Origin of the sequence: Microbacterium aurantiacum (assembly GCF_021654035.1) — a bacterium.
In the GTDB taxonomy this organism is placed as follows: Bacteria; Actinomycetota; Actinomycetes; order Actinomycetales; family Microbacteriaceae; genus Microbacterium; species Microbacterium aurantiacum.
Genome location: NZ_JAJPDW010000004.1, coordinates 1 through 113335, shown reverse-complemented (window position 1 = coordinate 113335; position 113335 = coordinate 1). Strand labels below are relative to the sequence as shown.

The 113335-nt window shown below is 69.9% G+C and carries 107 protein-coding genes and 1 tRNA gene (1 of these 108 cut by a window edge); 70 read left to right on the top strand and 38 right to left on the bottom strand.

What is annotated here, in order from left to right; genetic code table 11:
• Window positions 1–108: the 5' portion of a hypothetical protein gene (locus LTL01_RS10440; RefSeq protein ID WP_236968509.1), read on the bottom strand. 426 nt of this gene lie to the left of the window's left edge; the window shows 108 of its 534 coding nt (coding positions 1–108); the start codon lies at window positions 106–108; the stop codon falls past the left edge of the window.
• A gap of 106 nt (window positions 109–214) precedes the next feature.
• On the opposite strand from LTL01_RS10440, the gene LTL01_RS10435 reads away from it, so the two are divergent.
• Entirely contained in the window at window positions 215–592 is a 378-nt protein-coding gene (locus LTL01_RS10435) for a hypothetical protein (RefSeq protein ID WP_236968508.1), read from the top strand.
• Between the two features lie 84 nt (window positions 593–676).
• Window positions 677–1456, top strand: coding sequence for an isocitrate lyase/PEP mutase family protein (locus LTL01_RS10430; protein ID WP_053547311.1), 780 nt, complete (start codon window positions 677–679; stop codon window positions 1454–1456).
• An 18-nt stretch (window positions 1457–1474) separates the two neighbouring features.
• Here the strand turns inward: LTL01_RS10430 and LTL01_RS10425 are convergent, their stop codons facing one another.
• Both LTL01_RS10425 and LTL01_RS10420 read right to left on the bottom strand, forming a co-directional pair.
• Window positions 1475–1642 (bottom strand): methionine/alanine import family NSS transporter small subunit, encoded by a 168-nt coding sequence (locus tag LTL01_RS10425; protein ID WP_082334635.1) that lies wholly within the window; start codon window positions 1640–1642, stop codon window positions 1475–1477.
• Complete coding sequence (locus LTL01_RS10420) at window positions 1639–3249, bottom strand: sodium-dependent transporter (RefSeq protein ID WP_236968507.1); 1611 nt, start codon at window positions 3247–3249, stop codon at window positions 1639–1641. The genes LTL01_RS10425 and LTL01_RS10420 overlap by 4 nt, the downstream gene beginning before the upstream one ends.
• A 354-nt stretch (window positions 3250–3603) precedes the next feature.
• Between LTL01_RS10420 and rpsA the strand changes: the two genes are divergently transcribed.
• Window positions 3604–5058, top strand: a complete 1455-nt coding sequence (gene rpsA / locus LTL01_RS10415; protein WP_053547313.1) for a 30S ribosomal protein S1 — start codon at window positions 3604–3606, stop codon at window positions 5056–5058.
• A gap of 60 nt (window positions 5059–5118) precedes the next feature.
• Here the strand turns inward: rpsA and LTL01_RS10410 are convergent, their stop codons facing one another.
• Window positions 5119–6096 (bottom strand): FUSC family protein, encoded by a 978-nt coding sequence (locus LTL01_RS10410; RefSeq protein ID WP_236968506.1) that lies wholly within the window; start codon window positions 6094–6096, stop codon window positions 5119–5121.
• Window positions 6097–6158: 62 nt separating this feature from the next.
• On the opposite strand from LTL01_RS10410, the gene LTL01_RS10405 reads away from it, so the two are divergent.
• The 4 genes from LTL01_RS10405 (at window position 6159) to LTL01_RS10390 (ending at window position 11383) form a co-directional block, all read left to right on the top strand.
• Complete coding sequence (locus LTL01_RS10405; protein ID WP_236968505.1) at window positions 6159–7742, top strand: MFS transporter; 1584 nt, start codon at window positions 6159–6161, stop codon at window positions 7740–7742.
• A complete protein-coding gene (locus LTL01_RS10400) occupies window positions 7739–8473 on the top strand; it encodes an aminoglycoside 3'-phosphotransferase (RefSeq protein ID WP_236968504.1) in 735 nt (244 codons plus the stop codon). The genes LTL01_RS10405 and LTL01_RS10400 overlap by 4 nt, the downstream gene beginning before the upstream one ends.
• 64 nt (window positions 8474–8537) lie before the next feature.
• Window positions 8538–10205, top strand: coding sequence for a sensor histidine kinase (locus tag LTL01_RS10395; RefSeq protein ID WP_236968503.1), 1668 nt, complete (start codon window positions 8538–8540; stop codon window positions 10203–10205).
• A complete protein-coding gene (locus tag LTL01_RS10390; protein WP_236968502.1) occupies window positions 10202–11383 on the top strand; it encodes a hypothetical protein in 1182 nt (393 codons plus the stop codon). The genes LTL01_RS10395 and LTL01_RS10390 overlap by 4 nt, the downstream gene beginning before the upstream one ends.
• Here the strand turns inward: LTL01_RS10390 and LTL01_RS10385 are convergent.
• Window positions 11374–12114 (bottom strand): response regulator transcription factor, encoded by a 741-nt coding sequence (locus tag LTL01_RS10385; RefSeq protein WP_236968501.1) that lies wholly within the window; start codon window positions 12112–12114, stop codon window positions 11374–11376. The genes LTL01_RS10390 and LTL01_RS10385 overlap by 10 nt on opposite strands.
• Before the next feature lie 109 nt (window positions 12115–12223).
• Here LTL01_RS10385 and coaE point away from each other — a divergent pair, with 109 nt between their 5' ends.
• Window positions 12224–12841 carry a dephospho-CoA kinase gene (coaE, locus tag LTL01_RS10380; protein ID WP_236968500.1) on the top strand — a complete coding sequence of 206 codons (618 nt, stop codon included), beginning with the start codon at window positions 12224–12226 and terminating at the stop codon, window positions 12839–12841.
• Here the strand turns inward: coaE and LTL01_RS10375 are convergent.
• On the bottom strand, window positions 12784–13413 hold the full coding sequence (locus tag LTL01_RS10375; protein WP_236968499.1) for a DUF4126 domain-containing protein: 630 nt from the start codon (window positions 13411–13413) through the stop codon (window positions 12784–12786). The genes coaE and LTL01_RS10375 overlap by 58 nt on opposite strands.
• A gap of 98 nt (window positions 13414–13511) precedes the next feature.
• Between LTL01_RS10375 and uvrB the strand changes: the two genes are divergently transcribed.
• The 11 genes from uvrB (at window position 13512) to LTL01_RS10320 (ending at window position 26976) form a co-directional block, all read left to right on the top strand.
• Window positions 13512–15593 (top strand): excinuclease ABC subunit UvrB, encoded by a 2082-nt coding sequence (gene uvrB, locus LTL01_RS10370; protein ID WP_236968498.1) that lies wholly within the window; start codon window positions 13512–13514, stop codon window positions 15591–15593.
• Between the two features lie 70 nt (window positions 15594–15663).
• Window positions 15664–18564, top strand: coding sequence for an excinuclease ABC subunit UvrA (uvrA, locus tag LTL01_RS10365; RefSeq protein WP_236968497.1), 2901 nt, complete (start codon window positions 15664–15666; stop codon window positions 18562–18564).
• Between the two features lies 1 nt (window position 18565).
• The gene (gene uvrC / locus LTL01_RS10360; RefSeq protein WP_236968496.1) at window positions 18566–20473 is read left to right on the top strand and encodes an excinuclease ABC subunit UvrC; all 1908 of its coding nucleotides are present in this window, start codon (window positions 18566–18568) and stop codon (window positions 20471–20473) included.
• Window positions 20474–20504: 31 nt separating this feature from the next.
• Window positions 20505–21386, top strand: a complete 882-nt coding sequence (rapZ, locus tag LTL01_RS10355; protein ID WP_236968495.1) for an RNase adapter RapZ — start codon at window positions 20505–20507, stop codon at window positions 21384–21386.
• A gap of 73 nt (window positions 21387–21459) precedes the next feature.
• On the top strand, window positions 21460–22437 hold the full coding sequence (gene whiA / locus LTL01_RS10350; protein ID WP_053547324.1) for a DNA-binding protein WhiA: 978 nt from the start codon (window positions 21460–21462) through the stop codon (window positions 22435–22437).
• Between the two features lie 123 nt (window positions 22438–22560).
• Complete coding sequence (locus LTL01_RS10345) at window positions 22561–23196, top strand: superoxide dismutase (RefSeq protein WP_236968494.1); 636 nt, start codon at window positions 22561–22563, stop codon at window positions 23194–23196.
• Between the two features lie 104 nt (window positions 23197–23300).
• Entirely contained in the window at window positions 23301–24311 is a 1011-nt protein-coding gene (gene gap / locus LTL01_RS10340; RefSeq protein ID WP_236968493.1) for a type I glyceraldehyde-3-phosphate dehydrogenase, read from the top strand.
• A 5-nt stretch (window positions 24312–24316) separates the two neighbouring features.
• On the top strand, window positions 24317–25531 hold the full coding sequence (locus LTL01_RS10335) for a phosphoglycerate kinase (protein ID WP_236968492.1): 1215 nt from the start codon (window positions 24317–24319) through the stop codon (window positions 25529–25531).
• Complete coding sequence (gene tpiA, locus LTL01_RS10330) at window positions 25522–26313, top strand: triose-phosphate isomerase (RefSeq protein WP_236968491.1); 792 nt, start codon at window positions 25522–25524, stop codon at window positions 26311–26313. Before LTL01_RS10335 ends, tpiA begins: the two co-directional genes overlap by 10 nt.
• Before the next feature lie 58 nt (window positions 26314–26371).
• Window positions 26372–26620: a preprotein translocase subunit SecG gene (secG, locus tag LTL01_RS10325; RefSeq protein WP_053547329.1), complete on the top strand. Its 249-nt coding sequence runs from the start codon at window positions 26372–26374 to the stop codon at window positions 26618–26620.
• Complete coding sequence (locus LTL01_RS10320; protein WP_236968490.1) at window positions 26620–26976, top strand: RNA polymerase-binding protein RbpA; 357 nt, start codon at window positions 26620–26622, stop codon at window positions 26974–26976. The genes secG and LTL01_RS10320 overlap by 1 nt, the downstream gene beginning before the upstream one ends.
• Before the next feature lie 59 nt (window positions 26977–27035).
• Here LTL01_RS10320 and pgl read toward each other — a convergent pair whose 3' ends face one another.
• From pgl to tkt, 6 genes are read right to left on the bottom strand one after another with little or no spacing between them, the layout of a single operon-like run.
• Window positions 27036–27812, bottom strand: coding sequence for a 6-phosphogluconolactonase (gene pgl / locus LTL01_RS10315; RefSeq protein WP_236968610.1), 777 nt, complete (start codon window positions 27810–27812; stop codon window positions 27036–27038).
• A 5-nt stretch (window positions 27813–27817) separates the two neighbouring features.
• Window positions 27818–28786: a glucose-6-phosphate dehydrogenase assembly protein OpcA gene (locus LTL01_RS10310; protein WP_236968489.1), complete on the bottom strand. Its 969-nt coding sequence runs from the start codon at window positions 28784–28786 to the stop codon at window positions 27818–27820.
• A complete protein-coding gene (gene zwf, locus LTL01_RS10305; protein WP_236968488.1) occupies window positions 28783–30333 on the bottom strand; it encodes a glucose-6-phosphate dehydrogenase in 1551 nt (516 codons plus the stop codon). The genes LTL01_RS10310 and zwf overlap by 4 nt, the downstream gene beginning before the upstream one ends.
• Before the next feature lie 13 nt (window positions 30334–30346).
• The gene (locus tag LTL01_RS10300; protein WP_236968487.1) at window positions 30347–31969 is read right to left on the bottom strand and encodes a phosphoglucose isomerase-related protein; all 1623 of its coding nucleotides are present in this window, start codon (window positions 31967–31969) and stop codon (window positions 30347–30349) included.
• Window positions 31966–33081, bottom strand: coding sequence for a transaldolase (tal, locus tag LTL01_RS10295; protein WP_236968486.1), 1116 nt, complete (start codon window positions 33079–33081; stop codon window positions 31966–31968). Before tal ends, LTL01_RS10300 begins: the two co-directional genes overlap by 4 nt.
• Window positions 33078–35174, bottom strand: a complete 2097-nt coding sequence (tkt, locus tag LTL01_RS10290) for a transketolase (RefSeq protein WP_236968485.1) — start codon at window positions 35172–35174, stop codon at window positions 33078–33080. Before tkt ends, tal begins: the two co-directional genes overlap by 4 nt.
• A 224-nt stretch (window positions 35175–35398) precedes the next feature.
• On the opposite strand from tkt, the gene LTL01_RS10285 reads away from it, so the two are divergent.
• The gene (locus tag LTL01_RS10285) at window positions 35399–36331 is read left to right on the top strand and encodes a heme o synthase (protein WP_236968609.1); all 933 of its coding nucleotides are present in this window, start codon (window positions 35399–35401) and stop codon (window positions 36329–36331) included.
• 85 nt (window positions 36332–36416) lie between these two features.
• Here LTL01_RS10285 and LTL01_RS10280 read toward each other — a convergent pair whose 3' ends face one another.
• Both LTL01_RS10280 and LTL01_RS10275 read right to left on the bottom strand, forming a co-directional pair.
• A complete protein-coding gene (locus LTL01_RS10280; protein WP_236968484.1) occupies window positions 36417–36896 on the bottom strand; it encodes a dinucleotide-utilizing enzyme in 480 nt (159 codons plus the stop codon).
• A gap of 117 nt (window positions 36897–37013) precedes the next feature.
• Window positions 37014–38162, bottom strand: a complete 1149-nt coding sequence (locus LTL01_RS10275; protein ID WP_064319350.1) for a COX15/CtaA family protein — start codon at window positions 38160–38162, stop codon at window positions 37014–37016.
• A 240-nt stretch (window positions 38163–38402) separates the two neighbouring features.
• Between LTL01_RS10275 and sufB the strand changes: the two genes are divergently transcribed.
• From sufB to LTL01_RS10215, 12 genes are all read left to right on the top strand, one after another.
• The gene (gene sufB / locus LTL01_RS10270) at window positions 38403–39821 is read left to right on the top strand and encodes a Fe-S cluster assembly protein SufB (protein ID WP_053547495.1); all 1419 of its coding nucleotides are present in this window, start codon (window positions 38403–38405) and stop codon (window positions 39819–39821) included.
• Window positions 39821–41002, top strand: coding sequence for a Fe-S cluster assembly protein SufD (sufD, locus tag LTL01_RS10265; protein WP_236968483.1), 1182 nt, complete (start codon window positions 39821–39823; stop codon window positions 41000–41002). Before sufB ends, sufD begins: the two co-directional genes overlap by 1 nt.
• A complete protein-coding gene (locus tag LTL01_RS10260) occupies window positions 40999–41328 on the top strand; it encodes a non-heme iron oxygenase ferredoxin subunit (RefSeq protein WP_053547339.1) in 330 nt (109 codons plus the stop codon). The genes sufD and LTL01_RS10260 overlap by 4 nt, the downstream gene beginning before the upstream one ends.
• Before the next feature lie 14 nt (window positions 41329–41342).
• A complete protein-coding gene (gene sufC, locus LTL01_RS10255) occupies window positions 41343–42137 on the top strand; it encodes a Fe-S cluster assembly ATPase SufC (RefSeq protein ID WP_053547340.1) in 795 nt (264 codons plus the stop codon).
• Between the two features lie 9 nt (window positions 42138–42146).
• The gene (locus LTL01_RS10250; protein WP_053547341.1) at window positions 42147–42476 is read left to right on the top strand and encodes a metal-sulfur cluster assembly factor; all 330 of its coding nucleotides are present in this window, start codon (window positions 42147–42149) and stop codon (window positions 42474–42476) included.
• 83 nt (window positions 42477–42559) lie between these two features.
• Window positions 42560–43720, top strand: a complete 1161-nt coding sequence (locus tag LTL01_RS10245) for a MalY/PatB family protein (protein ID WP_236968482.1) — start codon at window positions 42560–42562, stop codon at window positions 43718–43720.
• On the top strand, window positions 43717–45093 hold the full coding sequence (locus tag LTL01_RS10240) for an MFS transporter (RefSeq protein WP_236968481.1): 1377 nt from the start codon (window positions 43717–43719) through the stop codon (window positions 45091–45093). Before LTL01_RS10245 ends, LTL01_RS10240 begins: the two co-directional genes overlap by 4 nt.
• A gap of 55 nt (window positions 45094–45148) precedes the next feature.
• On the top strand, window positions 45149–46078 hold the full coding sequence (locus tag LTL01_RS10235) for a siderophore-interacting protein (protein ID WP_236968480.1): 930 nt from the start codon (window positions 45149–45151) through the stop codon (window positions 46076–46078).
• The gene (locus LTL01_RS10230; protein ID WP_236968479.1) at window positions 46075–47097 is read left to right on the top strand and encodes a FecCD family ABC transporter permease; all 1023 of its coding nucleotides are present in this window, start codon (window positions 46075–46077) and stop codon (window positions 47095–47097) included. The genes LTL01_RS10235 and LTL01_RS10230 overlap by 4 nt, the downstream gene beginning before the upstream one ends.
• Complete coding sequence (locus LTL01_RS10225; protein WP_236968478.1) at window positions 47094–48107, top strand: FecCD family ABC transporter permease; 1014 nt, start codon at window positions 47094–47096, stop codon at window positions 48105–48107. The genes LTL01_RS10230 and LTL01_RS10225 overlap by 4 nt, the downstream gene beginning before the upstream one ends.
• The gene (locus tag LTL01_RS10220; protein ID WP_053547347.1) at window positions 48104–48943 is read left to right on the top strand and encodes an ABC transporter ATP-binding protein; all 840 of its coding nucleotides are present in this window, start codon (window positions 48104–48106) and stop codon (window positions 48941–48943) included. The genes LTL01_RS10225 and LTL01_RS10220 overlap by 4 nt, the downstream gene beginning before the upstream one ends.
• Before the next feature lie 38 nt (window positions 48944–48981).
• Window positions 48982–50004: an ABC transporter substrate-binding protein gene (locus LTL01_RS10215; protein ID WP_236968477.1), complete on the top strand. Its 1023-nt coding sequence runs from the start codon at window positions 48982–48984 to the stop codon at window positions 50002–50004.
• Between the two features lie 69 nt (window positions 50005–50073).
• Here the strand turns inward: LTL01_RS10215 and LTL01_RS10210 are convergent, their stop codons facing one another.
• Window positions 50074–50709 carry a biotin transporter BioY gene (locus LTL01_RS10210; protein WP_236968476.1) on the bottom strand — a complete coding sequence of 212 codons (636 nt, stop codon included), beginning with the start codon at window positions 50707–50709 and terminating at the stop codon, window positions 50074–50076.
• Window positions 50710–50902: 193 nt separating this feature from the next.
• Between LTL01_RS10210 and LTL01_RS10205 the strand changes: the two genes are divergently transcribed.
• Complete coding sequence (locus tag LTL01_RS10205; protein ID WP_236968475.1) at window positions 50903–52501, top strand: ABC-F family ATP-binding cassette domain-containing protein; 1599 nt, start codon at window positions 50903–50905, stop codon at window positions 52499–52501.
• On the opposite strand, the gene LTL01_RS10200 is transcribed toward LTL01_RS10205, so the two are convergent.
• From LTL01_RS10200 to LTL01_RS10185, 4 genes are all read right to left on the bottom strand, one after another.
• Window positions 52474–53394, bottom strand: a complete 921-nt coding sequence (locus LTL01_RS10200) for an SURF1 family cytochrome oxidase biogenesis protein (protein ID WP_308195180.1) — start codon at window positions 53392–53394, stop codon at window positions 52474–52476. The genes LTL01_RS10205 and LTL01_RS10200 overlap by 28 nt on opposite strands.
• A complete protein-coding gene (locus LTL01_RS10195; protein ID WP_236968474.1) occupies window positions 53391–53618 on the bottom strand; it encodes a hypothetical protein in 228 nt (75 codons plus the stop codon). Before LTL01_RS10195 ends, LTL01_RS10200 begins: the two co-directional genes overlap by 4 nt.
• Window positions 53615–54004 carry a DUF3099 domain-containing protein gene (locus tag LTL01_RS10190; protein WP_053547352.1) on the bottom strand — a complete coding sequence of 130 codons (390 nt, stop codon included), beginning with the start codon at window positions 54002–54004 and terminating at the stop codon, window positions 53615–53617. Before LTL01_RS10190 ends, LTL01_RS10195 begins: the two co-directional genes overlap by 4 nt.
• Before the next feature lie 66 nt (window positions 54005–54070).
• Window positions 54071–54541, bottom strand: a complete 471-nt coding sequence (locus LTL01_RS10185; protein WP_236968473.1) for a DUF4190 domain-containing protein — start codon at window positions 54539–54541, stop codon at window positions 54071–54073.
• 110 nt (window positions 54542–54651) lie between these two features.
• Here LTL01_RS10185 and fabG point away from each other — a divergent pair, with 110 nt between their 5' ends.
• Window positions 54652–55362: a 3-oxoacyl-ACP reductase FabG gene (gene fabG / locus LTL01_RS10180; RefSeq protein ID WP_053547354.1), complete on the top strand. Its 711-nt coding sequence runs from the start codon at window positions 54652–54654 to the stop codon at window positions 55360–55362.
• Between the two features lie 21 nt (window positions 55363–55383).
• Here the strand turns inward: fabG and serB are convergent, their stop codons facing one another.
• Both serB and glgC read right to left on the bottom strand, forming a co-directional pair.
• The gene (serB, locus tag LTL01_RS10175) at window positions 55384–56028 is read right to left on the bottom strand and encodes a phosphoserine phosphatase SerB (protein ID WP_053547355.1); all 645 of its coding nucleotides are present in this window, start codon (window positions 56026–56028) and stop codon (window positions 55384–55386) included.
• A 34-nt stretch (window positions 56029–56062) separates the two neighbouring features.
• Complete coding sequence (gene glgC / locus LTL01_RS10170) at window positions 56063–57307, bottom strand: glucose-1-phosphate adenylyltransferase (RefSeq protein WP_053547356.1); 1245 nt, start codon at window positions 57305–57307, stop codon at window positions 56063–56065.
• Between the two features lie 45 nt (window positions 57308–57352).
• On the opposite strand from glgC, the gene glgA reads away from it, so the two are divergent.
• The 3 genes from glgA to LTL01_RS10155 all read left to right on the top strand — a co-directional run bounded on the left by glgA (window position 57353) and on the right by LTL01_RS10155 (window position 59683).
• On the top strand, window positions 57353–58546 hold the full coding sequence (glgA, locus tag LTL01_RS10165) for a glycogen synthase (protein ID WP_053547357.1): 1194 nt from the start codon (window positions 57353–57355) through the stop codon (window positions 58544–58546).
• Between the two features lie 10 nt (window positions 58547–58556).
• A complete protein-coding gene (locus tag LTL01_RS10160; RefSeq protein WP_236968472.1) occupies window positions 58557–59363 on the top strand; it encodes an ABC transporter ATP-binding protein in 807 nt (268 codons plus the stop codon).
• A gap of 68 nt (window positions 59364–59431) precedes the next feature.
• Window positions 59432–59683, top strand: coding sequence for a type B 50S ribosomal protein L31 (locus tag LTL01_RS10155; protein ID WP_053547359.1), 252 nt, complete (start codon window positions 59432–59434; stop codon window positions 59681–59683).
• Between the two features lie 57 nt (window positions 59684–59740).
• Here LTL01_RS10155 and LTL01_RS10150 read toward each other — a convergent pair whose 3' ends face one another.
• The gene (locus tag LTL01_RS10150; protein WP_236968471.1) at window positions 59741–60460 is read right to left on the bottom strand and encodes a 3'-5' exonuclease; all 720 of its coding nucleotides are present in this window, start codon (window positions 60458–60460) and stop codon (window positions 59741–59743) included.
• A 163-nt stretch (window positions 60461–60623) separates the two neighbouring features.
• On the opposite strand from LTL01_RS10150, the gene LTL01_RS10145 reads away from it, so the two are divergent.
• Window positions 60624–61523, top strand: a complete 900-nt coding sequence (locus tag LTL01_RS10145; protein WP_236968470.1) for an alpha/beta fold hydrolase — start codon at window positions 60624–60626, stop codon at window positions 61521–61523.
• Here LTL01_RS10145 and LTL01_RS10140 read toward each other — a convergent pair.
• Complete coding sequence (locus LTL01_RS10140) at window positions 61483–62037, bottom strand: CGNR zinc finger domain-containing protein (protein ID WP_236968469.1); 555 nt, start codon at window positions 62035–62037, stop codon at window positions 61483–61485. The two genes, LTL01_RS10145 and LTL01_RS10140, sit on opposite strands and share 41 nt — an antisense overlap.
• A gap of 72 nt (window positions 62038–62109) precedes the next feature.
• Between LTL01_RS10140 and LTL01_RS10135 the strand changes: the two genes are divergently transcribed.
• Window positions 62110–63108: an EamA family transporter gene (locus LTL01_RS10135; protein ID WP_236968468.1), complete on the top strand. Its 999-nt coding sequence runs from the start codon at window positions 62110–62112 to the stop codon at window positions 63106–63108.
• Here LTL01_RS10135 and LTL01_RS10130 read toward each other — a convergent pair.
• Complete coding sequence (locus LTL01_RS10130; protein WP_053547363.1) at window positions 63080–63553, bottom strand: Lrp/AsnC family transcriptional regulator; 474 nt, start codon at window positions 63551–63553, stop codon at window positions 63080–63082. The two genes, LTL01_RS10135 and LTL01_RS10130, sit on opposite strands and share 29 nt — an antisense overlap.
• Before the next feature lie 166 nt (window positions 63554–63719).
• On the opposite strand from LTL01_RS10130, the gene pdhA reads away from it, so the two are divergent.
• The 3 genes from pdhA to LTL01_RS10115 are packed head-to-tail and all read left to right on the top strand — an operon-like array spanning window position 63720 to window position 67215.
• Window positions 63720–64847, top strand: a complete 1128-nt coding sequence (pdhA, locus tag LTL01_RS10125; protein ID WP_236968467.1) for a pyruvate dehydrogenase (acetyl-transferring) E1 component subunit alpha — start codon at window positions 63720–63722, stop codon at window positions 64845–64847.
• Window positions 64844–65857 (top strand): alpha-ketoacid dehydrogenase subunit beta, encoded by a 1014-nt coding sequence (locus LTL01_RS10120; protein ID WP_236968466.1) that lies wholly within the window; start codon window positions 64844–64846, stop codon window positions 65855–65857. Before pdhA ends, LTL01_RS10120 begins: the two co-directional genes overlap by 4 nt.
• Window positions 65854–67215 (top strand): dihydrolipoamide acetyltransferase family protein, encoded by a 1362-nt coding sequence (locus tag LTL01_RS10115; protein WP_236968465.1) that lies wholly within the window; start codon window positions 65854–65856, stop codon window positions 67213–67215. Before LTL01_RS10120 ends, LTL01_RS10115 begins: the two co-directional genes overlap by 4 nt.
• A gap of 47 nt (window positions 67216–67262) precedes the next feature.
• Here LTL01_RS10115 and LTL01_RS10110 read toward each other — a convergent pair whose 3' ends face one another.
• On the bottom strand, window positions 67263–67877 hold the full coding sequence (locus LTL01_RS10110; RefSeq protein ID WP_236968464.1) for an SACE_7040 family transcriptional regulator: 615 nt from the start codon (window positions 67875–67877) through the stop codon (window positions 67263–67265).
• A 104-nt stretch (window positions 67878–67981) separates the two neighbouring features.
• Here LTL01_RS10110 and LTL01_RS10105 point away from each other — a divergent pair, with 104 nt between their 5' ends.
• From LTL01_RS10105 to LTL01_RS10085, 5 genes are read left to right on the top strand one after another with little or no spacing between them, the layout of a single operon-like run.
• Window positions 67982–69586: a carboxyl transferase domain-containing protein gene (locus LTL01_RS10105; protein ID WP_236968463.1), complete on the top strand. Its 1605-nt coding sequence runs from the start codon at window positions 67982–67984 to the stop codon at window positions 69584–69586.
• A gap of 5 nt (window positions 69587–69591) precedes the next feature.
• A complete protein-coding gene (locus LTL01_RS10100) occupies window positions 69592–71544 on the top strand; it encodes an acetyl/propionyl/methylcrotonyl-CoA carboxylase subunit alpha (RefSeq protein WP_236968462.1) in 1953 nt (650 codons plus the stop codon).
• Window positions 71545–71559: 15 nt separating this feature from the next.
• Window positions 71560–72726 carry an acyl-CoA dehydrogenase family protein gene (locus LTL01_RS10095; protein WP_236968461.1) on the top strand — a complete coding sequence of 389 codons (1167 nt, stop codon included), beginning with the start codon at window positions 71560–71562 and terminating at the stop codon, window positions 72724–72726.
• Window positions 72727–72745: 19 nt separating this feature from the next.
• Window positions 72746–73255: a MaoC family dehydratase gene (locus LTL01_RS10090; RefSeq protein WP_236968460.1), complete on the top strand. Its 510-nt coding sequence runs from the start codon at window positions 72746–72748 to the stop codon at window positions 73253–73255.
• Window positions 73252–74076, top strand: a complete 825-nt coding sequence (locus LTL01_RS10085; protein ID WP_053547372.1) for an HpcH/HpaI aldolase/citrate lyase family protein — start codon at window positions 73252–73254, stop codon at window positions 74074–74076. Before LTL01_RS10090 ends, LTL01_RS10085 begins: the two co-directional genes overlap by 4 nt.
• Here LTL01_RS10085 and LTL01_RS10080 read toward each other — a convergent pair.
• Together LTL01_RS10080 and LTL01_RS10075 are read right to left on the bottom strand one after the other, a co-directional pair.
• A complete protein-coding gene (locus tag LTL01_RS10080; RefSeq protein ID WP_236968459.1) occupies window positions 74061–74654 on the bottom strand; it encodes a histidine phosphatase family protein in 594 nt (197 codons plus the stop codon). The genes LTL01_RS10085 and LTL01_RS10080 overlap by 16 nt on opposite strands.
• A 21-nt stretch (window positions 74655–74675) precedes the next feature.
• Entirely contained in the window at window positions 74676–75530 is an 855-nt protein-coding gene (locus tag LTL01_RS10075; protein WP_372461334.1) for a Sir2 family NAD-dependent protein deacetylase, read from the bottom strand.
• A gap of 74 nt (window positions 75531–75604) precedes the next feature.
• Between LTL01_RS10075 and LTL01_RS10070 the strand changes: the two genes are divergently transcribed.
• Window positions 75605–76414 carry a TrmH family RNA methyltransferase gene (locus LTL01_RS10070; RefSeq protein WP_053547375.1) on the top strand — a complete coding sequence of 270 codons (810 nt, stop codon included), beginning with the start codon at window positions 75605–75607 and terminating at the stop codon, window positions 76412–76414.
• On the opposite strand, the gene LTL01_RS10065 is transcribed toward LTL01_RS10070, so the two are convergent.
• A complete protein-coding gene (locus LTL01_RS10065; protein WP_053547376.1) occupies window positions 76383–77240 on the bottom strand; it encodes an SGNH/GDSL hydrolase family protein in 858 nt (285 codons plus the stop codon). The two genes, LTL01_RS10070 and LTL01_RS10065, sit on opposite strands and share 32 nt — an antisense overlap.
• A gap of 122 nt (window positions 77241–77362) precedes the next feature.
• On the opposite strand from LTL01_RS10065, the gene LTL01_RS10060 reads away from it, so the two are divergent.
• From LTL01_RS10060 to LTL01_RS10035, 6 genes are all read left to right on the top strand, one after another.
• On the top strand, window positions 77363–79189 hold the full coding sequence (locus LTL01_RS10060) for a DEAD/DEAH box helicase (RefSeq protein WP_236968458.1): 1827 nt from the start codon (window positions 77363–77365) through the stop codon (window positions 79187–79189).
• A gap of 119 nt (window positions 79190–79308) precedes the next feature.
• On the top strand, window positions 79309–81834 hold the full coding sequence (locus LTL01_RS10055; RefSeq protein WP_236968457.1) for a rhamnogalacturonan lyase: 2526 nt from the start codon (window positions 79309–79311) through the stop codon (window positions 81832–81834).
• Window positions 81835–82010: 176 nt separating this feature from the next.
• Window positions 82011–83117: a VIT1/CCC1 transporter family protein gene (locus LTL01_RS10050; protein WP_236968456.1), complete on the top strand. Its 1107-nt coding sequence runs from the start codon at window positions 82011–82013 to the stop codon at window positions 83115–83117.
• Between the two features lie 69 nt (window positions 83118–83186).
• Window positions 83187–83271: transfer RNA gene (locus LTL01_RS10045), tRNA-Leu, on the top strand.
• Between the two features lie 79 nt (window positions 83272–83350).
• Window positions 83351–84652: a M20/M25/M40 family metallo-hydrolase gene (locus LTL01_RS10040; RefSeq protein ID WP_236968455.1), complete on the top strand. Its 1302-nt coding sequence runs from the start codon at window positions 83351–83353 to the stop codon at window positions 84650–84652.
• A gap of 62 nt (window positions 84653–84714) precedes the next feature.
• The gene (locus LTL01_RS10035) at window positions 84715–85539 is read left to right on the top strand and encodes an undecaprenyl-diphosphate phosphatase (RefSeq protein WP_236968454.1); all 825 of its coding nucleotides are present in this window, start codon (window positions 84715–84717) and stop codon (window positions 85537–85539) included.
• Window positions 85540–85545: 6 nt separating this feature from the next.
• Here LTL01_RS10035 and LTL01_RS10030 read toward each other — a convergent pair whose 3' ends face one another.
• Window positions 85546–86409: a PAC2 family protein gene (locus tag LTL01_RS10030; RefSeq protein ID WP_053547382.1), complete on the bottom strand. Its 864-nt coding sequence runs from the start codon at window positions 86407–86409 to the stop codon at window positions 85546–85548.
• Between the two features lie 61 nt (window positions 86410–86470).
• Between LTL01_RS10030 and LTL01_RS10025 the strand changes: the two genes are divergently transcribed.
• The 9 genes from LTL01_RS10025 to lnt all read left to right on the top strand — a co-directional run bounded on the left by LTL01_RS10025 (window position 86471) and on the right by lnt (window position 96347).
• A complete protein-coding gene (locus tag LTL01_RS10025; protein WP_053547383.1) occupies window positions 86471–87163 on the top strand; it encodes an HAD family hydrolase in 693 nt (230 codons plus the stop codon).
• Window positions 87160–88167: a tRNA (adenine-N1)-methyltransferase gene (locus LTL01_RS10020; RefSeq protein WP_236968453.1), complete on the top strand. Its 1008-nt coding sequence runs from the start codon at window positions 87160–87162 to the stop codon at window positions 88165–88167. The genes LTL01_RS10025 and LTL01_RS10020 overlap by 4 nt, the downstream gene beginning before the upstream one ends.
• A 9-nt stretch (window positions 88168–88176) precedes the next feature.
• Window positions 88177–89130 (top strand): FKBP-type peptidyl-prolyl cis-trans isomerase, encoded by a 954-nt coding sequence (locus LTL01_RS10015; protein WP_236968452.1) that lies wholly within the window; start codon window positions 88177–88179, stop codon window positions 89128–89130.
• Between the two features lie 46 nt (window positions 89131–89176).
• On the top strand, window positions 89177–90169 hold the full coding sequence (locus LTL01_RS10010) for a helix-turn-helix transcriptional regulator (RefSeq protein ID WP_236968451.1): 993 nt from the start codon (window positions 89177–89179) through the stop codon (window positions 90167–90169).
• Complete coding sequence (locus LTL01_RS10005; protein ID WP_236968450.1) at window positions 90166–91131, top strand: helix-turn-helix transcriptional regulator; 966 nt, start codon at window positions 90166–90168, stop codon at window positions 91129–91131. The genes LTL01_RS10010 and LTL01_RS10005 overlap by 4 nt, the downstream gene beginning before the upstream one ends.
• A 47-nt stretch (window positions 91132–91178) precedes the next feature.
• Window positions 91179–91415 carry a twin-arginine translocase TatA/TatE family subunit gene (gene tatA / locus LTL01_RS10000; RefSeq protein WP_053547388.1) on the top strand — a complete coding sequence of 79 codons (237 nt, stop codon included), beginning with the start codon at window positions 91179–91181 and terminating at the stop codon, window positions 91413–91415.
• A 68-nt stretch (window positions 91416–91483) separates the two neighbouring features.
• Window positions 91484–92245, top strand: a complete 762-nt coding sequence (gene tatC / locus LTL01_RS09995) for a twin-arginine translocase subunit TatC (protein ID WP_053547498.1) — start codon at window positions 91484–91486, stop codon at window positions 92243–92245.
• Window positions 92242–94734 (top strand): DEAD/DEAH box helicase, encoded by a 2493-nt coding sequence (locus tag LTL01_RS09990; RefSeq protein WP_236968449.1) that lies wholly within the window; start codon window positions 92242–92244, stop codon window positions 94732–94734. Before tatC ends, LTL01_RS09990 begins: the two co-directional genes overlap by 4 nt.
• A gap of 35 nt (window positions 94735–94769) precedes the next feature.
• Window positions 94770–96347 (top strand): apolipoprotein N-acyltransferase, encoded by a 1578-nt coding sequence (lnt, locus tag LTL01_RS09985; protein WP_236968448.1) that lies wholly within the window; start codon window positions 94770–94772, stop codon window positions 96345–96347.
• Between the two features lie 3 nt (window positions 96348–96350).
• Here lnt and LTL01_RS09980 read toward each other — a convergent pair whose 3' ends face one another.
• The 4 genes from LTL01_RS09980 to LTL01_RS09965 all read right to left on the bottom strand — a co-directional run bounded on the left by LTL01_RS09980 (window position 96351) and on the right by LTL01_RS09965 (window position 99220).
• The gene (locus tag LTL01_RS09980) at window positions 96351–96731 is read right to left on the bottom strand and encodes an RNA polymerase-binding protein RbpA (protein ID WP_053547391.1); all 381 of its coding nucleotides are present in this window, start codon (window positions 96729–96731) and stop codon (window positions 96351–96353) included.
• A 105-nt stretch (window positions 96732–96836) separates the two neighbouring features.
• Complete coding sequence (locus LTL01_RS09975; RefSeq protein WP_236968447.1) at window positions 96837–97559, bottom strand: glycerophosphodiester phosphodiesterase family protein; 723 nt, start codon at window positions 97557–97559, stop codon at window positions 96837–96839.
• A gap of 76 nt (window positions 97560–97635) precedes the next feature.
• A complete protein-coding gene (locus LTL01_RS09970; protein WP_236968446.1) occupies window positions 97636–98721 on the bottom strand; it encodes an SPFH domain-containing protein in 1086 nt (361 codons plus the stop codon).
• The gene (locus tag LTL01_RS09965) at window positions 98714–99220 is read right to left on the bottom strand and encodes an NfeD family protein (protein WP_236968445.1); all 507 of its coding nucleotides are present in this window, start codon (window positions 99218–99220) and stop codon (window positions 98714–98716) included. The genes LTL01_RS09970 and LTL01_RS09965 overlap by 8 nt, the downstream gene beginning before the upstream one ends.
• A gap of 129 nt (window positions 99221–99349) precedes the next feature.
• Here LTL01_RS09965 and LTL01_RS09960 point away from each other — a divergent pair, with 129 nt between their 5' ends.
• Both LTL01_RS09960 and LTL01_RS09955 read left to right on the top strand, forming a co-directional pair.
• Window positions 99350–100114 carry an SDR family oxidoreductase gene (locus LTL01_RS09960; protein ID WP_236968444.1) on the top strand — a complete coding sequence of 255 codons (765 nt, stop codon included), beginning with the start codon at window positions 99350–99352 and terminating at the stop codon, window positions 100112–100114.
• Window positions 100115–100117: 3 nt separating this feature from the next.
• Window positions 100118–102097: a S9 family peptidase gene (locus LTL01_RS09955; RefSeq protein ID WP_236968443.1), complete on the top strand. Its 1980-nt coding sequence runs from the start codon at window positions 100118–100120 to the stop codon at window positions 102095–102097.
• 53 nt (window positions 102098–102150) lie between these two features.
• On the opposite strand, the gene LTL01_RS09950 is transcribed toward LTL01_RS09955, so the two are convergent.
• From LTL01_RS09950 to LTL01_RS09935, 4 genes are all read right to left on the bottom strand, one after another.
• The gene (locus LTL01_RS09950; RefSeq protein ID WP_236968442.1) at window positions 102151–104301 is read right to left on the bottom strand and encodes a 3-hydroxyacyl-CoA dehydrogenase NAD-binding domain-containing protein; all 2151 of its coding nucleotides are present in this window, start codon (window positions 104299–104301) and stop codon (window positions 102151–102153) included.
• 11 nt (window positions 104302–104312) lie between these two features.
• On the bottom strand, window positions 104313–105518 hold the full coding sequence (locus tag LTL01_RS09945) for a thiolase family protein (protein ID WP_053547397.1): 1206 nt from the start codon (window positions 105516–105518) through the stop codon (window positions 104313–104315).
• A gap of 73 nt (window positions 105519–105591) precedes the next feature.
• The gene (locus tag LTL01_RS09940; RefSeq protein ID WP_236968441.1) at window positions 105592–106791 is read right to left on the bottom strand and encodes a ribonuclease D; all 1200 of its coding nucleotides are present in this window, start codon (window positions 106789–106791) and stop codon (window positions 105592–105594) included.
• Window positions 106788–107372, bottom strand: coding sequence for a DUF3000 domain-containing protein (locus tag LTL01_RS09935; RefSeq protein ID WP_053547399.1), 585 nt, complete (start codon window positions 107370–107372; stop codon window positions 106788–106790). The genes LTL01_RS09940 and LTL01_RS09935 overlap by 4 nt, the downstream gene beginning before the upstream one ends.
• A gap of 25 nt (window positions 107373–107397) precedes the next feature.
• Here LTL01_RS09935 and LTL01_RS09930 point away from each other — a divergent pair, with 25 nt between their 5' ends.
• From LTL01_RS09930 to LTL01_RS09915, 4 genes are all read left to right on the top strand, one after another.
• Window positions 107398–108624 carry an alpha/beta hydrolase family protein gene (locus LTL01_RS09930; protein WP_236968440.1) on the top strand — a complete coding sequence of 409 codons (1227 nt, stop codon included), beginning with the start codon at window positions 107398–107400 and terminating at the stop codon, window positions 108622–108624.
• Complete coding sequence (gene zapE, locus LTL01_RS09925) at window positions 108621–109646, top strand: cell division protein ZapE (RefSeq protein ID WP_236968439.1); 1026 nt, start codon at window positions 108621–108623, stop codon at window positions 109644–109646. Before LTL01_RS09930 ends, zapE begins: the two co-directional genes overlap by 4 nt.
• A gap of 225 nt (window positions 109647–109871) precedes the next feature.
• Window positions 109872–111101, top strand: coding sequence for an ammonium transporter (locus LTL01_RS09920; protein WP_236968438.1), 1230 nt, complete (start codon window positions 109872–109874; stop codon window positions 111099–111101).
• A gap of 371 nt (window positions 111102–111472) precedes the next feature.
• Window positions 111473–112099, top strand: a complete 627-nt coding sequence (locus tag LTL01_RS09915; protein ID WP_197281246.1) for a GNAT family protein — start codon at window positions 111473–111475, stop codon at window positions 112097–112099.
• 271 nt (window positions 112100–112370) lie between these two features.
• On the opposite strand, the gene LTL01_RS09910 is transcribed toward LTL01_RS09915, so the two are convergent.
• Window positions 112371–112664, bottom strand: a complete 294-nt coding sequence (locus LTL01_RS09910) for a hypothetical protein (protein ID WP_005055297.1) — start codon at window positions 112662–112664, stop codon at window positions 112371–112373.
• A 402-nt stretch (window positions 112665–113066) separates the two neighbouring features.
• On the opposite strand from LTL01_RS09910, the gene LTL01_RS09905 reads away from it, so the two are divergent.
• Window positions 113067–113335 (top strand): helix-turn-helix domain-containing protein (locus tag LTL01_RS09905; protein WP_236968437.1); only part of this gene is annotated, 269 nt, incomplete at its 3' end.

The following is a 113335-nucleotide window of genomic DNA, read 5'->3' as shown; positions in this document are numbered from 1 at the left end:
GCTCGAGAACGACGGCGTCGGTGTCGGCTCGGACGCGTCGGGCGCGCAGCCCGTCAGGAGCGCCCCCGTCACGAGGGCGAGGAGGAGCGTGCCGGTCCAGCGAGTCATCACGCGACCACGGTAACCGCCGCGGCTCCGCGCTGGAGCGGTTATCCACAGGGCGGACGCCGCGCGTCGCTTCCCTCGCCGTCACCCGCGGTGCCATGCTGAGCGCATGCGAATCTCGAGAGTCCTGACGGCTTCGGTCGTGGCGGTCGGTCTGTTCTCCCTCGCGGCCTGCGCGCAGCAGGAACCCGCTCCCACACCCGTGATCGCGCCGGTCACCCTCGACGTCGGGGACCTCCAGGGGCAGACGGTCGATCTGGTCGTCGGCCAGGTGCTGAACATCAACACCGGCGACCTCGCGGTCGACAGCTACAGCGGCGAAGTGTCCGACCCCGCGGTGGCGGAGTTCACGGCCGGTCGCGAGGAGGGCGGCACGGTGTTCAACCCCGGCGTCACGGCGCTCGCCGAGGGCTCGACCACGGTGGTGCTGGAGAATTCCGACGGCGGCATCCAGCCGGTGACCTTCACCGTGGACGTCTCGGGCTGACCTCCTGCGGGGCCGCATCCTCGCCGCGAGCGGCGTCGGACGCAAGCCCCGGTCCCCGGTCGGGGCGGTCATTAGCGTGAGCGCATGACCACTTCACAGGACAAAGCCCGTACGCTCGCCGACCTGCACCGCGCCCCGGAGATCCTCCGCGTGGTGAACGTCTGGGACGCCGTCTCCGCGGCGACCGTGGCGGCCCTGCCGGAGACGCGCGCGCTCGCGACCGCGGGTCATTCGATCGCGGCGACGTTCGGGTACCCGGACGGCGAGAACATCCCCCGCGACCTCATGCTCGACATGGTCGCGCGCATCGTCGAGACCGCCGGGGCCCTGCCCGTCAGTGCAGACCTCGATGCCGGCTTCGGCGACCCCGGCGAGACGGCGCGGCGCGCGATCGGTGTCGGCGTGGTCGGCGCCAACATGGAGGACCGCCTCCGGCCCCTGGCGGACTCCGTGCGCGCGGTCGAAGCGGTGATCGCAGCCGGTGCGGCGGAGGGTGTGCCCTTCGTGCTGAACGCGCGTACCGACGCGTTCGTGCGGGGCGGCGACCGACCGGTGCGCGAGTCGATCGACGACGCCGTGACGCGGGGCCGCGCCTATTTGGACGCCGGCGCCGATCTGGTGTTCGTCCCCGGCGTCCTGTCGGCCGATGTCACCCGCGCACTCGTCGACGGCATCGGTGAGCGCAAGGTCAGCGTGATCGGACTGCCGGGTGCGCTGACGGCGGGGGAGTACGAGGCCCTCGGGGTGGCGCGCATCTCCTACGGCCCCATGACCCAGCGCGTCGCGCTGACGGCGCTGCAGGATGTCGCGTCCGAGCTCTATTCCGACGGAGTCGTCCCCGAGGGCACGCGCGCACTCAACTGAGGCGCGGGTGCGGCCGGGTCATGTGTCGCGCTCGACGGGCCCGGCATCCTCGCGATGGTCGTCGGTGCCCCCGGCGGGGAACTCGGCCCGCTCCGGCTGCCGCGCGAGGAAGAGCACGCTCGCGATGAGTCCGCCCCAGACGACGACGATGGCGAGGACGAGGAAGGTGATGGCGATGGGGGTCATCGTGCGTCCTTTCGGCGGGCGAGGAGGGTCGTCGCGGAGGCCTCGTCGACCGGAGGCCACGCGGTGAAGTCATCGGGCCGCCTCTTCCACGGCACGAGCGGCAGGACGACGGCGGCGACGACCAGGAGGAGGACGGTGCCCCATCCGACCACGGCGAGGTATTCGCCGGGGTACCCCTCGTAGCCGTCGATGAGGAGCGCGATGATCCGCGTCACCAGCATGTAGGTGAGGACGACCGGCGCCAGTCCTCCGACCAGGAACACCCAGACCCTGCCGACCCGGAACGTCGAGACGGCGTTGAGGTGGAACCGCAGCTCCCCGCCCTTGCGCAGCACCCAGATGACGAGCACGGACGTGGCGATCGCGGACGCGACGATGCCGATGTTGTTCGCCCAGTGGTCGGTGGTGTCCAGCGCGATGAGGCCGGTCGTGGTGGAGAACAGCAGGATCGAGAGGATCGCCGAGACCACGCCGAGCGTCACCGCGGCGCGCCGCGGCGACATCCCCGTCTTCTCCTGGATGGCCGCCGACACGACCTGGAGGACCGACAGGAGCGACGTGAACCCGGCCATCACCAGCGAGCCGAAGAACAGCGCTCCGAAGATCGGACCGCCCGGCATCTGCGACACGATCGCGGGGAAGGTGATGAAGGACAGTCCGACGCCCGTGAGGCCCTCGAGGTCTGCGACCGAGACGTTCTGCTCGAACGCGAAGAACCCGAGCGTGGCGAAGACGCCGATGCCCGCGAGGATCTCGAACGAGGAGTTCGAGAAGGCCACGACGAGACCCGGCCCGGTGAGGTTCGCGCGGCGGCGGCGGTAGGACGCGTACGTGATCATGATGCCGAAGGCGATCGACAGCGAGAAGAAGATCTGGCTGTAGGCGGCGATCCACACATCGGGGTTCGCCAGCGCCGCCCAGTCGGGCGTGAACAGCGCGTTGAGTCCGTCGGCGGCGCCGTCGAGGAACAGCGCCCGCACCACCAGGATGAGGAAGGCGACCACCAGCAGTGGCAGGAAGATGACGTTCGCCCGCTGAATGCCCTTGGCGACGCCGGCGGCGAGGACCGCGATGACGACGACCCACACGATCGCGAGCGGGATGAGGACGCCGGGGACGAATTCGAGGCTGAAGCCGGGGTCGCCCACCTGGAGATACTCGTTGATCAGGAAGGCCTGCGGGTCATCGCCCCAGCGCAGATCGAACGAGAAGACGAAGAAGCTCGCCGCCCACGCGATGACCGCCGTGTAGTAGAGGCCGATGACGAAGGCGATGGCGACCTGGAACCACCCCAGTCCCTCGAGCCATCGGCCGTGTCGCGGGCCCCCGAGCCGGCGGAACGCCGTGGGCGCGGCCCCGCGGAAGCGATGGCCGATCGCGTAGTCGAGGAAGAGGATCGGGATGCCGGCGGTGATCAGCGCGACGAGGTACGGGATGAGGAACGCCCCACCGCCGTTCTCGTAGGCGACGCCGGGGAAGCGCCAGATGTTGCCGAGGCCGACGGCGGAGCCGATCGCGGCGAGGATGAACCCGAGCTGGCCGGTCCATTCCTCCCGGGGCCGCTCCACGGCGTCGGGGGCGGAGGTTCCACGGGCTGCTGAACTCATGAGTACCGTCCTTCGCTGGTGGCTCGGCTGCGTCGCACGCTATCAGGGTGACGGTGTCGGACACAGGAGATCCGGCGGAAACAGGACGATGTCGCCCGAGTCCGCCTGTTCCGGCACGGTCGCCGGTCCTCGGCGCATGCGCGGGCGCGGGATCGCGCACGGAGCGGGCTCTCTGATAGCCTGAAGTGTCATTCTCAGGACGCGCTTCGGCGTGCCCGCCGCCCTCGGGCGGGAGAACGACGCGTACGACCCCATCCACCCGGCCACGGCGAGGGCATCCGCCTGCCTCCGGCATCCGGAGAGAACCACTCCGTCGGGCCCCGATACCCCAACCATCCAAGGACAACCCACTACATGACTACCGCAACGACCGCCCCGGCCATCAAGCAGGTCGCGATCAACGACATCGGATCTGCCGAAGACTTCCTGGCCGCGGTCGAAAAGACCCTGAAGTTCTTCAACGACGGCGACCTCATCGAAGGCACCGTGGTGAAGATCGACCGCGACGAGGTCCTCCTCGACGTCGGATACAAGACCGAGGGTGTCATCCCCTCTCGCGAGCTCTCCATCAAGCACGACGTCGACCCCAACGAGGTCGTCAAGGTCGGCGACGAGGTCGAGGCGCTGGTCCTCCAGAAGGAGGACAAGGAAGGCCGCCTCATCCTGTCGAAGAAGCGTGCGCAGTACGAGCGCGCGTGGGGCGACGTGGAGAAGATCAAGGAGACCGACGGTGTCGTCACCGGTCAGGTCATCGAGGTCGTCAAGGGTGGCCTCATCGTCGACATCGGCCTGCGCGGCTTCCTGCCCGCCTCGCTGATCGAGCTCCGTCGTGTCCGCGACCTCACGCCGTACCTCGGCCAGGAGATCGAAGCGAAGATCCTCGAGCTCGACAAGAACCGCAACAACGTCGTGCTCTCGCGCCGCGCCCTGCTCGAGCAGACGCAGTCCGAGTCGCGCACCACGTTCCTCAACAACCTCCACAAGGGTCAGGTCCGCAAGGGCACGGTCTCCTCGATCGTCAACTTCGGTGCGTTCGTCGACCTCGGTGGCGTCGACGGTCTCGTCCACGTCTCGGAGCTCTCGTGGAAGCACATCGAGCACGCGTCCGAGGTCGTCGAGGTCGGCCAGGAAGTCACCGTCGAGATCCTCGAGGTGGACCTCGACCGCGAGCGCGTGTCGCTCTCGCTGAAGGCCACCCAGGAAGACCCGTGGCAGGTGTTCGCCCGTACCCACGCGATCGGTCAGGTCGCGCCGGGCAAGGTCACCAAGCTCGTCCCCTTCGGTGCGTTCGTCCGCGTCGCCGACGGCATCGAGGGTCTGGTCCACATCTCCGAGCTCTCCGGCAAGCACGTCGAGCTCGCTGAGCAGGTCGTTTCGGTCGGCGAAGAGGTCTTCGTCAAGATCATCGACATCGACCTCGAGCGTCGCCGCATCTCGCTGTCGCTCAAGCAGGCCAACGAGTCGGTCGACCCCAACGGCACCGAGTTCGACCCGGCCCTGTACGGCATGGTCACGGAGTACGACGAGAACGGCGAGTACAAGTACCCCGAGGGCTTCGACCCCGAGACCAACGCCTGGCTCGAAGGATTCGACGAGCAGCGCGAGAAGTGGGAGCAGGAGTACGCTGCGGCCCACGCGCGCTGGGAGGCCCACAAGGCTGCCGTCGCCAAGGCCCTCGAGGCCGAGGCCGAGGCCGTCGCGACCGCCGGCGTCGGCGGCTCGTCGTTCGCGTCCGAGAGCAGCTCCGTCGGCACCCTCGCCGACGACGAGGCCCTCGCCGCCCTGCGCGAGAAGCTCTCCGGCCGCTGAGTCGAGACACTCTGACGGTCGACGGGCCGGAATCCTTCGGGGTTCCGGCCCGTCGCCGTTTCATCCGGCGCGCGGTTGCCGTCGTGGCGGCGGGAGGACGCGGAGGAGCACGACCGCGGCCCCGGTGACGGCGGCGGCGAGCAGCGTGAACACGACGCGCTCGAGGTCCCCCCGCAGCAGGTCGTCGCGGTCGAAGGTGAGCATCACCACCGTGATGGTCACGGCCGTCGCCGATGCCCAGTAGGCGGCGCCGCGGACCGTGAGGACGACGTTGGCGGCGAGCGCGATGAGTCCGAGCGCCACTGGCGCGACGGCGGTGGGGAGGATCAGCGCCAGCCCGGCGGCCACCGCTCCGCCGATCAGCGTTCCCAGCACACGCGCGCCCAGCTTCGACCACAACCGGTCGCGTGTGGGCTGCAGGATGACGGCGACGGTGAGGACCGTCCACCAGGCGTTCGAATCGGGGAATGCCCACAGGCTCACGAGCGTGAACCCACCCGCGAGCACGGCGAGCAGGACGCTGTAGGGCACCGTGGGGGTGGGCAGCTCGGGCCGTGGGAGCGTGTGGCCGCGGAGGGCGACGGACAGCACCGCGGCGATCCACCCGCTCGTTGCGCCCACCACGAGGGCGACGAAGACCGGTCCCGCCCACGCGCCGATGTCGTCGACGGGCGTCGAGACAGGCGTGATCAGAAGGAGAGCCGCGAGGGTGACGACCATCCCGCCCGAGGCGGTGAGGCCGTACCGGGGGAGGGCGCTGGTCGCGAGGGAGGCGATCACCACGAGCGCCGTGCCGACGATCGGCACCGCATCGCCCGTCAGCGTGGCGAGTCCCGCGAGCAGGGCGACGAGCGTCGACGACACCGCCATGCGCCACATCGCCGGCGTCCCGCGCCGGACGGACCCCGCGGTCGCGATCACCCCCAGGACGCTCGCCCCCAGCGCACTCGAGAGGGGGGTGGCTGCGACCGCGATCAGCGGCGTGAGCACCGCGCCGACGAGGACGGCGAGCCGCGCGGGACCGATGGGAAGAGCCACGAGGCGATCCTGGCAGAGGCGCGACCGACACGGGGGCTACCCGCCTCGCTAGGGTGGGGCGCGTGAGTTCACCCGCCTCGCCGACGGCTCCCGCCGAAGCGCCCCCGCGCCCCCGCCTCGTGCTGACCGCGCTCATCCTGGGAGCGCTGGTGTGCAACATCAACCTCGCAGCGGCCAACATCGCCCTCCCGGACATCGGCGACGCGTTCGGTGCGGGGCAGACGGCACTCAACCTCGTCGCGGTGGGATGCTCGCTGGGGCTCGCGATGTCGGTGCTCTACCTCGGGGCCGTGGCCGACCGCTACGGACGCAAGCAGCTGCTCGTCCTCGGGCTGGCGCTGACCGTGGTGGTGAGCTTCTTCGCCGCCTTCGCCGCCTCGATCGAGATGCTCGTGGTCGCACGGATCTTCACGGGCATCGCCGCGGGGATGGCGTATCCCGTGACGCTCTCGCTCATCACCGCTCTCTGGGCACCGGGCCGCCAGCGCACGCTCGCGATCGCCCTGTGGTCGGCGGTGTCCGCGACGGCGACGGTCATCGGCTCGGTCCTGGCCGGCATCCTCCTCCTCTGGTTCTGGTGGGGCGCGGCGTTCTTCCTCGCGGTGCCCTTCGCGGTGGCCGCGCTGGTGCTGGTCGTGCTGTTCGTGCCCTCCCACGTGGCGGAGAACTCCGACCGCGTCGACCACCTCGGCGGGGTGCTGTCCGTCTTCATGGTCGCGTGTCTCGTCCTGGGGCTGTCCACGGTCTTCGTCCCCACGACGGCGACGTTCGGGCTGATCCTCCTCGTCAGCGGCGCCGTGCTCCTCCTCCTCTTCGGGTGGCGTCAGCGGCGGGCGCGCTCCCCGCTGTACGACCTGCGCATCGCGCGGCGACGGATGTTCTGGGCTCCGGCCACCGGGGGTCTCATCGTGTTCGGCTCCCTCATGGGGGCCATGTTCGTCGGGCAGCAGTTCCAGCAGAACATCCTCGGGTATTCGACCCTCGACGCGTCGCTGTCGATCATCCCCGCAGGCGTCGGTCTGCTGCTCGTCGCGCCCCACTCGGCCCGTCTGGTGCTCGCCCGGGGGTCGCGTTTCACGATGCTGCTCGGATACGGCTTCGTTCTGCTCGGGTTCATCACGATGCTCTTCTGGAACACCACCACCCCGTTCTGGTGGGTGAGCGTGGCCTATCTCGTCATCGGGATCGGGGCCGGATTCGCCATGACCCCCGCTTCCCGGGCCATCACCGAATCCACGCCGGTCCGACGCGTCGGGATGGCGTCCGCCACGGCGGACCTGCAGCGGGATCTCGGCGGCTCGATCATGCAGGGCGTGCTCGGGGCGATCCTGGCCGCGGGCTTCGCCCGTTCCTTCGGCACCCTCATCGCCGGTTCGGACGAAGCGGACAGCATCAGCGCTCAGGTGGTCGCCGCCCTGCAGGCCTCCTATGCCTCGGCGATGCACGTGGCCGAGCAGTACCCGCAGTACAGGGATCAGATCGTCCAGGCGGCGCAGCAGAGTCTCGTGGACGGCGCCATCGCGGCGTACGCGGTCGGTGCCATCGCCATCGCGCTCGGCGCGGTGGTGGTGGGGATCTTCCTGCCGCGGAAAGAGCGCGAGCTCGCGCTGGTCGCGGAATACGAGCAGGAGGATGCCGGCCGATGAGCATTCCGGCGCATCCGGTCGACATCCCCGATCGGGTGCGCGCGCTCGTGCCCGGCGTGGACCTGAGCGCGGTGTGGCTCAACGACGCCGGCGGCGTGACGTTCCGGGGTGCGGGCGAGGACGACGTCGTGTTCGTCAAGCTGCAGCCCCGCGGCGGCGAGACCTCCGTGGCGGCGGAGGTCGATCGCCTCCGCTGGGCATCCTCGTTCACCGCCGTGCCCGAGGTGCGCTCCTGGGGTGGGGATGCCACGCACGAATGGCTCGTGACGACGGGCATGGCGGGGGAGAGCGCGGTCTCCGAGCGGGGGACCCGTGCGCCGCAACGGACGGTCCGCGCGATCGGCGCGGGGCTCCGGCAATGGCATGAACGGTTGCCGGTGGATGCATGCCCCTTCACGTGGGAGGTGCCCGCGCGGATCGGAGCGGCACGGGCGCGGGGGATCCGGGTGCCCGCGGCGTTGCACGATGCGCCGGCCGTGGAACGTCTGGTCGTCTGTCACGGTGACGCCTGCGCCCCCAACACGCTGATCGACGCGGACGGCCGGTGGGTGGGCCACGTCGACGTCGGTGCGTCGGGCCGGGCGGACCGGTGGGCCGACATCGCCGTGGCCGTCATGAGTCTGGAATGGAACTTCGGTCCGGGATGGGACGCGGAGTTCTTCGCCGCCTACGGGATCGAACCCGATCCGGTTCGACAGGCCTTCTACCGCGCGCTGTGGAACGCGACATGAGAGAGGGGCGTGTCGCGGCGTCATTCGTCCGCACGGCACCCGCGGCATCCATTAGCGTCCTGATATGACCCGGCGTGCAACCGGGCCGGCGACTCCCCGCATCGGCCGGCCCGTCGGGGCTCGCTCCCCACGAGCCGCATCCGACGCGAGCGACCTCGCGCGCGATCGCGCGGTCCTGTTGAACCAGATCCTGCTCACCGCCGTCGTCTTCATCGTCGCCGGGCTCGCCGTCGTCGGATCCTTCGCCGGCGATGCCGCGCTCTTCTTCCTGGGCGTCGTCCTGGTGTTCGCCGTCGCGGGAGCCACCCTGTTGGTCCCGTGGAATCGACTGCATCCGGTCTGGGTCGCCGTCGTCCCCGCGCTGGACGGCGTGGCGATCACCCTCATGCAGTTCGCGGCTCCCGGAACGACCCTCGGTCTGCTGTGGGTGTTCCCGGCGACCTGGCTCGCCGCGTCGTTCGGCCTCGTCGGGCTGTGGAGCGTGATCGCCGCGATGGTCGGCGTCAACGTTCTGGTGTTCCTCTCGACAGGGGACCCGCTGGGCGCCATGACCGTCCTGGTCCCCGTCGTCCTCGTCGCCGTCGCGGTCGGCAGCCACGTGGCCGCCTCGAGGAGCACGGCGCAGCGGAACCTGCTCGTCAAGCAGTCGGACCTGCTCCGGCGACTCCTGGAGACGACCCGCCTGCAGGAGCAGACGGTCACCGAGGTCTTGGATGCGGTCGACTTCGGCGTGATCCGGGTCGGCAGGGACGGACGTGTGGCGGTGACGAACGACGCGCACGCGCGCCTCCAGCGGGCCGTGGGCGGGGAGGGGACGGCCCCTGCTTTCCGCGACGACGGGGTCACCCCGCTCCCCGACGACGAGCGTCCGCTCGAGCGGGCGTTGCGCGGCGAGGGTTTCGACGATGCCGTCGCCTGGTTCGGCTCCGATCCGGCCACCCGTCGCGCGCTCAGCATCACCGCGCGTCGCCTCGTCGATGACACGGGAGCGGATGCCGGTGTCGTCGTGGTGTCGCGGGATGTGACGACGGAACTGCTCGCGTTGCGCGCGAGGGATGAACTGGTCGCATCCGTGTCGCACGAGCTGCGGACGCCGCTCACGTCCATCATCGGCTACCTCGATCTCGCCATCGACGCACCCGCGACGCCGACGGATGTCCGTCGCGACCTGCAGGTCGCCGAGCGCAACGCGGAACGGCTCCTGCTGATCGTCGGCGACATCCTCGCCGCCTCGAGCAGCGCCGCAACCGCGGCGACCTCCGTCGAACCGAGGATGGTCGCGGTGCAGGACATCGTCGCCGCATCGGCCCAGGCCCTCCGCCCGCGCGCGGACGCGCGCGGTGTCCTCGTCCACCTCGACGAGGTCCGCCCCGCGACCGGCTGGGCTGACCCCGATCGCCTGCGCCAGGTGGTGGACAACCTCGTCGCCAACGCCGTGACGTACAACCGCGAGGGGGGTCACGTCCACCTGGCGACCGCGATGGACGCGGGCTGGACCCGCATCGTGGTCCGCGACACCGGGCAGGGGATGTCCGAGGACGAGTGCGCGCGTCTGTTCCAGCGGTACTACCGCGCCGGGGCGCAGGTGACGGGGACGGGACTGGGCCTCGCCATCAGCCGCGACATCGTCCGTCAGCTCGGCGGCGAGATCACCGTGACGAGCGCGGTCGGCGTGGGATCCACCTTCGTCGTCAAGGTCCCCGAGGCCGAACCCTCCGAGAGGCTGTCATGACCCTCGATCTCCTCAGCGTCCTGATCATCTCCAGCGTCGTGGTCAATGTCAGCGGGGTCGTCTTCATCGTCGAGACACTCCTCCGGCGCGACGACGGGGCGGGGCGGGTGTGGGCGCTGGGGTTCCTCGCCGCGATGCTCACGACCCTGGCCTACGTGCTGTGGGCGCGCTCGGGGACGGAGCTGTGGGCGCTCGCCGCCGGGAACGCGACATTCGTGACGGCGACCGGCTGCATGTGGCTCGGATGCCGCCGGTTCAACGGCCGCCGCATCCGTCGAGACGGTCTCCTGGTCGTCGTGGGCGCCGGCGGCGCGGCCGTGGCCGTGCTGGTGGAGGGGTTTCCGGCGGGGGACTGGGCGGGCGCGGTCTGGATGTTCCTGGCGCTCACGGTGTTCTCCGCCGCCGCGGCCGCCGAGTGCCTGCGCGGCCTGCTCGGCGCGACGCGGTCGGCATGGGTGCTGGCCGTCGTCTTCGCGCTGCAGTGCGGGTTCTACATCGCCCGCACGGCGGCGTTCCTCTTCGCCGGGCCGGAGAGCGCGCTGTTCCAGGTGGCGTTCGGCTCGATCGCGCTCAGCTTCGGCACGGTGACCCTCACCGTCGTCGCCGTGGTGATCCTGTCCGTCCTGCGCGCCACGCGGGTACCTCTGGTCGATCAGACCCGGACGACGCTCTCGGACATCGCACGCGACGGGATCGTCTCCGACGCGGTGTTCACCGGCATGTGGACCGCGCTGTGCGTGCGGGCGCGCCAGCAGGGTGCGACGCTCGCGATCGTGGCGGTACGCATCGACGACCTCGGGCAGATGACGACGGCGTTCGGCGGGGATGTCACGGGTCTCGTCATCGACGAATGGCGACGCGGTGTCGCGGCATCCGTACCCGTCGGCGCGATCATCGGCGAGGACTCCCGGGCCGGGTTGCTGGTCGGGTGCGTCGTGGACGACGCCCGCGGCGCCCGCGAGGCGGCCACCGCCGTGTACCGGGGCGTGTTCGACCGGCTCGGAGCCGCGACGCACGGCATCATCCCGGTCGTGGGGGTGGGCGTGGCCGACAGCTCCGTGGTCGGATACGAGCCGCACGACCTGGTCGAGGCGGCGCGCGAGACCGCGCTCACCGCGGCGACCCGGGTGGACGCCGCGGTGATCTCCTTCGAGCCGCGCGACGCGGCTCAGGCCTGATCGGCCGTCAGCCGGTAGCCCACGCCCCGCACCGTCTCGATCCACCGCGGATCGGTCGGCGACTCCCCGAGCTTCCGCCGGAGGTTGGCGACGTGGACTTCGATCGCCCGCGCGTCGCTCTCGCTGACGAACTCACCGCCACCGGGTTCCTCACCGCGGAGCATCAGAGCGAGGTCGGATTTCGCCCGGACGCGGCGTCCCGATGCCAGGAGGTCGGCGAGGATGTCGAACTCGCTGCGCGTGAGCTCCAGGTCGCGCGCGTCGACGCTGGCGACCCGCATCGCGGGATTGAGTCGGAGACCGCGATGCTCGCGCCACTCGTCGCCGTCCTCGGTCTGCGCGCCGCCGCCGTCGACACGGTGGCGGGGGCGACGGAGCATGGCGTCGATGCGCGCGCGCAGCTCCCGCGGACGGAACGGCTTGGCGATGTAGTCATCGGCGCCCGCCTCGAGCCCCTGCAGTGCGTCGATCTCTTCCGTGCGCGCGCTGAGCATGACGATGTAGGTCGCGCTGAAGCTGCGGATGCGCTTCGTCGTCTCGAAGCCGTCCATACCGGGCATGTTGACGTCCAGAGTGGTCACCAGCGGATCGTGCTGACGGACCAGTTCGATGCCCTCCGCGCCGGTCGCGGCTTCGAACACGTCGAAACCGGCTTGCGAGAGGATCGTCGAGAGCAGGCCTCGAATATCGTCCTCGTCCTCGACGACGACGGCGACGCGGGTCGTATCCACAGCACACTCCCTCAGCGCCGCGCGAGGGTCCGGCGCCCGAACGTCGGTCAGGATATCCCAGATCGGCCCGTATCCGCGGCCGGCGACCGCGACATGACATGCTCGTCGCATGCCTCTTGTCGCGCTCACCGGGGGGATCGCCTCCGGCAAGTCCACGATCGCCGCTCGGCTGGCGGAGCACGGAGCGGAGATCGTCGACGCCGACCGGATCGTCCGCGACGTGCAGGCGCCGGGCTCACCCGTGCTGGTTCGCATCGTCGCCGCCTTCGGTGACGGGGTGGTCGCCCCCGACGGCACCCTCGATCGTGCCGCGCTCGGTGCGCTGGTGTTCGCCGACGACGATGCCCGCGCGCGTCTCAACGCGATCGTCCACCCGGCGGTGCGCGAGGAGTCCGCGCGCCGTTTCCGCACCGCGTTCGCGGCGGATCCCGAACGGGTGGTCGTCTACGACGTCCCGCTGCTGGCGGAAGCCCGATCGGACGATCCCTGGGATCTCGTCCTCGTCGCCGACGCGCCGGCGGACCTTCGCATCCGACGCATGGTCGAGCTCCGCGGCATGGACGAAGCGGATGCCGCGGCCCGCGTCGCCGCGCAGGTCGACGATGCGGCCCGCCGTGCTCTCGCCGACGTCGTCATCGACACCGGTGGCGACCTCGCGCATACCCTGCGTCAGGTGGACGCGGTGTGGGACGGCCTTCCGTCGCTCATCGCCGCCCGCCGACGCTGACGACGCCGGGCGCGCCGAACCCCCCACACCGCGGCCACGAGACCGGCCACGAGCAGCACGAAGCCGATGAACGGGGCAAGCAGGGCGAGGACGGACAGGGTGAGAGCCGACGCATCCTCGACCGAGGACACGAGCGGCGCGGCGATCCCCGCGGTCGCGGCGTTGGCGACCGGGCGTGACAGGGCCTTGAGGGCGTGGACGCCCAGGGCGATGGCGATGCCCAGGACGACAGGGATCCAGCCGCCGTCCGCCACGAGCGAGGCCGGGTCGTCGACGGCGAGCGACTCGGCGCCGGATCCGGCGCCGAAGACGACTCCGCCGGCCGCGGGGCGGATGAGGGTCTGCACGACGTCGTTGATCGAATCCACCGCGGGGATCTTGTCGGCCACGATCTCCAGGAGGAGGAGGATCCCGACGATCCAGAGCGCGACGTCGGAGGAGAGCCAGGACCAGGCGGCGGGGAGCTGGACCGCCGGCAGGAAGCGGTCCGCCAGCCCGAGGACGAGCAGCGGCATCCACGCGTTCAGCCCCGCCGCGGCGGCGAGGCTCGATCCGACCATGAACTCCAGCACGTCGCCAGCCTACGGAATACGGGCGCCGCCGCGTCCTCGCGCGTCCGCCTCCCGCGAACGGCCGACGGTGTGTCGGAGGCCGCGCCTACCCTGGAGAGGTGCAGACCACGCGATCCGTCCGGCCCTTCGAGGTCATCAGCGAGTACTCTCCGTCCGGCGACCAGCCCCACGCGATCGCCGAGCTCGCCGCGCGCATCAACGCGGGGGAGACCGACGTCGTCCTGCTGGGTGCGACCGGGACGGGCAAGTCGGCGACCACCGCCTGGCTCGTCGAGGCGGTCCAGCGGCCGACGCTCGTTCTGGCGCACAACAAGACGCTCGCCGCTCAGCTGGCCAACGAGTTCCGTGACCTCATGCCGAACAACGCGGTGGAGTACTTCGTCAGCTATTACGACTACTACCAGCCCGAGGCCTACGTGCCCCAGACGGACACGTTCATCGAGAAGGACTCCTCCATCAACGCCGAGGTGGAGCGCCTCCGCCACTCCACGACGAACTCCCTGCTGAGCCGGCGGGACGTCGTCGTGGTGAGCACCGTGTCGTGCATCTACGGACTGGGGGCTCCGGAGGAGTACCTGCGGGCCATGGTCGCGCTCCAGGTCGGCGAGGCGTACGACCGCGACGCGCTCATCCGCAAATTCATCTCCATGCAGTACAACCGCAACGACGTCGACTTCTCGCGCGGCAACTTCCGCGTCCGAGGCGACACGATCGAGATCATCCCCGTGTACGAGGAGTACGCGATCCGCATCGAGATGTTCGGCGATGAGATCGAGGCGCTGTACATGCTGCACCCGCTCACCGGCGATGTCGTGCAGAAGATGGATGCGGTGCCGATCTTCCCCGCCTCCCACTACGTCGCCGGAACCGACACGGTCCAGCGCGCGATCGGGACGATCGAGACCGAACTCGCCGATCGGCTGGGCGAGCTGGAGAAGCAGAACAAGCTGCTCGAGGCGCAGCGGCTGCGCATGCGCACCACCTTCGATCTGGAGATGCTGCAGCAGCTCGGGTTCTGCTCCGGCATCGAGAACTACTCGCGCCACCTCGACGGGCGCGCAGCCGGCGATCCGCCGCACACGCTGCTGGACTTCTTCCCCGACGACTTCCTGCTGGTCATCGACGAGTCCCACGTGACCGTGCCCCAGATCGGCGCGATGTACGAGGGCGACGCGTCTCGCAAGCGCACGCTCGTCGAGCACGGCTTCCGCCTGCCCTCGGCGATGGACAACCGCCCGCTGCGGTGGGACGAGTTCAAGAACCGGATCGGCCAGACCGTCTATCTGTCGGCGACGCCCGGTCGCTACGAGATGGGGATCGCCGACGGCGTCGTCGAGCAGATCATCCGACCCACGGGACTCGTCGACCCGCAGATCATCGTCAAGCCGTCCAAGGGGCAGATCGACGATCTGCTGGAGGAGATCCGACTGCGCGTCGAGCGCGACGAGCGCGTCCTCGTCACCACGCTGACCAAGAAGATGTCCGAGGAGCTCACGGACTTCCTCGCCGAGCACGGCGTGCGGGTGCGGTATCTGCACTCGGACGTCGACACCCTGCGGCGCGTCGAGCTGCTGAGCGAGCTCCGCGCGGGGGTGTACGACGTCCTGGTCGGCATCAACCTCCTTCGTGAGGGGCTCGACCTCCCGGAGGTGTCGCTGGTGTCGATCCTCGATGCCGACAAGGAGGGGTTCCTCCGCAGCGGAACCTCCCTCATCCAGACCATCGGACGCGCGGCGCGAAATGTCTCCGGCGAGGTGCACATGTACGCCGACAAGGTGACCGACTCGATGCGCAACGCCATCGACGAGACCGAACGCCGCCGCGAGAAGCAGATCGCCTACAACCTCGAGCACGGCATCGATCCGACCCCCCTGCGCAAGAAGATCGCCGACATCACCGATGCCCTCATCCGCGAGGGGGAGGACACCAAAGCGCTCCTCGGTCGGAAGGAGGCCGCGGCGTCCAAGAACGGGAAGGGCAAGAGCCCGACCCCGCGGCTGCGGCGTGAGGGGATCGCGGCGGAGGGGGCGACGCAGCTCGAGGCGACGATCGCGGATCTGTCCGACCAGATGCTCGCGGCGGCGTCCGAGCTCAAGTTCGAACTCGCCGCGCGTCTGCGCGACGAGGTGCAGGACCTGAAGAAGGAGCTGCGGGCGATGGAGCGGGCCGGCCACGCCTGAGTGCGTAGCGCTTCGCGGACAGCGAAGCCACCCCGGAGCCGGTGTCGGAGGCCGCGCCTACACTTGACGGGTGCCCATCGTCCCCGTCTCTTCCCATGCCCACCCGAGCGGAACTCTGTCCGTCCGAGGGGCCCGCGTCCACAACCTGAAGGACGTCGACCTCGAGATTCCGAGGGACTCGCTCGTGGTGTTCACGGGGCTTTCCGGTTCGGGAAAATCGAGTCTGGCCTTCGACACGATCTTCGCCGAGGGTCAGCGCCGATACGTCGAGTCGCTGAGCGCCTACGCGCGCCAGTTCCTCGGGCAGGTCGATCGTCCGGACGTCGACTTCATCGAGGGTCTCAGCCCCGCCGTGTCGATCGATCAGAAGTCGACGAACCGCAATCCGCGATCGACGGTCGGAACCATCACCGAGATCCACGACTACATGCGACTGCTGTGGGCCCGCATCGGCGTGCCCCACTGCCCGGATTGCGGCGCGCCGATCCAGCGCCAGACGGTGCAGCAGATCGCCGACCAGCTCATGGAGCTCCCCGATCGCACCCGCTACCAGATCGTCGCCCCGGTCGTGACGCAGAAGAAGGGGGAGTTCGTCGACCTCTTCAAGGAGCTCTCTGCGAAGGGGTACGCCCGTGCCGTCGTCGACGGGGACCTGATCCAACTGGCCGAGCCCCCCACGCTCAAGAAGAGCTACAAGCACGACATCGCCGTGGTCGTCGACCGTCTGGTCGCCGGTCCCGACATCCTGACGCGGATCACCGACTCTGTCGAGACGGCGCTGGGACTCGCGGGTGGCGTCATGCAGGTCAACTTCGTCGACGAAGAGGGTGACGACGCGTGGCAGTCGTTCTCCGAGAAGTTGGCCTGCCCCAACGGTCACCCGCTGCAGCTGACCGAGATCGAGCCCCGCACCTTCTCCTTCAACGCCCCCTTCGGTGCGTGTCCCGCGTGCTCCGGGCTCGGGACGCGGATGTCGGTGGATGTCGATCTCATGCTCGGCGATGAGGAACTGTCCATTCGCGAGGGGGTCATCATCCCCTGGACGACGCAGGGCAAGGGCCTCTTCCAGTACTACGAGCGTCTCCTCGAAGGACTCGCGGCCGACCTCGGGTTCTCGCTCGACACGCCGTGGCGGAAGCTCCCGCAGCAGGTGCGGGAAGCCGTCCTCCGCGGTGAGAACTACAAGGTCACGGTCAAGTGGAAGAACCGCTACGGCCGCGAGATGCGCTATTCGTCGGGCTTCGAGGGCGTCGTGCCGTACATCGAACGCCAATACCTGCAGGCCGAGTCCGACACCCAGCGGCAGCGGTGGGCGGACTTCCTCCGCGAGGTCCCCTGCCCGGTCTGCGACGGCGCCCGTCTGAAGCCCGAGGTGCTCGCCGTCCAGGTCCACGGACACTCCATCGCCGACGCCTCGCGTCTGAGCCTCGCCGACGCGCACGCCTTCTTCGCCGAGCTGGAACTGACCGACCGCGAGGCGAAGATCGCCGCGCAGGTCCTGCGCGAGATCCGACTGCGCCTCGACTTCCTCATCCAGGTCGGCCTGACCTACCTGAATCTCAGCCGTTCGGCCGGTTCGCTGTCCGGTGGCGAAGCGCAGCGCATCCGTCTGGCCACGCAGATCGGCTCGGGCCTGACCGGCGTTCTGTACGTTCTGGACGAACCGAGCATCGGTCTCCACCAACGCGACAACCGTCGACTCATCGAGACGCTCATCACGCTGCGCGATCTCGGCAACACCCTGATCGTCGTCGAACACGACGAGGAGACGATCCACGCCTCCGACTGGGTCGTCGACATCGGCCCGCGTGCCGGCGTCGACGGAGGAGAGGTCGTCCACTCCGGCCCCCTCGCGCAGATGCTCGAGGACCGGTCCTCGATCACGGGCGACTACCTCGCCGGGCGCCGTGCCATCCCCACACCGGCGAAGCGCCGACGCATCGACAAGAAGCGTCAGATCTCGGTGGTCGGCGCCCGCGAGAACAACCTCCGCAACGTGACGGCGGAGTTCCCCCTGGGCGTCCTCACCGCGGTGACCGGGGTGAGCGGCTCAGGGAAGTCCTCCCTCGTCAACGACGTGCTCTACCAGGTGCTCGCCGCTCGGCTCAACGGAGCCCGGACCGTCCCGGGTCGCCACACGCGCGTGACCGGACTCGACAACCTCGACAAGGTCGTGCACGTCGATCAGGCGCCGATCGGACGGACGCCGAGGTCGAATCCCGCGACGTACACCGGGGTGTTCGACCGGATCCGCACCCTCTTCAGCGAGACGCTCGAGGCGAAGGCGCGGGGGTACCAGCCCGGACGCTTCAGCTTCAACGTCAAGGGGGGTCGGTGCGAGGCGTGCTCGGGTGACGGCACGATCAAGATCGAGATGAACTTCCTCCCGGACGTCTACGTCGACTGCGAGGTCTGCCACGGCAAGCGGTACAACCGCGACACCCTGAGCGTCCACTACAAGGGGAAGAACATCGCCGAGGTCCTCGAGATGCCGATCTCCGAGGCGGCGGAGTTCTTCGAGCCGATCCAGGCCATCCACCGCTATCTCAAGACGCTCGTCGACGTGGGCCTCGGGTACGTCCGGCTCGGTCAGTCGGCCACGACGCTGTCGGGCGGGGAGGCGCAGCGCGTCAAGCTCGCCACCGAGTTGCAGCGTCGGTCCAACGGTCGCTCGATCTACGTGCTCGACGAGCCCACCACGGGCCTGCACTTCGAAGACGTCCGACGCCTCCTGGAGGTGCTCGGCGGGCTGGTCGACAAGGGCAACACGGTCATCGTGATCGAGCACAACCTCGACGTGATCAAGTCCGCGGACTGGATCATCGACATGGGCCCCGAGGGCGGCTCCGGCGGCGGACAGATCATCGCCACCGGCACGCCCGAGCAGGTCGCGCGCGTTGCTGAGAGCCACACCGGCCAATTCCTGGCCGAGGTCCTTCCGGGCGGCGCGGCGGTCCGTAAGGCGGGCTGACGTGGCGCGCGCCGAAACCGGGCGCGGCCGTGCGGCACCGACGGTGTCGTACAAGCCGCGTCCGGGTGAGATCCCGACGAACCCGGGTGTGTACCGCTTCCGCGATGCCGACGGCCGCGTGCTGTATGTGGGCAAGGCCAAGAACCTGCGGGCGCGGCTGTCGAACTACTTCGCGCCGCTGCACACCCTGCACGAACGCACGCGCCGGATGGTGCTCTCGGCGGCATCCGTCGAGTGGACAGTCGTGCCCACGGACGTCGACTCGCTGCAGCTGGAGTATCAGTGGATCAAGGAGTTCGATCCGCCCTTCAACGTCCGCTACCGCGACGACAAGTCCTACCCCTTCATGGCCGTGACTCTCGGCGACGAGGCACCGCGGGTGCTCGTCACCCGCAACCGCAAGATCCGCGGCGCGAAGTACTTCGGGCCCTATCCGAAGGTGTGGGCGGTCCACGAGACGATCGACCTGATGATCAAGGTCTTCCCGATCCGCACCTGCAGCGACGCGTCGTACAAGAAGGCGATGCAGTCGGGGCGCCCCTGCTTCCCGGGGCAGATCGGTCGCTGCGGCGGACCGTGCTCGGGGCGGGTGACGATCGAGGAGCATCGGGCCATCGTCGAGGACTTCGTGGCGTTCATGGCCGGGGGAGACCAGCGGTTCACCAAAGACCTGACCGCCCGGATGCGCGCGGCCGCGGCGGCGATGGACTACGAGGCGGCGGCCGTCTACCGCGACCGGCTGCAGGCGATCGACGCCGTGCTCAACAAGAGCGCGCTGGTGCTCGCGGAGGACACGGATGCCGACCTGTTCGGCATCGCCGAGGACGAGCTCGCCGCCGCCGTCCAGCATTTCGTCATCCGCGGCGGGCGCGTGCGGGGTGTGCGCGCGAGCACCATCGAGAAGGAACTCGACATCAGCGGCGCGGATCTCGTCGACCAGGTCATCCAGCGCACGTACGGCAACGCGTCGGGCGCCGACATCCCCCGGCAGGTCCTCGTCCCGGCGCTGCCGGAGGATGCCGCGGAGCTGACGGAGTGGCTGCGGGAGCGTCGCGGGAAGAACGTGTCGATCCAGGTGGCCCAGCGCGGCGGCAAAGCCGACCTCATGAAGACGGCGACCCTGAACGCGCAGCAGGCGCTGATGGTCCACAAGACCCGCCGAACGAGCGACTACGTCGCCCGCACGCGAGCGCTGACAGACCTGCAGGAGGCCCTCGGCCTCGAGGAGGCGCCGCTGCGTATCGAGTGCTTCGACGTCTCCCATTTGAGCGGCACCAACGTCGTCGCCTCCATGGTCGTCTTCGAGGACGGGCTTCCCCGCAAAGACCAGTACCGGTCGTTCTCGGTGGCGGAGACGACGGACGACACCGACTCGATCCACCAGGTGCTCACGCGCCGACTGGCCTATCTCGATCGACCCGAGCCGGACGCCGAGGTCGCGGGAGACGGGACCGCACCCAAGCGCCCGCGGTTCGCGTACCGGCCGCAGCTCCTGGTCGTCGACGGCGGGCAGCCTCAGGTGCAGGCGGCCGACCGCGCGCTCCGCGACGCCGGCCACGAGGAGATCGCGCTGTGCGGGATCGCCAAGCGACTCGAGGAGGTGTGGCTGCCGGGGGAGGAGTATCCGGTCATCCTCCCTCGCACCTCGGAAGCGCTGTATCTCCTGCAGCGCCTGCGCGACGAAGCGCATCGATTCGCGATCACCCACCAGCGCAAGCGTCGCCGACGGGACATCCAATCGGTACTGGCCGAGGTCCCCGGACTCGGTGACGCGCGGATCCGCGCCCTGCTCCGGCACTTCGGGTCGGTCACGGCGTTGCGGGGGGCGACCGAGGAGCAGATCGCGGAGCTCCCCGGCATCGGCCCGAAGCTCGCGGCATCGATTCGCGCGCATCTTTCCGGCGGATAGGCTGGGCGCAGCGACGACGGAGGTCAGATCCATGAGCGAGACCGAGCGCAGCGACACCGGTGAGGTGCTGATCGTCACCGGGATGTCCGGGGCGGGACGCTCGACGGCGGCGAACGCGCTCGAGGACCTCGGGTGGTACGTCGTGGACAACCTTCCGCCGCAGATGCTGCGGCCGCTCCTGGAGCTGACCAGCCTCGCCGGGGGCGTCCTCCCTCGTGTGGCGGTCGTGGTGGACGTGCGAGGACGCGATCTGTTCTCCGAACTCCCGGAAGCGCTGCGGGCACTCCGGGAGCGGCGGGAGATGCGGCTGATGTTCCTGGACGCCTCCGACGAAGCGCTGGTGCGCCGATTCGAGGCGGTCCGTCGGCCCCACCCGCTGCAGGGCGAGGGGACGATCGTCGACGGCATCCGCCGCGAGCGCGAACGACTGGCGGCGGTGCGGGAGAGTGCCGACGTCATCGTCGACACGACGCGGTACAACGTCCATCAGCTGGCCACGCGGGTCGTGGAGCTCTTCTCCGACGAAGGCGATGCACGCCACACCCTCACGATCCTCAGCTTCGGCTTCAAGTACGGTGTGCCCCCGGATGCCGACATGATCGCCGACATGCGGTTCCTCCCCAATCCCTTCTGGGACGAGTCGCTGCGCGCTCTGACCGGAGAGGACGCCGCAGTGCGCGACTACGTCCTCGGACAGCGGGGGGCCGTGGAATTCCTCGATGCGTACGCGGGTGCGCTGGCTCCGGTCCTCGCCGGCTACCAGCGTGAGAACAAGCGTCATTCGGTCATCGCCGTCGGCTGCACCGGAGGCAAGCACCGGTCGGTGGTGATGGCCCGACAGCTCGCTGAAAGACTCGAGACCCTTCCCGGTGTCGCCGTACGGGTACGGGATCGCGACCTCGGCCGCGAGTGAGGGCGGCGGCAGGATCGGGCGCGCGCGAGTAGGCTGGTCGATCGTCCCCCACCCCTGAACGACGAGGAGCCCCGTGTCGCTGACCGCCGATGTGAAGGCCGAGCTGATCACCGTGCGCGACCCGCGCCCGACGGCTCGGGTCGCCGAACTCACGTCGCTGCTGCGGTTCTCGGGAGGTCTGCACTCCATCGCGAACCGCGTCGCCGTCGAGGCGGAAGTGGACTCCGACGTGCTCGCCCGTCGCACCGCGCGCGACCTCATGGAGATCTACGGTGTGCGCCCGGAGCTGGTGCACGTCCAGGGGTCGGGCGGACGCGGGGGGAGCCACTACGCCGTCCGGGTGATCGAGGGCGGCGAGACGCTCGCCCGCCAGACAGGACTCCTCGATCAACGGCGGCGTCCGGTCCGCGGACTGCCCAACAAGCTCACCACCGGGAACAGGGGGGACTTGGCCGCGATCTGGCGGGGTGCCTTCCTGGCGGCCGGTGCGCTGAGCGAACCCGGTCGGTCGGCGGCGCTCGAGATCACCTGTCCGTCCTCCGAGGCCGCGATGGCGCTCGTCGGTGCGGCGCACCGTCTGGGCATCCCCGCCAAAGCGCGCGAAGTCCGCGGGGTGCCCCGTGTGGTCGTCCGGGAAGGGGAGGGCATCCGTTCCACCCTCGCCGCGATGGGTGCGCGCAAGGCCGCCGAGGAGTGGGACCAGATGCGTCAGCGGCGCGAGGTGCGCGCCGGCGTCAACCGTCTCGTCAACTTCGATGACGCCAATCTGCGCAGGTCCGCCCAGGCCGCCGTCGCCGCGTGCGCGCGTGTGGAGCGGGCCATGGAGATCCTCGGCGATGAGATCCCCGCGCATCTCCGACAGGCCGGAGACCTGCGACTCGCCCACCGTGACGCGTCCCTCGACGAGCTCGGCCACCACGCCGACCCTCCGCTGACGAAGGACGCCGTCGCGGGGCGCATCCGACGACTCCTGGCCATGGCCGACAAGAAGGCCGAGGCGGAGGGCATCCCGGGCACCGAGTCCGCCGTGCCCGCCGGCGTCGAGGACTGACGCATAAACCACGCTTCGGCGGGAAGCAAGTCCCGCCGTGCGCGGTTGGCGCTCAATAGGATGAACCCGTCACCCTCGCGGCGTCGAGGATCGTCGGCGCCGCGCCGATAGGAAGAAGAGAACATGGCGAAGTACACCTTGCCCGACCTCCCCTATGACTTTGCGGCTCTGGAGCCGCACATCAGCGGCAAGATCATGGAGCTGCATCATGACAAGCACCACCAGGCGTATGTGACCGGCGCGAACACCGCGCTTGAGCAGCTCGCGGAGGCCCGTGAGAGCGGGAACCTCGCGAATGTGAACAAGCTCGAGAAGGATCTGGCCTTCAACCTCGGCGGCCACGTCAACCACTCGATCTTCTGGACCAACCTCGCTCCCGCGAACGACGGCGGCGGGGGAGAGCCCGAGGGCGAACTGCGCGCGGCGATCGATGAGTTCTTCGGCGGGTTCGACACCTTCAAGGCGCACTTCACGGCGGCTGCCACCGGCATCCAGGGCTCGGGTTGGGCGGTGCTGAGCTGGGACCCGATCGGTGAGCAGCTCATCATCCAGCAGCTCTTCGACCAGCAGAGCAACACCGCGCAGGGCACCATCCCGGTGTTCCAGCTCGACATGTGGGAGCACGCCTTCTACCTCGACTACCTCAACGTCAAGGCGGACTACGTCTCCGCGGCCTGGAACATCGCGAACTGGCAGAACGTGGCGCAGCGTCTCGACGCCGCTCGTGGGAAGACCGCGGGCCTGCTGGTACTGTCGTAAACGGCGTGGGCGTCCCGGCGGGATTCCCCGCCGGGACGCCGTTGTCCACTGTCTGAATCGCACCAACCGCGCGCTCGCGCACGACACTTCTCAGGAGAAACTCCGTGGCTGTCAAGATCGGTATCAACGGCTTCGGCCGTATCGGACGCAACTTCCTCCGCGCGGCCCTCGAACAGGGCGCGGACCTGGAGATCGTGGCGGTGAACGACCTCACCGACAACAAGTCCCTCGCGCACCTCCTCAAGTACGACTCCGTCGGCGGACGCCTGTCGGAAGAGGTGTCGTACACCGAGGACTCCATCATCGTCGGAGGCAAGAGCATCAAGGTGTTCGAGGAGCGCGACCCCGCGAACCTCCCCTGGGGCGAGCTCGGCGTCGACATCGTCATCGAATCGACCGGACGCTTCACCAAGGCTGCGGATGCCGGCAAGCACATCGCAGGTGGCGCCAAGAAGGTCCTCATCTCGGCTCCCGGCACCGACGTCGACGGCACGTTCGTGATGGGTGTCAACGACGGCGAGTACGACCCCGAGACGATGCACATCATCTCGAACGCCTCGTGCACCACGAACTGCCTCGCCCCGCTCGCGAAGGTGTTCAACGACAACTTCGGCATCGAGCGCGGCTTCATGATGACCGCGCACGCGTACACCGCCGACCAGAACCTGCAGGACGGCCCCCACGGTGACCTGCACCGTGCGCGTGCCGCCGCGCTGAACATCGTCCCCGCCGCGACCGGCGCCGCCAAGGCCATCGGCCTCGTGCTGCCCGAACTGAACGGCAAGCTGAGCGGCTCGTCCTACCGCGTTCCGGTTCCCACCGGCTCGATCGTCGACCTCACCATCATCACGCCGACCGAGGGTCTGACCAAGGAGACCATCAACGCCGCGTACGAGAAGGCCGCCGCCGAGGGTGCCCTCGTCGGCTACCTGAAGTACAACACCGACCCGATCGTCTCCACCGACATCGTCCACGACCCGTCGTCCTCCGTCTTCGACGCGGGCCAGACCAACGTCAGCGGCAACCTCGTCAAGGTCTCCGCCTGGTACGACAACGAGTGGGGCTACTCCAACCGTCTGGTCGACCTGACCTCTCTCGTCGCCTCCAAGCTCTGATCGTCATGGCACTGCGCACCCTCGAGTCGCTGGGTTCGCTTGCCGGCAAGCGCGTCATCGTCCGTGCCGACTTCAACGTCCCCCTCAAGGACGGTCGGATCACGGACGATGGCCGCGTGCGGGCGGCGCTCCCGACCCTGAACGCCCTGATCAACGCCGGCGCACGCGTGGTCGTCTGCTCGCACCTCGGCCGCCCCGACGGGGCGCCGGATGCGAAGTACAGCCTGGAACCGGTGGCCCAGCGCCTCTCCGAGCTCCTCGGGTCGCCGGTCGCGTTCGCGCGGGACACCGTGGGCGAGTCGGCGCGTGACGCCGTGGCGGCGCTCGAGGACGGGGACGTCGCCGTCATCGAGAATCTCCGCTTCAACGCCGGAGAGACCGCGAAGGACGACGCGGTGCGCCGCGCCTTCGCGGAGGAGCTCGCCGCCCTCGGCGATGTGCTCGTGTCCGACGGCTTCGGCGTCGTGCATCGCAAGCAGGCCTCGGTCTACGATCTCGCAGAGCTTCTTCCGTCGGCTGCGGGACTGCTCATCGAGAAGGAGGTCGACGTCCTCGACCGCCTGACCGAGAACCCGGAGCGTCCGTACACCGTGGTTCTGGGTGGATCGAAGGTGAGCGACAAGCTCGGCGTCATCGAGCATCTCCTCCCGCGCGTCGACCGCATCCTCGTCGGCGGCGGCATGCTGTTCACCTTCCTCGCCGCGAAGGGCTACCGAGTGGGCTCCAGCCTCCTCGAGAAGGACCAGATCGACACCGTCACCCGGTACATGATCACTGCCGCCGAACGCGGCGTCGAGATCGTCCTCCCGGTCGACGCGGTGATGGCGTCCGCCTTCGCGGCCGATGCCGAGCACGTCGTGGCTCCGGCCGACGCGCTGGAGGAGACGCCGTTCGGCGCGTCCGGTCTCGGTCTGGACATCGGTCCGGAAACCGCCCGCATCTTCGCGGACGCGGTCCGGTCGAGCCGCACGGTGTTCTGGAACGGCCCGATGGGCGTGTTCGAGATGCCGGCGTTCGCGGCGGGGACCAAGGCCGTGGCCGAGGCTCTGACCGCGGTGGACGGGCTGTCCGTCGTCGGTGGCGGCGACTCCGCCGCCGCTGTCCGTCAGCTCGGATTCACCGACGACGCCTTCGGTCACATCTCGACCGGCGGCGGCGCCAGCCTCGAGTTCCTCGAGGGCAAGAAGCTCCCCGGACTGGAGGTCCTCGGATGGCAATGACCACACGGATGCCGCTCATCGCGGGCAACTGGAAGATGAACCTGGATCACCTCCAGGCGGTGGCGTTCGTGCAGAAGCTGCACTGGACCCTCAAGGACGCCGGACACGACCACAGCACCGTCGAGGTCGCCGTGTTCCCGCCGTTCACCGATCTGCGCACGGTCCAGACGCTCCTGGATGCGGACAAGATCCCCTTCGCCCTCGGCGCGCAGGACCTGTCCACGCACGACTCGGGTGCCTACACCGGTGAGATCTCGGGTGCCTTCCTGTCGAAGCTGGACGCACGTTACGTCATCATCGGGCACTCGGAGCGGCGCGAATACCACGCGGAGGGCGATGACGTCGTCGCCGCGAAGGTGCAGGCCGCCCTCCGCCACGGACTCGTCCCCGTCATCTGCGTCGGAGAGACCAGCGAGGACCTGGAGAAGTTCGGCGCCAGTGCCGTGCCCGTGTCCCAGCTGCGCGCGGCCCTCGACGGGGTCGCTGCGGACGCGGACATCGTCGTGGCGTATGAGCCAGTGTGGGCGATCGGTTCCGGCCAGGCCGCGACCCCGGAGCAGGCGCAGGATGTCTGCGCGAAGCTCCGCGACGTCGTCGCCGAGGCGCTGGATGCCGACGCGGCCGCGCGCACGCGTGTGCTCTACGGGGGATCGGTGAAGGCGGCGAACATCGCCGGCTTCATGAGGGAACCCGACGTGGACGGAGCCCTGGTCGGCGGCGCGAGTCTGCTGGTCGACGAGTTCTCCTCGATCATCCGTTTCCAGAAACACGTCGGCGTCTGACCCCGCCTATACTGGGAAATCGTGCGCCCCGACGGGCGCGGTGAAAGGCGTAAGTTCCGTGCAGATCCTCGAGTTCGTCCTGCAGGTCATGCTGGGCATCACCAGTCTCCTGCTGACCCTCCTCATCCTGCTCCACAAGGGGCGTGGCGGGGGTCTGTCCGACATGTTCGGCGGGGGCATGACCTCGGCACTCGGCTCGTCCGGGCTCGCGGAGCGCAACCTCAATCGATTCACGATCGTGCTCGCGCTGGTGTGGTTCGTCGCCATCGTCTCGCTCGGGCTCATCACGAAGTTCCAGGGGATCTGATGGCAACCGGAGGAAACGCCATCCGCGGTACGCGGGTGGGTGCGGGCCCCATGGGGGAGCAGGATCACGGCTTCCACGCCGATCGCGTCGCGGTCTCCTACTGGGATGCCCTCGGCAACGAGACGGTGCGGTACTTCGCTGCGGGCATCCCCGACGAGGAGATCCCGGAGACGATCGATTCGCCCCACTCCGGTCTGCCCGCCGGTCGCGATAAGGACAACCCGCCTGCACTGGCCAAGACCGAACCGTACAAGACGCATCTCGCCTATGTGAAGGAGCGCCGCACGGAGGAGGAAGCCGAGGCACTTCTCGACGACGCGCTCGCGCAGCTGCGGGATCGTCGCGGTCAAGACTGACTCGCTCAGCGAGGACGACAGAGCCGGACCCGCTGTGGAGGCGGGTCCGGCTCTGTCGTTCACTCCCGGTCGATGAGTTCCGGCGGGACGTTGCCCGCGGCATCCTCGTCGACGAAGAACATGGTCTGTTTGCGGCCCTTGGCGCCGGCCGCGGGGACGCTCGCGTAACTGGCGCCGGCCAGCGCCAGGCCGAGGGCGGACGCCTTGTCGGTACCGGCGAGGACCATCCACACCCGCTGGGCGCTGTTGATGACCGGTCGGGTCATGCTCACGCGCTCCGGCGGAGGCTTGGGGGAGTCGCGGACGGCGACGACGGCGCGATCCGTGACCCCGATCTCGGACCGGTCGGGGAAGAGCGATGCGATGTGGCCGTCGGGTCCGACACCCAGGAAACAGATGTCGAACGCCGGCCACGCGGAGTTCTCCGAGCCGAAGCGCGCGAGTTCGGCGGCGTACGCGTCTGCGGCGTCGTCGAGTCCGATCCCGCTGTCCGCAGCGGCGATCGCGTGGATGTTCGCGTCCGGCACAGGAAGGGAGTCCAGGAGCGCCTCACGCGCCTGGGTCTCGTTCCGATCGGCGTGTCCGCGGTCGAGGTATCGCTCATCGCTCCACCAGAAGTGGACCCGCGTCCAGTCGACACGTTCCCGCTTCGGATGCCGTGACACCGCGGCGAGGACGGCCGACCCCATCGAGCCCCCGGTGAGGGAGACATGGGCGATGTCGCTGGACTCGAGCCGCTTGGCGACCTTGCGGAGGAAGCGATCGGCGACGGAACGGGCGAGGGCCGTCGGGTCCGTGCTGATGATGACGCGCTTCTCGGACCAGACTTCGACCATGCCGCTCATCTCCGTGTTTCGTCCTGCGCCTTCGCGTTACCCGGGGGGCCCAGGAGCTCCCACCCCTCCGTAATCACTCGACCATACAGGACGTCCGGATCGAGACGGCGGAGCTCCTCGGCGAGGCACTCGCGCAGTGTGCGCCGGGGGAAGGCGAGGTCGTGACTCGGCTGCTCGGGCTGGGTGAGGATCGCCACATCCGAGCTGGGTCGCTCCAGGACGATGTCCCCGCTGTCGCGGTGGAGGCTCACCGACTTGATGCCGTGCGGCCACTCTTCGGCGGACAGGTACGCCCAGTCCACCGGGACGTCCAGAGCCAGACGGAGCCACGCCGCGAGGAGTGCCGTGGACGGCGAATCAGCGGCGCCGCGCACGGTCACCGCGGTCACGGGCTCGTACGGAGGCTGATCGAGGATCGCCGCGAGCTGCTCGCGCCAGCGGGTGAGGCGGGTCCACGAGAGGTCGGTGTCTCCCGGCGCGTAGGAGGCCCCGAGCCCCGCGACCCACGCAGTGGGATCGGGCTTCGTCGCGGCATCCGTGATGCGGCGCTGGGCGATGCGGCCGATGGACGTCTTCGCCGGGACCGGCGGGGTCTCATCGGGCCACCAGACCACGACCGGTGCATCGGGGAGGAGAAGGCCGGTCACGAGCGACTCCAGGGGTGCGCGCCCCGCCTCGCCGACCACGTGCAACGTGACGACCTCGCTCGCGCCGGCGTCGCCGCCCACCCGGATCTGCGCATTCAGGCAGGAGTCGGTCTGGGCGCCGTCGCCGATCATCAGGACGATCACGCGCATCGGATGCTCGCGGGAGGCGTCGTTCGCCGCTTCGATCACGGCTTCCTCGGCGCCGAGCCGGGTGATGATGATGAGGGTCAGGACGCGCCCGAGCGCGACCGCGCCACCCTCCTCCCGGACGCTCACGAGCGCCCGGGAGATCTTGCTCACGGTGGTGTCGGGAAGATCGACGATCACGGGCGCCTCCAGATGCGTCCATCGCGGGCGAGCATCTCGTCCGCGGAATCGGGGCCCCACGAACCGGGGGCGTACTGCTCGAGGGGGCCGCCCTGCTCCGCCCAGAACTTCTCGATGGGGTCGAGGATCTTCCAGGAGAGCTCGACCTCCTCGTGGCGCGGGAACAGCGGCGGGTCTCCGAGCAGGACGTCGAGGATGAGACGTTCGTAGGCTTCGGGGCTCGCCTCGGTGAACGCGTGGCCGTACCCGAAGTCCATCGTCACGTCCCGCACCTGCGCGCCCGCGCCCGGAACCTTGGACCCGAAGCGGATGGTGACGCCCTCGTCGGGCTGGACGCGGATGACGAGCGCGTTCTGGCCCTGTCCCGACGTCTGGCTCCGCGGGAAGAGCATCTCCGGTGCGCGCTTGAAGACCACGGCGATCTCCGTGACGCGTCGACCGAGGCGCTTCCCGGTGCGCAGGTAGAAGGGGACGCCTTCCCAGCGCCGCGTGTTGATCTCGAGGGTGATCGCGGCGTACGTCTCCGTCGGGGACTGGGGGTTCATCCCGTCCTCTTCCAGGAAACCGAGGACCTTCTCGCCGCCCTGCCAGCCGCCGGCGTACTGACCGCGCGCGGTCGAACGCGCCAGGTCGTCCGGAAGCGTGACCGCGGCGAGGACCTTCTCCTTCTCGGCGCGGAGATCCTTCGCGTCGAAGGAGATCGGCTCCTCCATCGCCGTCAGGGCGAGCAGCTGCAGCAGGTGGTTCTGGATGACGTCGCGCGCCGCGCCGATGCCGTCGTAGTAGCCCGCCCGTCCGCCGACGCCGATGTCCTCGGCCATCGTGATCTGGACGTGGTCCACGTAGTTGCGGTTCCAGATCGGCTCGTAGAGTTCGTTGGCGAAGCGCAGCGCGAGGATGTTCTGCACCGTCTCCTTGCCGAGGTAGTGGTCGATCCGGAAGATCGAGTCGGTCGGGAACGCCGACCGGAGGGCGTCGTTGAGCTCTCGCGCCGAGGCGAGGTCGTGCCCGAAGGGCTTCTCGATGACGACGCGGCGCCAGCGCTCCGGGCTGTCGGCGGTGTCGTCGACGAGGCCCGAGGCCTTCAGCTGCTCCGCGACCTGCGGGAAGTCCTTGGGCGGGATCGACAGGTAGAACGCGTGGTTGCCCATCGTCCCGCGCTCGGTGTCGAGCTTCTGGACGGTCTCGCGGAGGCGCCGGAACGCGTCGGGGTCGCCGAACTCGCCCGAGACGAAACGGATCCCCTGCAGGAGCTGCTGCCAGGTCTCCTCGCGGAACTCCGTGCGCGCGTTCTGCCGGACGGCGTCGTAGACGACCTTCGCGAAGTCCTGATCCTCCCAGTCGCGACGCGCGAACCCGACGAGCGCGAAGCCCGGCGGGAGGAGGCCGCGATTGGCGAGGTCGTAGACGGCGGGCATGAGCTTCTTCCGCGACAGATCGCCCGTGACGCCGAAGATCACCAGGGCGCTGGGCCCTGCGATGCGATTCAGGCGGCGGTCGTCGGCGGCGCGGAGCGGGTTCTTCCCGCGTGAGATCTCGACGGTCATCGAACTGGAACTCCTACTGTGCCGCTTCGAACAGCGACAGGATCTCGATCTGCGGATCGGTGAGGGTGAGGGTCACGACGGGACGGCCGTGGCCGTCGGCCAGGACACGGGCATCGCCCGCCGCCTGAGCCGCGATGAGCTCGCCGAAGGTGAACGGCAGCCCGGGGATCTCGAGGTCGACGTCCGTGGCCTCGAGGATCTGCAGGAACACGCCGTTGGCCGGACCGCCCTTGTGGTACTGCCCCGTGGAGTGCAGGAAACGCGGCCCCCACCCGAAGGTCGTGGGCCGCGCCGCATCGGCGGCGACGAGCTCGCGCAGTCCCTGCAGATGCGGCAGGGATGTCCGGTCGACGTACGCCTGGACCGAGACGTAGCCGCCCTGCGGGATCTCGGCCCACAGCGCGTCCAGCACGCCGGCGATGGTGCCGGATGCCGCGAGCGCGGGGTCCGACACGCGGACCTCCACTCCGTCGACGGTGAACGCCGGCGCCGTGGGTGCGGGCCGGTCGCGCAGCAGGGCGCGTGCGGCGGTCTTCGCCGATTCGACGTCGGGCTGGTCGAACGGGTTGATCCCCAGCATCCGTCCGGCGATCGCGGTGGCGTACTCCCACACGACGAACTGGGCGCCGAGGGATCCGCTGATGAGGATCTCGCCGGGATGGTGCTCGAACAGATGGAACCGGCGCGCCTCGTCGACCAGGCGCACGATCTGAAGGTCCTCCGGGGTCGCCTCGACCTCGGGCGAGACGGGGAGGAGGACCACCGGGAGGATGCCGGTACCGTCCTTCCCGGTCGACTCCGCGACGAGCTGCTCGATCCAGTCCGGCAGGCCGACGATGTGCGTGCCGTCGGTGACGAGCCCGAGCTTGTCGCGGCGGGGGTCGCCGCCGGCCAGCGCCGCGGCGAGGACGAGAGCGGGGTTGTCCGGACTGTCGATCGCGACTTCGAGCAGGGTCGCCTCGGCTTCGTCGAGGAGACCGGCGATGTCTGCACCCGCGAGTCCCGCCGGAACGAGCCCGAACGCGGTCAACGCCGAGTACCGGCCGCCGACGGTCGGGTCAGCGTGGAAGACGGTGTAGCCGTCGGCCCGGGCTGCGACATCGAGCGGCGAACCCGGGTCGGTGACGACGACGATGCGCTCGGCGGGGTCGATGCCGAGGTCGCGGAACGCCGCCTCGAACGCGCGCTTCGCGGCATCCGTCTCCACCGTGCCGCCGGACTTCGACGACACCACGAGCACCGTGTGCTCGAGCCCGCCGGATTCTGCGTCGCCGTCGATCGCCGACAGCACCTGCGCCGGCGAGGTCGAATCGAGGACGACCAACGGCACGTGCGCGGTCCGGGTGATGACCTCGGGTGCGAGCGACGAGCCGCCCATGCCCGCCAGGACGACGCGCGTCACGCCGCGGGCGATGAGTCCCTCGCGCAGGGCGAGGATCTCTCCGACCAGCGGACGGGAGACGGAGACGGCCTGCAGCCATCCGAGCCGCTCGGAGGCCTCGGCCTCGGCCGCCGGGCCCCACAGCGACGAATCGCCCGCCGTGAGGCCCGACGCCACCAGCTCGGACACGAGGATGGGCAGTGTCGCATCGACGACCGCCTTCACGTGTCCGCTCAGGTGGATGTCAAAGGTCATGCGGATGTCTCCTGGGCGGAGCGCAGCGCCTCCGTGACGGTCTGCTGGAGCTCGTGCCAGGAGGCGATGAACTTCTCCACGCCTTCGTCCTCGAGCAGCTGGGTCACCTCGACGAGGTCGATCCCCGCTGCGGCGAGGCGGTCGAAGACCTCGTGTGCGTCGCCGTAGTTGCCGGTGATCGTGTCGCCGGAGATCTCCGCGTGGTCGAACGTGGCCTCGAGCGTCTTCTCGGGCATGGTGTTGACCGTGCCCGGCGCGACCAGCTCGGTCACGTAGAGGGTGTCCGGGAGCGCCGGGTCCTTGACGCCGGTGGATGCCCACAGCGGACGCTGGAGGTTCGCGCCGGCGTTGACCAGCGCCTGGGCGCGGCCGGTGGCGAACTCCTTCTGGAAGAGCTCGAACGCCAGACGGGCGTTGGCGACACCGGCCTTGGACTTCAGCTGCTCGGCGTCGCCGCCGATCGCCGTGAGGCGCTTGTCGACCTCGGTGTCCACCCGCGAGACGAAGAACGACGCCACCGAGTGGATGCCGGCGAGGTCGTGCCCGGCGGCCTGGGCCTGCTCGAGTCCGGTCAGGTACGCGTCGATGACCTCGGCGTAGCGCTCCAGGCTGAAGATCAGCGTGACGTTGACCGAGATGCCCTGTGCGATCACCGCGGTGATCGCCGGGAGGCCGGCCTTCGTGGCGGGGATCTTGATGAGAGCGTTCGGGCGGTCGACGCGCTCCCACAGCTGAACGGCCTGGTCGACCGTGGCGGCGGTGTCGTGGGCGAGATCGGGGGAGACCTCGATCGACACCCGTCCGTCCACTCCGCCGGTGGCGTCGTAGACGGGGCGGAAGATGTCCGCGGCCTCACGCACGTCGTCGGTGGTGATCTCGAAGATGGCCTGATCGGCCACGGCACCGCGAGCGGCGAGCGAGGCGACCTGCTCCTCGTAGGCCGCGCCCTGCGACAGGGCCGTGGCGAAGATCGTCGGGTTGGTCGTGACTCCACTGACGTTGCGGCTGGTGATGAGCTCGGTCAGGTTGCCGGACGTGATGCGCTCACGTGAGAGGTCGTCGAGCCAGATGCTGACGCCCGCGGCGGCGAGCTGTTCGGTGGGGGTGCTCATGCGTTCTCCTGGATCGTTTCGCGAGCCGCCGCGACGACGGCCTCGGCGGTGATGCCGAACTTCTGGAAAAGGGTCTTGTAGTCGGCGCTCGCTCCGAAGTGCTCGATGGAGACGGAGCGTCCGGTGTCCCCGACGATGTCGCGCCAGCTGAGGGCGAGTCCGGCTTCGACCGAGACGCGCGCCTTCACGGCACGGGGCAGCACGCTTTCGCGGTACGCCTCGTCCTGCTCGGCGAACCATTCCAGCGACGGTGCCGACACGACGCGGGCGTTGACACCCTCCTCGGCCAGCGTCGCGCGGGCTTCGACGGCCAACTGCACTTCCGACCCTGTGGCGACGAGGATGACGTCGGGGCTGCCGTTCGGCGCCTCCGCGAGGATGTACGCGCCCTTGGCGGTCAGCTCTGCGCTGGCGAACACGTCACCCGAGGCGTCTCCGTCGCCGCGCTCGAACACCGGGATGTTCTGGCGGGTCAGCGCGAGACCACCGGGGCCCTCGTTCCGACGCAGGAGTTCGAGCCATGCCACCGCGGTCTCGTTGGCGTCCGCGGGACGCACCACCGTGAAGTTCGGGATGGCGCGCAGGGAGGCGAGCTGCTCGATCGGCTGGTGGGTGGGTCCGTCTTCGCCCAGTGCGACGGAGTCGTGCGTCCAGACGAAGAGGCTCGGGATGTTCATCAGCGCGGCCAGGCGCACCGCGGGGCGCATGTAGTCGCTGAAGATCAGGAACGTCCCGCCGAAGGCGCGCGTCGGGCCGTGCAGCACGATCCCGTTGATGATCGCGCCCATGGCGTGCTCGCGGATGCCGAAGTGGAGCACACGGCCGTAGGGGTCGCCGGACCATTCGTGGGTCGACCACTGGGCGGGGATGAACGACTTCGCCGACTTGATGGTGGTGAGGTTGGATTCGGCCAGGTCCGCCGATCCGCCCCAGAGCTCGGGAAGGACCTCGGCGAGGGCGTTGAGCACCACGCCGGAGGCGGCACGGGTCGAGACGTCCTTGCCGGATTCGAACGAAGGAAGCGCGGCGGCGACGTCCGCCGGCAGCTCGCGAGCCTCGAGCCGGTCCCACAGCGCCTTGCGCTCCGGGTTGGCATCGGCCCACGCGTCCCACTTCTGCTGCCACTGCACGCGTGCCTCCGCGGCACGCTCGGCGAGGGCGCGGGTGTGGGCGATCACATCTTCGGCGACGGCGAAGGACTGCTCGGGATCGAAGCCGAGCACCTCCTTGGTCGCCTTGAGCTCGTCCGCGCCGAGTGCCGAACCGTGGATCTTGCCGGTGTTCTGCTTGCCCGGGGACGGCCATCCGATAATCGTGCGCAGGATGATGAGGGAAGGCTTGTCGGTCTCACCCTTGGCCGCCTCGATCGCGGCGTGGAGCTCGGCGACATCTTCGACGTACTCGCCCGTGCGCTTCCAGTCCACGGTCTGCACGTGCCAGCCGTAGGCCTCGTACCGGGCGGCGACGTCCTCGGTGTAGGCGACGTTCGTGTCGTCCTCGATCGAGATCTGGTTGGAGTCGTAGATCGCCACGAGGTTGCCGAGCTGCTGGTGACCGGCGAGGCTCGAGGCCTCGCTCGTCACACCCTCCTGCAAGTCGCCGTCACCGGCGATCACGTAGACGTGGTGGTCGAACGGCGAGGTGCCGGCCGCCGCCTCCGGGTCGAAGAGGCCGCGCTCGAAACGAGCCGCGTAAGCGAATCCGACGGCCGAGGCGAGGCCCTGGCCGAGCGGTCCGGTGGTGATCTCCACGCCGTCGGTGTGGCCGAACTCGGGGTGTCCCGGCGTCTTCGAGCCCCAGGTGCGCAGGGACTTCAGGTCGTCCAGCTCGAGGCCGAAGCCGCCGAGGTACAGCTGCACGTACTGGGTCAGCGAGGAGTGGCCCGCCGACAGGATGAACCGGTCGCGTCCGGCCCAGTGGACGTCCTTCGGGTCATGGTTCATCACCCGCTGATACAGCAGGTACGCCGCGGGGGCCAGGCTCATCGCCGTTCCCGGGTGCCCGTTGCCCACCTTCTCGACTGCATCCGCAGCGAGGACGCGGGCGGTGTCCACCGCGCGCCGATCGATCTCATCCCAACGCAGTTCCGACACCGGGCCGCCTTTCTCAAGAGCCGCGCCCGGACGTGGTCGATCCCCGAGGACATTTCCGTGAGGAGAAGGAGGATTCGGCGCTGGGCGCGCGTGTGGACCTCAGCATAGCGAAGGGGTATGCGCCGCCCGTCATGCGTGCCCTCGTATGACGATCCCGGCCGCCGGTCGCCTCGGCGGCATGCCATAGACTTGGGAGGATTTGACTTGCGGTGATTGCGGGGGAGATGGACATCACGTCGACGGTCGGGACGGACGCCACGGTCCGCGACACGCGCCCCTCCTTCGGTCGCGCGGTGCGCGCGTACGTGGCTCTGATGAAACCCCGCGTGCTCGAGCTGCTGCTGGTGACGACGGTCCCGGTCATGATCCTGGCCCAGGGCGGTCTGCCGGACATCTGGCTCGTCCTGGCGACGGTCATCGGCGGGACCGCCAGCGCCGGCTCCGCCGCGGCGTTCAACATGTACCTCGATCGCGACATCGACGCGCACATGCAGCGGACCGTGAACCGCCCGCTCGTGACGGGCGAGGTGTCGCCCCGCGGCGCTCTGATCTTCGCGTGGTCGCTCGCGGTCTTCTCGACGGTATGGCTCTGGGCGACGACGAACGCACTCGCCGCCGCGCTGTCCGCGGGAGCGATCTTCTTCTACGTCGTGATCTACACGATGATCCTCAAGCGCCGCACCGAGCAGAACATCGTCTGGGGCGGGATCGCCGGGTGCTTCCCGGTCGTGATCGGCTGGAGCGCGGTCACGGGGTCGCTCGCGTGGCCGCCGGTCATCCTCTTCGCCCTCGTCTTCCTCTGGACCCCGCCGCACTACTGGCCGCTGTCGATGAAGTACAAGGACCAGTACGAAGAGGTCCAGGTGCCCATGCTCGGTGCGACCCGGGCCGGGTCGCAGGTGGGCCTGCAGGTCATCCTGTACGCCTGGGCGACCGTCGCCTGCTCGCTGCTACTCATCCCCGTCGCCGGCATGGGCGTCGTGTACACCGTCTCCGCGCTCGTGTTCGGCGGATGGTTCATCTACGAGTCCCACCGTCTCTACACGCGGGCGGTGCGAGGTACGGAGCCGCGCCCCATGCGCGTCTTCCACGCGTCGATCACGTACTTGACCCTGCTGTTCGTCGCGATCGCCGTGGACCCGCTGCTTCCCTGGTGACCACCTCGTAGACGATACGAGGAAGGGCCGGCCATCCGTTCGGATGCCCGGCCCTTCCTCCTTCACGGCGCGGTGGTGCGACGTGTCAGCGCGACGTGGAGGTCTTCTCCAGATTGGCGTCGTCCGCGACGGGCGCCTCGCCGGCGTCCGTCGCGCCCGCAGCGTCTCCGTCGCGTGCGGCGTCGTCGAGGTCCGCGGCATCCGCGGAGGGGGCCGTCGTCACCGGTTCGTCGGCGACGTCTGCGGGGCCGGTGGGCGTCGCAGTGTCCGGCGCGACGTAGACGGGCGGCGCCGTGACGGCGTGCGGGCGGAGCGACGCGGCGGCGGCGACGGTGAGAGCCAGCAGGATGCCGATCACACCGGCGCCGATGAGGATGGCGCCGAGGACGGCGACGGACTGACCGACATACACCTCGACGCCGGTCGCGGTGCCGTCGTTCAGGGTGGCGGTCATGATGCCGAGCCGGTCGGAGACCAGCCACGCGCCGACGGCCGTGGTCGCGACCGATCCGACGAGGAGCACCCAGAAGGGGATGCTGCGGGCGAGCGGGGGTCTGGTGGTCATGCGTCATCCTCCTGATCGGGCCGTGAGGGGATCACGGCGTCGTTCAGTCTGAACGGCGCGCTTCCGCCGTTCGTGTGCGTCGTCGATGAATCGGCTGTGAGGGCCGCACCGGACGCGTCAGGCGCGGACCTCGACGTGGTCGTCCGCCGCGACCCGGGGCTCGGCATCCGGGAGTCCGTTCGCCGGACGGGACAGGTGCAGCACCACCGCGGTCATCGCGGCCGCCGTGAGCGCGGCGAGAACCATGTGGACGCCCACGGCGAGGATCGGCAGGCCGTTCCTCGCCTGAAACAGACCGACCGCGATCTGGACGAGTTCCGCCGCGAGCAGCGCGATGCTCCAGCGGGCGAGCAGGGGGGTCAGCTCGCGCTGACGCCACGCTCCGACGACGAGGGCGATCGTCAGGGCGAACAGGAGGTAGCTGGGCCACGCGTGGATGTGCTCCAGCAGCTCCGCGTCGAATCCGCTCCGGCCGGCGTCCGGGTCGCCGGAGTGGGGCCCCGCGCCGGTGGTGAGGATGCCGAAGACGATCGTGACGACGAGGGCGAGGACTGCGCCGCGGGCCGTCCACCGCAGCCACGGCGCGACGGCGGAGACGCGGGGAAGGTCGGGGCGGTTCATCCTGACGAGGAACGCGGCGGTGATGCAGACCAGACCCACCGACACCACGTAGTGGAAGCCGACGATGAAGGGGTTCAGTCCCGTCAGGACCGTGATGCCGCCGACGAGGGCCTGCGCGACGACGCCGATCAGGACGAGCCAGGCCAGCACCACGAGGTCTCGACGTGTCGGAGTGGTCCGGACGGAGCGCACGGCGGCCGCGATCACCGCGACGAGGAGGATGCCGTTGGCGAGAGGGCCGGCCGGGATGTCCAGCGCGACGCCGAGTGCGACGGCGGCCCCGGCCCCGATAATTCCGCCGAGCGCGAACCACAGGGTCGGCGGCAGCGCCCGGCGGCCGCCGGTGCGGACGATGATCCCGATCACGACGGCGAGCGCGAGGATGCCCACGAGACCGGTGAGCGTCCTGTTCCCGAACTCGATGACGCCGTGGATCCCCATCTCCGGGGTGGGCACGATCGAATCGGCCGTGCAGCGCGGCCACGTGGGGCATCCGAGACCGGAGCCGGTCAGTCGGACGGCCCCGCCGGTGCCGATGATGAGGACTTCGGCGAGGAACGACAACCACGCGAAAACACGCAGCGGACCGCCGATCCGACCCGGCAGTCGGCGCGGACGAGGGGTGGCGGTCGCGGGCGCGGACATGGGAGGACCTCCTGGGTCGGATGCCGCCGGGCGCCCGGCGCGGGCCGGAGGGAAGGCGGAACCTGTAGAATCGAGGGGTTCGGTCGCGCGCCGTCGGGCGCAACCCCTTCCGAACAGTTTAGGCGCCGATTCCGGCGCCAGGAGAGGGTCCACCCAGCGGCTTTCCCCGCCGGTAACTCCACCGGTGGATCAGGGGGGCCGGAGCGGATGACACCGCCAGACCCGGAGGAGAACGAGACGATGTCTGATGTGCTGATCGACCGCCCAGAGCTTGACGGCCTGGGGGTCTACGAATTCGGCTGGCACGACACCGACGCGGCCGGCGCGGTGGCTCAGCGGGGAATCAACGAGGACGTGGTCCGCGGGATCTCCGCGCTGAAGTCCGAACCCGAATGGATGCTGAAGACCCGCCTCAAGGGGTACCAGCTCTTCGGCCGCAAGCCGATGCCGACGTGGGGGGCCGACCTCTCCGCCATCGACTTCGACAACATCAAGTACTTCGTGCGGTCCACGGAGAAGCAGGCCCAGACCTGGGAAGACCTGCCCGAGGACATCAAGAACACCTACGAGCGGCTCGGGATCCCCGAGGCCGAGCGTCAGCGCCTCGTGGCGGGTGTCGCCGCGCAGTACGAGTCCGAGGTCGTCTACCACCAGATCCGCGAGGACCTCGAAGCGCAGGGCGTCATCTTCATGGACACCGACACGGCGCTCCGCGAGCACCCGGAGTTCTTCGAGGAGTACTTCGGAACGGTGATCCCCGCGGGCGACAACAAGTTCGCGGCGCTGAACACCGCGGTGTGGTCCGGCGGATCGTTCGTCTACGTGCCGCCCGGCGTGCACGTGGACATCCCGCTTCAGGCGTACTTCCGCATCAACACCGAGAACATGGGGCAGTTCGAGCGGACGCTGATCATCGCCGACGAGGGGTCCTACGTCCACTACATCGAGGGCTGCACCGCGCCGATCTACAAGTCGGACTCGCTGCACTCGGCGGTCGTCGAGATCATCGTGAAGAAGAACGCGCGCGTGCGTTACACGACCATCCAGAACTGGTCGAACAACGTCTACAACCTCGTCACCAAGCGCGCCGTCGCCCACGAGGGCGCGACGATGGAGTGGGTCGACGGCAACATCGGCTCCAAGGTGACGATGAAGTACCCGTCGATCTTCCTCATGGGCGAGCACGCCAAGGGCGAGACCCTGTCGGTCGCCTTCGCCGGCCCCGGCCAGCATCAGGATGCCGGCGCCAAGATGATCCACATGGCGCCCTACACGCAGTCGTCGATCGTGTCGAAGTCCATCGCCCGCGGCGGTGGCCGCGCCGGCTACCGCGGAGAGGTCCGCGTCGACGCGAACGCGCACCACAGCGCCAACACGGTGCGATGCGATGCGCTCCTGGTCGACACGATCTCACGTTCGGACACCTACCCCGCGATCGACATCCGCGTCGACGACGTGCAGCTGGGACACGAGGCCACGGTCTCGAAGGTCAGCGAGGAGCAGCTCTTCTACCTCATGAGCCGGGGACTCCCCGAGGACGAGGCGATGGCGATGATCGTGCGTGGCTTCATCGAGCCCATCGCACGCGAGCTGCCGATGGAGTACGCCCTCGAACTCAACAAGCTCATCGAGATGGGCATGGAAGGATCCGTCGGCTGATGACGACAGCGACCCAGGCCCCCGCCGCGGCGGAGGGCCACATCGACCCTGCCGCCGCGTTCGTGCCGGTGCAGACCCGCTCCGAGCGGCTGACCTCGTTCGCGCCGGAGGACTTCGGCGTCCCGACCGGGCGCGAAGTCAACTGGAAGCACACTCCGATCCGGCTTCTCGAAACGCTCTTCGACGACGTCGCGGGCGAGGAGGGCGCCGTGCGCGTCGGCACCACGCTTCCCGATGGTGTCGAGAGCGCTGAACTCGAGGTCGGCCAGGCGCCGCGCGGCGAGGTCTTCCGGCCCGAGGACCGCGTCGCCGCCGTGGCCTGGTCGCAGGAGCGGACGGCGCACCTCGTGCGCATCCCCGCGGACACGGTGATCGACACGCCGATCGTCCTCGACATCGAAGGTCAGGGCGGTCGCGCGCACGCGCACATCGTCCTGGAGGCGCTGCCGCACTCGCGCGCCACGGTCCTCCTGCGTCACCGCGGATCGGCGACGCTGGCGCAGAACGTCGAGATCATCGTCCGCGACGGAGCCGCTCTCGATGTGGTCTCGGTCCAGCAGTGGGCCGACGACGCCGTCCATGCCGCGTCGCACCAGGCGCGCGTCGATCGCGACGCGACGCTCCGCCACACGGTCGTGAGCCTCGGCGGGGCGCTCGTGCGCGTGAACCCCTCGGTGGAGCTCGCCGGCGCCGGCGCGGACGGACGCCTGTACGGACTGTCGTTCGCGGACGCGGAGCAGCACCTCGAGAGCCAGGTCTACCTCCATCACAAGGGGCCTCACACCGTCGGCGACGTCCTGTACAAGGGGGCGCTCCAGGGCGCGAGCGCGCACACGGTGTGGATCGGCGACGTCCTGATCGGTCGCGACGCCGTCGGCACCGACTCCTACGAGGCGAACCGCAACCTCGTCCTGACCGACGGGGCGCGGGCGGACTCGATCCCGAACCTCGAGATCGAGACCGGCGACATCGTCGGCGCCGGACACGCCAGCGCCACGGGGCGCTTCGATGACGAGCAGCTGTTCTACCTGCAGGCCCGCGGCATCTCCGAAGAAGAGGCCCGTCGCCTCGTCGTCCTCGGCTTCCTCGCCGAGATCGTCCAGAAGACCGGCATCCCCTCGCTGGAAGAAGAGCTGATGGCCGCGATCGAGGCCGAGCTGGCCACGGAGGAGCGGGCATGAGCGCGCAGAAGGTGCTGAACCTCAGCGACCTCGAGCAGGACACGGCGGTGCGCGTCGAGGTCGACGGCGTGCCGATGGCCGTGGTGCTCGACGGTGAGGGAGTCGTCCACGCCATCGGCGACACCTGCACCCACGGCGACATCTCGCTCTCGGACGGTTTCGTCGAGGGCGACACCCTGGAGTGCTGGGCTCACGGATCGGCGTTCTCGCTCCGCACCGGACGCCCCCTGAATCTGCCGGCGTACGAGCCGGTTCCCGTTTACGAGGTCACGATCGACGGCGACGATGTGCTCATCGATCCCACCGTGACCAAAGCAGTCGACTGAAGAAGGTAGCCACTATGTCTGTTCTCGAGATCCGCGACCTCCACGTGACCGTGGAGACGGATGCCGGAACCACGCCGATCCTCAACGGCGTCACCCTGACGATCAGCACCGGTCAGACGCACGCCATCATGGGCCCCAACGGCTCGGGCAAGTCGACGCTGGCGTACACGATCGCCGGGCACCCGAAGTACACCGTCACGAGCGGCTCCATCACGCTCGACGGCGAGGACGTGCTGGAGATGTCGGTCGACGAGCGCGCCCGTGCGGGTCTGTTCCTGGCCATGCAGTATCCCGTCGAGATCCCGGGCGTCACGGTGACGAACTTCCTCCGCACCGCCAAGACCGCCGTCGACGGCGAGGCGCCCTCGATCCGGACCTGGACCAAGGACGTCAAGGGCGCGATGAAGGACCTGCGCATGGATCCGAAGTTCGCCCAGCGCAACGTCAACGAGGGTTTCTCCGGCGGCGAGAAGAAGCGGCACGAGATCCTGCAGCTCGAGTTGCTGAAGCCCCGCATCGCCGTCCTCGACGAGACCGACTCGGGTCTGGACGTGGACGCGCTCAAGGTCGTCTCCGAGGGGGTCAACCGCGCCAAGGAGGCCACCGACCTCGGTGTGCTCCTGATCACGCACTACACCCGCATCCTCCGCTACATCCGTCCCGACCACGTCCACGTCATGGTCGCCGGTCGCATCGCGGAGGAGGGCGGTCCGGAACTGGCCGATCGCCTGGAGGCCGAGGGCTATGACCGCTACCTCCCGACCGGTGATTCCGAGCCCGCCGACGCGCCCGCCGCGGCCGGCGCGTAGGATCGTTACATGACCGCAACCCTCTCGCCTGAGAAGTTCGACGAGGTCACCGAGGCCCTGAAGGACGTCATGGACCCCGAGCTGGGGATCAACGTCGTCGATCTGGGACTCATCTACGACCTCGGCTGGGACGACGAGAACGACGCCCTGGTCATCCATATGACGCTCACATCGGCCGGTTGCCCGCTCACCGATGTGCTGGAGGAGCAGACCGCGCAGTCGCTCGACAACGTGGTGGATCGCTTCCGCATCAACTGGGTGTGGATGCCGCCGTGGGGACCGGAGCGGATCACCGACGACGGGCGCGACATGATGCGCGCCCTCGGCTTCGCCATCTGACGGCGGGCTGGTGCGGCGCACGGCCGTTTCGCCCCGTGACGCGGGAGCACGCAGGTCGCAGACCTGCGTCCTAGGCTCGGGCCATGAGCGTCCTCCCGCTGCAGGCACTTCCCCTCGACCGGTTGCGGCAGCGCACGAGCACGAAGTGGCGCAGCTACCCCGACGACGTCCTGCCGCTGTTCGTCGCCGAGACCGACTATCCGCTCGCGCCCGCGATCACCGACGCGCTCACGCGCGCGGTGCTGCTCGGCGACACGGGATACACCCCGCCTGATCCGGGACTGGGCGACGCGTTCTCGGGATTCGCCCGACGACGCTTCGGATGGACCGTGGACCCGGCATCCGTTTCGTCGACCTGCGACGTGATGATGGGGGTCGTGGAGATCCTCCGCCGTGTCATCGCGCCGGGGGCGCGCGTCGTGGTGATGCCGCCGGTCTACCCGCCCTTCTACGACTGCGTGGAGGAGGCGGGAGGTGTCGTCGAGCGCGTACCGCTCGCGGTGTCGGACCAGGGGTGGCGGATCGATCTCGACGGTGTCGGCCGCGCGCTCGAGGAGGGCGCACGCGCCGTCCTCCTGTGCAATCCCCAGAACCCCACCGGGACGGTCCATTCCCGCGACGATCTCGCCGCGCTGGCGTCGCTCGCCGCCCGCCACGGCGTGGCCGTCATCAGCGATGAGATCCACGCACCCCTCACGCACGCGCCGGCGCGGTTCACGCCGTTCCTGTCCGTCTCGGAGGAGGCGGCATCCGTCGGCTACTGCGTGACCAGCGCGAGCAAGACGTTCAACCTCGCGGGGCTCAAGTGCGCCCTCATGATCGGCGGCGCGGAGCCGCAGCGTTCGCTGCTGCGCGCGCTGCCCCCCGAGGTCGGCTGGCGCACGGGTCTGGTCGGGGCCCTGGCCGGTGTCGCGGCGATGTCGCCCGAGAGCGACCCGTGGCTCGACTCGCTGCTCGTGGCGCTGGACGACCAGCGTCGGCTGCTGACCGATCTCCTGGCGACGCACCTCCCGGATGCGCGGTACCTCGAACCCGACGCCGGGTATCTGGCGTGGGTCGACGTCTCCGCCTACGGCTGGGGCGACAACCCCGCGACCCGGATCCGCCGCGATGCGCGTGTGGCGCTCCATCACGGGCCGCTGTTCGGGGCCGAGGGGCGCGGACACGTGCGCATCAACATCGGATGCGCGCCCGAGATCCTCGCCGAGGCCGTCGAGAGGGTGGGTACACTGGCGAGGCGATGAGCTCCTCTTCCCGTTCCACCGGTATCTGGAGCGGGGAGTACCTCTGGGTCACCCTCGGAGCGGTCGCGATGATCTTCCTGGCCGCGACGCAGGCGTTGGCCGTCACGACCGTCATGCCCCTGGTCAGTGCCGATCTCGACGGCGAGGCGCTGTACGCCGTGGCCTTCTCGGCCACCGTCGCCACCAGCGTGATCGGCATGGTCGCCGCCGGTGCCTGGTGCGACCGCGGGGGAGTGCTGGCTCCGCTGTCCACCTCGGTGCTGCTCTTCGTCCTCGGCCTCGTCGTCGCCGGCGCGGCCTCGAGCATGGAGTGGGTGGTGATCGGCCGTCTCATCCAGGGGCTCGGGACGGGTGGGCAGACGGTGTCGCTGTACGTCGTGGTGGCTCGCGTGTACCCGGCGATGGTGCACGGGCGGGTGTTCGCGGCGTTCTCGGCGGCCTGGGTGATCCCCTCGCTGGTCGGTCCGCTGCTCGCCGGCGCCGTCGCCGAGTTCTTCCACTGGCGCTGGGTCTTCCTGGGCGTGGCAGCGCTGACGCTGTCGGCCTTCGCCGTCGTCGTCGCACGACTCCGCGGGCTCCCGTTGGACGCGCCCGAGCGCGGTGCGACCGACGTGGGACGCCGGCTGGCGTGGGCCACGGCGCTGGCGGTCTCCGCCGTGGCCCTGAGCCTCGCGGGCGAGGCGGGTCCTGCGCGGATCCCGATCATCGTCGTGGCGGTGATCGCGATCGCGGTGACGGTCCGGCCGCTGCTGCCGTCGGGTGCCCTCTGCGCGCGCCGGGGCCTGCCCAGCGTCATCCTCATGCGCGGCGTCATCGCCGGCGCTCTCTTCGGCGCCGAGATCTACGTGCCCTATCTGCTCATCGACGAGTACGGCTTCAGCGCGACCTGGGCGGGGCTCGGGCTGACCGCGGCGGCGCTGGCCTGGGCGGCGGCCGCCGAGGTGCAGGGGCGCGTGGGCGATCGGCTGGGGAACCGGCGCATCACCCTCATCGGAGTCGCGTTCCTTGCCTCGTCGATGGCGATCGTCGGCTTGGTCGCGGTGACGCACGCCCATCCGGGGATCCTCATCGCCGGATGGGGGCTCTCGGGTGCCGGGATGGGGCTGATGTACCCGCGCCTGACGGTTCTCACCCTGGCCTACTCGACGACGCAGAACCAGGGCTTCAACTCCGCCGCCCTCTCCATCTCGGACGCCGTCGGCGCGGCGACCACCATCGCCGCGGTGGGACTCGTCTACACGGCCCTCGGTGGCGGCATCCTCGCCTTCACCTGGGTCTTCGCGCTCGGGACGATCGTGGCCCTCGCGGCTCTGGTGCCCGGACTCCGCCTCGGACATGGAGCGGAGGTGCGCGCGGCGACCGTGGCGACGTGAGCAGGGCGTTACCGCGCGTTTGGCCATTCGGGGAAGGTGAGGCTACCCTAACTTCGTGCCCGCCATCGCTACCGAGGTCCGACCCGCGTACCGCCCGTACATCCTGCAGGTCGCCGGAGTCCAACGGCTCTCGCCGCATTTCGCGCGTGTGCGGCTCACGGGCGACGACCTGGAGCACTTCGGGACCGCGGGGCTCGACCAGCGCGTGAAGATCCTCTTCCCCGACGCGCGCGGCGCCTTCGCCGACGTCGGCCAGGACGAGGGCGCCGGCGACTGGTACGACCGCTGGCGCGCACTCCCCGACGCGTCGCGGAACCCGTTCCGGACGTACACCGTCCGGCGGATCGACCCGGTCCGGCGGGTCCTGGAGATCGACTTCGTCGTCCACGAGGACCCCGGCCCGGCCGGGGCATGGGTCGGCGTCGCCACGGTCGGCGACCCCCTGATCGTCGTCGGGCCCGACGAGCGTAGCCCGCACTCGCGCGCGGGCCTCGATTGGCACCCCGGGACGGCGAGGCGCGTGCTGCTTGCCGGTGACGAGACGGCGGTGCCCGCGATCAGCGGCATCCTCGAGGCGCTTCCCGCGGGATGCACGGCCGAGGCCTTCCTGGAGGTGCCGACCGCGGCGGACGCGCAGGACCTCGTCGTCGGCGCGGGTACGCGCGTCCACTGGATCGCGCGGGACGGGGCAGAGCACGGATCCGGCCTTCTCGTCGCGCTGCGGGCATGGACGGGGGTATCGTCCGATCTGCTCGCTCGCGCCTCCGCGCCCCGACCGCAGGCGCTCGCCGATGTCGACGTCGACGCGGAGCTGCTGTGGGACTCCCCGCTCGACGGCGAAGGCGAGTTCTACGCCTGGATCGCCGGCGAGGCCGCGATGGTCAAGACCGCGCGTCGTCTGCTGGTGTCGGAGTGCGGCGTGGACCGCAAGCGCGTCGCCTTCATGGGCTACTGGCGCCTCGGACAGTCAGAGCGCACGGGATGACCCGCGCCCCGCGGTCGGCGGGGCAACGTCGCATCGCCGTCACGGCCGTCGGGGCGGCGGCGCTGACGCTGGCCGCCATCGTCCTGAGCCTCGCCGTCGGCGCGCGGCCGATCGCGCCCGCCGTCGTCGTCGACGCGCTCCTCGCCTACGACCCGAGCCTCAACGACCACGTCGTGGTCCTCACCCAGCGGGTGCCCCGCACCCTCATCGGCCTCCTCGCGGGTGCCGCGCTGGCGCTCGCGGGCACGACCATGCAGGGTCTGACGCGGAACCCGTTCGCCGACCCGGGACTCCTCGGCGTCAACGCCGGGGCATCCGTCGGCGTTCTCGCGGCCATCACGTTCGCGGGAATCCGTCAGCCCGCAGGCTTCGTCTGGTTCGCGTTCGCCGGCGCGGCGGTCGCGGCGGTCTTCGTGGCCGTCATCGGCTCCCGCGGACCGGATGCCGCGTCGCCGGCCAAGCTGGCCCTCACGGGAGCCGCGGTCACCGCGGGGCTCACCTCGATCACGCTGCTCATCCTCACCACCCAGTCCGCAGCCCTCGACGTGTACCGCTACTGGTCGGTGGGCGCCCTCACCGCCCGTGGCCTGGACACGGTCGCGCTGGTCGTCGTCCCGCTCGCGGTGGGTGCCGTCCTGGCTCTGGCCTCCGCGCGAGGCCTCGACCTCCTCGCGCTCGGCGAGCAGACGGCGACCGGCCTCGGACACAGTGTTCCGCGCACGCGCGCCATCGGCATCCTCGCGGCGGTCCTCCTCGCCGGGGGAGCGACGGCCATCGCCGGCCCGCTCGTCTTCCTCGGCCTCGTCGTGCCCCACCTCCTCCGCTTCCTCGTCGGCGCCGGCTACGCGGCGCTGCTGTGGATCGGGATGCCGGTGGGGGCGACGCTGCTGCTCGTCGCCGACGTCCTCGGCCGGGTCGCGGCGCCCCCCGGCGAAGTCCAGGCCGGCGTCGTCCTCGCGATCATCGGCGCGCCGGTGCTCATCGCGCTCGTCGTGCGCGGAGAGCGGGTGTCGCTGTGATCGCCGTCGCGGACGTCCGTCGCCTCGCCCGGCGTCGCTGGAGCATCGTGCTCGTCTCCCTCTGTGCGCTCACGCTCGTCGCCGCCGCGGCGGCGCTCATGATCGGCGACTATCCGCTCGGCCCCGGACAGGTGCTCGCCGTCCTGCTCGGCGGCGGCGAGCCGGTGGAGCAGTACGTCGTCCTGCAGTCCCGCCTGCCGCGACTGGCCATGGCGCTGCTGGTCGGTTCGGCCCTCGGAGTCGCCGGTGCGCTCCTCCAGGCCCTCTTGCGGAATCCGCTGGCGAGTCCCGACCTGCTGGGCATCTCCGGCGGGAGCACGCTCGCCGCGGTGTTCTGCCTCCTCGTCCTCGGCCTGACGGGACCCGTGCTCGCCGCCTTCGCCCTCGTCGGCGGGCTCGCGGCATCCGCCCTCCTCCTCGCCGTGGCGCGGGGGCGCGCCGCGGGATATCGCCTCATCCTCGCCGGGATCGGGGTGTCCTTCTTCTGCGCGGCCCTCGTCGGCTTCCTCATGACCCGCGCGCAGCTGCAGCAGACGCAGGCGGCCCTCGTCTGGCTCACCGGCAGCCTCGCCAGCACGCCGTGGTGGCAGGTGATCGTCCTCGCCGCGGTGTGGCTGCTCGTGCTGCCCCTGCTCCTCCCGCTGGCGCGTCGCCTCCCCGTCCTGATGCTCGGCGAGCAGACGGCGACGGGTCTCGGTGAACACCCGGGGCGGGTCCGCACCGCCGGCGTCGTCGTCGCGGTCATCCTGACGGCGGTGACGTGCGCCTTCGCGGGCCCCATCTCGTTCGTGGCGCTGTGCGCGCCCGCGATCGCCCGGCCGCTCACCGGCCACGGATCGGTCGCCCTCGCGCCGAGTGCGCTGGTCGGCGCGGCGCTGCTGGCGCTGTCGGACCTCGTCGCGCAGTACGCGCTGCCGAACGTGTCGATGCCGGTGGGCGTGGTCACCGGGGCGTTCGGCGCCGTGTTCCTGCTCTGGTTGCTCGCGACGTCGAAGGGACGCGCACTATGACGACATCCGCCCGCACCACCCGTGTCGAGGAGCGACGGCTGACCGCGCGCGCGCTGCGCGCCGGCTATCCGGGGCGCACCGTCATCGACGGGTTGGACCTGGACCTGGCCCCCGGCCGGATCACGATGATCATCGGCGCCAACGCGTGCGGCAAGTCGACGCTGCTCGGAGCTCTCGCGCGCCTGCGGGCGCCGCTCGGCGGCGCGGTGGAATTGGACGGCGAGGACGTGGCTCGGATCCCGCGCGCGTCGTACGCGCGTGCCGTGGGTCTCCTGCCTCAGCATCCGATCGCTCCGGAGGGGATCACCGTCGCCGAGCTGGTGTCGCGGGGGCGGCATCCGCATCGGGGGCTGTTCCGTCGCTGGAGCGCGGAGGACTCGGCCGTCGTCGACGACGCCCTGCAGCGCACCGGCACCGCGGAGCTCGCGGCGCGTCCGGTCGGCGACCTGTCCGGCGGTCAGCGGCAGCGCGTGTGGATCGCCATGGCGCTGGCCCAGGATCCGGGCATCCTGCTGCTGGACGAGCCGACGACGTTCCTCGACCTCAGCCATCAGATCGAGGTCCTCGATCTGCTGCGCGAGCTGAACACCACCCGCGGCACGACCATCGTCGCCGTCCTCCACGACCTCAACCTCGCTGCCCGTTACGCCGACGAGCTCGTGGTCCTCGCGGGAGGACGGCTCATCGCGCAGGGCGCGCCCGTCGATGTCCTCACCGCGAAGGTCGTGGCCGAGGCGTTCGCGCTCGACGCCCTCGTCATCCCCGACCCGCTCACGGCGACTCCGCTCGTCGTCCCCGTGCCCGGCGGTGCGCACGTCACCGCCGACCCCGCCTGATCCCGGCATCCGTGGATCACCATCAGAAAGGAAACCCGATGACCCGCTTGCGCCCGGTCCTCGCCCTCGCCGCCACCCTGGCGCTCTCCCTCGCCGGCTGCGCCTCCGCCGCCGAGGAGTCCGACACCTCTGCGCCCGCCGCCGGCGACAGCGCCGCCTTCCCGCTGACGATCCCCTCCGCGCTCGGCGACGCCGTCCTGGAGTCCGCCCCGGAGCGGGTCGCGACCTGGGGGTGGGGTGCCACGGACGCCGTGCTCGCCCTCGGCGTCGTGCCGGTCGCCATCCCCTCGGATGACTACTCCGGCGGCGAGTCCCGGATCTCCCCGTGGATCGAGGATGCGCTCGAGGAGATGGATGCCGAGACTCCCGTGATCCTGGACAACTCCGCGTACGAACTCCAGGTCGAGGAACTGCTCGCCGCCGACCCCGACGTGCTCATCGCCCCGTACTCCGGTCTGACCCAGGAGGAGTTCGACGCGGTGACCGCAGCGGGGATCCCGGTCGTCGCGTACCCCGAGGCTCCGTGGACGACGCCGTGGCGCGATGTGGTGACCATCACGGGGGAGGCGCTCGGACTCGAGACAGAGGCCGACGAGGTGCTGGAGTCGCTCGACGCGGAGGTCGCCGCGGCCGCCGCCGCACACCCCGAGTTCGAGGGCGTCTCGATCTCGGTGCCGAGCGATTCCGCGGGGACCTGGTACCTGTACCTGCCCGCCGACCCGCGTGTGGAGATCCTCGAGGACCTCGGCTTCGTCACGCCGCCGAGCGTCACCGATCTCGACACAGGCGAGTCGACGTTCTACACCACGGTGAGCCCGGAGAACCTCGACCAGGTGGACTCCGAGGTCGTGCTGACCTTCGTGGACAGCGAGGAGGCGCTCGAGGGCTTCCTCGGCTCGTCCACCGCCCAGCTCATGCCCGCCGTGGCGCAGGGGGCGGTGGCCGGCCTGGTCGGCGTCGAGGAGATGTCCGCGCTCACCCCCACGCCGCTCACCCTCCCGTGGATCCTTCCCACGCTGACGGAGAAGCTCGCCGCGGCGACGGCGGTCGCGCAGGGCTGACCGGCTCCGTCCAATACGAGGAGAGCCCCCGACCGCACGGTCGGGGGCTCTCCTCGTATCGTCAGACGATCACGCGTCGCGACGTCGGTCGACCGCGCGGACGCCCACCCAGGCGAGGGGCACGAGGACGGCCGCGGCGGCGGCCTTGATCAGGCCCGGCAGGATGAAGGGCACGACCCCCGCAGCGAGGACGGAGGCCGCGGTGACCTGCTGGCCGAGCACGGTGCCGAGGATCAGCGCCATGTAAGGGACGCCGACCAGGAAGGGGACGACGCTGGCCGCGACGAAGCCCACGAACGCCAGCCAGGGCTTCCGGTCCCACGCGCGCTCGGCGAACCACCCGGCCAGGAAAGCGGCCGGAATGAACCCGACGATGAACCCGAAGGACGGCGACAGGACGTAGGCCGGGCCGGCGACCGGGCCGGCGAAGACGGGAAGTCCCGCGAGGCCGACCAGGAGGTAGGACGTCAACGCCGCGGCGCCGCGACGGGCGCCGAGGGCGGCGCCGACGACGATGACGCCGAGCGTCTGGCCGGTGATCGGGATCGGTCCGATGAAGAAGGACACCTTCGCGAGGAGCGCGACGAGCGCCACGCCGGACAGGACCAGGGCGACATCCACGGCGAAGGCGCGGGAACGGGTTGCGGGACGACCGAGAGCATCGGCGAGGACGCGTCGGCGGTGCGGGGCGGCGATCGAGGACATGGGTCTCCTTCGGCGTCAGGGGAGGGCGCCGCGCCGGTGGCGGCATCCCGCGTCTCACTCTAGGGCGACGCGCCCCGGCGACTCTGTCGGGTTCTGACGGAGGAACGAGGGAATCTTTGTATGGGCGGTCAGGCGGTAGACTGGGCGGCTGGCCGTCGGCCATCCTCCACCCTCGATCGAACGGACCTCCGCTGTGCTCGCCGTGCACGAACTCGAGATCCGCGTGGGCGCCCGTGTGCTCATGTCGGACGTGTCCTTCCGCGTCTCCGGGGGCGACAAGATCGGACTGGTCGGCCGCAACGGCGCCGGCAAGACCACGTTGACGAAGGTTCTCGCCGGCGACCTCCTCCCCGCCGGCGGATCGGTCGACCGCATCGGCGAGATGGGCTACCTCCCTCAGGACCCGCGCTCAGGGGATCCGGAGATGCTCGCGCGCACGAGGATCCTCGACGCGCGTGGCCTCGGCACGCTCGCGCTCGGAATGCACGAGGCGTCCCTCGCCATGGCCGATGACGACCCCGCCGTCGCGGCCAAGGCGATGAAGAGCTACGGATCGCTCACCGAGCGTTTCGAGGCGCAGGGCGGGTACGCCGCCGAGGCGGAAGCGGCCTCCATCGCGCACAACCTCTCGCTGCCGGACCGCATCCTCGACCAGCCGCTCGAGACGCTGTCGGGCGGGCAGCGGCGTCGCATCGAGCTCGCCCGCATCCTGTTCTCGGATGCCCAGACGATGATCCTCGACGAGCCCACCAACCACCTCGACGCCGACAGCGTCGTGTGGCTGCGGGAGTTCCTGAAGGGGTACAAGGGTGGACTCATCGTCATCTCCCACGACGTCGAGCTCGTCGGCGAGACCGTGAACCGCGTGTTCTACCTCGACGCCAACCGACAGGTCATCGACGTCTATAACATGAACTGGAAGAACTACCTGCGCCAGCGGGTGGCCGACGAGGAGCGCCGCAAGAAGGAACGGGCGAACGTCGAGAAGAAGGCCACCGCCCTGCAGCAGCAGGCTGCGCGCTTCGGTGCGAAGGCCTCCAAGGCCGCCGCGGCCCACCAGATGGTCGCGCGCGCGGAAAAGCTCCTATCCGGTCTCGAGGAGGTCCGTCAGGAGGACCGGGTCGCGAAGCTGCGGTTCCCGAAGCCCGCGCCCTGCGGCAAGACCCCGCTGATGGCCTCCGGACTGTCGAAGTCCTACGGGTCGCTCGAGATCTTCACCGACGTGGACCTCGCGATCGATCGCGGGTCGCGGGTCGTGATCCTCGGACTCAACGGTGCGGGCAAGACCACGCTGCTGCGCATCCTGGCCGGGGTCGATCAGCCCGACACCGGCCAGCTCGAACCGGGGCACGGTCTGAAGATCGGCTACTACGCCCAGGAGCACGAGAACCTCGACGTCTCCCGCTCGGTGCTGGACAACATGATGTCCGCCGCTCCGGACATCACGGCGACCGAAGCGCGGAAGGTGCTGGGGTCCTTCCTCTTCACCGGCGACGACGTGCTGAAGCCGGCCGGGGTTCTCTCCGGCGGCGAGAAGACGCGACTCTCCCTCGCCACGCTCGTGGTCTCGTCGGCGAACATGCTCCTCCTCGACGAGCCGACCAACAACCTCGACCCGGCGTCCCGCGAGGAGATCCTCGGTGCCCTCGCGCACTACGAGGGCGCGGTCGTCCTCGTCTCCCACGACGAGGGCGCGGTCGAGGCGCTCAACCCGGAGCGCGTCCTCATCCTCCCCGACGGGGTCGAGGACATCTGGGGTCGGGACTACGCAGAACTCATCTCGCTGGCCTGAGCGCCGCGCGTGGCCCGTGCGCGGTCCGCGTCGAGGAGGGCGTCTTCGTCATCGGCGTCGCGATCGCGTCGACGGCGCCGGCTCGGTGGCGGTGCCACGGCGTCGTCCCTGGCATCCTGCTCGTCCTCGAGACGGTGTCGACGCTCGGTGCGGATCACATATCCGATGAAGATGAAGCCCATCAGGGCGAAGAGGATCCACTGAATCGCGTACGACAGGTGCGGCCCGGGGTCCTGCGACGGAGAGGGGAGCGACGCGGGGGTGTCCGCAACCGCGGGGGTCTCCGAGACGAGGATGCCGTACACACCCCCGATGAGCGCGTCCGCCGTCGCGGGGGAGAGCTCGCCCCCGATGAGGTCGACGTTGATCGTCGGGACCTGCCCCTCGGGCGCGGATCGTCCGGATGTCGGCGCGGCCTCCTCCGGTCGCAGGCGCACGATGACGGTGGACTCGCCGAGCGGTGGATCGGGCACGACCGCCGGCCCCGTGCCTTCCTCGGCGGGAGGCACCCAGCCCCGGTCCACGATCACGACGCGGCCGTCCGAGAGACGGAAGGGCGCGAGGACCTCGAAGGCTGAAGTTCCGCCATGCGGGCGATTCCGGACGGTGATCTGCTCGGCCGCGAGATACTCGCCTCGCAACACCACCGGTCGCCACTCGTCCGCGGGGGAGAGCCCGTCGCCGACGGGGATGACCTCCTCCAGGGCGACCGGATCGGCGTCGTAGTTCTGCTCGACCAATGCGAGCTGCGCCGCACGGTCGTCGTTGCGCGAGAACTGCCAATTCGAAAGCCAGACGCAGGCGATCGCGAAGAGGACGGCCAAGCCGATGTAGATGCTCCACCGTCCGGCGCGGGGGAGGGACTGCATGCTCACTCCGCGGTCGCCGCTCACGACATCCTCCGCTCCGACGCGTCACGCGCGCCGAGCGCCGAGACCGAGACGGGGAAGTCGCGGGCGGTGAGGAAGTCGCGGAGGTAGTCGCGATGCTCGTCGCAGGCGACCCACGTCTTCGTCCGGTCGGCGCCGTGGATGCGAGGATTGCGCCAGTCGATCCGCCACCGTGCCGCGGTGCGGCATCCCGCTCGGGAACAGTCGGCGCGCGCCGGCGCGGTCACGGGCGCTGCTCGGGCGGCGGATTCTCCTGGATGCGGAAGACCGCGGTCGTGCCCGGCGTCTCCTCGACCCGGATCACGAGCGGCTCCTCCGCGCGGACCGGCCGCTCGCTGGCGGACGCCGGAAGCGCCCGCTCGGGATCCACCCGCGCCTCCGTCAGCGGCTTGTCGTCGACGTTCGCGTCGACCACCGCGAAGTACGGCAGGAGAACCGCGGCCGCACCAAAGATCCACGTGTACCAGCCGTACGGCGTGATGACCACCATCAGGATGAAGCACAGGATGCGCGCCGCCATCATGATCAGATACCGCGTCGACCGCGCGTCCGCCGCGTCCCGCGGCGATCGCGGCAGGGACGTGGTGGAGGGGGCGTGGCGATGGTTTCTCACGGTGGTACCAGGGTACGCCCGTGGGGTGGGTGCGGCTCCGGATGCGCACGTCTGTTCTGCGCGCGCTCAGCTGTAGGAGGTGGAGCCGCTGACCACGATCGCGGGGAGCAGAAGGAGCAGGAAGAGGAGGAGGCCGAGGACGATGAAGCCGAGGCCCACCCAACCGACGATCGTGCCGGCCAGAGCGAGGCCGCGCCCGTTCTCGCCGGTGCGCTTGATCTGCGACAGCGACATGTGGCCGGTGATCACACCGACGAGCGAGCCGATGAAGGGCAGGATGACGAGGGCCGCGAGGGAGGAGACCAGCGAGACGATCGCGAGCGTGTTCGTCTTCGGCGCCGACGGGTAGCCGTACCCCTGGGGGCTGGAGGTGCCCTGCGGGTAGGCGGGGGCGGCGTAGCCGGAGGGGGCGGGGTAACTCGGGGCGGCGCCCGCCGGAGAGGCGTATGCCGGCGGCGGCGCGTAGCCGGGCGCGGGCGGAGGGGTCGGGGCCGATCCTTCAGCGGCGGGGGTCGAGCCCGGGGAGTTGTCGCTCACGGTCAGCCTTTCGTCGAGTGTGACTCCAGCGTTCCAGCGGCGGGTGGGTGTGTCAAACCGCCCGGCGCTAGGCTGGGGCGGTTCCCCCGCAACCTGCTCCAGGAGTGTGCATGTCCACTGACCGCGTCGTCCTCGTCACCGGTGGAAACCGCGGCATCGGCCGTGCCATCGCGGAGCGCTTCGTGCGCCTCGGATATCGGGTCGCCGTCACGGCGCGCTCCGGCGAAGGGCCGGAAGGCACGCTGACGGTCCGTGCGGATGTCACCGACGCCGCCTCGGTGGATGCCGCGTTCTCCGAGGTCGAGGCAGCCCTCGGCCCGGTCGAGATCGTCGTCGCCAACGCGGGGATCACCAAGGACACCTTGCTGATGCGGATGACCGAGGACGACTTCGACAGCGTGGTGGCCACGAACCTCGGCGGTGCCTTCCGGGTCGTCAAGCGCGCGTCCAAGAACATGCTCCGTGCGCGGTGGGGACGGGTCGTGCTCATCTCCAGCGTCGTGGGGCTCTACGGCTCGGCCGGTCAGGTGAACTACGCGGCATCCAAGAGCGCCCTCGTGGGATTCGCGCGCTCCCTCACCCGTGAGCTCGGCGGCCGTGGGATCACGGCGAACGTCGTCGCGCCGGGATTCATCGAGACGGACATGACCGCCGAACTCCCCGACGCGACGCAGGCCGAGTACAAGAAGAACATCCCCGCCGGTCGCTTCGCCACCTCCGATGAGGTGGCGGGGGTCGTGGCGTGGATCGCCTCCGACGACGCCGCCTACATCAGTGGTGCGGTCATCCCGGTCGACGGCGGTCTCGGCATGGGGCACTGACGCCCGACTCGCCTGCGCCGGTCACCGGGGCAGGAGCGGGATGACCTCGCGCAGGTCGACCGGACCGATGACGAGGTCCGCGTGCGTCCGGACGGTCGGCTTGGCGTTGAAGGCGAGACCGAGCGCCGCGATTCCCATCATCTCCAGGTCGTTCGCGCCGTCGCCGATGGCGATGGTCCGCCCGTAGGGGACGCCGAGGTCGTCCGCCCAGCCCGAGAGGGTGCGGGCCTTCGCCTTGGCATCGACGATCTCGCCGGTGACCGTTCCGTCGAGGACGCCGTCGTGCTCGCCGAGTCGGTTTGCCCGCCAGCGATCGACGCCGAGGTCGGGTGCGACATGGTCGAGGATCTCGTGGAAGCCCCCGGACACGACGCCGACCACGCCGTCCCGCGCGTGCACGGCGGCGATCAGCTCCCGGACACCCGGGGTGGGTTCGACCCGTGAACGGACGCGGGCGAACGCCGAGACGGGCACGCCCCTCAACGCCGCGACGCGGGAGCGGAGGCTGGTGGCGAAGTCCACCTCTCCGCGCATCGCGGCCTCGGTCGCGGCGGCGACCTCGTCACCGCGACCCGCCTCGTCCGCGAGGAGTTCGATCACCTCGTTGCGGATCAGGGTGGAGTCGGCATCCAGGACCACGAGGAGTCGCGCGCGGGCGTCAGGCATCCCTCGAGGCTATCGTTCGCGGGCGCACGGCCCGTCACCGATCGACGTGGACGCCCTTGCCGACGATGGTGATGCCGGTCTCCGTCACCGTGAATCCGCGCTGGAGGTCGCGTTCGCGATCGACGCCGACGGTGGCGCCCTCGCCGAGGACGACGTTCTTGTCGAGGATCGCGCGATGGATGCGCGCCCCCGCGCCCACGCGCACGTGGTCGAACAGGACCGAATCGGTGATCGTCGACCCCCCGTCGGCGAGCGTCCAAGGACCGACCACGCTGCGCTCCAGATGGGTGCCGGACAGCACCGATCCGAGCGAGACGATCGAGTCGATGGCGTTGCCGATCCGCCCGACCGAGTCCCGCACGAACTTCGCCGGCGGCGAGTTCACCGCCTGCGAGTGGATGGGCCATTCGGTGTTGTAGAGGTTGAACACCGGGAGCGTCGAGATCAGGTCCATGTGCGCATCGAAGAAGGACTCGATCGTCCCCACGTCCCGCCAGTAGGAACGATCGCGGTCCGTGGACCCCGGCACCTCGTTGCGCTTCATGTCGTACACGCCCGCCTCGCCGCGCGAGACGAAGTAGGGGACGATGTCGCCGCCCATGTCGTGGTTGGAGGTGGGGAGCTCCCCGTCGCTTTCGACGGCGGCGATGAGCGCATCGGCGTCGAAGATGTAGTTGCCCATCGACGCCAGCACCTCTCCGGGAGAGTCGGCGAGTCCGGTCGGATTCTGCGGCTTCTCCAGGAAGTCGTTGATGCGCGTGGGATCGTCGGCGTCGACGTCGATGACGCCGAACTGGTTCGCGAGGGAGATCGGCTGGCGGATGCCGGCGACCGTCGCCTTCGCTCCCGACGCGATGTGGGCGTCGAGCATCTGCTGGAAGTCCATGCGGTAGACGTGGTCCGCGCCGATGACGATGACGATGTCGGGCTGCTCGTCGTTGATGAGGTTGAGGCTCTGCAGGATCGCGTCGGCGGAGCCGGAGAACCACCGCTTGCCGAGGCGCTGCTGAGCGGGCACCGAAGCGACGTACGAGTTCAGCAGCGCCGACATCCGCCACGTCTGCGAGATGTGGCGGTCGAGGCTGTGCGACTTGTACTGGGTGAGGACCACGACCTGCCGCAGACCCGAGTTGATGAGATTCGAGATGGCGAAGTCGATGAGTCTGTATTGGCCCCCGAACGGAACGGCGGGCTTCGCGCGATCCGCCGTGAGCGGCATCAGACGCTTGCCCTCGCCGCCGGCGAGGATGATGGCGAAGACCTTCGGCGCTGCAGGCATGGGAACACACTATGGCGCGTTGGGCCGGTGTACTAGCGTTCGATCATGCGCGTCGACATCATCACGAAGGAATACCCGCCCGAGATCTACGGCGGAGCGGGAGTCCACGTGACCGAGCTCGTCCGCGCGCTGCGCGCGGAGGTGGACGTGCGCGTCCGCGCCTTCGGAGCGTCGCGCGACGAGGCAGGCACGTCCTCGTACCCCGTGCCCGAGGGACTTCGGGACGCGAACGCCGCGCTCCAGACGCTCGGCACTGACCTCGAGATCGTCGGAGACGTCGCCGGTGCCGACATCGTCCACTCCCACACGTGGTACGCCAACTTCGCGGGGCACCTCGCGGCGCTCCTGCACGGCATCCCGCACGTCGTCACCGCGCACAGCCTCGAACCGCTCCGGCCCTGGAAGGCGGAGCAGCTCGGTGGCGGGTACGCGGTGTCGAGCTACATCGAGAAGACGGCGTACGAGGGTGCGGCGGCGGTGGTGGCGGTGAGCGAGGGGATGCGCGCGGACATACTCCGCAGCTACCCGGCCCTGGACCCCGCGAAGGTGCGGGTCATCTACAACGGCATCGACACTGACAGTTGGCATCCCGTCGAGGATCCCGATCTCCTGCGCGGCCTCGGCATCGATCCCGCGCGCCCGTCCGTCGTCTTCGTCGGGCGCATCACGCGGCAGAAGGGACTGCCGTTCCTCCTGCGTGCCGTCGAGTCCCTCCCGCCGGAGGTCCAGGTGGTGCTGTGCGCCGGCGCCCCGGACACCCCGCAGATCCTCGCGGAGGTCGAAGGCCTCGTCCGCGGGCTTCAGGCCACGCGGGACGGCGTCGTCTGGATCGACCGGCTCCTGCCGCGCCCCGAACTGTGCGCGATCCTCACCGCCGCGACGACGTTCGTCTGCCCCTCGGTCTACGAGCCGCTCGGCATCGTCAACCTCGAGGCGATGGCCTGCGGGGCCGCGGTCGTCGGCACGGGGACCGGAGGCATTCCCGAGGTGGTCGTCGACGGCGTCACCGGCAGGATCGTCCCGATCGATCAGGTGCAGGACGGCACCGGAACCCCCACGGATCCCGACGCGTTCGTCGCCGACCTCGCCCGCGTCCTCACCGAGGTGGTGAGCGACCCCGAGCGTGCGCGCGCCTACGGCGAGGCCGGACGCGCCCGCGCGCGCCAGGACTTCAGCTGGGCGTCGATCGCCGCGCAGACCGAGGCGCTCTACACCGAGTTGCGCGCCACCGGCAGATAGGCTGGGCGGCATGCCGCAGGTGCTCGAGTTCTCCGATGTCGTCGTCCGCCGAAACGCCCGCAACATCGTCGATCACCTCGACTGGTCCGTCGAAGACGATCAGCGCTGGGTGATCCTCGGCCCGAACGGCGCCGGGAAGACGACCCTCCTCCAGCTCGCCGACACGCTGCTGCACCCCACCTCGGGGCGAGTGTCGATCCTCGGCGAGCAGCTCGGCCGAACGGACGTGTTCGAGCTGCGCCCCCGGATCGGCTTCGCCTCCTCGGCGATGGCGCGGCGCGTGCCGCCGGAGGAGACGGTGCTCGACGTCGTCCTGACGGCTGCGTTCTCCGTCGTCGGTCGGTGGCGCGAGGACTACGAGGACATCGATGAGCGGCGGGCGCTCCGCGTCCTGGCCGAGTGGAACCTCGATCACCTGGCCGACCGCACGTTCGGCACGCTCAGCGACGGCGAGCAGAAGCGCGTGCAGATCGCCCGCGCCGTCATGACCGACCCGGAACTCCTCCTCCTCGACGAGCCCACCGCGAGTCTCGACCTCGGGGCGCGGGAAGAGCTCCTGGCGCTGCTGAGCGGGTACGCGCAGGCGCCGAGCACGCCCGCGATGGTGATGGTCACCCACCACGTCGAGGAGATCCCCATCGGATTCACGCACGTCCTGCTCCTCGCCGAGGGCCGCGCGGTCGCGGCCGGACCGATCGCCGAGACCCTCACGGCGGAGGCGCTCACCGAGGCGTTCGGGGTGCCGATCACCCTCACCGAGGCGGAGGGGCGGTTCGCCGCGCGCGCCTCGCGCGCCCCCGGTTCGGCGAACGCCTGACCTCCTGATAGACTCGTCCCTTGGTGCACGCGCACCGCAGACTTTCGAAGCCTCCCGCAAGGATCATCATGAAGACTGACATCCACCCCGACTACAAGGCCGTCGTGTTCCGCGACCTCGGTTCGGGCGACACCTTCCTCACGCGCTCGACCGTGTCCAGCGACAAGACCATCGAGCTGGACGGCGTGGAGTACCCCGTCATCGACGTCGAGATCTCCTCCGCCTCGCACCCGTTCTACACGGGCAAGCAGCGCATCATGGACTCCGCCGGCCGTGTCGAGAAGTTCAACCAGCGCTTCAAGAACTTCGGCTCCAAGTAAGCCCTGCGATGAACGAAGACCCCGCTCCGGCGGGGTCTTCGTTCATTCCGGGGCGATTCATCGGATGGGCCAGCTGCCGTCGATGCGGTCGTCGGGGTCGAGTCGCCCGATCGAGATGAAGTACTCGGTCAGGCTGTCCGCCTGGGCACGTGCCCACGCGATCTGACGGGTGTGGAGTTCGGTCGCCGTCGTGGGCAGCCAGGGGGCGAAGCGCTCCGCAAGAGCCTGCGCGACGCGTCCCGCCGCGATCGCGTCGGCGGATGCCTCGTGCGCGTCGTCCAGGCGCACCGCGTAGTGCGCGGCCACCGCCGAGAGGGTCCGTTTGCCGCGCCGCCACCGGTCGTAGGTCTTGTCGACGACGAGCGGATCGATGACGGGGGCGGGCGCGTCGATCGGGTCGAGACCGTGCCGCCGTGCCTCGTTCTTCAAGAGCGAGAAGTCGTAGGGCGCGTTGTAGGCGACGACGGGCGTCCCGGCCGCGAAGAGCGCGCGGAGCGCATCGAGCACCTCGGCGACGACCTCGCGCGCCGGGCGGCCTTCCGTGCGTGCGCGCGCGGTGGTGATCCCGTGGATGGCCGCAGCGCCGTCGGGGATCGGGATTCCGGGATCCGCGAGCCAGTCGCGGGCCTCGAGGACGCGTCCCGTGGCGTCGAGGACGCCGACGTGAGCGGTGACGATGCGGTCGGAGCGGACATCGACCCCGGTCGTCTCGAGGTCGAACACGCCGATGACCCGCATCCAGTCGGGGGCGTCGAACAGGGCGAGCTGCGAGTCCATGGCGCCCACGGTAGGGCTCTCCTCCGACACCGCCGGGAGGCCGCGCAGGATGACGGAGATGTGCACGATGACGGAGCCCCTGGCGTCTCGGCATCCGTGATCCTGCACATCGACGCGATCGTGTTCACGCGGGCGGCGCGCGGAGGGCTCGTAGACTCGGGGGATGCCCGCACCCCACCCCTACGCCGAACTCCTCGACGCGATTCCGGTCGAACGGCACGAGGTCGAGGTGCGGGGGGCGACGACGGTGTACTGGGTCTACGGGCCCGCCGATGCGGCGACGACGATCGTCGCTGTGCACGGCTTCCGCGGCGAGCACCACGGTCTCGAGCCGGTCGTCGCGCACCTCGACGGAGTCCGGATCATCTCGCCCGATCTTCCGGGCTTCGGCGAGACGCCCCCGCTGCCCGGAGTGCGCCACGATCTGCGGACCTATGCGGGATGGTTGCGCGCGTTCGCCGGTACCGTGGCGCCGGGGGCGGTGATCCTCGGGCATTCGTTCGGTTCGATCGTCGTGGCGGCCGCCGTCGCGGATGGGCTGGAGACGCCGCGCGTCATCCTGGTGAATCCGATCGGAGCCCCCGCCCTCGAGGGGCCGCGCGGCATCCTGACCCGACTCGCGGTGTTCTACTACTGGAGCGGTGCGCGTCTGCCGAAGCCGATCGGCGATGCGCTCCTGCGCAACGGCGCGATCGTCCGCGTGATGAGCGTGTCGATGGCCAAGACGCGCGACGCCGACCTGCGTCGCTTCATCCACGACCAGCACGACACGTACTTCTCCCGGTTCGCCGATCGCGATGTGCTGCACGACGCATTCGTCGCCTCGGTGTCGCACGACGTGCGCGAGTTCGCACCGGCCATCGCGCAGCCGACCCTTCTGATCGCCGCGCAGAAGGACGACATCACCCCGATCGAAGCCGAGCGCCATCTCGCGACACTCTTCCCGGATGCCGCGCTCGTCGAGATCCCCGACGTCGGGCACCTGATCCACTACGAGACTCCGGGGGTCGCGGCCGCGGCCGTCACCCGATTCCTGACGCCCTCCGACGGCGGTACGCGATGACGTTCATGCGGTTGCCGCAGTTGCCGGTGTCGCAGTAGCGCTTGGACCCGTTCTTCGAGTAGTCCACGTATGCGGCGTCGCAGTCGTCGGCGTCGCATCGGCGGATGCGGTCGTATTCGTCGGCGCGGATGACGTCGACGAACGCCATCGCCGACTCCACCAGCATCCGCACGTCGAGGGGGGAGTCGTCGGAGGTCGCGTGGATGTGCCAGTCGTACTCGTCGTGGATGACCAGGCGGGGGAGGGCGCCGCCGTCCTCGAGCATGGAGTTGACCAGCGGCACCGCGCCGGCGCGGTCCACGTCCCAGAGCGCGTCCAGGCGTGCGCGCACGTGCCGGACCGCGGCGAGCTCTGTGTCGTCGAGCCGGACGACGCCGCTGTACGGATGCCGGGAGAGGAAGGCCCGGAGGTCGTCGACCGTCGCGAGCCCGTCCTCTCGTTCCCCGTCCGGGAGGGTGTTCACCAGGTCGACAACCATCATCAGCGTGCGCTTGGTGTCATGAATGAATACCACGTTGACTCCTGACCTCGGCATCCCCTACTGTCACGAGTGTAAACACAGTTCGCCCCTGACAGTCGGATGCCCATGACCGCCGCGACCGCGCCCATCCCCCTCATCGCCCCGGAGCGCGGGGCTCCCCGCCGCACGGCGGGTCTGTTCATGGCCGTTGCATCGGCGCTCGCGTTCTCTTCGAGTGGACCCTTCATCAAGCCCCTGCTGGAGGAAGGCTGGTCGCTCGGCGCGGCTCTGCTCGTGCGCATGGCGCTGGCGGGTCTCGTCCTGTCGCCGGCGCTGTGGACCGCGATCCGCCGTCAGCGCGGATTCGTCCGCCTGCACGGGCGTCTGATCGTGGGCTTCGGCCTGACGGCCGTGCTGGGCTGTCAGCTGTTCTTCTTCGCCGCGATGCAGCGGATGCCCGTGGCCGTCGCGCTGCTGATCCAATACCTCGCTCCGGTGATGCTCGTCGCGCTGGTGTGGGTGCGCACGCGTCGTCGCCCCTCCCGGCTCGTCCTCGTCGGCTCCGTGGTCGCGGTGGTCGGGCTCGTTCTCGTCGTCGACATCTCCGGCGCCGGATTCGACCTCCTCGGGACGCTGCTCGCGTTGGGCGCCGCGGTCTGCGTGATGGCGTACTTCCTCATCGCGGAGCGGACGGGCGACACCCTGCCGCCGCTGGCTTTGGCCTCGGGCGGCCTGTTCGTCGGTGCCGTGGTGATCGGGCTCCTCCTCGCGGTGGGGGTGATGCCATGGCATGCTCCCGCCGTGACGGTGGTCCTCGCCGGGGCGGAGGTGTCGTGGTTCGTGCCGCTGCTGTTCGTGGGTCTCGCCGGAACGAGCATCGGCTACGCGTTCGGGGTGATGGCGGTGCCGCGGATCGGGTCGCGCGTCGCGTCGTTCGTCGGACTGTCCGAGGTGCTGTTCGCCCTCGGGTTCGCATGGATCTTCCTCGCCGAGGTGCCGGCCCCGGTCCAGTTCGTCGGCGGAGCGCTCATCCTACTCGGCGTCGTCCTCGTCCGCGCCGACGCGGAGTCGGCCGCGGAGCCGAAGGGGGAGGCCGCTATCGTTCCCGTCGTGCCAGCTCCATGAGGGGCAGGACGCGATGGGCGATGACCTCGCCCATCACGAGCGACGTCTCGGTGCGCTCCACGCCGTCGATCGCCAGGATGCGCGCGTCGGTGTCGAACAGGTGCTGTGTGTCGCGGCAGGCGACGCGGACCAGGACGTCGACCGGTCCGGACAGTCCGTGGGCGTGGACGATCTCCGGCACTCGCGCGAGTTCCGCGGTGATCCTCGGCAGGTCCGCCTGTCGCACCGTCACGCTGATGAACGCCTCGATGGGGAACCCCAGAGCCTCGGCGGAGATCGCCCGCTCGAACGAGAGGAACACCCCTGTCCGCTCCAGGCGGGCCATGCGGGCCTGGACGGTGTTGCGCGAAAGGCCGAGGCGCTCCGCCAGGGCGACCACCGTGGCCCGGTGATCGGCGGACAAGGCGGCGAGAAGCTCGAGGTCGACGTGATCCAGCCCACTCATAGTGCTGAACATTAGCAGGTATCTCGCGAGTGTGTGGGGCATCATGCTCAATCGGATGCCGAATGGTTGAGCGTCGTGACGTCTGGACGTAGCGTGGCCCTGACTGGCGACGACGCCGGTCGACGCCACTGCCGGATGACTCACGAGGTCCTCCGGCCGAGGAGGGATGACGATGACGCACACCCTGAACCCCACGGCCGACATCGCGACCGATATCGATGATGTCGCGCGCCTGATCGGCCCCGACGGCACCCGCGTGACGGACCCGGAACTGGAGCGCTGGGTCGCCGACGTCGATGCCGAGACCCTGCGGGGGCTCTATCGCGACATGGTCCTCGTCCGTCGGATCGACACGGAGGGCGTCGCTCTGCAACGCCAGGGACAGCTCGGACTCTGGGCGCCGTGCCGCGGTCAGGAGGCGGTGCAGGTCGGTACCGCACGGGCTCTGCGCGCGGACGACTTCGTCTTCCCCAGCTACCGGGAGGTCGGCGTCCATCATGTGCGGGGTGCAGCGCCGCGGGACTTCGTCCTCGCGTGGCGCGGCGTGACGCACTCCGCGAACGACCCCTACGCGACCAACACCGCCACGTCGCAGATCATCATCGGCGCACAGACGCTGCACGCCGTCGGGTACGCGATGGGGATCCAGCGAGACGGCGCCGATCAGGTCTCGGTGGCGTACTTCGGCGACGGGGCGACGAGCCAGGGTGATGTGAACGAGGCGATGGTCTTCGCATCGTCGTTCTCCGCGCCGGTCGTGTTCGTCTGCTCCAACAATCAGTGGGCGATCTCGGAACCCGTCTCCGTCCAGGCTGCGTACCCGATCGCGGGGCGTGCGCCCGGATTCGGCATCCCGAGCCTCCGGGTCGACGGCAACGACGTGCTGGCGTGTCTCGCGGCGATGCGGTGGGCCACGCACCGGGCGCGGACAGGTCAGGGGCCCGCCTACATCGAGGCCGTGACCTACCGCATGGGGCCGCATACGACGTCGGATGACCCCACGAGGTATCGCGACGAGGCGGAGGTCGAGCGCTGGCGTCGTCGCGATCCGATCGACCGGCTCGAGGTGTTCCTGCGCGGCCAGGGAGAGCTCGACGACGCCTTCAGCCGGTCCGTCGACGCGGACGCGGACATCCTGGGCGCGGCGGTGCGCGCCGCCACGCTCGGGGCGCGCACCCCCGAGCCCCTGGAAGTGTTCGACCACGTCTACGCTGAGCCGCACACCGGTCTCGATGAACAGCGCGGCTGGTTCGCCGCCTACCTCGACGGCTTCGCGGCGGAGGAGGAGGCATGACCGAGCTGACCATGGCGAAGGCGATCACGGCGGGATTGCGCCGTGCGATGGCGGATGACCCGAAGGTCCTCGTGATGGGGGAGGACGTCGGTTCCCTCGGCGGCGTCTTCCGCGTCACCGACGGTCTTCAGGCCGAATTCGGTGCGCAGCGGGTGATCGACACCCCGCTCGCGGAATCGGGCATCATGGGTACGGCCGTCGGCTTGGCCTTCCGGGGCTTCCGCCCCGTCGTCGAGATCCAATTCGACGGCTTCGTCTACCCGGCGTTCGACCAGATCGTCTGCCAGGTCGCGAAGCTGCACTATCGCACGCGGGGCGCGGTGCGGATGCCGATCACGATCCGCATCCCGTGGGCCGGTGGCGTCGGAGCCGCCGAACACCACTCGGAGTCCCCCGAGGCGTACTTCGTGCACACCTCGGGACTGCGGGTCGTCGCGGTCTCCGATCCGCAGGATGCGTATGTGTCGCTTCGTCAGGCGATCGCCTCCGATGACCCGGTCGTCTACTTCGAGCCCAAGCGGCTCTACCACCTCAAAGGCGAGGTCGATCTCTCGACGGATCTGGCGGATGCCGCGCCGCTCGGGCTCGCACGCGTCGTGCGGGAGGGCCGGGACGTGACGCTGCTCGCATACGGCGCGATGGTCCGCACCGCCGTGGATGCCGCTGATGCGGCGGAGGCGGAGGGGATCTCGATCGAGGTCATCGACCTGCGCTCGCTGTCTCCGGTGGACTACCGGACGCTGGAGGCGTCGGTGCGCAAGACCGGTCGCGTGGTCATCGCCCACGAGGCCGCCCGCGAGGCGGGTGTCGGAGCGGAGGTGATCGCGAGTCTCACCGAGCGATGCTTCCACTATCTCGAGGCGCCGCCCGTGCGCGTCACCGGTCACGACATCCCGTACCCGCCGGCCAAGCTCGAGAAGCATCACATTCCCGACCTCGACCGGATCCTCGACGCGGTGGACCGCGTCCTGGACCGTCCGAACAGTCGATCGGAGGTGGTGGGCTCGTGATCGAGCGGTTCCTGCTGCCCGACCTCGGGGAAGGTCTTCCCGAGGCGGAGATCGTCCAGTGGCACGTCGCCGAAGGGGATGCCGTCGTCCTCAACCAGACGATCGCCGAGGTCGAGACCGCGAAGGCGATCGTGGAGATCCCCTCGCCGCACGCCGGTGTCGTCCGCTCGCTCCATGCCGCCGCGGGAGAGGTCGTCGACGTCGGCGCCCCGCTGATCTCCTTCGAGATCGCCGCGGAGGCCGCCGCCGATGGCCCCGGTTCCGCGCCCGCGGTGGAGACGCCGAGTGAGGAGGAGTCGGGCCCCAACCTGGTCGGCTACGGTGCCGCGGCGCGCCGCGCCGGGCCGCCCCGGCGCCGCGCCCGCGTGCACGGGGCGCGGAGGAGCGACGTCGACACCGCCGTCCTGGAGGCTGCTCCCCACGATGCCCGACCCCGTCCCGAGCCCGCGGAGGAGCCCGGCCGGGAGCGCCCGCGCTCGACGCCCCCCGTCCGGGCGCTCGCGAAGCGACTGGGCGTGGACCTCGCGCTCGTCGAAGCCTCCGGCGTCACGGGTGTGATCACGCGCGAGGATGTCGAGGCGTACGCCGAGACGGTGGCGCCGAGCCGCCCGGGCGATGTGGTGTCCGCCGTCGCGCTCTCCGCTCCCGACGAGGGCGCACGGACGACACGCATCCCCATCCGCGGCGTGCGCAAGCACACGGCGGAGGCGATGGTGCGCAGCGCCTTCACCGCGCCGCACGTGACGACCTTCCTCACCGTGGACGTCACCGAGACGATGGACCTCCTCGCGCGCCTGCGGGAGGACCGCGAGCTGGGCGAGGAGAAGATCGGCATCCTCGCCGTCGTGTCGAAGGCCGTGTGTCTGGGCCTCCGCCGGCACCCGGAACTGAACGCGCGATGGGACCAGGACGCCGGAGAGATCATCCAGCACCACTACGTCAACCTGGGAATCGCCGCCGCGACGCCCCGAGGACTGCTCGTGCCCCATGTCGCCGACGCCGAGCGGATGTCGGTCATCGAGCTGTCGCGGGCGATCCGCGACCTCGCCGACACCGCCCGCTCAGGTCGCACCGCGCCCGGTGCGCTGACCGGCGGCACCTTCTCCATCACGAACGTCGGGGTGTTCGGCATCGACGCCGGAACCCCGATCCTCAACCCCGGTGAAGCCGGGATCCTCGCGCTCGGCGCGGTGCGTCGGCAGCCGTGGGAGCACCGGGAGGAGGTGGCCCTCCGGCAGGTGACGACACTGGCGCTGTCGTTCGACCACCGGCTCGTGGACGGCGAGCAGGGCGCGCGATTCCTCGCGTTCGTCGGCGACCTGCTGCGCGACCCCGCCCGAGGCCTGATGCTCGTCTGACGGCGTCAGACCTCGTCCCGGATTGCTGATCGGCTTGTCGGGGCTGATTATGGCACTCCGCGATCCCCGATGCCCAGGGCGGCGAGGGCCATATCCGTCAGGAGTCGCCGGACGGCGGCATCCGATGGTCTACCGGCTCGGCGGCGGACGCTGTGCGGCGTGGAATTGATCAGGCCGAAGCAGGCGTACGCGCGCGTACGGAGTTCGTCGGGGTCGGCATCCGGGGCGTCCGCGGCGAGGGCGCCGACCCACAGTTCGGCGTACTCGCGCTGGAGCCGCCGAACCGTGCGACGATCCCCATCGCCGAGGCTCGCCAGATCGCGATCTTGCACCCGGATGACGTCGCTGTCCGCGAGCGCGAAGTCGACATGGAAGCTGACGAGACCGCGCAGCTGCTCCCGCGGGTCGTCCGTTGCGGCCACCACGGCGGAACCGCCGGAGAGGAGGCGTTCGCTCACCGCGGTGAGCAGTGCGCCCAGGAGGGCCTGTTTTCCGGCGAAATGCCGGTAGACCGCGGGTCCGCTCACCCCGACCGCTGCGCCGATGTCTTCGAGGCTGACCCCGTGGAAGCCGCGCTCGGCGAACAGGCGTGCGGCTTCGCGGAGCAGCGCGGCGTGCCGATCGGCTTTGGCCCGTCCGCGCTCGGTGGGGGGTCTTGTCATCTCAGTTAATCCTCGCTAACCTAAGACTCGGTTAATGAACCCTAACCAAACTCGTCACGTCCGGACAACGGATGTGACCGGATCGTGACGTCGACGGAGATGACATGAGCGTCCTGCAGAGCGCAGTCGATCGGGATGAGGCGTTCGCGGACGCGCACGACGGTCAGTCGGCACTCGCCGCCGCGCTGCGCGAGCGGTTGGCCCGCATCGCCCGCGGCGGCACCGAGAGCGCGCGGGAACGTCATCGCTCGCGCGGCAAGCTCCTGCCCCGCGATCGGGTGGACCGGCTCCTGGACGAGGGCAGCCCGTTCCTCGAGGTCGCGCCGCTCGCGGCGGAGGGCGTGTACGACGGACAGGCCCCCGGAGCCGGGGTGATCGCGGGGATCGGTCTCATCCACGGGCGCCACGTCATGGTCATCTGCAACGACGCGACCGTGAAGGGCGGAACCTACTTCCCCCTCACGGTGAAGAAGCACCTGCGCGCCCAGGAGATCGCCGCGGAGAACGGGCTGCCGTGCGTGTACCTCGTCGACTCCGGGGGTGCTTTCCTCCCACAGCAGGACGAGGTCTTCCCGGACCGGGATCACTTCGGGCGCATCTTCTACCAGCAGGCGCGGATGTCGGCGGCCGGCATCGCGCAGATCGCCGCGGTTCTGGGATCCTGCACCGCGGGCGGCGCGTACGTCCCCGCGATGAGCGACGAGACGGTGATCGTTCGCGGGCAGGGGACGATCTTCCTCGGCGGTCCTCCTCTGGTGAAGGCCGCGATCGGCGAGGACGTCAGCGCGGAGGACCTCGGCGGCGGCGAACTGCACGCCCGGCGATCCGGCGTCGTCGATCACCTCGCGGAGAACGACGAGCACGCGCTCGAGATCGTGCGGGACATCGTCGCGACCCTCCCGCCGCCACCGTCGCCCGCGTGGGAGATCGCGCCGACCCGGCCACCCCTCGCCGACCCCGACGAGCTCTACGGGGTCGTGCCGGTCGACGTCAACCAGCCCTACGACGTCCGGGAGGTCATCGCGCGCCTCGTCGACGGAAGCGACTTCCACGAGTTCAAACGGTCGTACGGCGAGACCCTCGTCACCGGCTTCGCCCGTCTGCACGGGCACCCGATCGGGATCATCGCCAACAACGGCGTGCTCTTCAGCGAGTCGGCGCAGAAGGGGGCGCACTTCATCGAGCTGTGCGACCAGCGCGGCATACCGCTGCTGTTCCTGCAGAACATCTCCGGCTTCATGGTGGGACGCGACGCGGAGGCCGGCGGGATCGCGAAGGACGGCGCGAAGATGGTGACCGCCGTCGCCACGACCCGGGTCCCGAAACTCACGGTGATCATCGGCGGTTCCTTCGGTGCGGGCAACTACGCGATGTGCGGCCGTGCGTATGGACCGCGGTTCCTCTGGACCTGGCCGGGAAGCCGGATATCGGTGATGGGCGGTGCCCAGGCCGCCTCGGTCCTCGCCGCCGTCAAGGCGGACCAGCTGGCCGCTCGCGGCGAGGTCTTCGACGCCGCGACCAGGAGCGATTTCGAGGCGCCGATCCGAGAGCAGTACGAACGCCAGGGCGACCCGGTCTACGCCAGCGCGCGCCTGTGGGATGACGGCATCGTCGACCCGGTGCAGACCCGTGACGTCCTCGGCCTCGCCCTCGACGTCGTCTCTCGCACCCCTCTCCCCGAGCCGCGGTTCGGCCTCTTCCGGATGTGACCTCCATGACCGTCCCGCTCTTCGATACCGTCCTCGTCGCCAACCGCGGCGAGATCGCCCGGCGTGTCATCCGCACGCTCCGCGCCCTGGGCATCCGCTCCGTCGCCGTCTACAGCGACGCGGATGCCGGAGCCCCCCACGTGCGCGAAGCCGACCGCGCGGTCCGGATCGGCCCGGCCGCGGCGGCGGAGTCGTACCTGTCCGTCCCCGTCCTCCTCGCCGCGGCGCGGGAGACCGGCGCCCGGGCTGTGCATCCCGGATACGGCTTCCTCTCGGAGAACGTCGCCTTCGCACGGGCGTGCGCGGACGAAGGGCTGGTCTTCATCGGTCCCGGCATCCGTGCGCTCGAGCTGATGGGGGACAAGATCCGCGCGAAGGAGCACGTGGCCGCGCACGGGGTGCCGGTGGTCCCGGGGTTCAGCGCGATCGGGATGGACGACACCGCTCTCGCGGAGGCCGCGGTCGCCACCGGCTTCCCCTTGCTGGTGAAGCCCTCCGCCGGCGGCGGGGGGAAGGGGATGCAGATCGTCCGGGCCGTCGACGAACTGGCGACGGCGGTGGAGACGGCGCGCCGCGTGGCCCGGTCGGCGTTCGGAGACGACACGCTCCTCGTGGAGCGACTCGTCGAACGTCCACGCCACATCGAGGTGCAGGTCCTCGCCGACGAGGCCGGGAACATCATCCACCTCGGTGAGCGGGAGTGCACGCTGCAGCGGCGGCATCAGAAGGTGATCGAGGAAGCACCGTCCGCCGTCGTGGATGCCGCCACGCGCGAGCTCCTGGGGAAGGCGGCCTGCGCGGCCGCCGCCTCCGTCGACTACCGCGGGGCGGGAACAGTGGAGTTCCTCGTCGCCGGAGACCGCACCGAGGACTTCTTCTTCATCGAGATGAACACGCGTCTGCAGGTCGAGCATCCCGTCACGGAGATCGTGACCGGCGTCGACCTCGTCGAGCAGCAGATCCGGATCGCCGCGGGAGAGGACCTGACCCTTCGTCAGCCCGACATCGGCATCCGCGGCCATGCGATCGAAGCGCGCGTCTACGCCGAGACCCCCGCGCGCGGGTTCCTGCCCGCCACCGGCGACGTCCTGGAGTGGCGCCCCGCCCCGGGCGTGCGGACGGATGCCGCGGTGGAGACCGGATCAGTCGTCACCTCCGACTACGACCCCATGATCGCGAAGGTGATCGCCTCCGGCGACGACCGGCACGCGGCGCTCACCGCTCTCGACACCGCGCTCGCCGACACGGTGATCCTCGGCCTCGACACGAACATCGCCTTCCTCCGCTCGCTGCTGGAGGATCCGGAGGTGCGGGCCGGTCGCATCGACACCGCGCTGATCGACCGCCTTCCCACGCCGTCGCCCGTGCCCGTGACACCCGCGATCCTCCGTGCGGCGGCGGGGGTGCTCCCGGACGGTTCCACGCGCGCTGCGGATGCCGCGCACGCATCGGCCCTGTGGCGATCGGGGTCGGGGTGGCGCGCCGCGGGCCCCCGCCCCGCGCGCACCGTTGCTTTCCTGGGCGATGACGATGCGGTGCACGACGTCCGGCTCGAGGGTGGGGAGGACGAGCGGGAACCCGGCGTCGGCCCCGCAGTGGTCGGCTCCGACGGCGCGGTGTGGGTCCATACACGCTCCGGCGCGCAGCGTCTGCGTCCGCTCACCCGCCGCGAGGCGACGTTCGTCGGCCTCGCGCGGACGGGGAGGGCGGCGAACGCGTCGTCTCCCGAGGTCGGCGCACCGATGCCCGGCGCCGTCACCGCCGTCCACGTCTCCCACGGCGACCCGGTGGAGGCGGGGGAGCGGATCGTGACGATCGAGGCCATGAAGATGGAGCACCCCGTCCTCGCCCCGCACGCCGGCACCGTGCATCTGAAGGTCGCCGTCGGCGATCAGGTGCGACGAGACCAGACCATCGCCATCGTCCGGAACGCCGACGAGGCATCCCCGGCGGACTGAGAACCGAGGAGAACCATGTCCGAGAACACCCTGATCGATCCCTCGCTGACAGACGAAGAGCGCGAGCTCTCCGCGATGCTGCGCTCCTTCGCCGACGACGTCGTCGCTCCGCGGTCGTACGAGGCCGATCGCACTCGCACCCTCCCGCTTGACGTCGTGGCGCAGATGGGGGAGCTGGGGCTCTTCGGACTGCCCTTCCCGGAGGAGGTCGGCGGGCAGGGTGGCGACTACTTCTCCCTCTGCTTGGCCGTGGAGGCGCTGGGGCGCGTGGATCAGTCGATGGCGATCACGCTTGAGGCCGCCGTCAGCCTCGGCGCCATGCCGATCTTCCGCTTCGGTACCGCCGAGCAACGCGAGCGGTGGCTGCCCGATCTCGTCGCCGGCCGCGCGCTCGCCGGCTTCGGGCTCACCGAACCGGAGGCGGGCTCCGATGCCGGCGCCACCCGCACCACGGCGCGTCTGGATGACGGCGCCTGGGTCGTCAACGGCTCGAAGCAGTTCATCACCAACTCCGGCACGGACATCACCCGCTTCGTGACGGTCACCGCCGTCACGGGCGAGAGCCAGGGGAAGAAGGAGATCTCCACGATCATCGTCCCCTCCGGTACTCCGGGCTTCCACGTGCTGCCGGCCTACGACAAGGTCGGGTGGCACGCATCGGACACCCACCCCCTCGCGTTCGACGACGTGCGCGTGCCGGAGGATCACCTGCTCGGCGAGCGCGGGCGAGGATTCGCCGCGTTCCTGCACATCCTCGACGAGGGGCGCATCGCGATCGCCGCGCTCGCGACCGGTGCCGCGGAAGGGTGCCTGGAGGCCGCAGTGGAGTACTCCCGGTCCCGGAACGTCTTCGGCTCGCCCCTGTCGAGCCGCCAGAGCATGCAGTTCCTCCTCGCGAGGATGCAGCTGCGTGTACACAACGCCCGGCTGGCGTGGCACCACGCCGCCCGGCTGCGCGACGCGGGACGGCCGTTCAAGACCGAAGCGGCCATCGCGAAGCTCACCGCGAGCGACGCGGCCATGGACAACGCCCGCGATGCCACCCAGGTCTTCGGGGGCAACGGGTTCATGAACGAGTTCGCCGTGGCGCGTCACTACCGCGATTCCAAGATCCTCGAGATCGGCGAGGGGACGACCGAGGTCCAGCTCCTCGTGATCGCGCGTTCGCTCGGTCTGGTGTGAGCGCTGTAGCGTGAGCGGGATGGAGCCGATCGTCGAACGCGGACGCTACGTCGAGGAACTGCCGGTCGGCGCGGTGTTCCTCCACCGGCCGGGGCGAACGGCCACCGAGGCCGACAACGTCCTGTTCTCGGCGCTGACGATGAACACGCAGGCCCTCCATCTGGACGCGGCGTTCTCGGCGACGCAGCCCTATGGGCGACGTCTGATGAACTCGATGTGGACGCTCGCGACGATGGTCGGGGCCTCGGTCGCCCAGATCACCCAGGGCACCCTCGTGGCACAGCTCGGACTCTCCGACGTGACCTTCCCCGCGCCGCTGTTCGCGGGGGACACCCTCTATTGCGAAACGCGCGTCGTCGACAGCAGGCTGTCGGCGTCGCGCACCGGTCAGGGGGTGGTGACGCTGGCGCATGTGGGCCGGAACCAGGACGATGAGGTGGTCGCGACGGCGACACGGGTCGCACTGATGTGGTGTCGCCCGACCGCTGCCGATGCGACGTCCACGACCCTTCCGACGGAGACACCATGACCTTCGCCCTCGGCCCCGCGCTCCTGTTCTGCCCCGCGGACCGCCCCGACCGATTCCGCACCGCGCTCGCCCGTGCCGACGCCGTCATCCTCGACCTCGAGGACGCGGTCGCGCCGCAGGCGAAGGCGGACGCCCGTGGCGCCCTCATCGAGGCCGACGTCGATCCGGAACGCGTGATCGTCCGGGTCAACCCGGTCGGGTCCGCGGACTTCGTGGCCGACATGGCGACCCTGTCGCAGACCGATTTCCGACGGATCATGGTTGCGAAGGCGGAATCGCCCAAGCGGCTGGCCAGGATCGACCCCCGATTCCGACTCATCGCGCTGTGCGAAACGGCGCGGGGGGTGGCGCGTGCGGATCGCATCGCCGAGCTCCCGCGCGTGGAGGCGCTCATGTGGGGCGCGGAGGATCTCGTCGCCTCGCTCGGGGGCACATCCAGCAGGAAGCCCAACGGGCGCTACCGCGACATCGCCCGCTACGCCCGCTCCCGCGTGCTGCTGGCCGCGGGAGCGGCGGGAGTCGCCGCCGTCGACGCTGTCCACCTGGACATCGGCGACGCGAAAGGTCTGGCGCGCGAGGCGGCGGATGCCGCGGCCTCCGGATTCGCCGCGACCGCGTGCATCCATCCATCGCAGGTCCCCGTGATCCGCGAGGCGTATCGACCGGATGCCGCGACCCTGCGGTGGGCGCGCGGCGTCCTGGCCTCCGCGGCCGGAAACAGCGGCGTCTTCACGTTCGAGGGTCGCATGGTGGACGAGCCGGTGCTCCGGCACGCCCGCGCGGTGCTCGCGCGGGCGGGGGACGCTCAGGCGCCGGCGTAGGAGAGCAGGCTGAGTCGCTCGCGCTCGTACCGCAGGTCGTAGGCGGAGGCGTTGGGCAGTCGCTGGCCCGGCGGGGGGAACGCGCCCGCCGTGGCGTGCCGCAGGAGTTCGCGGATGAGTGCTCCGTGGCTGACGACGATGAGTGACGCCGGTGCCGGCGCGGTGTCGCGGCGGATGTCCGCCACCGCCTCGGCGAGTCCGACGAGGGCCCGCGCGCGCAGCTCCGGCCAGGGCTCGGCGCCGGGGACCTCCGCGGTGTGCCAGTCGCCGAACCGCTGGAAGAACTCCGCGGTCTCCAGGCCCTCGGCCTCGCCGTAGGCGCGCTCGCGGAGCGCGGGATACACGCGGGGAGACTCGAGGCCGAGGATCTCGGCGATGATCTCTGCGGTCTCACGCGCACGGGACAGGTCGCTCGAGACCACACGCGTGGGCGCCTCGGGGCGCAGCGCGAGGGCCTGAGCCGCCTCGCGGGCCTGGGCGCGGCCGGTGTCGTTGAGGGGGATGTCGGTGGAACCCTGGATGCGCAGATCCCGGTTCCAGTCCGTCTGGCCGTGCCGGATCATCGTCAGGTGCGTCACGGGACGAGCCTACGACGCGGATCAGGAGGACAGCGCCGGGAGGGTCTCGGCGAGGATGCCGAGGACCTCGCTGGTCCCGCCGTCGATCTTCACGGTGGCCCTCGCATCCGCGCGGGTGGATCCACGGTTCACGATGACCACCGGCATCCGTCGCCGCCGCGCGCGTTCGAGAAGGCGGATGCCGGAATTGACCACGAGAGACGACCCCGCGATGAGCAGGGCCTGGCTGGTGAGGACGAGCTGTTCCGCCTCTCGGAACTTCTCCGCCGGGATGTACTCGCCGAAGAAGACGACGTCCGGTTTGAGCATCCCCGTGCACACGGTGCAGACGGGGATGCGGAACCCGTCGGTGCTCTCGGGGAGCACATCCCCGTCGGGGCCGAGGGCGATGCGCTCCGGCACCCGGATCCAGGGGTTCTCCTCCTCGACGCGGGCGGCGAGGTCGCGCCTGTCGAAGACCTGCCCGCAGTGCACGCAGAACACCCGGCGCATCGTCCCGTGGAGCTCGACCACGCGTCGGTTCCCCGCGCGGACGTGCAGACCGTCCACGTTCTGGGTGACGACGCCGGTGAGCAGCCCCCGCTCCTCGAGCGCGGCGAGGGCCCGGTGCCCGGCGTTGGGGGCGGCGGCGGCGAAGGCGTTCCATCCGAGGTGCGAGCCGACCCAGTACCGCCGGCGGGCGCTTTCGCTGGCGAGGAACTGCTCGACCGTCATCGGGGTGCGCACGGGTGCTCCCTGACCGCGGTAGTCCGGGATGCCGGAATCGGTCGAAACCCCCGCGCCCGTGAGGACGGCGATGCGACGTCCGGCCAGCACCGAGGTCGCCGCCTCGATCGCGGCCTGCGTCTGCGGATCGCCTCCGGTCAGCGTCGTCACGCGTACCCCTTCCGAGTGACGAGTGTAGGCCGCTCGCTTTTCCGGCGCGTTACGCGAGGTGCCAGAGTGGAGGGATGCCGATCCTCCGCGTCACGGACCCCGCCGATCCGCGCCTGCGCGACTATCGCGACCTCACGGACGTGGCGCTGCGTCGGGTGCGCGAGCCCGAAGAGGGGCTGTACATCGCCGAGTCCGCGAAGGTCATCGCTCGGGCGATCGCGGCCGGCCATCGCCCGCGATCGGTTCTGGTGCAGCAGAAGTGGCTCGCCGAGGTCGAGGCGCTCCTCGCCGGCGACGTCGAGGTGCCCATCCTCCTCGTCGAGGACGCGGTCGCCGAAGCGGTGACCGGGTACGCGGTGCACCGCGGTGCTCTGGCGGCGATGACACGCCCCGCGCCCGTCGATCCCCGCGCCCTCCTGTCGGCGGCGCGCCGCGTCGTGGTGCTCGAGGACATCGTCGACCACACCAATGTGGGCGCGATCTTCCGCTCGGCGGCGGGGCTCGGCGCGGATGCCGTGCTGGTCAGCGCCCGGTGCGCCGATCCCCTATACCGGCGGAGCGTCCGGGTCAGCATGGGCACGGTGTTCCAGGTGCCGTGGGCGCGGCTTCCGGAGTGGCGGGAGGCGCGGGCCCTGTTCCGGGAGACGGGGTTCACGTTGGCCGCTCTGGCCCTGCGCGAGGATGCGGTCGCTCTGGACGACTTCGCCGCCACGGCGCCGGCGCGCGTCGCCGTCGCGTTCGGGGCCGAGGGGGACGGACTGTCGTCCGACGCGCTCGATGCGGCGGACGCGATCGTGCGCATCCCGATGGCCGGGGGAGTGGATTCCCTCAACGTCGCCGCCGCGAGCGCGGTCACCCTGTGGGCGCTGCGTCCTCATCCGTGAGCGGGTTCGTGGCGCGCACGACCGGCAACGGCTCGGGGCGCTTGGCGTGGACGGTGTCCCCGGAGGACTGCTGACGCAGTCTCCGCAGCACCCAGGGGACGAGGTGGGTGCGCGCCCAGACGAGATCGTTCTGCCGTGCGGCGCGCCACGTCCGAGAGGGCAGCGGATCCGGCTGCATCGGGGCGAGGTCGTTGGGGACGTTGAGCGCGCGCAGCACCATGCGGGCGACCTCGTGGTGGCCGAGGGTGTTCATGTGCAGTCGATCGTCATCGAAGAAGCGCATGTCCTGCACTTCCTTCAGCGCCCACTGATCGGCCACGATGCAGTCGTACTTGTCCGCGATCGCCCGGATGTTCTCGTTGTAGATCGCCACGCGGCCGCGGATCCCCCGGAAGACGGGCGTGAACCGGGTGTCGATGCCGGTGAACACCACGACGGTCGCTCCCTCGCTGCTCAGCCGCACCACGGCATCCTCGAACAGCTCGGCGACCGCATCCGGATCCCCGCCGGGACGGATGACGTCGTTCCCGCCGGCGGAGAAGGTGACGAGATCGGGCTTGAGGGCGAGCGCCGGCTCGACCTGCTCGGCGACGATCTGTCCGATCAGGCGTCCTCGCACCGCGAGGTTGGCGTAGGCGAAGTCGTCCACCTGCGAGCCGAGCACTTCGGCGACGCGATCGGCCCATCCGCGCAGACCGTTGGGAAGAGAGGGTTCGGGGTCGCCCACGCCCTCGGTGAACGAGTCCCCGAGGGCCACGTAGCGCCGCCACGGGTGGGCGCTCGGGTCGGCGGCGAACGGGGCGGGTGTCTCGCTGGTGTCCGGCATGGCTCTCCTCACGGTTCGTGACCGTTCCCCAGGGTAGCCCGGGTGTCGGACGGCTCGTTTAGGGTGGTGAGTCGTCGTGCGCGTCGAGTGTCCGGCGTGCGTCGAGAAGGCTGGGAGGTGTGATGGACGAGGCCGCAACCCTCGAAGAACCCCACTTCGGAAGCTTCGCCGCCGAGCACCTCTCACCGACCTACCCGCAGCGCGCGCCGTGGGGCACCGCCCAGCGACTGCGCGCCTGGCAGGCGGAGGCGCTCGACCTGTACTTCGGGATGGACGGCCCGGACGGACCCGGCAAGGGCCCCCGCGACTTCCTCGCCGCCGCGACACCGGGGGCCGGCAAGACGACGTTCGCGCTGCGACTCGCCAGCGAGCTGCTGCGTCGCGGCGTCGTCGATCGCATCGTCGTGGTCGCTCCGACCGAGCACCTCAAGACGCAGTGGGCCGATGCCGCGGCCCGCGTGTCCATCCGACTGGATCCGGCGTTCAGCAACCGTCACGCGGCACCGGCCCGGCAGTATCACGGGGTCGCCGTCACGTACGCCCAGGTGGCGGTCAAGGCCTCCGTGCATCAGCGGCTCGTCCTCGATGCCCGCACCCTCGTGATCCTCGACGAGGTCCACCATGGGGGCGACGCGCTGAGCTGGGGCGATGCGCTCCGCGAGGCCTACAGCCGCGCCACGCGGCGGCTGCTGCTCTCGGGTACGCCGTTCCGCAGCGACACCGCCCCCATCCCGTTCGTGGAGTACCACCCCGATGCCAAGGGGATCCGGCTCTCGCGCACCGATTACAGCTACGGGTACCGCCGGGCCCTGGAGGACGGCGTCGTCCGCCCGGTGCTCTTCCTCGTCTACGCCGGCAGCATGCGCTGGCGCACCAAGGCCGGGGACGAGATGGAGGCCCAGCTCGGCCAGGACAACACGAAGGACATCACCTCCCAGGCATGGCGCACCGCGCTCGATCCGCAGGGCGAATGGATCCCTGCGGTCCTGCGGTCGGCCGACCGTCGACTCAGCGAGGTCCGCGAACAGGTGCCGGATGCCGGGGGACTGGTCATCGCCACCGACCAGACCGCCGCCCGCGCCTACGCCGAGATCCTCGCCGCCCTCACGGGGGAGGCGCCCACCGTGGTGCTCTCCGACGAGGCGGAGGCGTCGTCTCGGATCGAGACGTTCTCGAAGGGCACGAGTCGATGGATGGTCGCCGTCCGGATGGTCTCCGAGGGGGTGGACGTCCCTCGGCTCGCCGTCGGGGTCTACGCGACCTCCGCCTCCACGCCGCTGTTCTTCGCGCAGGCCATCGGCCGCTTCGTGCGGGCGCGCAAGCGAGGGGAGACGGCGAGTGTCTTCCTGCCCAACGTCCCCGTCCTCCTCGCGCTCGCGGGAGAGCTCGAGCGGCAGCGCGACCATGCCCTGGACCGCGAGTCGGACGGCGACGACTGGAACGCCGAAGAAGACCTCATGGACGCCGCGGAGCGCGAGGATTCGGCGTCGGACGCGCTGACCGAGGAGTTCAGCTTCCAGGCGCTCGGATCCCTCGCCCATTTCGACCGCGTCCTCTACGACGGTCGGGAGTTCGGGCAGCTGGCCGTTCCGGGAACGCCCGAGGAGGAGGAGTTCCTGGGGCTGCCGGGGCTGCTCGAGCCGGAGCACGTCCACGACCTGCTCATGCAGCGGCAGGCTCGGCAGAGTCGGCATCGGAAGGACCGCGAGGCGCAGGCTCCCGCGGCGGAGGAGCACGATGGTCTCCCCGCGCCCCTGCACCGCACGCTCAAAGAGCAGCGGCAGCTGCTGAACAGTCTGGTGGGCCTCTACGCGCGTCAGTCCGGCGAGCCGCACGGCGCCGTGCACGCCGAGCTCCGGCGTCTGTGCGGCGGGCCCGCCGTCTCGCACGCGACGGTCGCACAGCTGCAGTCGCGCATCGATCTGCTTCGTCGCCGCGTGCACTCCTGACCGCGGGTTGACCGCTCGAGGATGCCGGGCTACCGTGGTCCCCACGCACGGAAAGCGCTATCCAACCGAGGGTCGACGTTCGACCGCTCGGGACACACATCTGTGACGAGGTTTCGAAGATGACTCCCCACATCCGTTCGTTCCGTCTGCCTGTCGCCGCACTCGCGGCCGGCTGTCTCGTGGTGGGCATGGCCCACCCCGCCTCCGCCCGAGACGAGCCGCGCGGGCCGTTCGCGCGCGAGCACACCCCGAAAGGACTGACCCAGCTCGAGGATCTGGACCGAGGGCTCGTCGCCCTCGGCACGGCGGAGGGCACGTTCTTGTCGTGGCGCCTCCTGGCATCGGAGGTCTCCGGTGCGACCGAGACGGGCCAGGCGGGCCCCGCCTGGACGGTCGCCCGCGACGGCGAGGCGATCGCCACGGTCTCCGACGTGACCTCCTACCTCGATCCGGGCGGCCACGCGGAGGCGCAGTACACCGTGACCCCTGTCCGTTCGGGAGTCGCGGGGGAGGCGAGCGCGCCGGCTCCGGTCCACGCGAACGGCTTCTTCGACATCCCCCTCGTCCGCCCCGCGGACGGGGTCACCCCGGTCGGCGAGGCGTACACGTACTCCGCCAACGATGCCTCGGTGGCCGACGTCGACGGCGACGGCCGCTACGAGCTGATCGTGAAGTGGGATCCGTCGAACTCGAAGGACGTGTCGCAGGTCGGATACACCGGTGAGGTGTTCGTGGACACCTACACGCTCGAGGGTGAGCTGCTGAACCGCATCTCGCTCGGGAAGAACATCCGCGCGGGCGCGCACTACACCCAGTTCCTCGCGTACGACTTCGACGGCGACGGGCGCAGCGAGCTGATGATGAAGACCGCTCCGGGGACCTCCTCCGCGACCTACCGGGACGGCGACCTGGTCGAGGAGAGCGCGATCACCCTGCCGCGCCGGGACGTCCGGGCGGGCGTGTCGCATGATGACGACTACCGCATGAGCAACGACGACTTCCGCGCGCACCTCACGGAGATGTTCCTCTCGTGGCACGAGCGGGACGAGGTCGTCTCCGGGCAGTGGCCGGCGACGCTCGAGGAGGCGTGGGGCATCGAGGTGCGTCACGACTACCCGCTGTCACCGGATGCCGCCGCCGAGCTCACCGACTACTTCATCGACGTCTACGCCCCGTCCCGCAGCGGCAACAACCGTCTCTGGAACTTCGAGGGCTTCATCGTGGACGGACCCGAGTACCTGACCGTGTTCGACGGCGAGACGGGCGCGGAGTTGGAGACGATCCCGTACAAGCCGGGACGGGGCGACGACGGGCTGCTCTGGGGTGACTACGCGATGTCCCGCATCGAACCGGGCAACCGCGTGGACCGGTTCCTGTCGGGCGTGGCCTACCTCGACGGCACGCAGCCCTCGGCGGTCTTCGCCCGCGGCTACTACACCCGCTCCACGCTCGTCGCGTACGACTGGGACGGCAAGCGGCTGAAGGAGCGCTGGTACGTCGACAGCAGCCACGCCCCGCTGACCAACCCCTTCAATGACGGACCGCACGGTCGCGACGGCACCGACCCCGATTTCGGGACGCTGACCACGCAGGGGTTCCATTCGCTGAGCGCGGCCGACGTCGACGCGGACGGCAAGCACGAGATCGTCTACGGCTCCGCGACCATCGACCACGACGGCAGCCTCCTGTACAGCTCCTTCGCGGAGATGCCCCCGCAGAGCGCGCAGCCGGGGGAGCAGGCACGCCTCGGCCACGGGGACGCCATGCACGTCACCGACATCGATCCGGCGCGTCCGGGGCTGGAGATCTTCACGGTCCACGAAGGCGGCGCCTATGCGCCCTACGGCTACGCCCTGCGGGGTGCCGCGGACGGAGAGATCCTGTACGGCGACTACACCGGACGCGACACCGGGCGCGGCATGATCGGCGATGTCGATCCGACGGTCCCGGGACTGGAGACGTGGGCGACCCGGCTGCGCGCCGCGGACGGCGCGGAGCTCGGAGCCGCCACCGGCCTCGGTACGAACATGTCGATCCGCTGGGCGGGGGACCTCACCACCCAGATCGTGAACGGCAGCGGCGACGCGGTGCCCACCATCGACGACCGGCAGCGCGGGACCCTGCTGAGAGCGGAGGGAACGCGCACCAACAACGGCACGAAGGGCAACCCCGCCCTCGTCGCCGACATCCTCGGCGATTGGCGGGAGGAGCTCCTGGTGCGGACCACCGATTCCGCGGCGATGCGCGTCTACGTCTCGACCGAGGAGACCCCGCACCAGCTGGCGACGCTGATGCACGACCCGCAGTACCGCGCGGAGGTCGCCCGCCAGCAGACCACGTACAACCAGCCGTCGTACACCGGCTGGTACCTCGGCACGGGAATGGACTTCTCCGCCGTTCCGGTGCTCACCCACGAGGTCGTCCCGCGCGCCCCCAAGGTGCACGACCGTCCGGGGCGCGGGAAGGACGAGGTGCAGGTGAAGGCCACGCCGGGGATCGCCTGGTACGTCGACGGCGAGCGAGTGTCCCACCCCAGCGGGAAGGTCCGCGTCGGCGCCACCGCCGAGATCGTCGCGGTGCCCACGGCGTGGTACCGCATCGCCGACGGAGCGACCTCGGCGTGGACGGTGACCCTCACCCGATGACGCGTCACGGGTGACACGAACCCCGCCCCGACCGCTCTCCGCTTTCCGTGCGGGCGGTCGGGGCGGTTCCGCTTCGGAGGCCCGAAATGCTGGCAATCCTCGGCTTTCGCCGTGCTCGGCGGGGACGCGTCAGTAGCGTGGAGGCGCCCCCCACCGCTGCCTCGGAAGGCTTCCGCATGACCGCGCCCGCGCCCGCCCACCCCACCGCTCGGGATCGACGGCGGTGGGCGCAGTATCTCGTCGACGAGCGCGCCGAGGCGCGCGTCTACCGGGATCTGTCCATGCGCCGCACCGGTGAGGAGCGTGCGATCCTGCTCGCGCTCGCCGAGGCGGAGGGGCGCCACGAGGCCCACTGGCTCGCCCTCCTCGGCGGTGAGCCCGAGCGGCAGCCGCGTCCGGACGCGCGGACGCGGCTGCTGTCGTTCCTCGCCCGACGGTTCGGGTCCATCTTCGTCCTGGCGCTCGCCCAGCGCGCCGAAGCACGCTCGCCCTACGAAGCGGAGCCGTTCGCGACGGCCGCCATGGCCGCGGACGAGAAGATCCATCACGAGGTCGTCCGCGGTCTCGCTGCGCGAGGGCGGCGCCGGCTGTCGGGGACTTTCCGCGCAGCGGTCTTCGGCGCCAACGACGGACTGGTCTCCAACCTCGCCCTGGTCCTCGGGATCGGGGCCACCGGCGTCGGCAGCCAGGTCGTCCTGTTCAGCGGCATCGCGGGACTCCTGGCGGGAGCCCTCTCCATGGGCGCGGGCGAGTTCGTGTCGGTGCGATCCCAGCGGGAGCTCCTGCGCGCGACGGAGTCCAACCAGGACGCCGACCATGTGATCCCCGATCTCGACCTCGACGCCAACGAGCTCGCCCTCGTCTACCGCACCCGGGGGATGTCGGAGTCCGACGCCCGCGCGCGGGCGCACGAGGTCGTCGCGTCCGCGCAGCGCGCCGACCGCGCGCTGCCGTTCCGGGTCGAGGCGCACCGGCACACGGTGGACGTCGACGAGCACGAGATCGTCGGCAGGGCGTGGGGAGCCGCGATCTCGAGCTTCCTCTTCTTCGCCTCGGGCGCGATCATCCCCGTTCTGCCCTGGATCTTCGGGATGTCCGGGACGGCTGCCGTGATCGTCGCGCTCGCGCTCGTGGGCGTCGCGCTGCTGATCACGGGCGCCACCGTCGGCATCCTCTCCGGTGCGTCGCCGCTGACCCGCGGTATCCGTCAGCTGCTCATCGGATACGGCGCCGCGGCCATCACCTACGTGCTGGGGCTGCTGTTCGGGGTCACTCTGGGGTGAGCCCGGTTCGGCGCCGCACCGTTGACGTGATAGTGTCGTTCCTCGGTTGCGAAACCGAAAAAACCACTCGCGCGGGTGGCGGAATAGGTAGACGCGCTAGCTTGAGGTGCTAGTGCCCGTATAGGGCGTGGGGGTTCAAGTCCCCCCTCGCGCACAGAAGACGAAAGGCCCCCGGAAACGGGGGCCTTTCGCTTGTCACGGCCGCGAAACGTCCGGAGGGTAGGTTGGAGCCCATGCCTTCGCTCGATCCGGAGATCCCGCACGTCGCCGCCCTCGCACGCGACCTGATCCGCTTCGACACCACGAACCACGGCGGTGGTCGTGCCCAGGGCGAGCGGGAGGCGGCGGAGTACGCCGGTGCCTACCTCGAGTCGCTCGGCCTCGACGTCGAGTACTACGAGCCCATCGCGCGTCGGACGAACCTCGCCACCCGGATTCCCGGCCGCAACCCCGACAAGCCGGCCCTGATCCTGCACGGCCACCTCGACGTCGTCCCGGCCGTCGCCGAGGACTGGAGCGTCGACCCCTTCGCGGGGGAGATCCGCGACGGGATGCTCTGGGGACGCGGTGCGGTGGACATGAAGGACATGGACGCCATGATCCTCGCGGCCGTCGGAGATCTCGTGCGCGCGGGCGAACAGCCCGAGCGCGACCTCATCGTCACGTTCTTCGCCGATGAGGAGAACGGCGGGGTCGAGGGCTCCGCACTCGTCGTCCGGGACAAGCCCGAGTGGTTCGCCGGAGCGACCGAGGCCATCAGCGAGGTCGGCGGGTACTCGATCTCCGTCGACGACCGCCGGGCCTACCTCCTGCAGGTGGGCGAGAAGGCGCTCGTGTGGATCCGCCTGGTGGCCCGCGGGCGCGCCGCCCACGGCTCGAGCTTCCACACGGACAACGCCGTCACGGCACTCGCCGACGCCGTCGCCCGTCTCGGCCGCACGGACTGGCCCGTGGAGCTGACACCGGCCACCGCGCGCATGGTCGAGGATCTCGCACGACTCTCCGGGATGGATGCGGCCGACGCCGACGCGGTGGCCGCCGCGACCGGCGCGGCATCGGGATTCCTCCGCTCCACCCTCCGCACGACGACGAATCCGACGGGGCTCGCGGCGGGCTACAAGCACAACGTCATCCCCGATCGCGCGGAGGCGCTCATCGACGTCCGCGTGCTCCCCGGGACGGAGGACGCGGTCCTGACCGCGATCCAGGAGATCGTCGGCGACGAGATCGCGATCGAGATCGTCCACCGGGACATCGGGCTCGAGGTCCCCTTCGCGGGCGATCTCGTCGATGCCATGGTCGGAGCGCTCGGGCGCCACGACCCCGGCGTCCCGGTGATCCCCTACCTCATGGGGGGCGGCACCGACAACAAGGCCCTCGCCGAACTCGGAATCGCGGGATTCGGCTTCGCGCCCCTGCGCCTGCCGTCCGACCTCGACTTCACCGGGATGTTCCACGGCGTGGACGAGCGCGTGCCCATCGACGCCCTCGTCTTCGGCCAGACCGTCCTGGCAGACCTCATCCGCACCTACTGACGCATCCGCATCTCCCGACGCATCCGGATGCTGCGGCATCCGCCTCCCCACGAAAGGCGCCCATGCTGTTCGAGGCGATCTTCCTCGGCCTGATCCAGGGGCTGACCGAGTTCCTCCCCATCTCCTCCAGCGCGCACCTGCGCATCGTGGGGGAGTTCATGCCGTCCGCGCAGGACCCCGGCGCCGCCTTCACCGCGATCACGCAGATCGGTACCGAGGCGGCGGTGGTGGTGTTCTTCTGGCGCGACATCGTCCGCATCATCGGCGCCTGGTTCCGCTCGCTCGCGGGCAAGGTGCCGCGCAACGACCCCGACGCCCGCATGGGGTGGCTCATCATCATCGGCAGCCTCCCGATCGTCGTCCTGGGGCTCCTGTTCGAAGACCAGATCGAGACCACCTTCCGCTCACTGTGGGTCATCGCGGTCATGCTGATCGCCTTCGGCATCCTGCTCGGGATCGCCGACTACGTCGGCGCCAAGCGACGCAAGCTCGACCAGCTCACCGTCGGGCACGGCGTCGTGTTCGGATTCGCGCAGGCGCTCGCCCTCATCCCCGGGGTGTCCCGCTCGGGCGGAACGATCACGGCGGGGCTGTTCCTCGGCTACGAGCGCGCCGCCGCGGCGCGTTACGCCTTCCTCCTGGCGATCCCCGCCGTCTTCGGCAGCGGGTTCTACCAGCTCGGGAAGAGCTGGAACCAGGAGGGGCCGTTCACCCTCGTCGAGACCGGCGTGGCGACCGTCGTCGCGTTCGTCGTCGCCCTCGCCGTCATCGCCTTCTTCATGAGCTGGATCTCCAAGCGGAGCTTCCTGCCCTTCGTGATCTACCGGATCGCCCTCGGCTCGGTGGTCCTGGTGCTGCTCTCGACGGGCGTGCTCTCGGCGTACTGACAGGCGTCAGCGGCGGGGATCGTCGCGACCCGGCTTGCCGGGGCCGTCGCCGCGGCGTCGCAGGTAGCGTTCGAACTCCTGCGCGATCGCGTCGCCGGACGCCTCGGGCGAATCCCACGTGTCGCGGGTGGTCTCGAGCTGGCGGATGTACTCCGTCATCTCCTCGTCGTCCGCCGCAGCGGCGTCGATCGACGCCTCCCACGCCGCGGCGTCGGTCGGCAGAGACCCGCGGGAGATGTCCGCGCCGGTGAGGTCTTCGAGGCGGTCGAGAAGGGCGAGGGTCGCTTTGGGCGACGGCGTGTGCCCGGCGACGTAGTGGGGCACACTCGCCCAGAGGCTCGCCGCGGGGATGCCGGCGGCGTCCGCGGCGTGCGCGAGCGCGCTGAGGATCCCCACCGGTCCCTCGTAGGAGCTGCGCTCGAGATCGAGGCTGGCACGGAGCTGATCGTTGTCGCTGCCGGCGAAGACCGAGATCGGCCGGGTGTGGGGGACATCGGACATCATCGACCCGAGCGCCACGAACCCGGTGACGTCTTCGCGGAGCGCGACGTCGACGAACTCGTTCGCGAACGCCTGCCACGCGCGTGCCGGCTCGACGCCGGTGAGCAGCAGGAGCTCGGTGCCCTCGGAGGACGTGGTCGGGCGCAGGAGAGTGGCCTCCGGCCACCGGAGGGTGCGCTTGCCTTCCGCGTCGGCGGCGATGTGCGGTCGCGTGTACTGGTAGTCGAAGTACAGCTCGGGGTCGACCGAGAACACCGGTTCGTACTCCCCGGCGTCCCGCAGGTGCGCGAGCGCGGACGAGGCGGCCTCGCCCGCGTCGTTCCAGCCGTCGAACGCGGCGACGAGCACCCGGCGTCCCAGTCCGTCCACGCGACCTCCTCCTGCCCGCCGGCGCGAGCTGTCTCCAGGATAGGCCCGTACCATGGGCCGGATGACGTCTCCCACCCTCGCCGCGGTCCTCTGGGACATGGACGGAACGCTCGTGGACACCGAGCCCTACTGGATGAACGCCGAGACACCGCTCGTGGAGGCTCACGGCGGTTCGTGGTCGCACGAGCAGGCCTTGGGCCTCGTCGGGCTCGGGCTCGAGGACTCCGCCCGCATCTTCCAGGAAGCCGGCGTTCGCATGGGCGTGCACGAGATCATCGACCACCTCACCGACGACGTGATGCGCCAGCTCGCCGAGACCGGGGTGCCCTTCCGTCCGGGGGCGCGCGAGATGCTCGCCGCGCTGAAGGAGGCGGGCATCCGCACGGCTCTCGTGACGATGTCGATGCGTCGGATGGCGACCACCGTGGTCGATCTGATCGACTTCGACGCGTTCGACGTGATCATCGCCGGTGACGACGCGACCCGCCCGAAACCACACCCCGACCCGTACCTGCAGGCCTGCGCTGCGCTCGGGGTGGATCCCACCGAGGTAGTCGCCATCGAGGACTCCCCGAACGGACTCCGCTCCGCGGTCGCCTCCGGAGCGGCATCCATCGGCGTCCCGCTCATGGTCTCCCTCGAAGGCGCCGGCGCGCACGCCCTGTGGCCGAGCCTCGAGGGGCGGTCGGTCGACGACCTCCGGGCCGTCCATGCCGCCCACGCCGCACGTCGTCGGACGCAGGTCTCCGCATGAGCGGGCGACCGAGCGGTCCGTTCCGGCTGGGCGACAGGGTGCAGCTGACCGGTCCGAAGGGACGTCTGCACACCATCACCCTCCGCGAGGGAGGAGAGATGCACACGCATCACGGAGTGCTCCGTCACGCCGACCTCGTGGGCCTCCCGGACGGCAGCGTCGTCACCGGCAGCGGTGGGCACGAATACCTCGCCCTGCGACCGCTGCTCCGGGACTTCGTGATGTCCATGCCGCGGGGTGCGGCGATCGTGTACCCGAAGGATGCGGCGCAGATCGTCGCGGAAGCGGACGTGTTCCCCGGGGCCGTCGTCGTCGAGGCGGGCGTCGGGTCCGGCGCCCTCTCGCTCTGGCTCCTGCGTGCGATCGGCCCGCAGGGGAGGCTCGTGTCGTTCGAGCGGCGTGAGGATTTCGCCGAGGTCGCGCGGGCGAACGTGGAGACCTTCGTCGGAGACACTCCGGAGAACTGGGAGGTCGTGGTCGGCGACCTCGCCACCGCGCTCCCGGAGACGCTGCCCGCGGCATCCGTCGACCGGGTCGTGCTCGACATGCTCGCCCCCTGGGAGTGCATCGACGTCGTGGCCGATGCCCTCACCCCGGGCGGGGTCGTGCTCTGCTACGTCGCCACCGCCACGCAGCTGAGCCGCGTGGCGGAGTACCTGCGCGGGACCGGACTGTTCACCGACCCCGAGGCGAGCGAGACGATGGTCCGCGGGTGGCATGTCGAGGGACTCGCCGTGCGTCCCGACCACCGCATGATCGCCCACACCGGGTTCCTGATCTGGGCGCGGCGCCTCGCGCCCGGTGCCGTCGCGCCGGAGCAGAAGCGCCGCGCGTCCAAGTCCAGTTACTCGGACGAGGATGTGGAGCTGTGGACGCCCGGCGCCGTCGGCGATCGGGAGATCACCGACAAGAATCTGCGCAAGCGCGTCCGGGAGGCCCGTCGTGCGGCGGACGCCGCGATCGAGGCGCAGCGTCGCGATGGGGCACCCGACGCTTCCGCCTAGAATCGTCGGGTGCGTACCTTCTCCGCTGCCCTGACGATCCTGGGTCTGGCCGCTGTCGGCCTGACCGGTTGCGCCGCTCCGGCGGACGCCACCTGCGACCGGCCCGCCGGCGAGGCGGGGGTGCTCGATCTGGTCTCCGTGTCCGGTGCAGCCGACGCGCTGCCGGAGGTGGACGTCTACACCCCGTTCCGCACGGACGAGTGGGCCGCGCGCGACGACGTCACGGGCGACGGCACGCCCATCACGACGGACGACCAGCTCGTCGTGGTCGACATCGCCCTCGTCGGCGGCGACTCGGGGGAGACCGTCATCGCGACGCCGTACGACGGCGATCTGACGCGGGTGACCACGCTGTCCCAGTGGGTCAACACGTTCCCGGCGTTCTCCGACGCGCTCTCGTGCGCGACGGAGGGGTCGCGGGTGACGGTGGCGCTGGCGCCCGGCGACATCGCCGAGGGCGCGGCGGAAGGGCTCGGACTCGCCGCCGACGAGTCGGCCCTCGCGATCGTGGACGTCCGGAAGGTCTACCTGGCGAAGGCCGACGGCGCCGACCAGTACACCGACGGCTTCGGGCTGCCCTCGGTCGTCCGTGCGCCGGACGGCCAGCCGGGCCTCATCATCCCGGAGGGTGCGCCGCCCAGCGAGCTCGTCGTGCAGACACTGAAGAGGGGCGACGGGCCGGCCGTCACGGGTGATGCACCCGTGCGCGTGCACTACACCGGTGTGACGTGGGCCGAGCGCGAGGAGTTCGACTCGTCGTGGGGTCAGGCTCCTGCCTCCCTCACCCTGGACGGGGTGGTTCCCGGATTCGCCGCGGCGCTCGAGGGGCAGACCGTCGGATCCCAGGTGCTCGTGGTGATCCCGCCCGACCAGGGATACGGAGACACCCCGCAGGGCGCCATCCCCGCGGGATCGACCCTCGTCTTCGTGGTCGACATCCTCGGGCTCGACGCCGCGCCGTGATCGGACGGGGTCGGCCGGTCGGCGGCGCGACCGTAGGATGAAGGCGATGTCTGCCCCGTCCGCGAAGACCCCGCCCGAGGAGCGACTGGTCAATCTGGTCGTCGCCCTCCTCGCCACCGAGCAGGGGCTCACCAAGGACGCCGTCCTCGCGTCGGTCGCCGGTTATCGCGAGCAGGGTACGGCCGGCGCGTCCAAGGATGCGCTGGAGAAGATGTTCGAGCGCGACAAGGAGAATCTCCGCGCGCTGGGTGTGCCGATCGAGACGATCGGGGACTGGCTCGATCCGGACGACCTCCGCGAGGCCCGCTACCGCATCCCGACGTCCGAGTACGAGCTCCCCGCCGACATCGACTTCCGCCCCGATGAGATCGCGCTGCTCAACCTCGCCGCCGAGGTCTGGGGGGAGAGCTCGATGTCGGACGGCGCGCGCGGCGCGCTGCGCAAGATCCGCGCCCTCGGGATCGCCGTCGACGCGCCGATCGTCGGGTTCGCCCCCCGCATCAACCTCCGAGACCCCGCGTTCGCACCGATGCAGCAGGCCATCGAGAGCGCGCGGGTCATCGCCTTCGACTACCTCAAGCCGGGGGAGCGGGCACCCCGACGGCGCCGCATCCGGCCCCTGGCGCTGGTGGACTACGAGGCCCGTTGGCACGTCTTCGGGTGGGACCTGGACCAGGATGCCGAACGCACGTTCCTCCTCTCCCGGGTGGTGGGCGATGCCGTCCTGACCCGCGAGCGGTTCGATCCGGCGATGCGCGAGGGCGCCGGCGCACGCGCGCGCGAAGGCCTGGAACAGGTGGCGTCCCGCAACGTCGCCCTCCTCGAGGTCGACCCCGGGACCGAAGCCGCCCTGCGCCTCGCCCGCCGCGCCCTCCCGGCGGAGCAGGGCATCCGCGTGCCGTTCGTCGACCTGCACGTCTTCGCCGACGAACTGGCGTCCTACGGTCCGGAGGTGAGGGTGGTGGAGCCCGATGCGCTCCGCGACCAGGTCGTGGCGCGATTGATCGCCGTCCGCGACCGACACGAGGTGGCCTCGTGAGCGCGCGGACGCAGCTCGCCACCGATCGGGCGGCGCTCATGCTCCAGCTGGTGCCGTACCTCGTCGGGAAGGGAGAGGTCTCCGTCCTCGAGGCGGCGGAGGCTTTCGACGTCACGCCGGAGCAGATGCGGGCGATGGTGCAGAAGCTCACCGTGATCGGGCTGCCCGGCGACCAGGGCTTCTGGCAGATGTCCAACGACCTGTTCGACATCGACTGGGATCTCCTCGATCAGCAGGATCGCATCGTCATCACCAACACCGTCGGTCTGGAGCGGGCCCCCCGCCTGACCGCGCGCGAGGCGGCGGCGCTCCTGGCGGGTCTTCAGCTGGCGCGATCGATCCCGGGCGTCGGCGACTCGGAGGCCTTCAACGGTCTCCTCGCCAAGCTCGCCCGCGGCGCGTCGGCGGCACCGGCGGATCTCGTGATGGTGCCCGGGCCCGTGGACGACGCGCGGTCCGCGGTCGCCGAAGCCCTGGACCGTGCGCTGGCGGTGTCCTTCACCTACAAGGCTCCGGACGCCGCGCCCACGACCCGCACCGTCGATCCGGTCAAGGTCCACATCGCCGACGGGCAGTGGTATCTGCAGGGATGGTGTCACCTGCGGGAGGGCATGCGCACGTTCCACCTCGACCGGGTGAGCGATCTGACGGTCACGGAGATCCCCGTCACCCATGTTCCGGACTCCGTCCCGGGATGGCTCGAGGGCGCCGGTGGCGATGTGCCGGCGCGGGTCCGCTTCCCCGTCCACTCCGCTCCGCTCCTCGGCGACTACCTGGATCGCGCGCACATCGAGGTTGCGTCCGACGGCGTGACCGCGGAGGCGACGATGCGGGTGGCCGACGCCTACAGCCTCCGGCGGCTGGCGGCGCGGCGCGGCGGCGAGCTGGAGATCCTCGCCCCGGTGGAGGCGCGGCGCGCCGCGGCGGAATGGGCCGAAGCGGGGCTCGCCCAGTATCGGTGACGATATGCGGGGGTAGGATGGCGCGTAAGCCCCTCGGAAGGACGAACATGGGAATCCAAGGCTGGCAGTGGCTCCTCATCCTCGCGGTGATCCTGCTGCTCTTCGGCGCCGCCAAGCTGCCCGCGCTCGCCAAGAGCATGGGGCAGTCCGCGCGCGTGTTCAAGGGTGAGATGAAGGCGATGAAGGAGGACGACGCGCAGACGACCGCCGACTCCGCCGTCGCGCCTCCGGCGCCGGACGCGAAGCGCTCCGACAGCAGCGGCTCACCGACCGCCAACCCCTGAGTCGGCCTATGGTCACGACTCCGCCGCCGCGCGTCGATGATCCCGACGTTCCGCGGCGAGACAAGCGCATGTCCCTGGGGCAGCATCTTGTCGAGCTCAAGAAGCGTCTGATCATCTCCGCGATCGGGCTGGTCGCGGCGATGGTGGTCGCGTTCCTCATCACCGACCCGGTTCTCTCCCTCATCACCGAGCCCATCCGAGAGGTGGCCGAATCACGCGGTGAGGCCGGGCGGGTCGAGCTGATGTTCAGCACCGTCACTTCCGGCTTCGATCTGCGCCTGCGCATGGCCTTCGCCCTCGGCATCCTGATGGCCGCGCCGATCTGGATGTGGCAGATCTGGGCCTTCGTCACCCCCGGGCTCACGCGCAAGGAGATCCGCTACACGATCGGGTTCGTCGGTGCCGCGGTGCCGCTCTTCTTCGCCGGCTGCGCGACGGGTCTGCTCGTGATGCCGAACATCGTCACGCTCATGGCCGGATTCGTACCCGACGGGGCCGCGGCGTTCTACGACGCCAGCTACTACTACGACTTCGTCTTCAAACTCCTCCTCTTCGTCGGCGTCGCCTACGTGCTGCCGGTCTTCCTCGTGGCGCTCAACCTCGCGGGCATCATCTCCGGTCGCGCGATCCTCGGCGGATGGCGGATCGCTGTGATCGTCGCCGTCGTCTTCGCCGCCCTCGCCACACCGCCGGCCGATGTCGCGTCCACATTCATCCTCGCGGGGATCATGACGGTGCTCTTCTTCGCCGCCGCCGGGCTGTCGCTGCTCTTCGACCGCCGCCGTGCGCGGCGCGACCAGGCCCTCCTCCCGCCCGAGATCGCCGCGTGAACGACGCGAGTCCGGCCGAGCGTTACGCGCGCGCACGCGAGCGGAACGAGACCGCGCGATCGTACCCCGACACCGCGGCGTTCGCGGCGGCCCAGCGCTTCGAGCTCGACCCCTTCCAGATCGCCGGGTGCCGCGCCCTGGAAGAGGGACGCAGCGTGCTCGTGGCGGCGCCCACCGGTGCCGGGAAGACCATCGTCGGCGAATTCGCGATTCATCTGGCGATGATGGAGCCGGGCGACAAGGCGTTCTACACCACGCCCATGAAGGCGCTGTCGAACCAGAAGTTCCGCGAGCTGCAGGCCGTGTACGGCGCCGACGAGGTCGGCCTCCTCACCGGCGACACCAACATCAACGGCAACGCCCGCATCGTGGTCATGACCACCGAGGTCCTCCGCAACATGCTGTACGCCGACTCTCCGGCTCTGCGCGGACTGCGTTTCGTCGTGATGGATGAGGTCCACTACCTGGCCGACAGATTCCGCGGCGCCGTCTGGGAAGAGGTGATCATCCACCTTCCGGCGTCGGTGCGCCTGGTCTCGCTGTCGGCCACGGTGTCCAACGCGGAGGAGTTCGGCGACTGGCTCGACACGGTCCGAGGCGACACCGCGGTCATCGTGTCCGAAACGCGGCCTGTTCCTTTGGAGCAGCATGTGCTCGTCCGCGGCGACCTCCTGCCGCTGTTCGATGATCGCGCCGGGGTGGCCACGGCGCAGGTGAACCAGGAGCTGCTGCGGCTTCGCTCGCTGAAGGGGCAGACGTTCGAGCGGAACCGCGATGCGCAGCGCGCCTCCAGTGCGCGCCACGCCGGCGCGGGTCAGCGGCGACCGCATCGGGGAGGTCACCGCGCCGTCCGCCCCTCGACGTCCGCGCGACTGGAGCGTATCGACCGGCCCGAGGTCGTCTCGCTCCTCGGCCGGTCCAACCTGCTCCCCGCGATCTTCTTCATCTTCTCCCGCGTGGGATGCGACGCGGCGGTGCAGCAGGTCCGACGCTCCGGCATCCGGCTGACCACGCCCGAGGAGCGTCGCGAGATCCGGGAGATCGTCGAAGAGAGCACGCGCACCCTGCTGGAGGAGGACCTCGCGGTCCTCGGCTTCTGGGAGTGGCGGGAGAATCTCGAGCGCGGCGTCGCCGCCCACCACGCGGGACTCCTCCCGGCGTTCAAGGAGGTCGTCGAGGAGCTCTTCCAGCGGAAGCTCGTGAAGGCCGTCTTCGCCACCGAGACCCTGGCTCTGGGCATCAACATGCCCGCGCGGACCGTGGTGCTGGAGAAGCTCGAGAAGTTCAACGGCGAGGCGCGCGTCGCCATCACCTCCGGCGAATACACCCAGCTGACCGGCCGTGCGGGACGGCGCGGCATCGACGTCGAGGGCCATGCCGTCATCCAGTGGACCGAGGCGATGGACCCGCAGTCCGTGGCCGCGCTGGCCTCCCGCCGCACGTATCCGCTCAACTCGAGTTTCCGCCCGACCTACAACATGGCGGTCAACCTGATCGATCAGTTCGGACGCAGGCGGGCCCGGGAGATCCTCGAGTCGTCATTTGCCCAGTTCCAGGCCGATCGCGCCGTGGTGGGCCTCGCCCGACGCGTCAAGGAGGAGGAGGAGTCCCTCGCGGGCTATCTCTCGGCGATGTCGTGCGACCGGGGCGACTTCCCCGAGTACGCCGACATCCGTCGTCAGCTCAGCGATCTGGAGAAGCTGAATCGTCGCGACGTCACGGCAGGTCGCGCCACCCGCGATGCGCGCCTGCGGGAGATCGACGCGCTGCGCCGACGGATGCAGCGGCACGCGTGCCACCGGTGTCCGGATCGCGAGAACCACGCGCGCTGGGGGGAACGGTACGCCAAGCTCAAGCGGTCGGTCGACAAGACGCGGCGGCAGATCGAGACGCGCACGGGGACGGTTGCCCGCGTGTTCGACCGCGTCGTGGACGTTCTCGCCGCGCTCGACTACGTCGCCGTCGACGACGGAGGTGCGACGACACTGACGCCGGCGGGGCGCACGATGCGCCGCATCTACGGCGAGCGCGACCTCCTTATCGCCGAAGCACTCCGTCGCGGCCTGTGGCGGCAGATGGATGCGCCGTCGCTCGCGGCCCTCGCCTGCTGTCTGGTCTACGAACCCCGGCGAGACGACGGCGGGCCCGGGGAGCGCGGTCTGCCGCGCGGAGCCTTCCGCGTGGCGTTCGAGAAGACAACCGAGCTGTGGGCGAACCTCGACGATCTCGAGCGCGATCACCACCTTCCCGGATCGGAGCCGCCCGCGCCGGGGCTGGCCACCGCGATGCACGCCTGGGCTCGGGGCGCCATGCTCGATCGCGTCCTCGCGGACGCCGACATGGCCGCGGGCGACTTCGTGCGCTGGGCGAAGCAGACGATCGATCTCCTCGACCAGCTGTCCCTCGCCGCCGAGCCGGACGTCGCGACGACGGCCCGCCGCGCGCTCGAGTCGGTGCGGCGCGGGATCGTCGCCCACTCGACGGTCTGATCCGCCTCCCAGCGTCCGCGATCTAGGGTGGTGACGTGACCGCCCTTCGCTCCCCGCGTCCTCTCCTGCCCCTGTGGGCGGCTGTACTGGTCGCCGCGGCGGCGGGGGCGATTCTGGATCTGGCGTTCCCCTCGGTCGGCTGGTGGCCTCTCGCCTTCGTGGGGGTCGGTCTGTCGCTCGTGACCCTCATCGGCCGGTCGGTCGGGGGAGCATTGCTGGTGGGCTTCGTGTTCGGCGCGGCGTTCTACCTCATCCACATCGTCTGGATCACGCGCTACCTCGGTGTCGTCCCCTGGTTCGCCCTGGCGGGGATCGAGACGGTGTTCATGTCGGTCGGCGCCGTGCCCCTGGCCCTTGCCTATCGATGGGTGCCGCGGGTCCTGCCGGGGGAGGTCGGGCGTCTGCTCGTCCTTCCGCTGCTCGTGGGAGGACTGTGGACGGCTCGGGAGCTCTTCATGGGGTCCTGGCCGTACACCGGCTTCCCGTGGGGGCGGATCGGCATGAGCCAGTCGGAGAGTCCTCTCGCACACGTCTCGTCGTGGGTGGGGGTGGCCGGCCTGACCTTTTTGATGGTCGCGCTCACGGCGGCGATCATCGAGTGGCTGAGACGCCGCGAATTCTCCCGCTGGACCACCGCGGTACCGGCCGCGGTGATGGCCGCGCTCCTTCTCCTCGTCCCCGCCTTCCCCACTCAGGATGCCGGATCCCTCCGCGTCGGGAGTGTCCAGGGCAACGGCCCCTCCGGCTACTTCGATGCGCGTTCCCCGGACGCCATCCTCAACGCACAGCTCGCGGCCACTGCGCCGCTGCTCGGCGAGGACATGGACGTCCTCCTGTGGCCGGAGGGGGGGATCGACTCGGACCCGCTCGCCGACACCGGCACCGCGCGGACCCTGGATTCGCTTGCGGAGCGTCTGGATGCGCCGCTGATCGTAAATGCCGCGACGGAGCGGGACGGCGCGACGTTCAACACGTCGATCCTGTGGGAGCGGAACGAGGGGGCCACGCAGGTCCACGACAAGGTGAACCCGGTTCCCATGGGGGAGTACGTTCCGGATCGCTGGTTCTTCGAGGCCCTCGCTCCGGATCTGGTGGGCCTCATTCAGCGCGAGTACACCCCGGGGAGCAACCGGCCTTTCTTCGACGTCGACGGGATCGGGATCGGGCTGGCGATCTGCTTCGACGTGATCTACGACGACGTCATCTGGGAGGGTGCGCGCGAAGGCGCCGAGGTCTACATGTTCCAGACGAACAACGCCGACTTCCGCGACACCGACGAGAACCTTCAGCAACTGGCTTTCGCGCGGATGCGGGCGGTGGAGACCGGGCGCTCCGTGGTGAACATCTCGACCGTGGGGACCAGCCAGGTGATCGCGCCCGACGGCGCGACCCTGGACTCGCTCGACGCGGGCGTCGCCGGGCACATGCTGACCGATGTGCCCCTGCGCACCGGCATCACGCCGGCGGTCCTCGTCGGGCCATCGGTGCAGATGCTGCTCGGGTGGGGGAGCCTCCTGGCCCTTGCGGTCTTCGGAATCCTCACGCGCCGTCTCCGCCGCAGGGGTACGACGATGACGCCGACCCCCGAAGGGGCCGACGTCATCGAGAAGTGATGCTCAGGCGCTGAGCTTGTCGGTGGACTCGCCACCCGCGCCGCGACGCGCCCGCACGTAGGCGAGGCGCTCCTCGAGGAGTTCCTCGAGCTCCGGGATCGTGCGTCGCTCGAGCAGCATGTCCCAGTGGCTGCGGGGGGTCTTGTCCCCGGAGTGGTCGACCGTCGCCGTGGTGTCGCCGATCCGAAGAAGGGCCTCGGCGCCGCAGGTGCGGCACTCCCATGCCTCCGGGACCTCGGCGTCGGCCGCGAACGTCAGCGTGGTGTCGCGTCCGCAGGCGGTGCAGGAATAGACGTGCTGTGCACGCTCATGGAAAACGACGCCCTCTTCGCTCTGTAGGCTCTGGGCGCCGAGTCGGATGCCGCGCAAACTGCGGTCTGCCATTGTGTGGTCCTCTCGTCGCTGTTCAGGTATAACGAAGAGACCTGGATGGATCATCCGAACGGGCGGTCTGCGGGAGCCTTTCCCAGCCGATGTTCAGGCCCGCGCTCAACCGGGCGCGTCGAGAGTGCGGAGCGCCTCGTCGGCGCGGTCGGTGACGATGCCGTGCACTCCTCGTCGCACGAGGTCCTGCATCGCCGTGGTGTCGTTCACGGTCCAGACGTGCACTTCGACCCCCGCGGCGGCCGTGAGGCGGAGCAGCCGATCGGTGAGGATCGCTACGCCGGCGTGGCGCTCGGGGATCTGCACCGCATCGATTCCGCTGAGCACGCCGGCGACCAGCGCCGACGACCCCGACGCGACCGCCCCGAGGAGACGGGTGATCGTGCCTCGCCCCGCCGATGTCGCGGGAGGCAGGGCGTCGGAACGGGCGGCCGCGGCCAGCGCCTCGCGGCGGCGGGCGTCCGAGAAGCTCGTGATGAGGACACGGGCGCCCTCCTTCGCGACCGCGCGCCCGACGGGGAGGGCGGCCGAGGCCGCCTTGACGTCGAGATTCCAGTGCAGGTCGGGGAAGGCATCCAGCGCCTGCGTCAGGGTCAGCAGTCCGCCGCGTCCGCTCATCAGGGATTCGAGCTCGCGCACGCGCACGTCGGCGATCCGCCGGGGATCTCCGGTGAGCCGGGAGAGATCGTCGTCGTGGAAGAGGACGACCACGCCGTCGGCGGTGAGGTGGCAGTCCGATTCGACGTAGACGACGCCGGCGGCGTGGGCTGCGGCCACGGCGGTGAACGAGTTCTCGGCCACACCGTCGCGCGCCGCCTCCTCGGTCACGAGGCCGCGGTGAGCAAGAACGCGCGGTGTCCCGGACGCGCCGAACCAGGGGTGCCGCGCCGAGACCGGCGCAGGGTCAGATGCCCGTGTCACCGGCGGTGGGGCGTGTGCGCGCCGCCTCCGAGGCGATGTCGTCGGCGGCGGAGGCGGCTTCCCGTGCCGCCGCGACCGCGGCATCGGCGGCCGTGGACACCGCGCCGCCGCGGGTCCGGGGCGTCTTCGAACGCGGCTGGTCGTTGCCGGAGCGATCGGACGCGGTCTCGGATCCGACGCCTCCGAAGCCGCGACCGATGCCCTTGAGGGCCTCGGTCAGCTCGCTCGGGATGATCCAGAGCTTGCTGGATGCGCTCTCGGCGACCTTCGGCAACGTCTGAAGGTACTGGTACGCGAGCAGCTTCTCGTCGGGGTCGCCCGCATGGATCGCTTCGAAGACCATCTCGATGGCCTCGGCTTCACCCTGTGCGCGGAGGACGGCGGCCTGCTTGTCACCCTCGGCGCGGAGGATCTCGGCCTGTCGGCGTCCCTCCGCCTCCAGGATCTGCGACTGCTTCGATCCCTCCGCCGTCAGGATCGCCGCGCGGCGATCGCGCTCGGCGCGCATCTGCTTCTCCATCGAGTCCTGGATGGACAGGGGCGGATCGATCGCCTTGAGCTCGACGCGAGACACGCGCAGGCCCCACTTGCCGGTCGCCTCGTCGAGGACGACCCGCAGCTGACCGTTGATGTTGTCGCGACTGGTCAGCGCCTCCTCGAGGTTCAGCCCACCCACGACGTTGCGCAGCGTCGTGGTGGTCAGCTGCTCGACGGCGCTGAGGTAGTTGGCGATCTCGTAGGTCGCCGCCCTGGCGTCGGTCACCTGGAAGTACACGACGGTGTCGATCGACACGACGAGGTTGTCTTCGGTGATCACCGGCTGCGGGGGGAAGGAGACGACCTGCTCGCGCATGTCGACGAGCGGACGCAGGCGGTCCACGAAGGGCACCAGCAGATTCAGTCCGGGTTGCAGCGTGCGCTGGTAGCGGCCGAGTCGCTCCACCACACCGGAATATGCCTGGGGGATGATCCGGATGGAGCGGAAGATCACGACGATCACGAAGATCGCCAGGACGACGAGCAGAACGATCACGAAGATCTGCCCGGCGAATGCGCCGACGTCAATCATGGGTCTGGGTCCTTTCCTCTCCCACTGCGCGCGACGCGGAGGCGGGGATGACATCGACGGTGGCACCGCGCACGGTCTCCACGACGACGCGGTCTCCGGGAACGAGGGGCGTGCCCTCGAACGCCGAGGCGAGACGGGCGGTCCACGTCTCACCGTTGTCCAGTTTCACCGAGCCCGCATCCTGCACGAAGGGGCTGGCCACCCGGCCTTCCATGCCGTATAGGGCATCGACGTTCGTTCGCGCCAACGGCTGATCCCTGTGGAGCGCGCGGAGCAGGAGCGGCCGGATGGTGAACAGCAGCAGCGCGGAGATCACGGCGGCGATGCCGATCTGCAGCCACCAGGGTCCGCCGAGGAGGTTCACGCCGAGCCCCCCGATGAGCGATCCCGCAGCGAGCATCAGGAACGTGAACTCGAGGGTCAACAGCTCGATGATGATGAAGAGGAACGCGAGCACAAGCCACGCGATCCACATGTACTGAATCAGATCCGGCAGCATCGCCACCCCTTCGTCCCGTTCTCCGACCCTATCAACGGGCTGGTTCCGAGGGCCCGGCGGATCGCGTTGATAGGGTCGTTCCGGCCCGGAAACCACACCCGGACACCGATCGATCCAGGAGCAGCCCCCATGTCCCAGACACTTCCCGTCGATGCGTTGAAGGGCCGTGTCGCCCTGGTCACCGGTTCCTCCCGGGGGATCGGCGCGGACACCGCGAGATACCTCGCCGAGGCGGGCGCCGACGTCGTCATCAACTACCGCAACAAGGCACCGCGCGCCCAGAAGCTGGCGGACGAGCTGCGCGCGCTGGGTGTGCGCGCGCTCGTCGTGGGCGCCGATCTCACCGACGCGACCTCGGTGCAGCAGATGTTCGCGGAGGTCGAGCGCGAGTTCGGCTCTCTCGACATCCTCGTGCTCAACGCATCGGGCGGTATGGAGGCGGGCATGGCCGAGGACTACGCGCTCGCGCTGAACCGCGACGCGCAGGTGCGCGTCCTCGACACCGCGCTGCCGCTGCTGGCGGCCGGCTCGCGGGTCGTCTTCGTCACCAGCCACCAGGCGCACTTCATCCGCACCACTCCGACCATGCCCGAGTACGAGCCGGTCGCCCTCTCCAAGCGTGCCGGCGAGGACGCTCTGCGCGAGCGCATCCCGGCCCTGACCGAGCGCGGCATCGAGTTCGTCGTGGTGTCGGGCGACATGATCGAGGGCACCATCACCGCGACGCTGCTCGAGCGTGCCAATCCGGGCGCCATCGCCTCGCGACGCGAGTCGGCGGGAAAGCTCTACAACGTGTCGGAGTTCGCCGCCGAGGTCGCGCGCGCCGCGCTGGATCCTGTGCCGGCCGACAACACCCGCCTCGTCGGGGACACCAGCTCGTTCGCGGGGGAGTGAACCGTGCGGGCTCGTGACATCGAGGCCCTCGTCGCCGTCGGCCGGCCGGACATCGCCCCCGACGGATCCTTCGTCGTCTTCGCGACGTCGCGGCCGGACCTCGCCGCCGACCGTGCGGTCGGGCAGATCTGGCGCCTCGACACGGAATCCGGTGCTCACCGCCGTCTGACGCGGGGGGTCTCCGATGCGGCCCCGCGAATCGCACCCGACGGCGAGGCGATCGCCTTCCTCCGCGCCGACGCAGACGGGCGCACGCAGATCTTCGTCATGGCGACGAGCGGCGGAGAGCCGATCCAGGTGACGGATGCCCCGCTGGGCGTCTCGGGGTTCGCGTGGGCGCCCGATGCGCGCTCGCTCGCCTTCACCGCGCGCATCCCCGAGCCCGGGCGCTACGGCACCGTGAAGGGTCTTCCCGCCGAGTCGGAGCCCGCCCGCCGCATCACCGGCATCCGCTGGCACGCGAACGGACTCGGCTACATCGCCGATCGCCCGGCGCAGCTCTTCGTGGTCGCCGCGCCCGACCTCGATGCGGAGCCGACATATCCGCCCGCCGTGACGACATCGGGGGACGCTCCGGACCGGGCTGTCGTCCCGGAGGAGGCCCGACGCCTCACGGCCGATGACGCGTCGTACTCGTCACCCGTCTTCACGGCGGACGGCGCCGAGATCCTGGTCGTGCCGGAACGGATCGAAAACGCCCGACGCGACCTGCGCACGAGCGTCGTCGCGGTCGCCGTCGACGGGTCCTCGACGCGGGAGATCCTCTCCACCGCCGCCGGTCTGGCCGTCAACGACATCGCGGTCGCCGCCGATGGGCTGATCGCGCTGCTCGCTTACGAGGTCGGCGACGACGGTCGCGACTTCGTCGCGCCGGGCGTCGCGCTGTGGGTCGTCGATGAGCGCGGACCGCGCGTCCTCACCGATGCCGAGTCCATCGACCTCGGCGAGGTCGGAAGCCACATCACCGTCTTCGACGGGGCATTCCTGGTGCAGGATCGCACGCGGGGTCGCGTCCGTCTCCTCCGCGTCGACCGTGAGGGCGGGAACGAGGTCGTCCTCGACGGCGACGTCGAGGTGGTCGGCCACGCGGCGGCGGGGGGAGAGATCGTCGCGGCGGTGGCGACGGCGGATTCCTTCGGCGAACTCGTCCTCGTCGCGGGAGGTGTCCGCCGAACGGTCACGGACTTCGGCGCCCCCGTTCGCGAACGGGGCGTCGTCGCGCCGCGGGAGATCGAGGCGGTCGCCGGCGACGGCTATCCGCTGCACGGGTGGGTCGCGACGCCGGCCGGCGACGGCCCGTTCCCGGTGATCCTGCAGATCCACGGTGGTCCGTACGCCGCGTACGGCGTCCACCTCTTCGATGAGACGCAGGTGCTGGTGGACGCGGGCTACGCCGTCGTCTACGGCAATCCGCGCGGCTCCGCCGGATACGGTCGCGCGCACGGTCGCAGCATCCGACAGGCGATGGGGACGGTCGACATGACCGACGTCCTCGAACTCCTCGATGCCGCTGTCCAGGGCGATGCGCGCCTCGACGGCGGTCGATTGGGGATCATGGGCGGCTCCTACGGCGGCTATCTCACCGCCTGGACCATCGCCCACGATCACCGCTTCGCCGGCGCGATCGTCGAGCGCGGATTCCTGGACCCGATCTCCATGCAGGGCACGAGCGACATCGGGAGCTTCTTCGGCGACGAGTACGTCGGAGTCGACGTCGAGGACATCGCGCGGCAAAGTCCGCTGGAGGTCGTCGGGAGGGTGCGGACGCCCACGTTGGTCATCCACTCCGAGCTCGACTTCCGCTGCCCGTTGGAGCAGTCGACGCGCTACTACAGCGCCCTGCGCCGGCACGGTGTGCCCGCAGAGATGCTCATCTTCCCGGGTGAGGACCACGAGCTGACGCGGGCGGGCCGGCCGAGGCATCGGGTCGAACGCTTCGACGCCGTCGTGCAGTGGTGGAATCGACACCTCCCGGTGGCGTGAGGGACGGATGACGAAGGCCGGGCCCGTCGCGGACCCGGCCTTCGTCATCGCCGTCAGGATTCCTGTGCGATGCCGCGGATGGGCGGCTGGTGGAACGTGCCGCCGAACACGCGCTCGGACGCCCCCTCGCGATCGAGGTACGGGGAGGCTCCGCCGTCGATGAACGGCCACCCGGCTCCGAGGATGAGGCAGAGGTCGATGTCCTCGACCTCGGGGACCACCTTCTCGTCGAGCATGATCCGGATCTCCTGCGCCAGACCGTCCTGCACACGGCGGAGGATCTCCTCAGCCGGAACGGACTGCGATCCGACGTGCGGCTTCACCGTCTTCAGCGCCGCCTTGGTGAATCCCGTCACACGGCCGCCCTTGTCCTTCTCCACGACCTCGTCGAGCTCCGCGAGTCGATGGAAGTTCTCGTGCGAGAAGAACCGGTCGGGGAAGGCGCGCGTCATGGTGTCCTGAACGTGCGCCGCCACCTTCCAGCCGACCAGGTCGATCAGCTGGAACGGCCCCATGGGCAGTCCGAGCGGTGCGAAGGCGCGCTCGACGTCCGCCACGGGGGTGCCCTCGTAGACAGCGCGTGCCGCTTCGCCCATCACCTTGGCCAGCAGCCGGTTCACGACGAAGCCGGGGGCGTCCGCGGTCAGGACGCCGTTCTTCCCGAGGGCCTTCGCCACCACGAAGGCCGTCGACAGTGCGGCATCCGCGGTCTGATCCGTGGAGACGATCTCGATGAGGGGCATCACGGCCACGGGGTTGAAGAAGTGGAAGCCGACCAGTCGCTCGGGATGAGCCAGGGTGCTGCCGATCTCGGCCACGGAGAGAGACGACGTGTTGGTCGCCAGGATCGCGTCCTCCGCGACGATCTTCTCGATCTCGCCGAACACGGCCTGCTTGACACCGACCTCCTCGAAGACCGCTTCGATGACGAAGTCGCAGTCCGCGTAGAGGGTCTTGTCCGTGGTCCCCGTGACGAGACCGCGCAGCTTGTTGGCCGCGTCGGCATCCAGGCGCCCCTTGGCTTCGAGCTTCCCGATCTCTTCGTGGATGTACGCGACACCCTTGTCGACCCGGGCCTGGTCGAGATCCGTGATGAGGACCGGGACCTGCAGTCTCCGCACGAACAGCAGCGCGAACTGGCTGGCCATGAGGCCCGCGCCGATGATGCCGACCTTGGTGACCTTTTTCGCGAGGTCCTTGTCCGGGGCGCCGACCGGTCGCTTCGCTCGTTTCTGCACGAGGTCGAACGCGTACATCGACGCCGCGAACTGGTCGCCCACGACGAGATCGGCCAGGGCGTCGTCCTCGCGGGCGAATCCCTCGGCCTTGGTTCCCGACCGCGCCTTGTCGAGGAGATCGAGGGCGACGTACGGCGACGCGGGCACGGTGCCGATCTTCGATTCGAGCATCCCGCGCGCCATCTTGATCGCCACCGGCCACTTGACGGCACGTTCGATCTTGCCCGGGGTGTTCTTCCGCTCGACGGCGATGCGGCCGGTCAGGACACCGTCCGCCCACCGCAGGGAGTCCTCCAGGTAGGACGCGGCCGGGAAGATCGCGTCCATGATGCCGAGCTCGAAGGCCTGCGCGGGCTTGAGCATGCGGTTCTGCTTCAGCGGATTGGAGATGACGACCTCGAGCGCGTTCTCGATCCCGATGAGGTTCGGGAGCAGGTACGCGCCTCCCCAACCCGGGATGATGCCGAGGAAGACCTCGGGAAGCGCGATGGCCGCCGCCGAGGCGTCCACGGTCCGATAGGTCGAGTTCAGCGCGATCTCCAGGCCCCCGCCGAGCGCGAGCCCGTTGACGAAGGCGAAGGAGGGGACGCCGAGTTCGCCGAGCCGCCCGAGGACCTTGTGTCCGAGCTGGGCGACCAGCCGGGCGTTGTCCTTCGAGCCCACTCGCGTGATGTCGCTGAGATCCGCACCCGCGGCGAGGATGTACTGCTTACCGGTGATGCCGACCGCGTCGATCTCGCCCGCGCCGGCCCGCACGGCGAGCGCGTCCAGGACCTCGCCGAGCTCCGTGAGCGTGGCGGGCCCGAGGGTGTTCGGGCGCGTGTGGTCGCGTCCGTTGTCGAGGGTGATCAGTGCCAGTGTCTTCCCCGACGCCAGCGTCACGTCGCGCACGCGGGAGTGCGTCACGACTTCGCCGTCGGTGAGTGCGTGGAGGGGGGAGAAATCGATGGAGTCGTAGTCGGTCATGCTGTCGGTCCTCACTTGCGCTTCTTGCCGTCGTAGTGCGGGTTCTCCCAGATGACCGAGCCCCCCTGGCCGAGACCCACGCACATCGCAGTGAGGCCGTATCGGACGTCGGGGCGCTCCGCGAACTGCGCGGCGAGCTGGATCATCAGTCGCACCCCGGATGCCGCGAGCGGATGCCCGACGGCGATGGCGCCGCCCCAGGCGTTGACGCGCGGGTCGTCATCGTCGATGCCGAAGTGGTCGAGGAGCGAGATGACCTGGATCGCGAACGCCTCGTTCAGCTCGAACAGACCGATGTCGGAGATGGTCAGCCCCGCCTTGCGGAGGGCCTTCTCCGTGGACGGGATCGGACCGATGCCCATGATCTCGGGCTGCACTCCCGCGTAGGCGAAGGAGACCATCCGCATCTTGGGGGTCAGGCCCAGTTCCTTCACCGCGCCACCGCCCGCGAGCAACGACATCGTGGCGCCGTCGGTCAGCGGGGACGACGTGCCCGCGGTCACACGGCCGTGCGGACGGAACGGCGTCTTGAGGCCAGCGAGGTCGGCCATCGTGGTCTGCGGCCGCCGCCCCTCGTCCTCCGTGGCCAGACCCCACGCGCCGTCCGCGTCCTTGATGGCGACGGAGACGAGATCGGGCTGGATCTTCCCCGCGTCGTAGGCGCGCTGCGCCTTCTGCTGGCTGAGCATGCCGAAGCGGTCGGACCGCTCCTTCGTCAGGTGGGGGAAGCGGTCGAAGATGCGCTCGGCCGTCACCCCCATGTTCAGGGCGCCGGGGTCCACCATCTTCTCCGCGACGAAGCGCGGGTTGGGGTCGGCGTTCGTTCCGATCGGGTGACGACCCATGTGCTCGACGCCTCCTGCGAGTGCGACGTCGTACATGCCGACGCCGATCGATGCGGCCATCGTCGTCACGCTCGTCATCGCTCCGGCGCACATGCGATCGATCGCGAACCCGGGAACGCTCTGGGGGAGGCCTGCCAGGATCGCCACGGACCGGCCGAGGGTGAGTCCCTGGTCGCCCGTCTGCGAGGTGGCCGCGATGGCGACATCGTCGATCCGGTCCTTCGGGACCGCCGCGTTCCGCTCCATCAGACCGATGGTCGCCTTGACCGCGAGGTCGTCGGATCGGGTGTTCCAGTACATGCCTTTTTCGCCGGCGCGCCCGAAAGGTGTGCGCATGCCGTCGACGAAGAAGACGTCCGAGATATCGGCCACTCTGCCTCCAATGATTGGGATCGCCGCAAGCCTAGGAGGCCCCTGCGGGCGGGCAGAACCCGGTGGCGGATACCTACGAATCGGTCGGGGCAGCCTCCGCGGGCTCTTGCACGGAATCCACAAAGGCATCCGTGATCAGCTGTGCAGTCTGGTCAACCTGCCAGCCGCGGGCGCCGAGGGTCAGCAGCGCAGCCGCGATCGCGTCGACGCTCATCACCGCGGGCGGAGCCCATGCCACGCGTCGGAGCAGATCGGGCGTCAGGAGGTTCTCCGTCGGCATCCGGAGCTCCTCCGCCCGCTGCTCCACCCGCGGCCGGGCCGTCTTCAATCGGGCATCGGCGTCGGGGTTGCGATCGGCCCAGACGCGAGGCGGTGGGAGCGTGTCGCCGTGGGAGACACGCTCGCGGGGAAGATCGGTCTCGGCGCGACCTGCTTCGAACGCGGCCCACCAGCGATCGAGCTGCGAGCGGCTGGCGCGACCGGTGAACTCCTTGACCCCGGCGAGTTCCTGCTTCGAACGGGGATCGGCGATGACCGCCGCGACGAGCGCACGGTCGGGCACCAGACGGCCGGGTGCGACATCCTCCTGGCGGGCGTACTCCTCCCGCGCCGTCCAGAGAGCGCGCGCGACCGCGAGTCCTCGGCGGCCGCGTACCGTGTGGAGCCCGCTCATCCGACGCCAGGGCTCCTCGCGCGCGGGCTTGGGCTCACGCAGGAGGACGGCGAGGAACTCCTCTTCCGCGAACTCGGACTTCTCCTGCTCCTCGAGCTCGGCGACGAGCGCATCGCGGACATCGATCAGATGCACGACGTCGAGCGCGGCGTACTCCAGCCAGGATTGGGGGAGGGGTCGGGTGGACCAGTCCGCGGCGGAATGAGCCTTGGCCAGGGTGATGCCGAGCGTCTGCTCCACCACGGCCCCGAGTCCCACGCGTTCGTGACCGAGCAGGCGGGCCGCCAGCTCGGTGTCGAACATCCGCTCCGGCTCCAGCCCCAGTTCGCGCAGCGATGGCAGATCCTGGCTGGCGGCGTGCAGCACCCACTCCTCGTCGGCGAGGACGTCCTGGAGCGGAGAGAAGTCGGCGATCGGCGGGGGGTCGAACAGGAACACGCCGGCGCCGCGCCGGAAGACCTGGACCAGATACGCCCGTTGCGAGTACCGGAATCCGGAGGCGCGCTCCACGTCGACGGCCACGGGACCCGTGCCGGCCGCAATGGCGCGCGCCGCCTCCTGCAATCCCGCATCGTCGACGATCACGTCGTACGCCGTCACTGCAGCGACCTGCGCGATCCCAGCATCTCGATCCCTTCTGAACCCGGCGGGAGCCCCGCCAGCATGCACACGAGCTCCGCCCATGCTTCCACGTGTCGCTCGATGGGACCCGTGGGCGACCACGACGCGCGCAGTTCGATCTGCGATCCGTCGCCCTCGGCGGCGAGGGAGCCGAACCCGCGGGACAGTGTCTTCGTGGCGGTACCCGCCTCTGCGTGGAAGGACGCCTCGCGGGACGTCAGCGCATCGACCAGCCAGGACCAGGCGACATCGGCGAGCATCGGGTCCACGCCGATGTCGGATTCGAGCGGTGCCTGGGCGAAGCAGACGATCCGCCAGGGTCCTTCCCAGGATGCGGGCTCGCTGTCGTCGTGCAGGAGGATGAAGCGCCCCGTGCCGAAGACGGAGTCGCCCGTCGTCGCGTCCGGGCGGACATCTCCGGCCAGCGCGATCGAGTCCGGGGCGAGTCCGGCGGGGGCCGGAATCTCGCGGACGGAGAAATCGTCCCGGTATTCGACCGCGCGAACATCCTCCGCGACCTGCGCGAAGGTCGGCGACGCCGGTCGGCGGTGATCTTCCACCCGGACAGACTAGAGTGAGGCCCCGATGGTCTCCTCCAGGCGCGCCGCTGCGGGCGGTGCCTTCCCCGCCCCGGCATCCGCGATCCGCATCCTGATCACGGTCCTGAGCAGTGCGCTCTCTGCGGTGCTGAGTCTGTGGGCCCTGACGGCCCTGCGGATGGCGCGACGGGTCGTGACACCCGCCGCGCGTGTGGCCGACACCCAGATCCTCGATCTCGACACCACCGCGCAGACCATCCGGCTCTCGAAGACCGAGGACACGGCGCTCCCGGGCAGGTACGGGCTGTTCACACGCGGGTCCGAGCCGTACCTCAAGCTGGGGACGGTCCTCGCCGAGGACGCCGACAGCGTGACGCGCAAGCTCCTCACCCACATCGGCTCGGATGCCCGTCTCGACAGTGCGGCCGCCTTCAGCGGCTGGTACTTCGACCATCCCTCCGACCTGCACCTCCCTTATACGCCCGAGCTCATCGGATCCGGAATCGGCCCCTGCCCCGCGTGGCTGTTCCCGGCCGGCGAGGGCGACGTCTGGGTGATTCAGGTGCACGGGCGCGGCACGACCAGAGCGGAATGTCTCCGTGCCGTCCCGCTGTTCCACGGCCTCGGGATCACCTCGCTCGTGGTGTCCTATCGCAATGACGGCGAGGCGCCTCGGAGCCGCGCGGGCACGTATGCCCTCGGAGCCACCGAGTGGCGCGACGTCGACGCGGCGGTCGGCTTCGCCCGTCGCCGCGGTGCGAAGAGGATCGTCCTCATGGGCTGGTCCATGGGTGGCGCCATCGCGCTGCAGGTCTCCCTCAACTCCGCTCACCGCGACCGCATCGCCGCGCTGATCCTCGAGTCGCCCGTCGTCGACTGGCGCGTCGTGCTGGACTACCAGGCCGGCATGATGAAGGTTCCCACCCCGGTCAGCTCGCTCGCGATCCATGTGCTCGAGAGCGACTGGGGGTCGGCTCTCGTGCACAGCGGGGGGCGGATCCCCTTCGATCGCCTGGATGTCATCGCCCGCGCCGCAGAGCTACGGCATCCGATCCTGATCCTGCACAGCGACGACGACGGCTTCGTCCCCTCCGACGCCTCGCACGATCTCCTCGTCGCGCGCCCGGATCTCGTCCGTATGGAGGTCTTCGAGGTGGCGCGACACACGAAGCTCTGGAACTACGACCAGGAGCGCTGGAGCTCCGCGATCTCCGACTGGCTTCGCGCCCGGGGGCTCACGCCGCAGGACCAGACCTCGGAGGATGCCCGATGAGTGCCGCCGCCGGGGTGGTGCACCTCGTCGACCGCACGCCGGAACTCTCCGGTGCTGAGATGGTGGCCGCCCTCGTGCCGCCGCCGCAGTTCACCACCGCCCGTTTCGACACCTACCGTGCGGATCCCGCGTATCCCTCGCAGCAGGAGGCGAAGGATCTCCTCGTCCGGTTCGCCGGGGGAGGACCGGCACCGGCGAAGGGCGGACTCTTCCGTCGCGCCAAGCGGGAACCTGCTCCGCGTCCGGGGGTGTACCTCGACGGCGGGTTCGGCGTGGGGAAGACCCACCTGCTGGCCGCGATCTACCATGACATGCCTGCGCGACGGAAGTACTTCGGCTCGTTCATCGAGTACACCGCGCTCGTCGGCGCCCTGGGCTACAAGAACACCGTCGAGCTGTTCCGCGGCGCGGATCTCCTCTGCATCGACGAGTTCGAGCTCGATGACCCCGGCGACACGATGGTGATGACGCGGCTGCTCGGAGAACTCGTCACCGGGGGCACGCGTTTCGCCGCGACCTCCAACACGCCGCCCAACGCGCTCGGGGAAGGGCGCTTCGCCGCGCAGGACTTCCTCCGCGAGATCCACGCGATGGCGGAGAGGTTCCAGACGATCCGCATCGACGGGACCGACTATCGCCAGCGCGCCGTCGACGGCCACGCGGTGTCGCTCAGCGCCGCCGAGTACGACGCCGCGATCGGTGACGCGGCGGCCGTGGGGACGGCGGCCGATGACCGCTTCGAAGATCTCATCGCCCATCTCGCACGAGTGCACCCCTCGCGGTACATCCGCCTGATCGAGGGCGTCGACACCGTGGGGCTTCGAGATGTCGACGTGTTCAGCGACCAATCCGCGGCACTGCGATTCGTCGCGTTCATCGACCGCGTCTACGACGCGCAGATCCCCATCCGGGCGACCGGAGTCTCCCTCGACGACGTGTTCCCCGAGGAGATGCTGTCCGGCGGGTACCGCAAGAAGTACCTGCGCGCCACGTCGCGACTGGTCGCCTCGACGCTCGCCTGACACACCGCCATCCGTTCGTCGCGCGCGCTCCGGGCGTTCGCGGTGCTTTCGTGCGTGCGTGAAACGTGATGTTTACCTCGCATTCCCTCGCGTAACCAACGCGAAACACGGGGTGCACGGCGCACGAAACCCCCGCTCGGGAAACTGGGCGTGCCCGACAGCCGTGACCCGACTCGGCGCCGGCAGGGGCTTTTTGTGTAACACGACACATGGATGAGGAATCTCATGGACAGCGGAAATCTTGCCTGGTTGATCACCGCGTCAGCGCTGGTGCTTCTGATGACGCCAGGCGTGGCGTTCTTCTACGGAGGCCTCGTCAAAGCGAAGAGCGTCGTCAGCATGATGATGATGAGCTTCGGTTCGATGGGTCTCATCGGCGTGCTCTGGATCATCTACGGCTTCAATATGAGCGCGGTGCCGGAGGGCAACGTCTGGGCCTTCGCCGGAAACCCCTTCTCCGACCTCGGTCTCGGCAGCCTCAGCAGTGACGACCTGGTGGGGGCGCTCTTCAGTGCGACCTTCGCGATCATCACCGTCGCCCTGATCTCCGGCGCGATCGCCGACCGCGCCAAGTTCGGTGCGTGGATGATCTTCGCCGGTATCTGGGCCACCGTGGTCTACTTCCCCGTCGCCGCGTGGGTATGGGGTGGCGGCTGGATCCTGAACCTCGGCACATCGCTCGGGTTCACCGCGGAGGTCATCGACTACGCGGGTGGTACCGCGGTGCACATCAACGCGGGCGCTGCGGCCCTCGCCCTGGCGCTCGTCCTCGGCAAGCGCATCGGCTTCCAGAAGGGCATCCAGAAGCCCCACAACGTCCCGCTCGTCCTGCTCGGCGCGTCGCTCCTGTGGTTCGGCTGGTTCGGCTTCAACGGCGGTGCGGAGGGTCTGGGTGCCCTGGGTACCGAAGACAGCGTCGTCGGTCTGATCGTGATCAACACCCTCGGCGCCACTGCCGCCGCCATCATCGGATGGCTCATCGTGGAGAAGCTCAAGGACGGAAAGGCCACCTCGGTCGGCGCCGCCTCCGGTGCCGTCTCCGGCCTCGTCGCGATCACGCCGGCCTGTGCGAACCTGACCCCCGGTTGGGCGCTCCTCCTCGGTGTCGTCACCGGTGCCGTCTGCGCCCTCGCGATCGAGCTGAAGTGGAAGCTCGGTTACGACGACTCGCTCGACGTCGTGGGCATCCACCTCGTCGGTGGCCTTATCGGAACCGTCTACCTCGGCTTCTTCGCCACCGAGACCGGCCTGTTCCTCGGCGGCGGCTGGGAGCAGCTGATCGTCCAGGTCATCGCCGCGGTGGGCGTCCTGGTCTACTCCTTCGTCGTGGCCTTCATCATCGGCTTCGCGATCCAGAAGACCATCGGATTCCGCGTCAAGAACGAGGACGAGCTCGCCGGTGTCGACACCAGCGTGCACGGCGAAGAGGGCTACCTCATCGACGAGCGCGTCTGACATCGCAGCAGTGCCCGGCAGGGGCGTCGCGGATCTTCCGCGGCGCCCCTGCCGCTCGTCGTAGGGTGAGCGGGTGAGTCGCCTCTCATCCCTGTTCTCCAAAGCCCTGAGCGTGCTTGTGCCGCCGCGAGCGCGCACCTCCTGTAGGGATCTTTCTGAAATGTCCATTTCGCAGTTGAAATGTCCACGCGATGTCCATATGGACATTTCGGACGCCGGCCGACCGTCGCGATCATGTGGGCGGCGGTTTCACAGCGCCTCAGCTTCTCTGCTGGATCGCGGCTAGCGCCCGGGTATTGTCGGCACGATGCCGTTGCCGCGTATCCGTTGTTGAAGGGGTGAGTATGTCTGCTGTTGTTGCGCGACTTGACGTGGACCTCACGGATATTGAGTGCATTGTGAAGGTCACGCGGCCACTGGTCGGAGTACCGGACTCCGTGAACTGGACGGAGTTGCCGTCGGGCGTCGCGAAGATCTCCGCTGACGCGACGTTGTACATCTTCGATGACGACGACGAGGGGGAGCCGGAGCGTCGTGTCATCGCGCGCGCTACTGCGTACACCGTCGACCTCGACCGGGTGGGTGACGTCGTTGACGTGTTCGATCAAGTAGGCGGCGAAGCATTCGAGATCACCGAGTCGATTCTCGGTGATGAGAACGTCTTCGAGTGGCTCGACTCCCGCGATCCGCTGGTTGGCGAGCAGGTGTCGCAGCTCGTGATCGTCGAGGGCGTCTTTGTGGAGCCACCGTACCGGGGTCAGCGCCTTGGTCCACGTCTGCTCACGACGCTGGTGGAGACGGTGACCGGCACGGGGAGGGAGACTCTCATCGTTCTCCGCGCGCAACCGGTGCCGTGGGAGCACCTGTCCGAGATCGAGTTTCGGCGCTCCCGAAAGAAGGTCGCTGCGTCGTACGAAAGCGTCGGGTTTGCGCACTTCCGGGACAACATCTATTGGCGTCACAACGCGTTCGTCGGGACCGAGAACCTCGAGGCGTGAGTCACGCCCCCGGGTATTTGGGAACCTTCAGGTCGACCTCCCCGGCCAGGTGGCGAGCGTCGTCGGGCGGGTCCAGTTGCGGCGGGCGGTGCGCTCCGTGGTGAGATCGTGCGGAGCGGCAACGATCCACACGGTCGCTTCCCGCGTCGATCAGATCCGACGAGCCCTCACTGACTATCACCACGATGGCTCACCAACGTCTACGACGAAGACAACCCGGCCGGATCCTCCACCACACCAGGGGACAGGACCATCAATCAAGAAGGGTTTCTCATGCAGTCAGCGCCTCGAGGATGAGACCGCGCACGTGATCAAAGTCGAGGTCGGCCGGAAGCTGGAGCCACGCGTTCTTCTGACCCTTGTAGTGTGTCCCGACGCCGGCGTCAACGAGAGCCGCCGTGCGCATTGGGTCAAGCTTCACCACCACCTGCCCGCCGCTGGTCATGGCGCGCACGGCGCCACTGCTGCTTCCCGAGACGATGAGACTGCCGCGGTGGTTCCGTGACACACCGTCAAGCGCAGTCATCTCGTGAGCGATCGTGTCGAACACTTCATCCCCAGTCATCACGGTTCTCCCTTCATGCGCGGTCGACGACCCCAAAGCGATCCCTACAGGTGGCCCTCAGAAGAAGTGTCCCACTCAGGCTCCTTCACGCGGAAGACCACGGCGCGCAACGCTTCGGGCGCAGAGCTGCGGATCAAGGCCGCCGGGTTACCGGCTCGCAAAACGTTGGAGGACTTCGATTGGGATGCGCAGCGGAGGGCGCTCGCAGACCAGTTCTGACGACCGACAGCAGTTCATCGTCAGCCGGTTCCTACAGATGTCACGCTCCGAGTTGTCCATTTCGCAGGGGAGATGTCTACGCGATGTCCATATGGACCTTTCGGGGCATTGGGGCGAGTCGCTTCGGTGGGATTCGCAAAAAACGTCGAGACGCCGACTGACCGGCGCTCGTAGATTCGAAGCGTGTCCTCAGTCGTCCTTCCACTCACCGCTCAGCGGCATGCGGAACGTGTGAGCCGGGCACTTCACTGGATGGAGGAGCGTCTCGAGGAGCCGGTGACCCTCGCCGAGATCGCGGCGGTCGCTGGTCTTTCGCCGCATCACTTTCACCGCGTCTTCCGTGCGGTCGTGGGTGAGAACCCGAAAGCGCACCTGCGCCGGTTGCGGCTTGAGCGAGCGGTCTACCGACTCAAAGTCAGTACGGACACGGTGCTGCACATCGCGTTGGAATC

What these genes read in the sequence shown, in the direction of transcription:
- tal (WP_236968486.1), bottom strand. Translation starts at nt 33,081, where the DNA reads ATGAGCACCCCCACCGAACAGCTCGCCGCCGCGGGCGTCAGCATCTGG.
- LTL01_RS10120 (WP_236968466.1), top strand. Translation starts at nt 64,844, where the DNA reads ATGACCGAGCTGACCATGGCGAAGGCGATCACGGCGGGATTGCGCCGT.
- LTL01_RS10430 (WP_053547311.1), top strand. Translation starts at nt 677, where the DNA reads ATGACCACTTCACAGGACAAAGCCCGTACGCTCGCCGACCTGCACCGC.
- sufC (WP_053547340.1), top strand. Translation starts at nt 41,343, where the DNA reads ATGTCTGTTCTCGAGATCCGCGACCTCCACGTGACCGTGGAGACGGAT.
- pgl (WP_236968610.1), bottom strand. Translation starts at nt 27,812, where the DNA reads ATGGTCGAAGTCTGGTCCGAGAAGCGCGTCATCATCAGCACGGACCCG.
- fabG (WP_053547354.1), top strand. Translation starts at nt 54,652, where the DNA reads ATGTCCACTGACCGCGTCGTCCTCGTCACCGGTGGAAACCGCGGCATC.
- coaE (WP_236968500.1), top strand. Translation starts at nt 12,224, where the DNA reads ATGCCTCTTGTCGCGCTCACCGGGGGGATCGCCTCCGGCAAGTCCACG.
- LTL01_RS10250 (WP_053547341.1), top strand. Translation starts at nt 42,147, where the DNA reads ATGACCGCAACCCTCTCGCCTGAGAAGTTCGACGAGGTCACCGAGGCC.
- LTL01_RS10275 (WP_064319350.1), bottom strand. Translation starts at nt 38,162, where the DNA reads ATGTCCGCGCCCGCGACCGCCACCCCTCGTCCGCGCCGACTGCCGGGT.
- LTL01_RS10130 (WP_053547363.1), bottom strand. Translation starts at nt 63,553, where the DNA reads ATGAGTGGGCTGGATCACGTCGACCTCGAGCTTCTCGCCGCCTTGTCC.
- LTL01_RS10435 (WP_236968508.1), top strand. Translation starts at nt 215, where the DNA reads ATGCGAATCTCGAGAGTCCTGACGGCTTCGGTCGTGGCGGTCGGTCTG.
- LTL01_RS10025 (WP_053547383.1), top strand. Translation starts at nt 86,471, where the DNA reads ATGACGTCTCCCACCCTCGCCGCGGTCCTCTGGGACATGGACGGAACG.
- LTL01_RS10345 (WP_236968494.1), top strand. Translation starts at nt 22,561, where the DNA reads ATGGCGAAGTACACCTTGCCCGACCTCCCCTATGACTTTGCGGCTCTG.
- LTL01_RS10160 (WP_236968472.1), top strand. Translation starts at nt 58,557, where the DNA reads ATGCCGCAGGTGCTCGAGTTCTCCGATGTCGTCGTCCGCCGAAACGCC.
- LTL01_RS10335 (WP_236968492.1), top strand. Translation starts at nt 24,317, where the DNA reads ATGGCACTGCGCACCCTCGAGTCGCTGGGTTCGCTTGCCGGCAAGCGC.
- LTL01_RS10090 (WP_236968460.1), top strand. Translation starts at nt 72,746, where the DNA reads ATGGAGCCGATCGTCGAACGCGGACGCTACGTCGAGGAACTGCCGGTC.
- sufD (WP_236968483.1), top strand. Translation starts at nt 39,821, where the DNA reads ATGACGACAGCGACCCAGGCCCCCGCCGCGGCGGAGGGCCACATCGAC.
- LTL01_RS10220 (WP_053547347.1), top strand. Translation starts at nt 48,104, where the DNA reads ATGACGACATCCGCCCGCACCACCCGTGTCGAGGAGCGACGGCTGACC.
- LTL01_RS10240 (WP_236968481.1), top strand. Translation starts at nt 43,717, where the DNA reads ATGAGCTCCTCTTCCCGTTCCACCGGTATCTGGAGCGGGGAGTACCTC.
- serB (WP_053547355.1), bottom strand. Translation starts at nt 56,028, where the DNA reads ATGCCTGACGCCCGCGCGCGACTCCTCGTGGTCCTGGATGCCGACTCC.
- LTL01_RS10070 (WP_053547375.1), top strand. Translation starts at nt 75,605, where the DNA reads ATGCCGATCCTCCGCGTCACGGACCCCGCCGATCCGCGCCTGCGCGAC.
- LTL01_RS10065 (WP_053547376.1), bottom strand. Translation starts at nt 77,240, where the DNA reads ATGCCGGACACCAGCGAGACACCCGCCCCGTTCGCCGCCGACCCGAGC.
- tpiA (WP_236968491.1), top strand. Translation starts at nt 25,522, where the DNA reads ATGGCAATGACCACACGGATGCCGCTCATCGCGGGCAACTGGAAGATG.
- LTL01_RS10135 (WP_236968468.1), top strand. Translation starts at nt 62,110, where the DNA reads ATGACCGCCGCGACCGCGCCCATCCCCCTCATCGCCCCGGAGCGCGGG.
- LTL01_RS09960 (WP_236968444.1), top strand. Translation starts at nt 99,350, where the DNA reads ATGTCCCAGACACTTCCCGTCGATGCGTTGAAGGGCCGTGTCGCCCTG.
- LTL01_RS10215 (WP_236968477.1), top strand. Translation starts at nt 48,982, where the DNA reads ATGACCCGCTTGCGCCCGGTCCTCGCCCTCGCCGCCACCCTGGCGCTC.
- LTL01_RS10035 (WP_236968454.1), top strand. Translation starts at nt 84,715, where the DNA reads ATGCTGTTCGAGGCGATCTTCCTCGGCCTGATCCAGGGGCTGACCGAG.
- LTL01_RS10150 (WP_236968471.1), bottom strand. Translation starts at nt 60,460, where the DNA reads ATGGACTCGCAGCTCGCCCTGTTCGACGCCCCCGACTGGATGCGGGTC.
- LTL01_RS10245 (WP_236968482.1), top strand. Translation starts at nt 42,560, where the DNA reads ATGAGCGTCCTCCCGCTGCAGGCACTTCCCCTCGACCGGTTGCGGCAG.
- LTL01_RS10425 (WP_082334635.1), bottom strand. Translation starts at nt 1,642, where the DNA reads ATGACCCCCATCGCCATCACCTTCCTCGTCCTCGCCATCGTCGTCGTC.
- glgC (WP_053547356.1), bottom strand. Translation starts at nt 57,307, where the DNA reads ATGCCTGCAGCGCCGAAGGTCTTCGCCATCATCCTCGCCGGCGGCGAG.
- LTL01_RS10050 (WP_236968456.1), top strand. Translation starts at nt 82,011, where the DNA reads ATGACCGCGCCCGCGCCCGCCCACCCCACCGCTCGGGATCGACGGCGG.
- LTL01_RS10060 (WP_236968458.1), top strand. Translation starts at nt 77,363, where the DNA reads ATGGACGAGGCCGCAACCCTCGAAGAACCCCACTTCGGAAGCTTCGCC.
- LTL01_RS10300 (WP_236968487.1), bottom strand. Translation starts at nt 31,969, where the DNA reads ATGACCTTTGACATCCACCTGAGCGGACACGTGAAGGCGGTCGTCGAT.
- LTL01_RS10420 (WP_236968507.1), bottom strand. Translation starts at nt 3,249, where the DNA reads ATGAGTTCAGCAGCCCGTGGAACCTCCGCCCCCGACGCCGTGGAGCGG.
- LTL01_RS10390 (WP_236968502.1), top strand. Translation starts at nt 10,202, where the DNA reads ATGACCCTCGATCTCCTCAGCGTCCTGATCATCTCCAGCGTCGTGGTC.
- LTL01_RS10040 (WP_236968455.1), top strand. Translation starts at nt 83,351, where the DNA reads ATGCCTTCGCTCGATCCGGAGATCCCGCACGTCGCCGCCCTCGCACGC.
- LTL01_RS10095 (WP_236968461.1), top strand. Translation starts at nt 71,560, where the DNA reads ATGTCCGAGAACACCCTGATCGATCCCTCGCTGACAGACGAAGAGCGC.
- LTL01_RS10400 (WP_236968504.1), top strand. Translation starts at nt 7,739, where the DNA reads ATGAGCATTCCGGCGCATCCGGTCGACATCCCCGATCGGGTGCGCGCG.
- LTL01_RS10260 (WP_053547339.1), top strand. Translation starts at nt 40,999, where the DNA reads ATGAGCGCGCAGAAGGTGCTGAACCTCAGCGACCTCGAGCAGGACACG.
- LTL01_RS09910 (WP_005055297.1), bottom strand. Translation starts at nt 112,664, where the DNA reads ATGACTGGGGATGAAGTGTTCGACACGATCGCTCACGAGATGACTGCG.
- pdhA (WP_236968467.1), top strand. Translation starts at nt 63,720, where the DNA reads ATGACGATGACGCACACCCTGAACCCCACGGCCGACATCGCGACCGAT.
- LTL01_RS10105 (WP_236968463.1), top strand. Translation starts at nt 67,982, where the DNA reads ATGAGCGTCCTGCAGAGCGCAGTCGATCGGGATGAGGCGTTCGCGGAC.
- LTL01_RS10395 (WP_236968503.1), top strand. Translation starts at nt 8,538, where the DNA reads ATGACCCGGCGTGCAACCGGGCCGGCGACTCCCCGCATCGGCCGGCCC.
- LTL01_RS09965 (WP_236968445.1), bottom strand. Translation starts at nt 99,220, where the DNA reads ATGCTGCCGGATCTGATTCAGTACATGTGGATCGCGTGGCTTGTGCTC.
- LTL01_RS10020 (WP_236968453.1), top strand. Translation starts at nt 87,160, where the DNA reads ATGAGCGGGCGACCGAGCGGTCCGTTCCGGCTGGGCGACAGGGTGCAG.
- zapE (WP_236968439.1), top strand. Translation starts at nt 108,621, where the DNA reads ATGAGTGCCGCCGCCGGGGTGGTGCACCTCGTCGACCGCACGCCGGAA.
- LTL01_RS10010 (WP_236968451.1), top strand. Translation starts at nt 89,177, where the DNA reads ATGTCTGCCCCGTCCGCGAAGACCCCGCCCGAGGAGCGACTGGTCAAT.
- sufB (WP_053547495.1), top strand. Translation starts at nt 38,403, where the DNA reads ATGTCTGATGTGCTGATCGACCGCCCAGAGCTTGACGGCCTGGGGGTC.
- tatA (WP_053547388.1), top strand. Translation starts at nt 91,179, where the DNA reads ATGGGAATCCAAGGCTGGCAGTGGCTCCTCATCCTCGCGGTGATCCTG.
- LTL01_RS09950 (WP_236968442.1), bottom strand. Translation starts at nt 104,301, where the DNA reads ATGACCGACTACGACTCCATCGATTTCTCCCCCCTCCACGCACTCACC.
- LTL01_RS10100 (WP_236968462.1), top strand. Translation starts at nt 69,592, where the DNA reads ATGACCGTCCCGCTCTTCGATACCGTCCTCGTCGCCAACCGCGGCGAG.
- glgA (WP_053547357.1), top strand. Translation starts at nt 57,353, where the DNA reads ATGCGCGTCGACATCATCACGAAGGAATACCCGCCCGAGATCTACGGC.
- LTL01_RS10110 (WP_236968464.1), bottom strand. Translation starts at nt 67,877, where the DNA reads ATGACAAGACCCCCCACCGAGCGCGGACGGGCCAAAGCCGATCGGCAC.
- tatC (WP_053547498.1), top strand. Translation starts at nt 91,484, where the DNA reads ATGTCCCTGGGGCAGCATCTTGTCGAGCTCAAGAAGCGTCTGATCATC.
- LTL01_RS09920 (WP_236968438.1), top strand. Translation starts at nt 109,872, where the DNA reads ATGGACAGCGGAAATCTTGCCTGGTTGATCACCGCGTCAGCGCTGGTG.
- LTL01_RS10210 (WP_236968476.1), bottom strand. Translation starts at nt 50,709, where the DNA reads ATGTCCTCGATCGCCGCCCCGCACCGCCGACGCGTCCTCGCCGATGCT.
- LTL01_RS10085 (WP_053547372.1), top strand. Translation starts at nt 73,252, where the DNA reads ATGACCTTCGCCCTCGGCCCCGCGCTCCTGTTCTGCCCCGCGGACCGC.
- LTL01_RS10055 (WP_236968457.1), top strand. Translation starts at nt 79,309, where the DNA reads ATGACTCCCCACATCCGTTCGTTCCGTCTGCCTGTCGCCGCACTCGCG.
- LTL01_RS09930 (WP_236968440.1), top strand. Translation starts at nt 107,398, where the DNA reads ATGGTCTCCTCCAGGCGCGCCGCTGCGGGCGGTGCCTTCCCCGCCCCG.
- LTL01_RS10285 (WP_236968609.1), top strand. Translation starts at nt 35,399, where the DNA reads ATGGACATCACGTCGACGGTCGGGACGGACGCCACGGTCCGCGACACG.
- LTL01_RS09980 (WP_053547391.1), bottom strand. Translation starts at nt 96,731, where the DNA reads ATGGCAGACCGCAGTTTGCGCGGCATCCGACTCGGCGCCCAGAGCCTA.
- LTL01_RS10320 (WP_236968490.1), top strand. Translation starts at nt 26,620, where the DNA reads ATGGCAACCGGAGGAAACGCCATCCGCGGTACGCGGGTGGGTGCGGGC.
- rapZ (WP_236968495.1), top strand. Translation starts at nt 20,505, where the DNA reads ATGAGCGAGACCGAGCGCAGCGACACCGGTGAGGTGCTGATCGTCACC.
- LTL01_RS10280 (WP_236968484.1), bottom strand. Translation starts at nt 36,896, where the DNA reads ATGACCACCAGACCCCCGCTCGCCCGCAGCATCCCCTTCTGGGTGCTC.
- rpsA (WP_053547313.1), top strand. Translation starts at nt 3,604, where the DNA reads ATGACTACCGCAACGACCGCCCCGGCCATCAAGCAGGTCGCGATCAAC.
- LTL01_RS10230 (WP_236968479.1), top strand. Translation starts at nt 46,075, where the DNA reads ATGACCCGCGCCCCGCGGTCGGCGGGGCAACGTCGCATCGCCGTCACG.
- zwf (WP_236968488.1), bottom strand. Translation starts at nt 30,333, where the DNA reads ATGACCGTCGAGATCTCACGCGGGAAGAACCCGCTCCGCGCCGCCGAC.
- LTL01_RS10145 (WP_236968470.1), top strand. Translation starts at nt 60,624, where the DNA reads ATGCCCGCACCCCACCCCTACGCCGAACTCCTCGACGCGATTCCGGTC.
- LTL01_RS10155 (WP_053547359.1), top strand. Translation starts at nt 59,432, where the DNA reads ATGAAGACTGACATCCACCCCGACTACAAGGCCGTCGTGTTCCGCGAC.
- LTL01_RS09970 (WP_236968446.1), bottom strand. Translation starts at nt 98,721, where the DNA reads ATGATTGACGTCGGCGCATTCGCCGGGCAGATCTTCGTGATCGTTCTG.